We start from the raw sequence: 112,489 nt of genomic DNA, 5'->3' as shown, positions 1-112,489 counted from the left end.
CGGCGCCTATCTCGGCCCGATCTTCTCCGCGTACCTCGTGACCAGGATCACGGACGGCAAGGAGGGCGTCCGCCGGTGGGTCGGGCGGATGACGAAGTGGCGGGTGAGCTGGGTCTGGTACCTGGTGACGGCGGTCGGCGTCCCCGCCGCCATCATCGTCACCTGCCTCGCGATGACCGACGGGCAGGTCGTCTTCCCGCCCGCCGTCGTGCTGGTGGCCTACCTCCCCAGCCTGCTGCTCCAGATGGTGACCACCGGGCTGGCGGAGGAGCCGGGCTGGCGGGACTTCGCCCTGGCGCGCATGCAGCGCAGGTTCGGCGCGCTGGGCTCCAGCGTCATCCTCGGCCCGCTGTGGGGCCTGTGGCACCTGCCGCTGTTCCTGTCCGAGTGGGGCGGGTACCCGGACGTCAGCCTGCTGCGGATCGCCGAGTTCGTGGCCTTCTGCTGCACCTTCAACGTGGTCGTCACCTGGGTCTTCAACCGGACCGGGCAGAGCCTGCCGCTGATCATGCTGCTGCACGTCAGCGTCAACAACTTCATGTCGGTCGCGTTCGCGGAGATGTTCCCGATGCTGGCCACGCCCGAGCTGGCGTCCCGGGTCACTCTTCTCGCGGGCACCACGGGAGCCGTGCTGGTGCTCATCGCGACCCGTGGCCGCCTGGGCTACCGTGCGCCCGCGGAGCCCGCCCCGGCGACGGCGGCGGACCCCGAAGCCCTGCCCGCCCGCTGAGCCGGCGGCCCGACGACCCTCGACGTGACCTTGCCGGACGTGAGGGTCAGGTGCTCTCCAGGTAGCGCAGCACGGCGGCCACCCGGCGGTCGGTCCCGTCGGCGGGCTGCAGGTCGAGCTTGGCGAAGATGCTCCTGATGTGCTTGTGCACCGCTCCGCCGGTGACGACGAGCCGCTCGGCGATGGCGGTGTTGCCGAGCCCTTCGGCCATCAGGGCGAGCACGTCGCGTTCGCGCGGGCTGAGCCGGTCGAGCCGGTTGTCGGGCCGCCTGCGGGTGAGGAGCTGCGCGACCACCTCGGGGTCGATGGCGGTGCCGCCGCCGGCCACCCGGTGCAGCGCGGTCAGGAACTCCTGGACCCGCCCGACCCGCTCCTTGAGCAGGTAGCCGAGGCGGGCGCTGCCGTGGACGAGCAGGTCGGTGGCGAACGCCTGCTCGACGTACGCCGACAGGACGAGCACGGCCAGGCCGGGCCGGGTCCGCCTGGCCTCGACGGCCGCCCTGATGCCCTCGTCGGTGTGGGTGGGCGGCATGCGGACGTCCACGATGGCGACGTCCGGCTCGTGCGCGGCGACGGCGTCGAGGAAGCCGGCCGCGTCGGGGGCGGTGGCCACGACGTCCAGCGCCTCGGCGCGCAGCAGCAGCGCCAGGCCCTCGCGCAGCAGGGGATCGTCCTCCGCGATCACGATCCGCAAGGCAGGCTCACCTCCAGTGTGGTCGGCCCGCCGGGCGGGCTGGACAGCGCGAACACGCCGTCATGTGCTTCGGTACGCCGTCGGATGCCGCTCAGCCCGGACCCGCCGGACTCCGTGGCCCCGCCGCGCCCGTCGTCGGTGACGAGCAGGCGCAGCCGGTCGCCGGCCCGCCGGACGCTCACCCTGGCGTGGCGGGCCTCGCTGTGGCGGGCGATGTTGGTCAGCGCCTCGGCCACCACGAAGTAGGCGGTGGCCTCGACCGAGGCGGGGCAGCGGCCCGGCAGGTCCGCGTCGATCTCGCAGGGCACGGCGCAGGCGGCGGCCAGGCCGGTCAGCGCGTCGGGCAGGCTGCGCTCGTCCAGCACGGGCGGCAGGATGCCGCGGACGACCGCGCGCAGCTCGGCCAGCGCCTGCTCGGCGGCGTCCTGGGCGCGGGCGAGCACCTCGTCGGCGGTGGCGGGGTCGCGGGCCAGGGCGCGCCTGGCCGCGCCCAGCAGCACGGTGACGGCGACAAGCCGGTTCTGGGTGCCGTCGTGCAGGGAGCGTTCGATCCTGCGCAGCTCGGCGGCGTGGGCGTCCAGGGCCGCCGCGCGGGTGGCGGTGAGCTGCGCGACCCGCAGGGCCAGGTCGGTGCCGGGGTCGGCGGCCAGCAGCCGCCGTCCGGGCGCGGCCTGGAGGCGGGCCATGACGGGGACGAGCAGCACGGCGAGCGCCAGCCAGCCCAGGCTGAGCGGGGCGACCGCGATGGCGCCCGGCCAGTTGCCGGTCTCCCATCCGAGGCCCGCGCCGGCCGCGTCGGCCTGCGGCAGCAGCCACCAGTAGAGCGGGAACAGCAGGTCACGCACCGCGCTGAAGAGCAGGGTGAGCCCCACCAGCCCGAGCAGCAGCCCGGACGTCGCGTGGAGGAGCACCCACAGCAGCTCCCGGCGGACGGCGGGCTGCCGGAGGGCCGCGCGCCAGCGGCCGGGCACCGGGGCGGGGCCGACGAGCTGCGGGCCCCAGCGTGACAGCCGGGCCCGCTCCCGGTCGGCGACCGCGCGCAGGCCGCGCAGCGCGGCCGGCGCCAGGAGCAGCCCGACGCCGGCGAGGCAGGCGAGCGCGACCGCGACCAGCCCGGCCAGCGCGATGAGCGCGAGCGCGGCGGTGCCCATGCCGCCGACGAGGTGTTCGAGGCCGTCCAGGGCGGCGCGGGCTCGGGCGCGCACCGCCCGCCCGAGGGCCGGCCGTCCGCCGCCCGTGGTCTCCCGAGTCGTCACCCCGCCCACCTCCTCGCCCTCAGACCCTAGGCCAGAGCGAGGCACGGCAGGGGGCGACCTGATCGGCCGCGTGTAGGAAGGCCGTCAATATTCGGGCTGTTGCCGTATGAAATGCGTCAAGAACGGCGAAACCTCCCATTCTTCGTCGTTTGCTGGTGCTGGGTCCTTCCGGACCTCATCGAGCTGAGGAGTGGGATGGCTGACGTCATCTTCGTGATCCTGACGGTCGCGATCTTCGCGGTCCTCGGGGTCGTCGTGAAGGCGGTGGAGCGGCTGTGAGCGCCGTCAACGCCGCCGGTCTCGTGACCGCCGTGGCCCTGGTGATCTTCATGGTCGCCGCCCTGCTGTTCCCGGAGCGCTTCTGATGAGCACGACCGTGGCAGGGATGGTCTTCATCGCCTCCCTGATCATCGCGCTGGCCCTGGTGCACGTCCCGCTCGGGGACCACATGGCCCGCGTCTACTCGAGCACCAAGGACACCCGGCTCGAACGGGTGATCTACCGGCTGCTCGGCGTCCGCCCGGACGCCGAGCAGACCTGGGGCGTGTACGCGCGCGCCCTGCTGGCCTTCTCGGCGGTCTCGATCCTGGTCGTGTACGGCATCCAGCGCCTCCAGGACCGGCTGCCGCTGAGCCTGGGCATGGAACCGGTCACCGGCCACATCGCCTGGAACACCGCGGTCAGCTTCGTCACCAACACCAACTGGCAGTCCTACTCCGGCGAGTCCACCATGGGCCACCTGACCCAGATGGCCGCCCTGGCGGTGCAGAACTTCGTCTCGGCGGCCGTCGGCATGGCGGTGGCGGTCGCCCTGGTCCGCGGGTTCGCCCGCCGCCGGTCCGACACCATCGGCAACTTCTGGGTGGACCTGGTCCGCGGCACGCTCCGCGTCCTGCTGCCGATCGCGTTCGCAGGCGCGCTGGTCCTGGTCGCCGGCGGGCTGGTCCAGAACCTGTCCGGCCTGCGCGAGGTGACCACGCTGACCGGCGGCGTCCAGTCGATCACCGGCGGCCCGGTCGCCTCCCAGGAGGTCATCAAGGAACTGGGCACGAACGGCGGCGGCTTCTACAACGTCAACTCCGCCCACCCCTTCGAGAACGCCGCCGCCTGGACGAACTGGCTGGAGATCTTCCTCATCCTGGTCATCCCGTTCTCGCTCACCCGCACCTTCGGCCGGCTGGTCGGCCAGGTCCGCCAGGGCTACGCGATCCTCGCCGTCATGGGCGTCCTGGCGCTGGCGAGCGTCGTGCTCACCAACGTGTTCGAGCTGTCCGGCGGCGCCACCGTGCCGCAGGCGGCCGGGGCGGCCATGGAGGGCAAGGAGGTCCGCTTCGGTGTCTCGAACTCGGCCACGTTCGGCGCGTCGACGACGCTCACGAGCACGGGAGCGGTGAACTCCTTCCACGACTCCTACACCCCGTTCGGCGGCATGATGACGATGGTCAACATGATGCTGGGCGAGGTCGCCCCCGGCGGGGTCGGCGCGGGCCTGTACGGCATGCTCGTCCTCGCCGTCATCACGGTGTTCGTGGCCGGGCTGATGGTCGGCCGCACCCCGGAGTACCTGGGCAAGAAGATCCGCGCCCGCGAGATCAAGCTCGCCTCGCTGTACTTCCTGGTCACCCCGATCCTGGTGCTGGTCGGCACTGCGTTCGCGATGGGCTCGGCCGAGCGGCGCGCGAGCATGCTGAACACCGGCCCGCACGGCCTGTCCGAGGTCCTGTACGCCTTCACCAGCGCCTCCAACAACAACGGCTCCGCCTTCGCCGGCCTCACCGTCAACACCCCCTGGTACGACGTGGCGCTCGGCCTGTGCATGGCCTTCGGCCGGTTCCTGCCGATCATCCTGGTGCTGGCCCTGGCCGGCTCGCTGGCCGCGCAGTCGCCCGTCCCCGAGGGGGCCGGCACGCTCCCGACGCACCGGCCGCAGTTCGTCGGCATGGTCGTCGGCGTGACGGTCATCCTGGTCGCCCTCACCTTCCTCCCCGCCCTGGCGCTCGGACCGATCGCAGAAGGACTGTCCTGACATGTCAACCCCCGTGCTGGAGAAACCGGCGCCGAAGCGGAACGGCCGGCCCGCCGGCCTGTTCGACCCGGAGCAACTGGTCCGCTCGCTGCCGGGCGCGCTGAGGAAGCTCAACCCGGTCGAGCTGTGGCGCAACCCGGTGATGTTCGTCGTGGAGGTCGGCGCGGCCTTCACCACCGTCCTCGCCGTGCTCGACCCGTCGTTCTTCGCCTGGGCGCTCGTGGCCTGGCTGTGGCTGACCGTCCTGTTCGCCAACCTGGCCGAGGCGATGGCCGAGGGCCGCGGCAAGGCCCAGGCGGCCACGCTGCGCAAGGCGAAGACGGACACCCAGGCCCGCCGGCTGGCGGACCCGGCCGACCCCACCCGCTGGGAGGTCATCCGCGCGCCCGAGCTGCGGCAGGGCGACCACGTGATCGTCGAGGCGGGGGAGACGATCCCCGGGGACGGCGATGTCGTGGACGGCATCGCCAGCGTGGACGAGTCGGCCATCACCGGCGAGTCCGCGCCCGTCATCCGCGAGTCCGGTGGCGACCGCTCCGGGGTCACGGGCGGCACGAAGGTGCTGTCCGACCGGATCATCGTGAAGATCACCCAGAAGCCGGGCGAGAGCTTCGTGGACCGGATGATCGCCTTGGTGGAGGGCGCGAACCGGCAGAAGACGCCGAACGAGATCGCGCTCAACATCCTGCTGGCCGCCCTGACGATCATCTTCCTGGCCGCCACCGTGACCATGCAGCCCCTCGCCATCTACTCCAAGCTCGTCAATCCCGGCGTGCCCGACTCGCCCGCCCTCGACGCGAACGGCGTCACCGGCGTGGTGCTGGTCTCGCTGCTGGTCTGCCTCATCCCCACCACGATCGGTGCGCTGCTGTCGGCCATCGGGATCGCCGGCATGGACCGCCTGGTTCAGCGCAACGTCCTCGCCATGTCGGGCCGGGCGGTGGAGGCCGCGGGCGACGTCTCGACGCTGCTGCTGGACAAGACCGGCACGATCACCCTGGGCAACCGGCAGGCCGCCGAGTTCGTCCCGGTCCGGGGCGTCAGCGCGGCCGAGCTGGCCGAGGCCGCGCAGGTGTCCAGCCTGGCCGACGACACCCCGGAGGGCCGCTCCATCGTCGTGTTCGCCAAGGACCGCTTCGGCCTGCGCGAGCGTCAGGCGGGGGAGCTGGCCCACGCCGAGTGGGTGCCGTTCACGGCGCAGACCCGCATGTCCGGGGTGAACCTGGACGGGCGCGAGGTCCGCAAGGGCGCCGCCACGGCCGTGATGAAGTGGGTGCGCGACGCCGGCGGCCACCCCACCGACGAGGCCGGCCACCTGGTGGACGGCATCTCCGCCTCCGGCGGCACGCCGCTGGTGGTCGCGGAGCGAGGCCGCGTCCTGGGCGTCATCCACCTGAAGGACGTGGTCAAGGAGGGCATGCGCGAACGGTTCGACGAGATGCGCAGGATGGGCATCAGAACCGTCATGATCACGGGCGACAACCCGCTGACCGCCAAGGCCATCGCCGACGAGGCCGGCGTGGACGACTTCCTGGCCGAGGCCACCCCCGAGGACAAGCTCGCCCTGATCAAGCGGGAGCAGGAGGGCGGCCGCCTGGTCGCGATGACCGGCGACGGCACCAACGACGCCCCGGCGCTCGCCCAGTCGGACGTCGGCGTGGCCATGAACACCGGCACCTCCGCCGCCAAGGAGGCCGGCAACATGGTCGACCTCGACTCCAACCCGACCAAGCTCATCGAGATCGTCGAGATCGGCAAGCAGCTCCTCATCACGCGGGGCGCGCTGACCACGTTCTCCATCGCCAACGACATCGCGAAGTACTTCGCGATCATCCCGGCCGTGTTCGCGGCCGTCTATCCGGGCCTCGACGCGCTGAACATCATGCGTCTGAGCAGCCCCCAGTCCGCCATCCTGGCCGCGGTGGTCTTCAACGCGCTGGTCATCGTCGCGCTGATCCCGCTCGCCCTGCGCGGCGTGCGCTACCGGCCGTCCAGCGCGTCCAAGCTGCTGTCCCGCAACCTGTACGTCTACGGCCTCGGCGGCGTCGTCGCCCCCTTCGTCGGCATCAAGATCATCGACCTGCTGGTCCAGTTCCTCCCGGGGATGTCTAGATGAAACGCCTTCCGAGCCCGCTGCGCCGGCACCTCGCCGCGCTCCGCGCCGTCGCCGTCCTCACCGTCCTGCTCGGCCTGATCTACCCGCTGGTCACCACCGGCCTCGCCCAGGTGCTGTTCCCCCGTCAGGCGAACGGCTCCGTCATCAGGGACGTGGGCAGCTCGCTCATCGGCCAGTCCTTCACCGACGCCGACGGCCGGCCGGTCAGGAAGTACTTCCAGTCCCGCCCGTCGGCCGCCGGCGACGGCTACGACCCCACGTCCACCTCGGCGAGCAACCTCGGCCCCGAGGACGTCGTCGACATCCCGCCCGCCGGGGAGGGGAAGGGCAGGCCGTCGCTGCTCACGCAGGTGTGCGCCCGGTCCAAGGCGGCCGGCGAGCTGGAGGGCGTCAGCGGCGCCCGCCCGTACTGCACGCCCGACGGGGTCGGCGCGGTGCTCAAGGTCTTCCCCGGCCGCGTCGTCAGCGTCAACCAGCCCTGCCCCGCCACCCCCTTCGTCGCCGCCTACCAGGGCGTGCGGGTGGAGTGCGCGACGCCGGGGGAGGACTACGCGCCCGGCCGCACCGTGCCCGTCCGCGGGAACGCCGCGCCCCCCGTCGTCCCCGCCGACGCGGTCACGGCCAGCGGCTCCGGCCTGGACCCGCACATCTCGCCGGCCTACGCCCGGCTGCAGGCCCCGCGTGTGGCCAGGGAGCGCGGCCTGCCCCTGGACCGGGTCAGGGGGCTGATCGAGGAGCACACCACGGGGCGCATACTGGGCTTCATGGGTGAACCCGCCGTCAACGTGCTCGAACTCAACCTCGCCCTCGACGAGAGCTGACGTGCGCGGGCGGCTGCGGGTCTACCTCGGGGCGGCCCCCGGGGTGGGCAAGACGTACGCGATGCTCGGCGAGGGCCGCCGCGCGCTCGAACGCGGCAGGGACGTGGTCGTGGGCCTGGTCGAGACGCACGGCCGGCCCCGTACCGCCGCCCTGCTGGAGGGCATGGAGGTCGTCCCGCGCAGGACCGTCACCTACCGCGGGGCCACCTTCACCGAGCTGGACGTGCCCGCGGTCATCGCCCGCAGGCCGAAGGTGGCGCTGATCGACGAGCTGGCCCACACCAACGTGCCGGGCTCGGCGAACGTCAAGCGCTGGCAGGACATCGACGAGATCCTGGACGCCGGCATCGACGTCATCTCCACGGTCAACATCCAGCACCTGGAGTCGCTCAACGACGTCGTCCAGGGGATCACGGGGGTCCCGCAGCGCGAGACCGTGCCCGACGAGGTCGTCCGCAGGGCCGAGCAGATCGAGCTGGTCGACATGTCCCCGGAGGCGCTGCGCAGGCGCATGGCGCACGGCAACGTGTACGCCCCGGAGAAGGTCAGCGCGGCCATGTCGAACTACTTCCGCGTCGGCAACCTCACCGCCCTCCGCGAGCTGGCCCTGCTCTGGGTCGCCGGCAAGGTCGACGACCAGCTCGACCGCTACCGCGCCGACCACGGCATCGCCGACACGTGGGAGACCAGGGAACGGGTCGTGGTCGCCCTGACCGGCGGCCCCGAGGGCGACACGCTGGTACGAAGGGCGGCGCGCATCGCGGCCCGCACCAAGGGCGCCGACCTGCTGGCCGTCCACGTGGCCGGCGCCGAAGGGCTGGCCGGCGCCGACCCGGCCCACCTGGTCCGCCAGCGCTCCCTGGTGGAGAGCATGGGCGGCACCTACCACCAGGTGGTCGGCGGCGACGTGCCGCGGGCGCTGCTCGACTTCGCCCGTGGCGTCAACGCGACCCAGCTCGTCCTCGGCGCCTCCCGCCGGGGCCGCTTCGCGCAGATCCTCTCGCGCGGCGTCGGCGTGGAGACCGCCAGCCTGTCCGGCTCGATCGACGTCCACCTCGTCACCCACGAGGAGGTCAAGAAGGGCCGCAGGCGGCCTGAGCGCGCCCGCGCCGCCCTGACCCGCGAACGGCGGCTGGCCGGCTGGGCCGTCGCGACGGCCGGCCTGCCCGCGCTGACCGCCACGCTCGCCCCCTTCCGCGACGTGCTGCAACTGCCGAGCGAGATCCTGCTGTTCCTGCTCCTGGTCGTCTGCGTCGCCCTCATCGGCGGCATGTGGCCGGCCATCGCCGCCGCCGTCGGCGGGTCGCTGCTGCTCAACTGGTTCTTCACCCCGCCCGTCGGCCACATCACCATCGCCCACCCGGAGAACCTGCTGGCGCTGATCGTGTTCGTGCTGGTCGCGGCCGGGGTCAGCACGATCGTCGACGTGGCCGCCCGGCGTACCCGCCAGGCCGCCCGCGCCGCAGCGGAGGCCGAGGTGCTGTCCACGCTGGCCGGGCACGTGCTGCGCGGCGACGCCGCGCTGCCCTCCCTGCTGGGACGGCTGCGCGAGACGTTCGGGCTCGACTCGGTCACCCTGCTCGAACGCGTCGGCAACCCCACCCCCGACGACCAGGCCGACCCCCGCGCCTGGCGCATCGTCGCCACCTCGGGGAACGAGCCCTGCACGGCGCCCGCCACCGCCGACACCGACGTCGTGATCAGCGACGAGCTGATGCTCGCCGCCCGCGGCCAGCTCCTCAACGCCGGCGACCGGCGGGTGCTGGAGGCGTTCGCCGCCGAGGCGGCCGTCGCGCTGCGGCAGGAACGCCTGGAGGAGGAGGCCGAGCTGGCCAGGCCGCTGGCCGAGGCCGACAAGATGCGCACCGCGCTGCTCGCCGCCGTCAGCCACGACCTGCGCACCCCCCTCTCGGCCGCCAAGGCGGCCGTCGAGAGCCTGCGCGGCCACGAGGTGAACTGGACGGACGAGGACCGCGACGAACTGCTCGCCACCGCCGACGAGTCCCTGGTCCGGCTCGACCGGCTGGTGGAGAACCTGCTCGACATGAGCCGGCTGCAGGCCGGCGTCCTCGGCCTGTCGCTCCTGCCCGTCGCCCTGGAGGAGGTCGTGCCCAGGGCCGTGGACGACCTCGGCCCGCTGTGCGAGCGCGTCGTGAACGACGTGCCCGTCGAGCTGCCCGACATCGTCGCCGACCCGGCCCTGCTGGAGCGCGTCCTCGCCAACCTCATCGCCAACGCCGTCCGCTACAGCCCGCCCGGCCACAAGGTGCTGATCACCGCCGGCCGGCACGGCGACCAGGTCGAGATCAGGGTCGTCGACCGCGGCCCCGGCATCCCGCCCCAGGACCACGAGCGGGTGTTCCTGCCGTTCCAGCGGCTCGGCGACCGCGACAACGGCACCGGCGTCGGCCTCGGCCTCGCGCTCTCGCGCGGGCTCACCGAGGCCATGGGCGGCACGCTCATCCCCGAGGAGACGCCAGGAGGAGGTCTCACGATGATCGTCAGCATGCCGGTCCACCCCGGGGCGGCGGCGCCATGACCAAGATCCTGGTCGTGGACGACGAGCCGCAGATCCTGCGGGCGCTCCGCATCAACCTGGCCGCCCGGCACTACGAGGTCGCGGTCGCCGCCGACGGCTCCTCCGCGCTGCGCCAGGCCGCCGAATGGCATCCCGACCTCATCGTCCTCGACCTCGGACTGCCCGACATCGACGGCGTGGACGTCATCCACGGCCTGCGCGGCTGGACCCGCGTCCCCATCGTCGTCCTGTCCGGCCGCGCCGGGAACCAGGACAAGGTGGACGCCCTGGACGCCGGCGCCGACGACTACGTGACGAAACCCTTCGGGATCGAGGAGCTGCTGGCCCGCATCCGGGCCGTGTCCCGGCGTACCAGTGTCCAGGAGGCCGAGCCGGCGCCCATCCGGGTCGGCGACCACACCGTGGACCTGGTCGGCAAGACCGTCTCCGGCGGGATCAGGCTCACCCCCACCGAGTGGCACATCCTGGAGATCCTGCTGCGCAACCCCGGCAAGCTGATCCCCCAGCGCTACCTGCTCGCCGAGGTGTGGGGCAGCAAGCACGTCAAGGAGACCCACTACCTCCGCCAGTACATGGCCCAGCTCCGCAGGAAGCTCGAACCCGACCCCGCCCACCCCCAGCACCTGATCACCGAGCCGGGCATGGGCTACCGCTACGCGCCCTGACTCACGGACGGGCACTCACCACTCGGCGAGGAGCGGCGGGCCGGGTTCGTGCCGCCGCCAGGCGGCGGCCAGGCGGCCGAGCCTGGCGGGGGCGGCGATGCCGCGCAGGGCGGCGATCCCGCCGTCCTCGACGTCGAACGCCACCACGCCGGAGACCCGGTCGCCGAGCACGAACAGGACGGCGGGAGCGCCGTTGACGCCCGCGTAGTGGAGGGCGGCCGTGCCGCCGGCGAGCCGCCGCTTCGCGGGCGTGGGCTTGAAGCCCGCCCGGACGAGCGTGGCGATGCGCTCAGGCGTGTCGTACATCAGCAGCTTCTCGGCCAGGCCCGCGCCGTCGGAGACCGCGGTCGCGTCGTCGGTGAGCAGCGCCACCAGCCGTTCGGTGCGGCCCGAGAGCGCGGCGGCGAGGAACTCCTCGACGATCCCGCGGGCGGAGGCCGGGTCGATCGCGCCGCCCCGGCGGCGCGCGGCGGCGAGCCGCCGCCGGGCCCGGTGGAGGTGCTGCTGGCTCGCGGCCTCGGTGACGCCGAGGATGCCGGCGATCTCGGCGTGGCTGTACGAGAACGCCTCGCGCAGCAGGTAGACGGCCCGCTCAAGGGGCGACAGGCGCTCCATGAGGGTCAGCACCGCCAGGGAGACCGACTCGCGCTGCTCGAACGTGTCCGCCGGGCCCAGCATCGGATCGCCGTCGAGGAGCGGCTCGGGCAGCCAGGCGCCGACGGCCCGCTCGCGGCGGGCCCGCGCCGACCGGAGCCGGTCGAGGCACAGGTTGGTGACGACCTTGGTCAGCCACGCCTCAGGCACCTCGATCCGCCGCCGGTCGGCGGCCTGCCAGTGCAGGAACGCGTCCTGCACGACGTCCTCGGCGTCGGCGGCGGAGCCCAGCAGCCGGTAGGCCAGCGCGGCCAGCCGGTGCCGGCCGGCCTCGAACCGGCCGGTGTCGAAGCGATCAGCGGCGGTGCCGTCCACGGTGAACACCCTAAGCGGCCACCCTCCCGGAGGGGACGTCCTTGGCGGCGGCCAGGCGGCGCCTGCGCCTGGGCAGGCCGAAGGTCGGGTGCGCGATGCTCCACAGCGACATCGTGAGGATGCCCGCCTTGACCCGCGCGGCCTTCCTCCCGCCCACGTACGCCCGCTTCGCCCGCGCCTCGCCGTCCACGGGCTGCAGGATCGCGTCCCGCCGTCCGAGACTGATGTGGTTGCCCACGTAGACGAGCTTGTTGACGGGGACCTCGCGTCCGGTCAGCCGCGCCATGATCGCGCTCGTGGCCTGGAGGCCGGTGAAGCCGGCCGAGGCGCAGGACATCGGCAGCGGCAGGCCGTTGTCGCCGATGGCGTGGGCGCTGTCGCCGACGGCGTAGACGTCGGGGTGCGAGAGAGCGCGCATGGTGCGGTCGACGAGGATCTGACCGTTCGCCGCGACCTCCAGCCCGCCGGCGGCGGCGAGAGGATCGACCGCGAACCCGGCCGCCCACACCGTGGCGTCGGACGCCAGGGCGGTGCCGCCGGCGCACAGCACCCGTGCCGCCTCGACGGCCTCGACGGTGGTGTGCTCCAGGACGGTGACGCCCAGCCGGTCGCAGGCCCGGCGCAGGTGGCCGCGGGCCCCGGGGGAGAGCGCGGCGCCCAGCTCGCCGCGGGCGACCAGCGTCACCGACAGGCCGGGCCGGGACTCGGCGAGCTCCGTGGCGGTCTCGATGCCGGTCAGCCCGTCGCCGACGACCAGCACGCGCGCCGCGTCCGGCCGGCCCGGCCCTTCCAGGCGGTCGAGGCGTTCGCGCAGGCGCAGGGCGGCGGGCCGGCTGGTGACGTGGAAGGCGTGCTCGGCCGCGCCGGGGACGCCGCCGTCGGCGACGCGGCTGCCGAGCGCGTACACAAGCGTGTCGTAGCCGAGCTCGCCGCCGTCGGAGAGGGCGACGGCCCGGCTCCCGGGATCGACGGCGGTGACCCGGGCCAGGCGCAGGTGTACGCCCGTGCCGGCGAAGACGCCGGCGAGCGTGCGGGCCTCGACCCGGCGGCCGGCCGCGAGCTGGTGCAGCCGCAGCCGCTCGACGAAGTCGGGCTCGGCGTTGACCACGGTGATCCCGGCGTCCGCCGGGGACAGCCGCCGGGCCAGGTTGCCGGCCACGTAGGCCCCGGCATAGCCGGCGCCGAGAACGACGATCCGGTGCTTCATCAGCAGCTCCTGTCGGTTCGCTTGCCCTTCGTGAGTTGAGCGGGGCAGCGCCTCGATTGCTGACAGGAACCGAGTGTGATCTGGGTCACTCGGTGAGCGCGGCGAGCCGGCCCTGGACGCGCTCGGCGTCCGCGCCGCGCTGCTGGGCCAGGTAGAGGCCGAGGGCCTGACGCCAGGTCCGGCGGGCCTGGTCAGGACGGCCGAGCGCCGCCTGGGCCTGGCCGATCCTGTCCAGGGTGTCCGCTTCGCTGTAGGAGTGGCCGAGGCTCTGGAACAGGACGCGGGCCTGCTCGTAGTGCGTGAGCGCGTCGGCGTGCCTGCCGCCGGCGTGGGCGACGTAGCCGAGGCTGTTCAGCATGTCGGCCTCGCCCTCGGGGTCGTCGTGCTTGCGGTAGATGCCGAGCGCCGTCTCGCACTGCGTCACCGCCTCGTCGTGCCTGCCGGACTGGGCGTGGAACCAGCCGATGGTGGCGAGCGCGTCCGCCTCCCACACGGGGTTGCCGAGGGCGCGGTACAGCCCGGCGGCGCGGGTGAGATGGTCCACCGCTCGCCGGTCGTCGCCCCGCGCCTTCTCCGCCCACCCGAGGCCGATGAGGACGTGGGCCTCCGCCATGGCGTCCGCGCTCCGCTCGGCGAGCGTCAGGGCGAGCTCCAGGTGGTGGCGGGCCTCGTCGTTCCGGCCCAGCTCGGACAGGTTGATGCCGAGGTACCGGTGGGCCTGGAGCCGGGCGGCGACCTCGCCGAGCCGTTCGGCGGCGGCGAGGCCCACCTGCCAGAGGGCGAGGTCCTCGTGCCAGCGTCCGCCCCGCCGGTGGAAGGTGCGCAGCGCCCAGGCCAGCCGCCACACCGAGGAGTGCCACCCCTGGTCGGCGGCGAGCCGGTGGGCGGCGAGCAGGCACGCGTGCTCCGCCTCGAACCACGACAGGGCCGCGGCCAGGTCGGGCAACGGCTCGGGACGGCACCCCGCGGCCGGTTCGTCGAAGTCGATGCGTTCCCGGTGCTGCTGCAGCAGCCGGTCGCCGGCCTTCGCGGTGTGGAGGTAGAAGTCGACCAGCCGGCGCAGGGCGGCGGCGCGGGCGTCCTCGGCCACGTCGTCGCGGGCCCGCTCGGCGGCGAACGCGCGGATCAGGTCGTGCATCCGGTAGCGGCCGGGCACATGCTGCTGGATGAGGTGCGCGGCGTCCAGTCTGCGCAGGATCGCGCCGGCCCGGCCGAGGGGCAGCGCGGCCAGGGACGCGGCGGCCGCGAGGCTGATGTCCGGCCCCGGAGCCAGGCCGAGCAGGCCGAGCAGGGCGGCCGCGCCGGTGTCGAGGGCGTCGTACGACCAGGAGAACACCGCCCGCACGCTCAGGTCCGCCTCTCCGGTGTCCAGCGCGTCCAGCCACGCGGAATGATCGGCGAGCTCCTCGGCGAGCACCGACAGCGGCAGGCCGGGATGGGCGGCGACCCGGGCGGCGACGATGCCCAGCGCCAGCGGCAGGTTGCCGCAGACCCGCAGCAGGCCCTCCACCGCTTCCGGCTCGGTGGCGAGCCGGTCGGCGCCGAGGTGGCGGGCGAGCAGGTCGCGCGCCTCGTCCCCGCCGAGCACGTCCAGCAGGACCAGGCGGGCGCCGTGGCCGGCCACGAGGGTGGTGAGCTTGTTGCGGCTGGTGACCAGCACGGTGCACGTCGGGTCGCCGGGCAGCAGCGAGATCACCTGGCTGCTGGCGGCCGCGTTGTCCAGGACGACGAGCAGCCGCTTCCCCGCGACGAGGCTGCGGTACAGCGCGGCCTGCGCGTCCGGATCGGCGGGGATCGCGGCGGGGGCGACGCCGAGCGCGTCGAGGAAGCCGCGGACCGCCACTGCGGGGGACACCGGCTGGGTGCCGGGGGCGAAGCCGCGGAGGTTGACGTACAACTGCCCGTCGGGGAACCGGCCGGCCTGCTGGTGCGCCCAGTGCAGGGCGAGCCAGGTCTTGCCGATCCCGCCCGTCCCCACGATCGCGCAGATCCCCATGGTGTCCCCGGGCTCGCCGGGGTCGTGCTGCGCGGCCGTGAGCGCGCGCAGCTCCTCGGCCCGGCCGGTGAACAGCTTCGGCGGCGCGGGGAGCTGCCGGGGCACCGGCGCCGGCGCGGCCCGGGGCTCGGCCGCCGGGGCGGCCAGCGCCGGATCGGCGGTCAGGATCTGCTGGTGCAGCCGCCGCAGCGGCGGGCTGGGGTCCGCGCCGAGCTCCTCGGCCAGGCGGGTACGCAGGCTCTGGTAGCGGTCGAGGGCGTCGGCCTGGCGGCCGTTGCGGTAGAGAGCGAGCATGAGCTGCCCGGCCAGGCGTTCGTCCAGCGGCCGGTCGGCGGTCTGTGTGGCCAGCGTGGCCAGCAGCTCGTGGTGCCTGCCGTGGCGGAGCAGCAGATCCGTACGGTCCAGCTCGGCCCCGATCCGCTCGTTCTCCACCTCCGCGCGGACGGCGCGGATCCAGGGGGTGTCCAGCTCGGCGAAGGGCTCCCCCCGCCACAGCGCGAGGGCCCGGTCGAGCAGGTCGATGGCCGCCGGGCCCTCCGGGGCGGAGCGGGCCCTCGCGACCAAGCGGTGGAAGCGGTGCAGGTCGACGTTCTCCGGGTCGAGGGTCAGCACGTACCCGCCGGCGCGGCGGGCGATCTCCGCCTCGCCGGCGAGGGCGGCGCGCAGCCGGCTGAGATAGGTGCGCAGCGTCCCTTTGGCCTGGTGCGGGGCGCGGTCCCCCCACACGCGCTCCACCAGCTGGTCCGCCGAGACGGGCTGGTCGGGCTCGACCAGCAGGGCGGCCAGCAGGCTGCGCTGGCGGGCCGGCCCGACGTCGACCGGACGGCCGTCCACGTGAGCCTCGATGCTGCCTAACAGCCGGAACTCGACGGCCATGCGGCTCCAATCCTGGGCGTCGCGCCCGATCTTGTATATCGGCCTTGACTAGGCGATTCAAGGTTCTTTCCACTCATCATCAACGTTCGGAGGCGCACCATGTGCGCGGCCGGGTAGGCCGTCACGCCCGTACCCAAGGTCTTCCTGGTGCGGAGCAGGGCGGCACCCCACCCACGGAAAGCCCATCGACCCCTGCGGCAGTTGCGAGGTGGTGGTCGAGCACTTCGACCTGACCTTCTTCCTCGGCGTGCCCAAGGGCTAGTGAGGCATGATCGGAGAAGGAGGTTCGATGGCTGCCGGTGGTGCGGGGCGGCCCCGGTGGCGGCGGAAGGCGTTGTTCGCGGGGGTGGTGGTGATCGTCGCGCTCGTCGCGGCGGCGGGAGCAGGGGCCTGGTACGGCAGCGACCAGGGGATCAAGGTCGTCCACTACGGCACGAGCAACACCAGGGTGCTCGCCGTGGAGGGTGATCTGGTGACGCTGGAGCAGACCCCGGAGACCGGCAGGCCCGGCACGTACTGGCTGGAGTGGACCGGCGCGTACTCGATGCTGGGCGACGTCGTCGCCCGCGCTCCCGGCCGGGTGACGCGCCGGGTGCTGCGCGGTGCGGTGCCGTCGCTCGGCACCCCCGGCTTCTTCGGCAACGTGCCGCCCGGGGACCCCGAGGTCGCCTGGGGGATCGGCTTCACCGAGACCATGGTGCCGACCGAGCTCGGGCCGGCGCCGGCCTGGCGGGTGCCCGGCAAGGGCGACACGTGGGTGGTGGCCGTCCACGGGCAGAACGGGCGGCGCAAGGCGCAGCTGAAGATCCTTCCCGTGGTGCACCGGCTGGGGCTGCCCTTCATGGCCGTCAGCTACCGCAACGACGAGGGGGCGCCGCCCTCTCCTGACGGGCTGCTGCACCTGGGCGACTCGGAGTGGCGCGATCTGGAGGCCGCCCTGCGTCACGCCCAGACGATGGGGGCGCGGCGGTTCGTCCTGTACGGCACCTCGATGGGCGGCCAGATCGCCGGGCAGTTCCTGGCCCGATCGCCGCTCGCCGGACTGGTGGACCGGGTCATCATGGACGCACCCATGATCGACGTACGGATGACCGCGGAACAGGGCGCCAGGAACAACGGCCTGCCCGGCTTCGTCGCGGGCCTGTCGACCCTGGTCACCGAGTGGCGCACCGGGGTCGACACCGACCGGCTCAGCCTGATCCGCCACCCGCCGGCGACCAGGCCGCCGCTGCTGCTGATCCACACCGTCCCCGACACCGACCACCCGATCCAGGAGGCGTACGGCCTCGTCGAGACGGGCCGGCGGCTGGGGTGGAAGATCCAGTTCGAGCCGTTCCCCGTCGGCGCGCACACGGAGGCGTGGAACGTCGACCGCGCCCGCTACGACCGGCTCGTCGGCGACTTCCTGGCCGGATGCGCGCTTCCGGCCGGCTGCCGGGCGTGAACCGGCGGACGCGGACCCGGTGGTCGCGGGCGGGCGTGGCGGTGGGGACGGCCCTGCTGGTCGCGGCGGTGCTGCGGCTGTGGTCGATGTATCCGGGCGACGTGGACCCGGCCGGCGCGGCGTTCGCGCTCGTCGGCACCACGGTCGCGGTGCTCGCGTGGTGGCAGGCGCGGCGGCTGGCCGACACCGACCCTGAGGCGGCGGCGATCCTGCTGGCCGGGCGGGTGCTGGCCGAGGAGAAGGCGCAGCGGGCGCAGTTGCTGGGCCGCAAGGGCAAGGGCGCCGTCATCGACGTCGACTTCTCCTTCCAGCCGACGGGCGGCCCGGTCTCCGCTCCGCCGGGCGGCGACCTGGGGCACGTGGCCGCCTACTTCCGCGGCCTGCCGGCGCCGCGACGACTCGTGATCTCCGGCGCGGCGGGCTCGGGCAAGACCGTCCTCGCGATCGAGCTGATCCTGGAGCTGCTCGGCGGCAGGCGGCCCGGCGACCCCGTACCGGTGCGGATCTCGGCGGCGAGCCTGGATCCTGACCTGCCGGTGAGGGAGATGCTCGCCCAGCACCTTACGACGGCGTTCCGCCTGAAGCCGGTGACCGCGCGCACGCTCGTGGAGGCGGAGAGGATCCTGCCCGTCATCGACGGGCTGGACGAGATGGACGAGACGGACCGGCCGGGCTACGGGTCGCGGGCGGCCCGCGCGCTGCGCGCGCTGGAGGACTACGAGCACGGGCTGGAGCGCTGCAGCCTGGTGGTGACCTGCCGTACGGACCAGTACGACGCCCTGGTCGCCGACCGGGCCGCCCCCCGGGGCGTCGCCCGCGTCACCGTGGAGGAGGTGACCAGCGACCAGGCGTGGCGGTTCATCCAGGCGGTCACGGACCAGGAGGACCCGGACCGCTGGCGGCCGGTGCTGGACGCGCTGACCCGCGACGGCGACGTCCTGGCGGGGGCGCTCGACACCCCGTGGCGGCTGACGCTGGCGGTCACCGTCTACGAGGAACGCGACCCGCTCACCGGGCGCTACGTGCGCTCCCCGCAGGCCCTGACGGAGTTCGCCGACGAGCCGTCCGTGCGCGAGCATCTCCTCGGCCTGTTCATCCCCGCCCGCCTGGCCGCCGCGGATCCGGCCAGGAAGGGGCCGACGGCCGCGCAGACCCACGCCTGGCTGGCGGTGCTCGCCGGTCATCTGCGCGGGAACGAGAGCGGGCCGCCGTTCCACGGCCGGGTGCTGTCCAGCACCGATCTCGTCCTGCACGAGCTGTGGCCGCTGGCGGGGAACCGCCCGCGGGCCGTCGGCGCGCTGGTGGCCCTGGCCACCTGCCTTCCGGGGATCGCCGTCGTCGCCGCCGCCTTCGTCCTGGTGTTCTCGCAGCTCGACGTCGTGGACGGCAAGGTGTCCGGCCGGACGGTGGCGGCGCTCATGCTGCTCTTCCTGCCGGGCGCCGTGGCGCTGAGCCTGCTGGCGGAGCCTTTCCGGGCCTGGCGGGAGGTGTGGCCTCCGGTGGACGAGGCCGGTCTGCGCGGGGTCCGCGCCGTACGTGACCGCAGGAGCGGCGTGGTGGAGGGCGCGCTCGCGGCCGTGGGCGGCTCGCTGGCGGGGGTGGGGGTCGTCCTGAAGTTCGGCACCGACCTGCCGCTGTGGGTGCCGCCCGTTTTCGGCCTCCTGCTCGGCGTCGGGATGGCGAGCGGGAGAAGCCGGGAGGGCGATCCCGCCGGCCTCCGCGGGGGCGTCGGCGCGCGAGTGATCGTCAGGAACGACGCCGTCCTGACGCTGGTGGCGGCCCTCACGTTCGGGCCGGGGTTCGGGTTCGTGCTGGGCATCTGGTTCGCGGAGCTGCTGGACGGGCTCCCGGCCGTGACGGCGGTCGCCGCGGGCGCGACGTTCGGGATGTCCCTCGTGGCGTCCTGGTCGCCCCTGCTGTCGCGCCGTTACCTGGGGCTGCTCGTGTCGACGCGTGGCCGGCTGCCGTGGCGGCTGGGACGTTTCCTGGACCGGTGTTATGACGCGGGGCTGCTGCGGATCTCCGGGATCGCCTACCAGTTCCGTCACCGTGAGCTCCAGGACTACCTGGCCGCGCATCCCGTGCTCCGCGAGGACGGCTGAGGCGAGAACCGGCCGCTCAACACGCGCTCAACAGCAGGTCAACAGCGGCCGCCCTACCTTTCTCTCACGCCGACAGGCGCGACGACGAGAGAGAGGACAGCAGGATGAAGATGGCAGTGAAGCTCGGGACCGTGGTCGCCGCGGGCGCGGCCTCGCTGGCCCTGGCCGGCATGTCGCCGAACGCGGCCGTGGCCGCCACCACGACGACCTCCATGACGGCGGCGGCGCCCGTCTCCGCGACGGTCATGGCCGCGCCTCGCCCCAGCGTCCGGTGGCTGTGCGGCAAGCGGATCGTCAAGAAGTTCATCCCGGCCTGCTCCCACGGCAGGTGGGAGCCGACGACGATCAAGAAGATGCGGTGCCTCCAGGGCCACGCGCCCTACGTGGGGTGGACCGGCCCGGCGAAACTCGCGTACTGGGCGAACAGGTGCTTCAAGACCAGCGAGTGGGAGAAGTGGTGATCGCCTGACGGTCAGGCGACGCTCCTGGTGCCGAGGACGAGGCCGCCGCCGTCCGCCGGCCGGAACCCCAGCCCGCGCAGCCCGGGGTCGTCGAGCGTGGTGACCACGCTCACGGCCCCGGCCGCGGCCGCCTCGTGGACCGCGAGCCGCGCCAGCGCCGTGCGCAGCTCCGGCGGGACGCCGGGCCGGACGTACGCCACGTCGAGACGGGCGGTGGTGCGGCCGTCGTCCTCCCAGGACGCGGCCGCGTGACCGACGTAGGGCTCCCCGCGGTCGTTGTCGACGTACGCCTGCAGCCAGCAGACGAGCCGCGCCCCGGCGATGAGCCGCCGGGGGACGCTGACGTCCATCCCCGCATCGGCCAGCCAGAAGCCGGCGTCGAGCGGGTCGTCGCCGAGATGGACCTCGCCGACGTGGTATCCGGCGGGCCAGACGGCCTCGGGCGCGCGGCGGTCCAGCAGGACGTGACCCTCCCTGACCGTCCTGCGGCCGCGCACGACCAGCCCGGTCAGGAGCTCTTCCATGAGGAGGGACGCGACGTCCGCGGCCCACTCCTCGGCGGAGTCCACGGTCAGGCCCGTCCACGGGCTCTCCGGCGCGGTCGGGAAGTCCAGTTCGATGGCGTACGTGTTGGGATCCCGCCGCCAGCGGAAGACCACCAGCAGGCGGCCGGCCTCCGCCACGACGCCGACGCCGGTGAACCCCTCCGTCACGACGCCCGGACGTAGCAGGAGCCTCTTGACCGTTTCGACGACTTCCGTCCGGGGCCACGCCGCTGTCACCCGTCCAGACTCCCACACCGAGGTTGGATGAAAGCCTTCCCCAAGAGCTGCCCATGCGTCTTTCGACTCCCTTATCCGGACAGGTAGACAGAAAGTGTGGGATATCGGGGAAACCCGCATCCGTGGGGGCGTCCATCACTGCGCAATCACGCGCTGGCGGTGATTCCGCTGGCCATGATCGTGATCATCACGGCTGCCGACCTGCTGTCCCCGCGCAGCATCCGCTTCGGCGCCCTGCTGGTGGCGGCCCCCGCGATCACGGCGTCCTTCGCCGGAGCGTGGTTCACGGGAGTGATCGGGCTGCTCGCGGTGGCGGCAGAGCTCGTCATCGGCTTCCGCCACGGGCTGATGGGCACCGCGAACATGCGGGCCGAGGTCATCGCCGTGGTCATGGTCTCGGTGTTCGTGGTGCTGTTCTGCCTCCTACGTGACCGCGAGCGGCGGGTCCTCGTGCAGGTGCGCTCCGTGGCCGAGGCGGCGCAGCGCGCGCTGCTGCGCCCGCTGCCCGAGTCGCTCGGCCCGCTCCGGCTGGCCTCCGTCTATGTGGCCGCCGCGGCCGAGGCCAGGATCGGCGGCGACCTGTACGGGGCCGTACGCACCGAGAGCGCCACCCGCCGCCGTTGCTGGTGCGCGCCGGCCAGGTCACGCCGCTGGAGTGCGAGCACCCGGCGCCGCCGCTGGGCCTGGGAGCCCTCGGCGGCGGGGGATACAGCGTCTGCTCGTTCCGCTTCGACGAGGGCGACCTGCTGCTGCTCTACACCGACGGCGTCACCGAGGCGCGCGACGCCGCCGGCGTCTTCTACCCGCTGGCCGACCGGCTCCTCGCCTGGACGCGGGAGGTCCCGGAAGGGCTGCTGAAGCGGGTGTGCGCCGACCTCCTGGCCTACACCGGCGGGCGGCTCGGCGACGACGCCGCCATGATCGCGATCCGCCGCCTGCCCCCGCCGGCGGGCCCCTGAGCGTCGGGCGCGTCGAGCGCCACGGGGAGGCAAAAAGAGTCCACGGGAATTTGCCCATTTTTGTGGCTATTTGCGAAGAGTGTGGAAGAGGTCGGGTAGGAGAGCCGGAGTAAGGAGCGGTGGCGGGCACGCGCCTCAGCGGCTCGGGCCGCTCAACGGAAACTCCGCCGTGCGGAGGGAGCCGATCATGGAAGAACCGCGTTACGGACGCACCCAGCAGACCTCACGGGAGCACATCTCGGAGGCGGTGCCCCAGCCGCGTCAGGCGGACCGGACGGAGACGGCCCCCGCGACGAGGGCGGAGCCACGGCCCAGCGGCTGGCTCGGCTGGGTGATGTTCGCCGGCATCGGGATGATCATCCTGGGCGCGTTCCAGGCGTTGATGGGCCTGGTGGGGCTCTTTCACCAGGGCTTCTACCTGGTCACCGCCAACAACCTGGCGGTCCCGGTCAACTTCACGGCCTGGGGATGGTTCCACCTGATCGTCGGGGTGGTCGTCCTGCTCGCCGGCATCGCCGTCATGTCGGGCAAGACCTGGGGACGGGTGGTCGGGATCACGCTCGCCGCCATCCAGGCGTTCGTGAACTTCGCCTGGCTCCCCGCCTATCCCTTCTGGTCGTTCATCATCATCGCCTTCGACGTCCTCGTCATCTACGCGCTGGCCGTGTACGGCAAGGAGATGAAGGCGTTCAACAGAGCCGGCATGACGTAGCCGGCATCGGAGGAGGCCGTCGTCACCTGGATGGCGGCGGCTTCCCCCCGCTGGCCGGCGGGGGCGCCTGTGTGGCCCCGCCGGCCGGCTCCTGCAGCTCCTGACGGGTGACGAACGTGTCGACCAGCGAGTGCAGCATGGCCACCACGGGCACGGCCAGCAGCGCGCCCATCGCGCCGAACAGCGACGCCCCCAGGATCACGGCCGCGAAGGACACCCCGGGATGGATGTCCACGGCCCGTGAGCTGATCTTCGGCTCCAGCGTCAGGTTCTCCACCTGCTGGTAGAGCACGCCCCAGCCGAGCGCCGCCAGGCCGATCCAGGGATGGGGCGAGACCAGCCCCACCACGACCGGCAGGGCGATGGAGATGTAGGTGCCGATGGTGGGCACGAGCTGGGCGACCAGACCCGTCCACGCCCCGAGCGCCAGCCACGACGGCATGCCGATCAGCAGGAACACGAGGGCCGAGGCGGTGCCGTTGACGGCGGCGAGGACGAGGCGGGAGGAGACGTACCCGCCGGTCTTGATCGTGGACACGTCCCAGACGTTGACGAAGACCTGCTGGACCCGGCCGGGCAGCAACTGCGCGATCCACCGGCGCAGCGCCGGCCCGTCGGCCGACAGGTAGAACGTCAGCAGCAGCAGGGTGAACAGGTTGAACACCGCCCCCGTCACCGTCCCCAGCAGGCCGAGCACGCCGCTGAGCGCGCCCTGCGCGTACGTGGCCGCCTGCTGCGGGGTCAGGTTGAGCGAGGCGAGGATGCCGGAGATGTCGTAGCGGGTGCCGAAGCGGGCGTTGACCCAGTCGACGACCCCGGCGACGACGTCGGGCAGCGCCTTCAGCAGCACCGCGACCTGCCGGACGAACAGGCTGCCGAACAGCGCGAGGAAGATCGCCAGGCCGAGGATGAACAGCGTCATCACCAGCAGCGTGGCCGTGCCGCGGCGCGTCCGCCGGGACAGGCGGCGCACGGCGGGCTCCATGGCGAGCGACAGGAACCACGCCATCACCAGCATGGCGACCAGCGATCCGGCGTCGACGAGCACGAAGCGGACGAAGAACGCGGCGGCGACGACGGCCGCCAGGACGAGCCCGGCACGCCAGATGTTCGCGGGCGCGAGCAGCACCTGCACCGTGGGTCTCGGTTCCATCGGTCATCAACGTACAAGCCGGGGCCGCTTGAGCTGGGCCTTCATCCCCTGGCCCGGTGGAGAAGCTTGGCCGAATGTTGGGACTAGCGGAGGCGGGAAAGCGGGCATAAACCTATAAAAGGCGCAAAACGGTCTAGTGCCGAAAGGAGCGCCGCGATGGGCGACTACCCTCTGCTCAATCTCTTCTGGACCATGCTCGTGTTCTTCATGTGGGTCCTGTGGTTCATGCTGCTCTTCCGCGTCATCGGCGACCTGTTCCGCGACGACGACGTCAGCGGATGGGGCAAGACCGGCTGGACCGTCGTGCTGGTGCTCCTGCCCTTCGTGGGAGTCCTCCTCTACCTGATCGTCCGCGGCAAGGGCATGGGCCGGCGCGAGATGGCGCGGCTGCAGGCGAACGAGGAGGCGTTCCGCGCCTACGTGCGCGAGACCGCCGCCGGCTCGGGGACAGCCGGCTCGGGGACCGGCGGCGAGCTGGCCAGGCTCGCCGACCTCAAACGCCGCGGCGACCTCACCGACGACGAGTACGAACGCGCCAAGACCAAGGTCCTCGCCGGGGTGTGATCCCCGCCCGAGCGGGGACCGCCCTGGTCAGGGGCGTTCGAAGGAACGGAGCAGCCGGCCGAGCCGCTCCTCGAAGGCGGGAAGGTCCAGCCCGCCGTCAGGGAGCAGGTCGCCCAGCGCGTCGGCCATCAGCCTGCGGCTCTGCCGTTCGGCGTCGTCCTGGGCCCGGGTGACGGCCAGCATCAGCTGCTCGGCCAGCGACCTGCTGTCCAGGCGCATGGCGCGCGGCGTGATGACGATCTCCCGTACGGTGCCGTCCACGGCCGCGGTGGCCTTCACCTGACCGTCCGCGGCCTCGCCGGCGCCGATGATCTCGTCCAGCTCGCGCTGCCCGTCGTCCATCCAGGCGAGGATCTTCGCGGCCTGCTCCGCGTCCCGCTCCAGGTCCGCCTCGCGCCAGTTGGCGGGGTCCGCGTCGAATCTACGCACTTCGTCTCCTCACACCCGGGCGGGTCAGGCGCCACCCGGTGTCCGCTCACGGCGACGGCGAGAACCCGTCGATCTCGTCGGCGACCTGCTCGATCCTGCGGCGCACGTACGTCTCGTCCAGCGGTTCCGGCAGGCTGTCCGCGCGGGCCCGCGCCCGCTCGACGATCTCGTACGACCTGCGCCCGGCCGCCTCCTGCGCCGCCCGGGTCGCCGCCATGACCTGCCTCGCCAGCTCACCGGCCGGCAGGCGCATGACCCGAGGGTTGAGCGTGATCGCCTTGAGCCGCCCGCCGCCTCCCGCCATGACGCGCACCATGCCGCCGCCCGCCTCGCCCACGCCCGTGACCTGCGCGATCTCGGCGCGGGCGGAGCCGAGCTCACGCATGACCTCCTCGGTCTGCCGGAGGACCCGTTCGAGGTGTTCGAGGTCGTCGTTCCAAGGGCCCGAGGACGACATCGCACACTCCTTCACCAGACGCCGGGGACGGCACGCCCGGGCAAGATACCAGCCCGCGATCCGCCCGTTAACCTACGCTTCATGGATTCGGAACTTCGGCTGGTCCACGGGTCGCTGGAGACGGCTTCGGCGCACCTGAGAGGTGACGGGACGGACTACGCGGCGGCGCTGCGGCGATTACGGCAGCGTGGCGACGCCGCCTCGTGGGGCGATGACGGCCTGCTGCGCCCGCTGGTCACCGCGTACAGCGAGTGCACCGCGATCGCCCTGGCCGCCTACACCCACATGAGCGACCTGATGGGGTCCACGGGAGACGCGCTGGCGCTGTCGAGCCGGCGGGTGTCGGACGTCAACGAGGCGACCGTCCAGGACATCGGCGACCTGACGGACACGTCATGGGTGTGACCCTGCCGCTCTGGGCGGACGGCGTCCTGGCCCTGGCGGGGATCCCCTTTCCCAACGTCGACGAGGACGAGCTGCGGCTGGACGCGGACGCGTGGCGCACCGTCCTCGCCGGCACCTCGGCGGCCGGCGCCCGCGCGGACGCCACCGTCGCCGGGACCACCAGCCCGGCCGCCTACCAGGGCGATTCCGCGACGGCCCTGACCGGCTACTGGCAGACGACGGGCGGGGGCGGGCACCTCGCCGACGCCGCGGCGGCGGCCAGGTACGCGCCGGTGATCCTCGACGGCGCGGCCGGCGTCATCACCGCCACCAAGGTCGGGGTCATCTCGTACGCGGCGTCGTGCGCGGTCAAGCTCTCGGCCACCATGCTGGCGGGCGGGCCGCTCGCCCTCGGCACCGCCGCGGCCACGGTCCTCGGCACCCGGTACGCCATGGGCAGGATCCTCAAGCAGGCCGGCGAGGGCGGCGCCCGGGTGCTCGCCCCCGGCCTCGCCCGGCGCGTCACCCAGCCGCTGGCGAACATCCTCAGGAACGCCCGCGGCCCGTGGGGCGGCGGCCCTCCTCTCGCCCTGGCCGGCGGCCCCCGCCTGCCCGCCCGCCTGCCCCGCAGGCCCTCCGGGATGGACGGCCCCAAGGGCCCCACCATCGCCCCGATGTCCAAGTGGAAAAGGTCCAACTCGCCCAACAAGACGAACTCGGGTACACACAGGGGCAGCGCCAAGAAACCGTCGAGGACCGACGCGGAGGCGGCCGCGAGGCGGGCGGCGGCCGACGGCGGTCCCCGGGCGCATTTCCGGGGGGTGTGCAACAAAGGGGGCCACTACCACGTGGACTACCTCAACAACAAAGGTGAGATCATGCACACCAGGCACTTCGACTTCGAGGACTGAACATCGTGACCGACTCCCATGACGGCAAGGGCGCGACCGGGCACAACGACCTGCTCCTGGGGGCCGCCGACCTGGGCGCCGCCGTCGAGCGGCACGCCCTGATCCTCACCGAAGCTCCCGAGGACTACAAGCGGGTGACGGCGGCGGTCAACGAACTCCGCGCCTCCGCCCTCGCCTACGCCGCCCTCTGCGCCGACCTCGCCGGATGGGGCAACCCGCTCGGCGACCTGGAGAACGAACCGGCCCCCGGCGAGGAAGAGGAAGAGGAGGATTCCGGCGACACCGAGCACAGCCCGGTGGTGCACCTGGAGGCCCACTACCGGATCCGCGTCCCCGACGTGGAGGCCGCCGAACGCCTCCTGGGCGAGACCTCCTCCGACGACCTGCTGGGCGCCCCCTCGGACGTCGTGGCGCAGCTCTTCATGCGCGACGGCTGGGACCCCTACCAGTACGGCGGCGCCCTCCAGACCGAAGAGGTGTCGTGGACCTGCGGCCCCGACGCCTCGTGACCGCCTGCCGGACGAGGACGCTCCACCTCCAGGATGACAGGTGATCATCCACGCGGCGGACGACGCCGGGCGCACCGCCTCCCTAGCCTGCTCCGTGCGATGGGGCGCATTCGGCCCCCCATGCGGACACAAAGGTGGGAAATGAACACGGGGAAGACGCGTACCAGCCTTGACAACATCGCGGCCCTGGGCGCCGAGCTCGACGAGGGCCAGCTGCTCCAGGTGAGCGGCGGCGCCAAGAGCCAGGTCATCGTGATCCACGGTGGCCACTCGCACACCTCCGGCGACAGCAACTAGCCGGCTGCGGGGGGCGTGGCCTGGTCGCGCCCCCCGACCGCGAACCACGCTGATGATCCTCGTCCTCACCTGCGGCGGAGATGAGCACGCCGAACGAGTCGTGGAGACCCTCGCCGGGGAGGACGTGACCGTCTTCGACCCCGCGCTGTTCCCCGCCGCCGCGACCCTGGAGATCGGCCATCCGGGGGACGGCTCGACCGTCCGGACCCTCACCCACGGCGGACGCCGTCTCGTCCTCGACGAGCTGACCGCGATCTGGTACCGCCGCCCCGGCAACCCGGTGGCCCATCCGTCGACCGTCGCCCGCGAGCACGTCGAGGAGGAGTGCCGCGTCATGGCCGAGAGCCTGTGGGACGCCCTGGGCTGCCTGAAGGTCCCCGCCTCCCGGCCGGTCATCGACCGGGCGGGGCGCAAGCCGTACCAGCTCGAAGTGGCCAGGCGGCTCGGCTTCGACCTGCCCGCGACGCTCGTCACGAACGATCCCGAGTCCTTCCTCGACTTCTACGACCGGCACGAAGGCCGGGTGATCACCAAGCCCGTGCACGGCAACCAGCTCGAAGCGGACGGCGAGCGGTTCGGGCGGTTCGCGGCGCCCGTGACCCCGGCGGACCTCGGCCACGCCGACGCGCTGCGCCTGTGCCCGGTCATCGTCCAGGCGTACGTCCCCAAGCGGGTCGAGGTGCGGGTGACCGTGGTGGGCGGCCAGATCTTCGCGGCGGAGATCCACTCGCAGGTCAGCAACCACACCCGCTACGACTGGCGGCACTACGACCCCGGCGCCACCCCCGTGCTGACGCACGACCTGCCCGCCGACGTCTCCCGGCGCTGCCTGGAGCTGGTCGAGCGGCTCGGGCTGTCCTACGGCGCGATCGACCTGATCCTCACGCCGGACGGCCGCCACGTCTTCCTGGAGATCAACCCCAACGGCCAGTTCCTGTGGATCGAGGACGCCACCGGGCTGCCGATCAGCGCCGCGATCGGCGACCTGCTGAAGAGCGGAGTGGAGCGATGACGTACGGGCCGATGCTCGCCGACGCGGTCGGACTGCTCAGCTCGGGCGCGCCCGGGCGCGGCCTGGAGGAGTTCCGCGCCGCGTACCCGCGCGCCCGGACGCGGCTGGTCGCCCAGCGCGAGGAGTTCGACGGCTCGCTGCACCACGCCCTGCTCATCAAGGACGGCGACGGCGCCACGATCTCGCTGTCCTGGTGCCCCGACCGGGCCCTGCCGTGGCCGTTGCGCGGCGTGCACCGCGCCGGCGAGCACCTGCTGCTCCGGGTCAACGGCGTCGAGACGCCGGTGGCCAGGGCGATCGCCTGCCTCGACTTCATCTGGGACGAGTCCGCGCTGGCCGACCGGCTCATCGCCGACAGCCTCGTACGCGAGGAGCTGGAGGAGACGCGGGAACCGCTGAGCGACGCCGCGCTGCAGGAGGCGATGGACGCCTTCCGGCGCGCGCGCGGCCTGCTGACCGTGGAGGCGACCCGGGCCTGGATGGATCACCACCGCATCTCCCACCAGGAGCTGGAGGAGCTGGTCGCCGTCGAGGCCGCCGTCGCCGCGCTCCGCGCGCGGGTGGCCGAGGGCCGGGTGGAAGGCTGGTTCGCCGAGCACGGCGCGCAGCTCGACGTGGCCCGCGTCGCGCGGGCGGTGTTCGTCACCGAACCGGCCGTGCCCGGCGCCGCCGACTTCCTCCCCACGGTCGAGCGGGCCTTCGCCGACGGCAGCGCCCTTCCCGGCGAGGTCTTCGCCACCCTCCGCCGCGGCGACCTCGAACGGGAGACGGCGGAGCGGATCTTCGGGGCCGCTCCGGGGACGGTCGCCGGGCCGTTCCCCGTGGCGGGCGGGCACCTGCTGGTCAAGGTCCTGGCGGTGGAGCCGGCCGTGCTCGACGCGACCGTACGCGGCCTCGTCGAACGCCGCATCTTCAGCGAATGGATCGAGGAACGCAGGAACGCGGCCAAGATCGAGTGGTTCTGGGGGATCGCGGAACGGACGGCGGGCTGAACCCGCTCGGCCGTGATCACTCAGGACCCGCACCCCCGTGGACGGGGTTCTTCGCCACGCGCTTCTCCGAGACCAGCAGGCGTACCGCACCCTGCCGGTGAGGTTCAGCGGCCCAGACGATCCAGCGATCGCCCACCTCGGCCGACTGCTCTCGGGGGTTCATCGAGAAGCCGTTCCCGTCAGGGGCGGGCTCGATGATCTGGAACGTCACTTCCAGGCCGCGTCTGCGCGTCTCGGCGAGGACCTCGGCGACCGTGCGCCCGTTCGGGTCGTAGCCCTCAAGGGACTCGCCCTTCGCGCCGGCGTCCGCGTTGTTCTGGTACGGCTCGGAAGGCTTGGCCGGGCGGCCCATGTAGATCGTCCCCCTGCCGCTGAAGCCCTTGCTGATGGTGATGGTCAAGGCGCAGCCGGGACGACCGTAGACGCAGCCTTCCGGTTCCAGGCTGCCGCCGATGCGGTCCTTCTCCGTCGTGCCGCTGAAGCCGAGCCGGAAGACCGTGCCGACCGCTGAGGGGGAGGCGGGCCGCAGGTCGAGGGTGACGTCAAGACCCAGCGCCTTGAACGCCTCGGTGTAGCGGGCATGGTCGACGAACGGGTCCTTGATCGTGGCGACGTACTCCTCCCCGCGCAGTTCGACGGCGATGGCGGAGTTGGCGTAGGCGGTGGGAAGGGCGTCCTGACTGATCAGCGTCGGGCCCAGGACGGCCGCGGCGGCGCACCCGGCGGCGGCGAGCAGGCCGGCGAACACGGAACTCCTGCGGCGCCTGCGCCCGGTGGCGGGAACGGCGGCCATGGCGCTCAGGAGACGGTCTTCCTGGGCGGTCAGGGCGTCCGGCGTGGGCGGTGGCACTTCGGAGCGAAAGTGTTCGAGCTCGGTCATCTCATTCATGGACGGGTTCCTCGCTGACGATGGTCATGGGATTGACTCCTCCGAGCTCTTTGCGCAGCTTCCCGCGCGCCCGGTTGATGCGCGAACGCACGGTTCCGAGGCGTACGTCCAGCGCTTCCGCGACCTCCGGATAGGTGAGGCCGGCCCAGGCGACGAGAAGCAGCGCGTCACGGTGGCCTTTGGGCAACGTCGCCAGCGCCCCCGCCAGGCGGTGGCGGGCGGCCTCGGAGCTGACACGATCGTCGCTGCGGTCCGTGAAGGGAGCCGTCACCGGGTCGGTGCCTGTCCGTTCCAGGACGCGCAGCTGGTGCAACTCCGTACGCCGGTGGCGGCCGATCAGATTGGTGGCGATGCCGTACAGCCATGGGCGAGCGTTCGGACGACTCCGGTCGTAGAGTCCCCGCTGCTGAAATGCCGTCAGGAACGTCTCCGCCACCACGTCGTCAGCGGCGTTCACCCCGAGCCTTCTGGTGACGTACCGGGTGATGTCGGACGCATGCCGGCGGAAGACCACGGCGAAGGCTTCTGGTTCGCGCAAGGAGCGTTCGATATGGGAGGCGTCATCGCCCCCCGCCCGGCTCATGTCGCTCATATGTGGCCTTTCGGCGAAAGATTAGGACAACAGATGTTGCCCAGCCGAAGGCATGCGGTTCCCGAGTTTCCTCGACGGCGACGCCGATGCGGCCTCCGGCCGTTTCCCGGCCGAGGATCCGGCCGGGTTGCTCGGGCCGCGCGTCAACGGGTCAGCGCGTCGGAGTGACAGGCACGGGTGCCGACGCCGGGGCGGCGGCCAGGCGGGCGCCGGTCACGATGAGCGCCGCGCCGGCGACCAGCAGGATCGCCGTGGCGGTGAAGAGCCCGGCCGTCAGGCCGCGCAGCCAGGGGAGGGTGGCGGCCACCCTCAGGTCGGCTGCCACTGCCGGCGTGCCGTCGGCGTTCATGACGACGACGGTCCACTCGCCGGGCCGGACGTCCCAGGTCAAGCTGCTGCTGCCGGTGGCCGCCCAGAAGGTCTGGGACGCGGGTGGAGCCGGCGCGGCCGTTCCCGGACGACGGTCGTAGGCGGCGCCGGTGGCGCCCGGGATGACCTGTTCGTGGGTGACGTCGCCCAGATAGGCGGTGACGTCGTCCTCGCGGGCGATGCCGAGGAAGAGCGGGGTGCGGGTGCCGGACGCGCTGATGCGCACGTGCCCCACGCCGTCGCGCAGGAAGGACACGTCCTGCCCGGCGATGGCGATCTGCTCGCTGGTGAGAGCGTAGGTGGAGGTGGACATCCGCTGCGGGCCGGTGCCGATGAAGCCGTCGGCGTCGCGACCCTGCCCGAGCAGGGCGGCACCGGTGCCGGTGGCCGCGGCGGCCAGCCCGCCGAAGGCGAGGACGGCGCCGACGGTGAGGGCCACGATGGAGGCGGGGCCGTGCCGGGCGGGGGTGTGCGCCGAAGCGGGCGGGGGTTCGAGGCGCGGCAGCTCGTGACCACCCTGTTCCAGCCGGAACGGCGGGTAGACGTCGGTCATGAGCGTGGCGTACGCCGCGACTCTGATCGCCCACCGGTTCATGCCCAGCACGAGATCGTGGACGCCGTGGGGGTAGCGGCCGGTGAACAGCAGGGAGAGCGCCGCGATGAGGACCAGCAGGCCGATGAGGCCGCCCCAGTCGAGGGTGTAGAACACGCCGCCGCCGTCGGGCAGGGCGCTGTTCCAGGAGATGATGCTGCCGCTGGTGAACAGGCCCACGACGAGGTAGTGGGGGAGGGCCAGCAGCCACCATTTGACCAGGACGAGGCCGCGCGAGAGCCGTTCCGGGTAGTCGATCTCCAGGGTGGCCGGGTAGTCCGGGGCGGCGCCGAGCGTGAAGGGCGGATAGCGATCGGTGCCCAGAGCGCCATAGGTGTAGTAGGCCACCCGCCAGGTCCAGCGCAATACGCCCAGGTTGAAGTCGAACAGCGCGCGCGGGTAACGCCCGGTGAACAGGATCGCGAAGAACGCGACGACGGTGAGAACGCCGAAGGCGATCCACAACAGGCTCAGCACGATGTAATGCGGGATCGCCAGGAACCATTTCACGATCCAGAGGCCACGGTTCAGCGGCTCCTCGAGCCGAGCCTCGACCCGCACCGGATAAGTACTCATGCGACCAGCGCACCACCTTTCGCCGGTGCTGCCTGTGGGCGAAAGTCCTCACTACCGCGCTGATGGGCCCAGGCGTGCCCCCGGGGCTGTTGTTCCCACTGCCTGTGGGATAGGACTGATAGTCGCCGAATAGCCATCACCGCAACCATGCCGGGAAGGGAACGTTGCTGATGACCGCAGTTTCGAATGAGCAGGTCCGCAAGGCCGTCGATGAGGAAATGCTGCGGAGGCTGGCCTCTCCGGACGACAAAGAGGTCGAACAGCTGGACGCCTGGTGGCGGGCCGGCAATTACCTCACGGTCGGGCAGATCTATCTCCAGGGCAATCCCTTGCTGCGCGAGCCGCTGGCCTCGGAGCACATCAAGCCGCGGCTGCTGGGCCACTGGGGCACCAGCCCGGGACTGTCGCTGATCTACGCGCACGTCTCCCGCCTCATCCGGCAGACCGGACAGCAGGCGATCTATCTCGCCGGCCCCGGGCACGGCGGGCCCGCGCTGGTGGCCGCCGGATACCTGGAGGGCACCTACAGCGAGATCTACCCGCACGTCAGCCAGGACGAGGCCGGGATGCTGCGGCTGTTCCGGCAGTTCTCCAGCCCGGGAGGCATCCCCAGCCACGTCTCGGTGACCACCCCGGGCTCCATCCATGAGGGTGGCGAGCTGGGATACGTGCTGGTGCACGCCTTCGGCGCCGTCATGGACAACCCCGACCTGCTGGCGGTCGCGGTGGTGGGCGACGGCGAGGCCGAGACCGGGCCGCTGGAGGGGTCGTGGAAGGGCGTGTCGTTCCTCAACCCCGAGCGCGACGGCGCCGTGCTGCCGATCCTGCACCTCAACGGCGCCAAGATCGCCGGCCCGACGGTCCTGTCCCGCAAGGACCCGGCCGAGGTACGCCGGCTGCTGGAGGGCCACGGCTACGAGGTGCTGGAGGTGGAGGGCTCGGACCTGCCGGGCATGCACCACCGCTTCGCGGCGACGCTGGCCGAGGCATGGGGCAGGATCCGCGCCATCCAGCACCTGGCCCGCACCGGCGAGTGGGACGGAAGCCGGCCCCGGTGGCCGCTGATCGTGCTGCGCTCGCCCAAGGGGTGGACAGGGCCGGAGCAGGTCGACGGCGTGCAGATGACGGGCACGTGGCGCTCGCACCAGGTGCCGCTGTCCGGGGTGCGCGACAACCCGGAGCACCTGGCGATCCTGGAGAGCTGGCTGCGCTCGTACCGGCCCGAGGAGCTGTTCGACTCCACCGGCGCGCCCACCGAGCTGGTACGCGGCCTGGCACCGGAGGGCGACCTGCGGATGAGCGCCAGCCCGCACGCCAACGGCGGCCTGCTCACCCGGGATCTGGTCCTGCCCGACTTCCGCGACTACGCCGTCGAGGTGCCGCAACCGGCGAGGACGCGCGCCGAGTCGACCCGCCGGCTCGGCGAGCTGCTGCGCGACGTCTACCGCGACAACCCCGACAGCTTCCGGCTGTTCTGCCCGGACGAGACCAACAGCAACCGGCTCGGCGCCGTGTTCGAGGTCTCCGACCGCGCCTTCGCCGAGCGCGTCACCGCCGACGACGTGGCGATCAGCCGCGACGGCCGGGTCATGGAGGTGCTGTCGGAGCACAACTGCCACGGCTGGCTGGAGGGCTACACGCTGACCGGCCGGCACGGCATGTTCGCCACCTACGAGGCGTTCGCGATGGTCAGCGCCTCCCAGACGGTGCAGCACGGCAAGTGGCTGCAGGAGGCGAGCCGGCTGCCCTGGCGGGCCAAGGTGCCCAGCCTCAACGTGCTGCTCACCTCGACCGCCTGGCGCAACGACCACAACGGCTTCTCCCACCAGGGGCCCGGGCTGATCCAGGTCGTGCTGACCCAGCGGGGCGACGTCGCCCGCGTCTACCTCCCGCCGGACGCCAACTGCCTGCTGTCCGTGGCCGACCACTGCCTGCGGTCGCGGTCGTACATCAACCTCATCGTCATCGACAAGCAGCCGCAACTGCAGTGGCTCAGCATCGACCAGGCCGTCGAGCACTGCGCCCGCGGCGCCGGCATCTGGGACTGGGCCGGCACCGACGACGGCACCGGCGACCCCGACATCGTGCTGGCCTGCGCCGGCGACGTGGTGACCATGGAGACGGTCGCGGCCGCGCAGATCCTCAAGGAGCGGCTGCCCGGCCTCAGGGCCCGCGTGGTCAACGTCGTGGACCTGATGACGCTGATGCGGCCCAAGGACCACCCGCACGGCATGAGCGGCACCCTGTTCACCGAGCTGTTCACCGACACCGTCGACGTCGTGTTCGCCTTCCACGGCTACCCCGGCGCCGTCCACCAGCTCGTGCACGGCCGCCCGGACGCCGACCGGTTCAGGGTGCGCGGCTTCATCGAGGAGGGCACCACCACCACGCCCTTCGACATGACCGTGCGCAACCGCGCCTCCCGCTACCACCTGGTCATGGACGCCATCAACAACGCCAAGCGGCTGCCGCGCGGCGCCAGCGACCTGATGGCCTGGTGCGAGCGCAAACTCGCCGAGCACCAGGCGTACGTCGTCGAGCACCTCGAGGACATGCCCGAGGTCCGCGACTGGTCGCTGGGCGACTGGGCGCAGCAGGGCTGACCGGACACTGGCGATGACCAAGGTCCTTCGGCATCAGGCCGTACGGCACTCAGCGCCGGCGGCCGCAACCGATGTGATGGAGGTGCGACAAGGACACCCGAGAAAACGGAAAGGGAGGCCCGCCATGGCCACCACCATCAACAAGCCTGTGATGCACGTCGGCGTGGGCAAGGCGGAGCGCAAGACCGCGGTCGACTACGTCTGGGCCGTCGCCCGGATCTCGCTCGGCTGGGTCTTCCTCTGGGCCTTCCTGGACAAGACCTTCGGCTGGGGCTTCGCCACCCCGGCGGCCAAGGCCTGGATCAACGGCGGCAGCCCGACGACCGGCTTCCTCAAGGGCACCGGCGAGAACGCCCTCGGCGGCTTCTTCGGCGCGCTGGCCGGACAGGTCTGGGTGGACTGGCTGTTCATGGCCGGTCTGGCCGGCGTCGGCCTGGCGCTCATGCTCGGCGTCGGCACCCGGATCGCGGCCGGCGCGGGCACGGCGATGCTGCTGATGATGTGGGCGGCCCAGCTGCCCCTGACCACCAACCCCTTCATGGACGACCACATCATCTACTCGATCGTCCTCATCGGCCTGGCCCTCGCCGGCGCCGGAACCACGCTCGGACTCGGCAACCTGGCCATCGTCCGCCGCACGCCGTGGCTCAAGTAGCCACCCTGATCACCCGCCCGCCCTGCCCCCAGGGCGGGCGGGTTTTCGTTTCCGGACGCGCGCAGGCGGCTCGACCTTCTCTACACGTAGGGATGGAGATGCTCGGTCGAGCCGACCAGCGCGGTGCGCGTGTAGGCCGCAGGGGAGAAGTGGACGCCAGTGGCTCGCTCCGCGAGGGCCAGTGCCGCGGAGGTGGGATCGCCGGCGAATCCCGGTTCGTCGCCGCCGAGGTGCAGCCCAAGGTCCGTGACGTCGGACTCAAGGCGATCGGGCTCGGCGCCCTCTCGCCAGTGATAGCCGTACAGGCTGAAGGCCGTGATCAAGTCGCCGTTCACGTGAAGTCCGAAGTCGGCCCCCTTGATCGTCACGCGGACGGCGGCGGCGGCCGAGCCCTCGGAGAGGAGCCCGGCACTGTCGTGGACGACGGCACCCCATCCGTACTCGACCAGGACGGTTCCGCCTCTGGCGCGGTATGCCGCGACACCGAACCCCTCCCCTTCCAGAGGGCTGCCCGGGACCACGTTCACCCGTCGCAGAGCCTCGTCAGGAGGCACGTCCCGCACGAAGCAGACACAGAGCCAGGTGTCGCCCACGCCGTCCGTGAACTCCTGGTAGAGCCACTCATAAGTGGCTGCCGTCGCCTTGGCCATGGCCGTCATGCGTCTCCTGAGGATGGACGATCGAGGCGATCGTCCCAGAGCAGTCCGACAGATTCGCCCCCAGCCACCTACGTGACGGATGGCCATCATCCCGGAGCTGGAGCGCCCGCCCCTGCCGCAGACATGGCTTTCCACGGCGCTGAGGGCCTAACCGCTCAACGAGAGGCGGTCCGATGACACAAGAAACCACGTCACGCCAAGCGATCGGCCTACGGGTGCACCGCCGGCTGATGATCGTCGGGGCACTCCTCACCGCCGCCGCCCTTCTCCTGTTGTCCCTGCTCCCTGGCGCGCCTTCCGACGCCGCTGCCATGACGGCATGGGTGGAACGCGGTCACTCGCTCCTGTCCTGGAGCGACGAACTGCTGTTCTTCGCGGTCATCTGCTGGGGAGCCGGCGCCCGCAGCCTCTTCGGCACGCGCAACGCCGAACGGTCGGCCCGGATCAACGTGGGCGTGACCGCTCTGACGACCGCCCTCGTCGCCCTCGTCGTCCTCCTGCTCGCGATGGGGCGTCTGGTCTACCCGGTGTTCGAGATCCGCCTGTCAGCCGAGGTTCTGGCCCTGGCCGTCAGCTCGGCGTTCGGCGCCCTGCATCTGGCGTTCCTGGGTTTCGCCGTTGCCGCGGTCACGCTCACCTGGTCGACCCGCGCCGGACTGATCGGACGAGCCGCCGGCATCTTCGCCGCAGCCGCATTCATCGCCGGCTCTTTCCCCTGGCTGACACCGAACTGGTGGAACTCGTTGGCCGCGATACTGGTCGCCGCGTGGGGCATGCTCCTGGCCCTTACCACCGCAACCCGCCCCGCGAATCCCGGCGACGCGAAGAGAAGCCATTCGAGCGTCGCGCGACAGTGCCGGCGGGTGAGGCCAGAACTGCACACGCCACTCCTCGACTCCTCGTGGCGGAGCATCTTCGTCCGGCCAGCTCCAGCCGGTTCCCGGGCGACGACTGGCCCTGATCGCCCAATCGCCGGCCTTCTTGCGCAGATTCATCGGGACAGGCGGCGGGCCACTGCCGAACAGCTCGCTCAGGTAGACGAGACCCGAGCTGGAGTAGAAAGATGTGATCTTACTTCTCTCCCAGGAGCCGGAAATGCCGGGAGGGAGACCGTCCCACAGTTCCAGGGTCACCGGGGTTTCGTGCCACGGGGCACTGCTCAGGAAAACCGCCCAGTTCAGGGTCGCTTCGAACCAGGAGTCAGGGGCGAGACGTGCTGAGATCTCCTCCAGCCGAGGCCAGCCGGGCGGCTCGTCCAACGTGCCTTCCTGATCTCTCAGCAAGAAAGCGCTTCTCTCCACGGTGACGACCTCGTGGACGCGATCAACGAGTTGCGACATTCATTCTCCGTACGTCCGGATCGGCGACCGATCCTCGGGGAGCTCGGAATGAACCGATCACGCCTTGCCGTGCATCCGGCGGGCGGCGACCAAGGAGGCCCCGACGAGAGCGGTGAGCACGCCCCAGTACAGAAAGCCGCGGACCCCGGTCACCAGCAGATTCTCGGCCAGGTAGACCAGGCCGGGAACCAGGTAGACGGCGGCTGCCAGCGCCCATCGGCCGTCCCTGGCGGCCACCGTGGCGGCCAGCACCAGCAGCAGGGCCGTCATCTCGACGCCGGCCCGCGAGACGACCCGGACGGGGTCGTACATCGGCATCTCCGTGAGCTGCAGCGCCCAGCCGGCCAGCGGGACGAGCAGCCACCGCGACGACCGGGCAGGCATCGTCGCGCCCCACCATCGAGCCTTCCCGGACGTGCGGCCCGCCCCTCTCCGCCGGACGGCGAGCACCACTGACGCACCCGCGACCACCCAGTAGGGCGCGACCGGCGCGAGATCCCCGTACACCGGTCCGAGGCCGAGCACCGGGACTACGGGCCAGCTTGTCCACAGCGCGGCGACCGCCGCCAGAGGAGCCGCGACACGCATCCATCCCCGTACGAGCGCCACCATCAGGATGATCCCGAGCGCGGTCCACATCTTGTAGGTGACGTACGGCAGGACGGGAAGCTGAGCGAAGGTGACGGCCGTCACGACCAGCGCGCCGAGGTGCAGCCCATCGGCCCACGGCGGCACGCCGGACGCGCGGGTGGCCCGGACGCGGGCGGTGAAGCCGCCGGCGAGGAGATGCAGCGTCTCGCGGAGCGACGGCCGGCGGGCCCCGGGCCGGGCCGCCTCCATCAGGGTGCCGATCAGTTCCTCGCCGTGCTCGGCGCGGTACTCCTTGGGGTAGGCGCGCAGGAGGCGGCGGTACCGCAGTTCGAGAACGTGGCTCATGCGCTCGTCACCCCGCCCGGCCGCAGGACGAGTGCGGCGGCGCGCTGCAACCGGGCCGCGTGAGCACGGACGGCCCGCACGCCGTCGTCGGTGATCCGGTAGTAGCGCCGAGGACGCCCGTTGACGGTCTCCTCGCGGTCCAGCCGCACCCAGCCGGTCTCGGAGAGCCGGTCGAGCGCGCCGTACAGGGTGCCGACAGCGAGGTCGACCTCGCCGAGTGACTGGGTTCGGACCTGTTTGATGATCCCGTATCCGTGAAGCGGTTCCGCTGTCAGGGCGACGAGGATGAAGTACGTCGCCTCCGTCATGCCGGCCATGGCTCCCGACCATATATCGACCGTCGAAGTATGGGGAAGAGGTGACCTCAGATCCAGGAGTACTCCTTGTCCGTCACCGCGGGCAGTTCGACGGCGCCCGGCCTCGCAGCAGGACCGGCCAGCCGAGCAAGCGCCGCCCCGACGGGAGGGAACAACGGCAGATCAGCTGCCTGCCGGTAGTCGATCCACTGCACGTGCCCAACCTCGTGACCGCCCGCGGCCATCTCATCGAGCTCATGCGTGGCGAGAGCGCGGCGAACCTCCGGGCTGACGTGAAGGCGATAGATCAGGTGCAGCTTGCGGGGCGAAGGCGTGCTTCCCGGCCGCGACACCCGGGCGTCCATCAGCCACAGCAGTTCCGGCTCCGTTCCCGACCCCGGAGCGAGGGCGAGCTCCTCCTCCAGCTCCCGGGCGAGGGCGGCGTCGAGCGGTTCACCTTCGCACACGTTCCCACCGATCGTGGTGAACAAGCAGATGCCATCGGGGCGGTCCCTGCGCAGCAGCGCCACCTCGTCGCCGCAGAACACCAGGGCGCTGACACGGATCTTGATCCTGCCGAACGGGACCTCGGCCGCCCCGTCCTGACCGCCGGCAGCACCGCCGGGCGCGCCCCGCCTGCCCTCGGCCCGAGCCTGCGCGGCCCGCACCCACACCCGCAGCGTCTCGCGGCCCACTCCCAGATCCCGCGCGATCGCCGTGATCGACCGGCCCGGCTCGGACAGCGCCAACGCCACCGCGTCGGCCTTGAACTCGGGCGGGTAATTCGTCATCACCATCAGGGATATCCCTTCTGCTGCATACCATGTGCTCGAAAGCGTCCCCGGCCCGGACCGACCTCGGCGGCATCGTCGAGTTCGAACGCCACGTGTCGTAGCGAACTGGTGTTGTCGTTGTCCCCGGACTCGGGCCCTTTGGGGGAGTGGCACTTTCGCGGTAGAGCTTCGCACCGTCCGATGCCGGCCCACACCAGGCCGTACTTCCGGAGACAGCGGCTGAGATCAATGGCGAAGCGCGGTACGACCTGATCACACCTGGTACTCCAGTGACACTTGGCGATCTTGAGGCGTTCGGGTCACATGGCGACGGCCACCGCAGCCGGATCGGCCGCATCGAACCACGTCGTGCGGCGAGTGCGTACGTGCGCGGACTGCTGACCAACCTCGACCGCAAGAGCTGCTGGAACCTGGCCGCCCGCTGGGACGCCGACGCCGACGCCGACAGATGAACCTGGCGTGATACCCCCGTTCAGGGGTGGGGAGCGTGGTCTTCGAGTTCGGGGGACGTGATCGGGCCGATGCGGTGAGCGGTGCGGGCGAGGTCCTGGATGAGGTCGGACTGCGGGGTCGTGCGCCAGATCAGCGCCCATCGTGCGGGTGGTGCGTCGTGGATGGGCACGTAGGCGATGTCGGGACGGGGGAAGTAGCGGGCGGCGTGGGCGTGGACGGGTGAGACGGCTTCGCCGTTGGAGAGCAGGGGGAGCATCTCCGCGGAGTTGTCGACGACGGGACCGGCGGGGATCGGTCGTCCGTTCGGGGTGCGCCGGGGGACCAGTGCCTCGCGCCAGTAGTCGGGTCGTGCGCCGCCCATGACGACCTCGTCGGCCAGATCCTCGTAGGAGATCGATGCGCGTGCCGCGAGCCGGTGGCTGACGCCGACGGCCAGGACCACCGGTTCGATGTAGACGACCGGGCCGACGGTGAGGTCGGCCTCCTGGACGGGCAGCCAGGCGATCTGCACGTCGACGGCGCCGGCCCGCAGAGGCCCGAAGGGGTCGTTGAATCCGACGTGGCGGATGTTCAGGTCGCAGGTGGGGTGGCGGGCCTCGAAGGCGTCCAGCAGGGGGCGCAGGTCCTGATGGTTGGCGTTGATCATGCCGATGCGCAGGACCTGCCGCTTTCCCCGGGCGGCGCGGGTGGCGCGGTCGATGCCTTCGCACAGGCCCCGGTACATGGGCTGGAGGTCCTCGAAGAGTCGGCGGCCGATCGGTGTCAGCCGTACGTTGCGGCTGTCGCGGTCGAACAGCGCGGCGCCGATCCGGCGTTCCTGCTTCTTGATCGCTTGGCTTACCCGTGAGGGTGTCACGTGCAGGCGTTCGGCGGTACGGCCGAAGTGCAGTTCCTCGGCCAGTGTCAGAAAGATCTCGATGTCGCGTAGTTCCATTCCGCCTCCCGACCGTGAACCTATCGCTTAACGATCCGTGGCCGTAATCGCCGTTGTTCATCTCGACGGCTCGCCCGAGACTGGGTGGCGCACCTGTTGCCAAGGGGGCTGACGCGCGCGGGCGTGATTACCCAGTTTGTCCAGGAGATTCGATGTCTACCGTTCTCATCGTCGTCACCGTTCTTACCTCCGCCTGGGTCGGCTTCTCGGGCTTCTCGCTGCTGCGCCGGGCCCCGGTCGTGGCCACCTTGTCCCTGGCCAGGCCCGACCTTCATGGCAGCAGGCGGCGCTGAGCCGAACGCACCAGGACCAGTGACCCTGACCGACACAGCCCGTCATCGCGCGGCCGTGAGCGTCACGTCCAGAAGTATCGGAAGATCCGAGAGATCTCCTCAAGCGCCGCACAGCCAGTACGGCCAGTACGGCCGCCCCGCCGCGCACCGGCTGACCTTGTCGTCCGACTTTCTCCAGAAAGGAACACCTCTTGACGCCCGACCCGACGACCGTGCACCCGTTGCCCGCCCATGAGCGGGTGGTCCTCCTCAAGCCGCTGGTCAGCTCGCCGACGATCACGGTGGGCGAGTACACCTACTACGACGACCCCGACGACGCGACCGGCTTCGAGCAGCACAACGTGCTGTACGCCTACGGGCCCGAACGGCTGATCATCGGCAAGTACTGCGCGATCGCCTCCGGCACCCGCTTCCTGATGGCCGGCGCCGACCACCCGACGATGGGCGTGTCCACCTTCCCGTTCACCATGTTCGGCGGCGAGTGGACCGAACGCACCCTCGACCTCGTCACCGGCATGCCCAGCCGGGGCGACACCGTGGTCGGCAACGACGTGTGGTTCGGCTACCAGGCGACCGTCATGCCCGGCGTGACCATCGGTGACGGTGCGATCATCGCGGCCGGGGCCGTGGTCACCGCCGACGTCCCGCCGTACACGATCGTCGGCGGGAACCCGGCCAGGCCCATCCGCCGCCGCTTCGCCGACGCCGACGTCGAACGGCTCCTGCGGGCCGCCTGGTGGGACTGGCCCGCCGACCTGGTGACCGAGCACGCACGTACGATCATGGCCGGCACCCCGGACGACATCGCCCGCATCGCCGCCGAACACGGGCTGGAGAAGAGCCGTTGACCCACATGACCACTGAAGGGTGGGCCGTACTGGATCACATCAGGACCGGCGGTGCCTCTGGGACAACCCCAGACACCGGGGCCCTCACTCGCATCGCCCCCCGGCACCGCATTGCTGAAAGGATCTCGTGACAACCATCGACGCAGCCGCAGAATTCGACCGCCAGGTCCACAACCTGATCGAACGGGACTATCCGGCGATGGCGGGCCTGACGCCCGAGCAGTTCCAGTCCCTGGCCGAACCCCTGCGCGACCTCGCCGCCACGACCGGAAGCCTCGCCTGCGAGTCCGGCGCCGGCCGGCTTCCGTTCGTGCTCGTGGTCACCCGTCAGGTCGTGCCGATCGAGCAGACGATGCCGCGCACCACCCTGCACGGAAAGCCCAAACCGGGCTTCGTCGACCACTCCTTCGAACCTGGCTCCCTGGAACGATTCGTCGCCATCCCGGAGACCGGGCTTCCGGAGCAGCAGGTATACCTCCTGACGGACATCGAACGCGGTGAGGAGTTCTGCGGGGCCGTGCCCCAGGACGCCATGAACACCATCGCCGCCCGGGGGCGCACGCTGCTCACCATCGAGGAGGGCATCGCGGTGATCACCCAGTTCCCGGAGATCCTGGTCAAGAACAAGTGCTTCTCCCTCGGCGGCTCCCGCTCCGGCGACCGCCGCGTCCCGGCCCTGTGGATCAGCCAGAACGCCCCCAAACTCGGCTGGTGCTGGGAACGCAACCCGCACACCTGGCTCGGCATGGCCTCCGCCGGCGGCCGTCGCGCGACCGCATAGCCGACGACCATGCCCCGGAACTCGACCAGGCCGACGATCAGCAGGGGCAGGGCCAACGGCTGCGTGGACCGTTCGAGCAAGCCCTGCGCGATCACCCCAGGCACGCTCGTGCCGATCACCCGCAGCCGCTTCACCGGTAAGGAGATCTCTTCTATGTTGATCGATGGTTCACCGTACGGCATCACCTGCGGCCCCGACGGCGCGCTCTGGTTCACTCTCGTGCACCAAGGCCGGATCGGACAGGTCGTGCCAGGTGACGAGCCCACATTCTTCTCCCTCGACCCGGCCGACGGCCAGCCCACGGTCATCACCCCGGGGCCGGACGGCACCCTGTGGTTCACCGAGTTCACCGGCGGCCGGATCGGGCGCATCACCACGGACGGCGCCCTCACCGCGTTCCAGGCGGCCTCGCCGTACGGCATCGCCACAGGCAGCGACGGAGCCATGTGGTTCACCCAACTACAGGACGACCGGATCGGACGGATCACCCCGGACGGGCAGCTGTCCACGTACCCGCTGCCCAGCGCGGGCGCGATGCCTTCGGCGATCGCGGCGGGGCCGGATGGCGGACTGTGGTTCACCCTCAACCAGGGCAATGCGATCGGCCGCATCACCACTGGCGGCGAAGTGTCAACGTACCCGCTGCCCACACCGGGCGCGGCACCGGTCGGCATCTGCGCGGGACCGGACGACGCACTGTGGTTCGTGGAGATCGGCGCAGGACAGGTCGGCCGGATCAGCACCTCGGGCGCGATCACCGAATTCCCGCTGCCCGACCGCGCTGCCCGGCCACACGCCATCGTGGCGGGGCCGGATCACGCGCTCTGGCTCACCGAGTGGGGCACGGGACAGCTGGCCCGCATCACAACCGACGGAAAGATCACGGAGTTCCCGCTGGAGGGCGCAGAACCCCATGGGCTCACCGTCGGCCCGGACGGAGCAATCTGGGTCGCGATGGAGTCCGGCGCCCTGGCACGGCACAGCCTGCACCCAGGCGAGCTGTAGTCACACCTGTCTACCTGACCTTGGCAGAGAGAGCGGCCGAACGCCGGCGTTGACCTGTTGCCACCCGGCGCGTGCGCATCCTCGGCGCGACCGCCCACCCGACCGGCGCCTGGACGGCCCAGCACGTTCGAGCGCTGAAGTCTCCATCAAACCCGGGGGCGGTTCAGCCGGTTCCTCATCTCTGACGGCCGCTTGCGCTTACAGGAGGCCGCGTTCCATCGCCACGACGACGGCCGCAGCCCTGGTTTCGACGCCGAGCTTGGCGAAGACGTGCTTGAGATGGGTTTTGACGGTGGTCTCGCTGATCAGCAGGGTCCGGGCGATCTCCTTGTTGGCCGCACCTCGCGCCACCAGCCGTAACACCTCCAGTTCGCGCGGGCTCGGCAGCTGGGCCGCGGGCCTGCTGATGAGCGCGGAGGCAACCGACGGCGCCAGGACGGCGCCGCCCGCCGCGGCCGTACGGACCGCCCGGTGCAATTCCTCGCGGGGCGCGTCCTTCAGCAGGTAGCCCGCCACCCCGGCCGCCATGGCCCGGGTCACATCGGCGTCGGTGTCATAGGTGGTCAGCACGATCACCTTGATCTGCGGGTGGTCCGTGCGCAGCCGCTCGATCGTGCCGATGCCGTCCAGGCCGGGCATGCGCAGGTCCATGAGCGCGACGTGCGGTCGCGCCCGCCGGGCCATGGCCAGAGCCTGGAACCCGTCGGCTGCCTCGGCGACCACCTCGATGTCGCCGACATGATCGAACATGCCGCGCAGCCCGTCGCGGACCACCGGATGGTCATCGACGATCATCAACCTGAGGGAATGCGCAGGCACAGTGCGGTCCCCTCTCCCGGCGCCGACTCCACCGTCAGCGTGCCGCCCACGCCGCGTGCACGTTCCCCCATGGCCGCCAGCCCGTAACCGGAACCGCGCGCCCTCGGATCGAAGCCTGTGCCGTCGTCGAACACGTCCAGTGTCACCTCATCGTCCACGTAGGTCAGCGTGATGGCCACCCGGCCCGCCTGGGCGTGCTTGGCCACGTTGGACAGCCCTTCCTGCGCCGCACGCAGCAGCGTGGCGCTCACCTCCCCGGCCAGCGGCCGAGGGGTGCCGTCCACCGTCACGGTCGCGCTCACCTCGCAGGCGTGCGCCCACCGCTGGGCGACCTGCGCCAGCGCCTCCTCGAGACGCGCCTCCTGCAAGGGGCCAGGCCGCAGCGCGTCCACCGAGCGCCGGGCTTCCCGGAGGTTGTCGCGGGCCAGTTCCTTGGCCAGCGCGATTCTCCTGCGCACGGAGGGCAGGTCAGGAGCGCCCTGTCCGGGCATGGCCTGCTCGGCGGCCTCCAGTTGGGTGATGATCCCGCTCAGCCCTTGGGCGAGGGTGTCGTGGATCTCCCTGGCCAGCCTCGCCCGTTCCTCCAGCACCCCGACCGTCTTGTTGTGCACGCTTTGCCGCATGATGTAGGTCACGAACAGGCCGATCGCCACCACCAGGCCGCAGCTGCCGGCAAGCCGCCACAGCGCGCCGGGGTCGTCCAGGTAGCCCCTTGCAGCGAAGGTGCACAAGATCGTCGCTACCGCGCCGGCGTAGGACCAGGGAGTGAGCAGCATCACGTACGCCTGGGGCATCAGTCCGAAGATGACCACATCGAAGGAGCGGTCGGTGAGCACCAGCGCGACGTAGAGAGCGCACAGCACGGCCAAGTGGAGCGCCATGGGGTGGAGCCGGCCGAGCAGGTGCGGCCGGCGGACGACGAAGAACCCGTGCCAGCCGGCCATCAGCGCCGCCACCGCCAAAGACACCGGGGCCGGGCCGGCGCGCTCGCCGATCGACAAGATCAGCCCCAGCGCCAGGCAGGCGTAGAAGAGCAAGTGGAAGGCGTGCAACCAGCGCGCCTCCCAGACGTTCACCTCGTCACTCCCATCGAAACAACGCCGTGGCCAGGGCCGTGCCCGCGACGATCATCCCCGACAGGATCAGCATCGGGAAGAACGCGGCGGTCCCGGCCCACGCACTGGTCAGCGCGTCCACACCCGGGGTCAAAGGCAGGAAGTCGCCGATCTGGCGCAGCGAGTCGGGCAGCGCCTTGCGGGGGACGGCCGCACCAGCCAGAAAGATCATCGGGAACATGGCCAGCATGCCGATCAGTCCGGCGCCCCTGGTGTTGCGCATGATCGCGGCGATCACGAAGCCGAGCGCGCAGACCATCACTGAACACAGCACGAACGCGACGGCCAGCGCCGGCACATTCGCCGGCGCTTTTGCGCCGAAGACCACGATCGCGGCGGCCACGAGAAGCGTCGAGCCGGCCAAGGCGGCGGTGACCTGCGCCACGAGCTGGGCGCCCAGCAGCAGCAGGGGGGAGACCGGCGTGGTCGCCAGCCGCTTGAGCACCTTGCGCTCGCGGTAGGCGGTCACGATGCCGGGCAGCGCTCCCATGCCACCGATGGCCGCGATCATCGCGATGTAGCCGGGGACCGAGGCGCTCTCGCCGCGCTTGAGCACCAGCAGCATGAGAGGGAAGGCCATCATGAAGAACAGTGAGGCGGGGTCGCGCGACAGCAGCCTCAGCTCGGTGGCCGTCAAGGCCGTGAACGCCTTCATCGGGTGGCTCCTTCCAGGGCGAAGTACGCCCCTTCCAGGGAAGCGGTACCGGTTCGGGTGATGATCTCGTCCGGCGTGCCCATGGCCTTGACCCGGCCGCGGGCGAAGACGGCCACCTTGTCACACAAGGCCTCGGTCTCGTCGAAGTAGTGGCTGACCAGCACCACGGTGGTGCCGGAGCGCTTGAGGTCGCCGACCAGCCGCCAGGTCTCCCGGCGAGCCACCGGGTCCAAACCCGTGGTCAGCTCGTCCAGCACGACCACCTCGGGGTTCCCGACCAGGGCCAGGGCGAGCATGAGCCGCTGCTTCTGCCCGCCGGACAGGTCGCCGTAGGCCCTGCGGGCCAGCGGGACCAGGCTCCAGCGCTCCATCACCTGCCGCCAGTCGGCCGGACGGTGATAGAAGGAGGCGAACAGCCGAAGCGCCTCGGTCACCTTGATCCGATCCGGCAGCGCGCTCTCCTGCAGTTGCGCCCCGACCCGCTGGGCCAGGGCCCGCCGCTCGCGGGCCGGGTCTTGACCCAGCACCCGGACCGTGCCCCCGTCGGGCCGCTTCAGCCCGAGCAGGCACTCCACTGTCGTGGTCTTGCCGGCGCCGTTGTGGCCGACGATGCCGAAGGTCTGCCCAGCGTGGACAGTGAACGTCGCACCCTCCACGGCGTTGGTGTCCCCGTAGCTCTTGCGCAGGTCTGTCACCTCGATGGCTTCCATGCCTCAAGGCTCCCGTCGCGGCGGCCCACGCGACATCACCCGTCGCGTCGCCCACCATCCTCCATCCGGGTGATGCCGGACGGGGCGGATCCGGAACGGGCAGGCGAGTCAGTCGTCGAGCTCGAAACCGTTCGCCTCGGCGAGCGCCACGAGCCGCCGCACGCGGTCGCCGTCCGTCGCGATGGTCGCCATCAGGATGCCGAGTTCCTCCAGCGCGCGGCGGTCCTTTCCGTACGCGCAGAACATGCCGCCTTCGGGGTCGTACGAGAATCGGCCCTCCAGGGCGGGAGCCTCGGTGCCGACGAGCACCTGCGCGACGCCCTCCCAGAAGTATCCGTTCGGCTCATGGCCGAGATCTTCGATCACGTCGTCGACCCGCGTGGTTCCGCCGGCGTGCCTCATCGAGCGGCTCCCTCGGCCACGGCGAGCAGCTCGTCCACCGCCTTCCGGCCGGGCAGTGAGGGGCTGGCGCCGGGCAGCGTGGTCGCCAGGGCTCCTGCGGCCATTCCCCGGCGGACGGCAGTGGCGGTGTCGAGGCCCGCCGCGAGGGCCGCGCCCAGGAAGCCGGTGAAGGCGTCGCCCGCGGCGGTGGTGTCCACGGGAGTGACCGGGTAGGCGGGGAAGTGCCGGGTGCGTTCCCGGGTGACCGACACGGCGCCCGCTGATCCGAGTGTGATGAGCGCGTGCCGCACGCCGCGTTCGAGGAACCAGGCGGCGGCCCGCTCGGCCGATTCGACGTCGACGACTTCCACGCCGGTCAGTGCCCCGGCCTCGCTCTCGTTGGGGGTGACGATGGCGACGTGCGGCCAGACGCGGTCGGGCAGCGGCTGCGCGGGCGCGGGATCGAGCACCACGGTCAGGCCGGCCCGCGCACCCGTCTCGGCCGCGTGACAGGCGACCTCCGCGGGGATTTCGAGCTGGAGGAGAAGCACGCTCGCCTTGCCGCGCACGGCCCGGATGCTCTCGTCCACCATCTCGGCGTTGAGGTCCGCGTTGGCGAGAGGGGTCATGACGATGTCGTTCTCACCCGACGCGTCCACCCTGATGTGCGCGACGCCCGTACGGTTGCCGACGGAGCGGACCTCCGACAACGCCACGCCGTGGGAGCGCAGCGCCGACGAGACGATCCCGCCGAACGGGTCCGTGCCGACGCAGCCGACCAGCCAGGTGGGCGCTCCCGCACGGGCGGCGGCGACCGCCTGGTTCGCGCCTTTCCCGCCGAGGACGACGGCGACGTCGTCGCCGAGGACGGTCTCTCCCCGGCGCGGGAGGCGGCGAGTGAAGGCGGTGACATCCGCGGAGATGCTCCCGACGACGACGACACCGTGCGGTTCCATGACGTTTCTCCTGTTTTAGAGCTCTCAATGCTGAGTCGCAGCGTTCGGGCGCCGGCCCTCAGGAGGCCCGGCCGAGCGCCTCGATCGCGCCGATCATGAGATCCCAGAACCGGTCGCGGTCCAGCCCGATCCCGACGTTCGCGTTGGGCTCCCAGTCCATCCGCCGGTGGAGGTCGGCCACGGTCGCTCCCCGGGTGTGCGGGCCGTCCAGCTCGACCCGCAGGCCCACCCGCTCGTACGTCATGACCGTGGGGTCGATCAGGTACGCCACCGTGATCGGGTCGTGCAGCGGCGGCGCCGGGAATCCCCACGTCTCGTGGTAGGTGGACCCGAAGAACGTGAGCAGTTCCACGCAGACGCGGGCGAGCGGGGTGCCGAGCGCCTCGATCCTGGCGAGCACGTCGGCGGTCACCAGCGCCTGGTGGCTGACGTTGAGCCCGACCCACGTCGTCGGCACGCCGCTGCCGAGCACCTCCGCCGCCGCCTCCGGATCGGCGTACACGTTGAACTCCGCGTACGGCGTGTGGTTGCCGCGATCCGTGGAGCCACCCATGATCACGACTTCCCTGATCCGCTCGCGGTCCTCGGGGTGACGGCGGAGCAGCGTGGCGATGTTCGTCAGCGGGCCGATGGCCACCACGGTCACCGGCTCCGCGGCGGCCGCCAGCGTGTCGTGGATGAGGTCCACGCCGTGGCGGGGGTCGAGCGGGACGCTCGGCTCCCCGAACGCCGGGCCGTCCAGCCCGCTCTCCCCGTGCACGTAGTCGCCGATCTCCAGTGGCGCCGCGAGGGGGCGGTCGCAGCCGGCGGCGACCGGAACGCCGGTGACGCCGGCCAGGCTCAGCATCCGCCGGGCGTTGAGCGCGGTCTTCTCCACCGTCTGGTTCCCCGCGACCGTGGCGACCGCGCGCAGGTCGATCGCCGGGTGGGCCACAGCGAGCAGGATGGCCATGGCGTCGTCGTGCCCGGGGTCGCAGTCGAGGATCACCGGGATCGGCATGTCAGATCTCCTTCGCGAGCCAGCGGACCGCCCGCGTGAACAAAGTGCGGTAGCCGTCCCAGGAGACGAACTCGTCCGGGCACCAGTGCGGCGCGATGTCGGAGGCCCAGGCGAGCGTGCGCCCGGCCCCGGCCTGCCGTACGGCGAGCAAGGGGTCGCCGCCGACGGTCGCGAGCAGCGTCGCGTCCCCGGGCAGCGCGAACCGGTTGTAACCGAGCAGGTCGGGCCACTGGGCGGGGAGTCCGGCCACGATGGGATGGGCCTCGTCGGCGAGCAGGCCGGGCACGCCCTGCGGGGTCTCGACGCGGTCGTCGTAGCGGGAGATCCGGGCGGGGAGCACCCGTTCGACCGCCGTGCCGGCGAAGGCCGCCTTGGCCTCGAAGCCCTGGAAGCTCAGGTAGCCGCCGGCCATGGCGAGGCCGCCGCCCTGCTCCACCCAGTCGGCCAGCAGGTCGATCCGGTTGACGGTCTTCTCGCTGGACAGCCAGGTGGCCGGGTGCAGCAGGATGCTGTTGGCCCCGATGTCGGAGAGCACGACCACGTCGTAGGCGGCCAGCGCCTCGGGCGTGCCGGGGAACAACGCGGGCACGTCGTGCGCGGGCAGGTGGTCGACCTCGATGCCGTCGGCGACCAGGACGTCCCGCAGCGGATCGATTCCGGTGTGGTAGGTGGTCGAGGTGAACGCGTCGAAGCCCTTGTAGTGGGTCGACACGCTCACCCACGATTCACCGGCGACCAGCACGCGGGTCATGAAATCGTCTCCTTCTCTCTCTGTGTGTGATCAGTGGCCGCGCGCGGCGGCGAGGAAGAGCTCACGCGGGTTGCCCGCGAGCAGCCGGGTGGTGTCGTCGGCGGTCAGCCCGTGCCGGTGCAGGCGCGGGACGAAATGGGTGAGGATGTGGGCGTAGCCGGTGCCGCCATAGCGGACGAGCATGGTCTTCAGGAACACGTCCTGGGAGAGCAGGACCCGGTGCCCGAGCCCGGCGCGGACCAGCCAGGCCACCGCGGCGGCGTTCTCCTCGTCGCACGGGGACTGGCCCTCGCCCGGATAGAGGTAGTCCATGCCGCACATGTCGTAGCCGAGGTAGGCGCCGCGCAGGGCGAGGGACACCTGGTAGTCACGGTCCGCCCCGCTGGGGTTGAGGTGCGAGAGCACGGTGCCGGCGAGCAGGCCGCCCTCCTCGGCGATGACGTCGAGCACGCGGTGGCCGTGCCGTACCCAGCCGGGGAGGTGGACCGAGAGCGGCACGCCGGTTCGGGCCTGCGCCCGGGCAGCGCCGCGCAGCACCTTCTCCTCCTCGGCGGTGAAGTCCGGTGAGACGCCGATCTCGCCGATCACACCGGCGCGGACGCCGTCCATGCGCCCGCCGACGCCCCCGCCGACGCCTTCGGTCAGGTCGCGCTCGATCTCCTCGGCGACGTCCGCCGCGGTCATCTGGCGGACCCGGGCCGGATGGGTCTTCTCCAGGTAGAAACCGCAGCCCATGACGATGTTCAGCCCGGTGGCGCGGGCGATCGCGACCAGCTCGGCGGGCGCCCGCCCGATCCCCTCGGGGGTCACCTCGAGCAGCGTGCGCCCACCGCGCCCGGCGAACCTGCGCACCTCCTCGATCGCGGTCCCGGTGTCGTCCAGCGACACGTTGTCGCGGGAGAGGTACGGGTCGTGGCGAAGCCTGCCGAGGAACTCCGCCCGCACGGGCTCGCCGGCGATCAGCTCGCCCTCGGCGTCGCCCTCGGGCGCGGGGTGCCAGGCGCGAGCGCCGTCGTTGCGCAGGTGCTCGTGGCAGAGCGTGATCCCGAGGTCGTCGGGGGACACCGGGCCGAGCACGGTCGTCACGGCCGGAGTCCGGGCTGAGGACGTCATTTTCGGATCGCTCCGAACTTCGCCCACACCTTGCTGTTGGCGAAGATGGCCAGGAGCAGGATGCCGCCCTGGACGATCTGCACGTAGAACGGCGAGACGTGCAGCAGCACCAGGCCGTTGGCGATCACGCCGAGCGTGAGCGCGCCGAGGATCGTGCCGAGCATGCTCGCCCGGCCGCCGAAGAGGCTGGTGCCGCCGAGCACGACGGCCGTGATGACCTCCAGCTCGAAGCCGGACCCGGCGTTGGACGAGCCGGAGCTGAGGCGGGTGGCGATGAGCACGCCCGCGACCGCCGCCGCCACGCCGGTCAGCACGTAGACCGTCAGCCCGACCTTCCGCGTGTTCACGCCGGTGCGGCGCAGCGACTCGCCGTTGGAGCCGAGGCCGATGACGTAGCGGCCGAACGGCGTGCGGGTGAGGACGAGCCAGCCGACGAGCGCGACGACCACGGCGAGGATGGCCGGGACGGGTACCCCGGCGATGCGGCCCTGGCCGATCTGGACGATCCAGAGGTCTCCGTTGATGGGGGTCGAGTATCCCTCGGTGGCGCGCAGCGCCGTACCCCGCATGATGGACAACATCGCGAGTGTGACGATGAATGGCGGGATGTTCTGGTAGGAGGAGAACCACCCGTTCACGAACCCGATCAGCGCGCCGAGCGCGAGGATCGCGATCAGGGCGACGGTGGGGCTCCACCCGTGCTGCAGCACGATCGCGAGCAGCGACCCGGACAGCGCGACCGTGGAGCCGACCGACAGGTCGATGCCGGAGGTGCTGATCACGAACGTCATCGCGGTCGCGACGATCAGCGTGGGGGCGATCTGCCGCAACAGGTTGAGCAGGTTGCCCGTCGTGGCGAACTGGTCGGCGGAGAACGCGAAGAAGATCAGTAGGGCCACCAGCACGACCGCGATCGCGATCGTCTGCGCGTGCCGGCCGATGTGGGCGTTGGCCCGGGCTGACCTGGTGGTGACGACCCGCTGGCTGGTTCCGGTCCCGGTGGCGGTCACCGTCGGCTCCCCTCCTTCTCTCCCTCGTCGTGGGCGACGATCTCGGACACGAGCCGTTCGAGGCTGGTGCTCCGGGCGTCCAGGTCGGCCCTGAGCGTGCCCTCGTACATGACGCACAGCCGGTCACAGACCCGGAAGAGGTCCTGCAGGCGGTGCGTGATGAGGATCACCGAGACGCCCTGGGCCGAGACGGTCTTGATCAGCTCGAGGACGGTCTCGACCTCGGCGACGGCGAGCGCCGCCGTCGGCTCGTCGAGGATGAGCAACTTGGGCCCGAAGGTCACCGCCCGGGCGATGGCGACCGCCTGCCGCTGGCCGCCGGACAGCCCGCCGACGGGGATGTCGGTCAGCGGGATCCGGATGTTCAGAGCGTCCAGGTGGCGCCGGGCGTCCGCGTGCATCTTGCGTACGTCGAGCATCATCCCGCCGGCCTTGCGCGGCTCCCTGCCGAGGAACAGGTTCCCGGCCACGTCGATGTCGTCGCAGAGCGCCAGGTCCTGGTAGACCATCTCGATGCCCAGCTCGCGGGCGTCTTTCGGGTTGGCGAAGGCGACCGGCCGGCCGTCGAAGACGATCTCGCCGGAGTCCGGCACGACGGCGCCGGCCAGCACCTTCATGAGGGTGGACTTGCCGGCAGCGTTGTCGCCGACGAGCCCCACCACCTCTCCAGGGCCGACGCGCAGCGTCACGCCGCGCAGCGCGTCGACCATTCCGTAGCGCTTGCGGATGTCGCGCATGACCACTCGATCAACGCGACCCGGCTCTTGGTCCGTCATGTGAGTTCCCTCGCCGCTTACTTGAAGGTGGCGCGGTACGGGTCGACGTTGTCCTTGGTCACGATCGTCACGGGCACGTCGATCTTCTTCTTCGCCTGGGCACCGCCGACCAGGGCCTTGGCCTCCTTGACGGCCTCGTAGCCCTCGGTCTTCGGGTCCTGCTGGACCACCCCGGCGACGAACCCGTCGTCGATGCCGCTGATGGCCTCCTTGGTCAGGTCCCAGCCGAAGACCTTGACCCGGTCGGCCGCGTTCTGCGACTTCACCGCGGCGACCGTGCCGAGCAGGGCCGGCTCGCCCGTGGCGTACACGATGTTCATGTCGGAGCGGGAGGTGAGCAGGTTCTCCGCGGCCGTCATCGCGGCCTCCTGCTTGTTCTGCCCGTCGACGGTCTGAACGATCTTGGCGCCGGCGGCCTCGACGGTCTTGTTGAAGTCGTCCTTGCGGATGTTCTGGATGAAGGAGTTCAGCGCGCCCACCACGCCGATCTTCGGTGCGGTCAGGCCCTGCGCCTGTGCCCACTTGTTGACGAAGTCGCCCGCCTGCTGGGCCGCCGCGGCGTTGTCCACGCCCACCTGGGTGTCCACTTCGGGCGCGTCGACGATCGCGTCCACGGCGACGACCTTCAGCCCGGCGTCCTTGGCGATCTTCACGGCGGGCTTGATGCCCTCGACGTCGATGGCGACCACGATGACCGCGTCGAACTGCTGCTGAACGAAGTTGTCGATGGCCTCGTTCTGCTTGGCCGCGTCGTCGTTGGCGTTGAAGATCGTGAGATCGACGTTCGCCTCCTTCGCCGCCTGCTGGGCGCCGGCGTTCATCTCGTTGAAGAAGATCGCCTGCTGGTTGATCTGGACGAGCCCGACCCGCGGCCGGTCCCCGCCGGAGCTTCCGGAAGAGCCGGAGTCGTCTGAACCGCCACAGGCCGCCGCCAGCAGTCCGGTGGCCAGGAGCGTCGTCGCCGCTGTCAGGCGGATGAGCCTCGGGGATCGCGCCATGAGAGATGAGCCTTTCGGGGGGGCGGGAAGAGTGAGATCGATCGGGTAATCGATTACCCGGTTTTCGGGCATGCTAGTGGGCCTAAAAAAGGCACGTCAAGGGTGCGTTTTCCTCACATAACCTCTATCGTTGCGTGTGATCCTGGCGGGGACACGCTCGGCAAGGTCGATCGTTGGCAAAGATCAAGGGAAATCGATTACACGATGGGCGTGACGATTCACGACGTGGCACGAGCGGCCGGCGTCTCCGTGGCCTCGGCCTCCCGCGCCCTCTCGGGGCGGCGCAGGGTCACGCCCGAGGTCGCCGAGCGGGTGGCCCGCGCTGTCGCCGAACTCGGTTACCAGCCGAACGCGGTCGCCAAGGCGCTGCGCGACCAGACCACCGGCACCATCGGCATGGTCGTCCCCGGCATCGGCAACCCGTTCTTCACCACGATCGTCGAGGCCGTGGAGCGCGAGCTGCAGAACTCCGGCACCGACCTGCTGCTGTGCGCGTCCCAGTACAGCCCGCAGGTCGAGGCCCGGAGGCTGGAGACCCTGCTGGCCCGGCGAGTGGACGGTCTGATCATCAGCCCCTGCGACATCGAGGCCAGCGTCCCCGCGGTGCTGGACGCGGCCCGCCGGGTGCCGCTGGTGCAGGTCGACCGCTACATCGAGGGCGGCGGGGCCGACTGGGTGGGCGTGGACGACGAGGCCGGGGTCACCCTCGCGGCCGAGCACGTGATCGCGGGCGGGGCCCGCTCGGTGTCCTTCGTGGGCAGCAGGCTGGTGAGCTCCTCCGCCCGCTTGCGGCTCAGCGGGTTCGAACGTACCGCGGCGCGGGCCGGCGTGGAGGTCCTGCCGCCGCTGCTGGGTGAGTTCACCCTCGAATGGGGCGTCGAAGCCGGGCGAAAGCTGCTCGACGCCGGCCGGCTGCCGGACGCGGTCGTCTGCGCGAACGACGAGATCGCCGTGGGCCTGGTGCGGTCGCTGCGGCTCGGCGGGGTGCGCGTCCCCGAGGACGTGGCCGTGGTGGGGTTCGACGACGTGGGACACGCGACGATGTGCGACCCGCCGCTCAGCACCGTGCGTCAACCGGTCGAGGAGATGGCGGCGGAGGCCGTACGTCTGCTCGGCCAGGTCAAGGCGGACGACCCCAGGCCCGCGCAGCGCATCGCCATCGCTCCCAGGCTCGTCGTACGGCAGACCAGCCGACCGGTGACGGCCGGCGTCGCGGAGTAAGTGACGAGCGGAGTAAGTGACGAAAGGAGGCCGCGTGAACGAGGCGGTTGAGCTGGCGCGCGAGCTGATCAGGATCGACTCGGTGGGCGGGGGCGAGGCCGCGGTGGCAGGCCCGCTCGCGAGACGGCTGTCGGAGGCCGGTTTCGCGGTGCGCACGCACGAGTACGCGCCCGGCCGCACCGGCCTGGTCGCCCGCTGGGGGACGGGCGAGCCGGTGACGCTGACCGGGCACCTGGACACGGTGCCGCTGGGCGGGCAGGCGTGGCGGCACGAGCCGCACGCCGCGGAGATCGACGGCGATCGCCTGTACGGGCGCGGTTCGAGCGACATGAAGGCCGGCGTCGCCGCGCTGGTGACAGCCGCCGAGCGGCACGTGCGCCGCACCGGGCCGAAGGTCGCCCTGGAGCTGGTCCTCACCGTGGGCGAGGAGACCGGCTGCGAGGGTGCGATCGGCATGGTGGCCGAGGGGCTGGTGAGCAGGTCGCGTGCCCTGCTCGTGGCCGAGCCGACAGCCAACCGGGTGCTGCTCGGGCACAAGGGCGCGCTCTGGCTGGAGGCGACCACACGGGGCACGACGGCGCACGGCTCGATGCCGCACCTGGGTGACAACGCGATCTACAAACTCGCCCGCCTGATCGGCGTCATCGAGAAGTTCGACCCCGGGGTGCCGGAACACCCCTGGCTCGGCCCGTCCACGGTGAACGTGGGAACCGTGCGCGGCGGGATCAACGTGAACTCCGTGCCCGACCTGGCCGCCGTGACCATCGACCTGCGCACCGTCGCCGATCAGGACCACGGGCGACTCCGCGAGCGGTTGCAGGCCGCGCTCGGCGGCGAGGCGACCCTCGGCGTGCTCGTGGACCTGCCCGCGATCTGGACGGACCCGGACGATCCCCTCGTCCGGGCCCTGGTCGAAGCGGGAGCGGGCGCGCCCGGCGACCGCCCGGCCGCCAGCTACTTCACCGACGCCTCGATCCTCGCCCCCGCCTGTGGCGGGGCGCCCACGGTCGTGTGCGGCCCGGGTGAGCCCGAGCAGGCGCACGTCACCGACGAGTACTGCACGGTCCACCGCATCGAGGAAGCCGTCGAGATCTACACCGCCGCCCTTGCGCGGTTCGCCTGATCGTGTGACAGCTGGCCGCCGAGTTCGCCTCGTTCCTGCGTCATCACCCGCGCGGCGCTGGCGGCGGGCTACGCCAGCTGGCCGCCGGCGCGCGGCACATCTGGTCCGCCGCCAAGAACGCCGCCAAGAACGCCGTGGCGGGGCGCTGGGTGGCGCGCTAACCAGCGCCGGGGCTGCTCCGGCTGGAGGGTTCGTCCGTCTTGGCCGGTGCCGCCTGGTAACGCAGGTGCAGGCGCTATGCGCTCAGCCGATCCTCGACCGGGAGTGGCCCGCTGCCGCCGAGTACCTCGCCGACCTGCTGGTCTGCTCGGTCGTACAGGCAGGCCGCGCTGGCCGGGGCACCTGCGGGGCCCGGAACCGTAAGCCTCTCGCAGGCGTTGGCGGGGGCATGCGCAGCACGACGGCACATGTGCTAGAGTGGCTTCAGTTGCAGTTGTGGTACCCATAAAGACTTGTGTGCACCTGACGGTATGTAGCCTCAGGTGCATTTTTTGTTCTCCGGTCATCTCCGGGTGTGTGGTCCTATCGCGGCGACGCGGAATTCGTTCGATGCGGATTCCGGCTTTGCACCCATCAAAGGAGATCAACATGGCTTCTGGCACCGTGAAGTGGTTCAACGCGGAAAAGGGCTTCGGCTTCATCGAGCAGGACGGCGGCGGCGCCGACGTATTTGCGCACTACTCCAACATCGTCGCCAACGGCGGCTACCGTGAGCTGCGCGAGGGCCAGAAGGTGGCCTTCGACGTCACGCAGGGCCAGAAGGGCCCGCAGGCCGAGAACATCGTTCCCGCCTGACACTGCGCACCACGTAGCCGGGGCCCGCGCCGCAGGGCGCGGTCCCCGGCGCGTTGCTTTTGTGGCATCCATCGTGCCGTGATGACCTCACAACCCGAGAAGCACAGCGTGTCTGTTCTTCCGCCGCACACCGGATGCACCACCGATGGCTCCGGTGCGGGCATAGGCCCGCTCCAGTTCTACGGCGCGGCATCACAGCCGCGTTCTTCCCGGCGAAAGCCGACCATTCCGACGTACGAGCCCAGGCTGTTTCCGCCGGTTCGACTCGTCTTTCTTCGGCTCGTGCTAGCTGTTCTGGTGCCGCTCATCGCGCCGAGGATCGCCTGACACGTGCCGCATCGAGGAAGGTTCTGCATGAACCACGCAACTCGCGCGCACGATCGCAACTCTTCGCCCCGTACGGGCGGCTCCGCCCGAAGCAGGGGCGGCCGATTCAGCTCTCCGGCTCAGGGCCGTTCAGGCGCCTCCAGCCGGTCCGGCAACGGGCGGCGTCCCGCCGCGCTCCAGAGAGAGTTCGCGCTGCCGGTCACCGTAACCCCGGCCCTGCCGGCAGCCGCGACATTCGCTGAGCTGAGCATGCCGCCCGCACTGCTGAAGGTGCTCACCGGCCTGGGCTTGAACGAACCGTTCCCGATCCAGGCGGCCACGCTGCCGAACTCCCTGGCCGGCCGGGACGTCCTGGGGCGGGGGCGCACCGGGTCGGGCAAGACACTCGCCTTCGGCCTGGCCCTGCTCGTCCGCACCTCCGGGCAGCGGGCGCAACCGCGGCGACCGCTTGCCCTGATCCTCGTCCCCACCAGGGAACTGGCCCAGCAGGTCACCGATGCGCTCACGCCGTACGCCCAAGCACTGAAGCTGCGGCTGGCCACGGTCGTCGGCGGCATGTCGATCAGCCGCCAGGCCCATGCGCTGCGCAACAGTGCCGAGGTCGTCATCGCGACCCCGGGGCGGCTCAGGGATCTCATCGAGCGCGGCGACTGCCGCCTGGACCAGGTCGGCATCACCGTGCTGGATGAGGCCGACCAGATGGCCGACATGGGCTTCATGCCGCAGATCACCCACCTGCTCGACCAGGTGCGCCCAGATGGCCAGCGGATGCTGTTCTCCGCCACCTTGGACCGCAACGTCGATCTGCTGGTCCGCCGCTATCTGAGCGACCCGGTGGTCCATTCGGTCGACCCTTCGGCGGGCGCGGTCACCACGATGGAGCACCACGTGCTGCACATCCAGGGTGCCGACAAGCAGGCCACCACCGTGGAGATCGCTGCTCGCGACGGTCGGGTGATCATGTTCCTGGACACCAAGCATGCTGTGGACCGGCTCACCGAACAGCTGCTGAACAGCGGAGTGCGCGCCGCCGCGCTGCACGGAGGCAAGTCCCAGCCCCAGCGCACCCGCACCCTCGCCCAGTTCAAGAGCGGCCACGTCACGACGCTGGTGGCGACCAACGTCGCGGCCCGCGGCATCCACGTCGACAACCTGGACCTCGTCGTCAACGTGGACCCGCCGAGCGACCACAAGGACTACCTGCACCGCGGCGGCCGCACCGCCCGCGCCGGCGAGTCCGGCAGCGTCGTCACCCTGGTGCTGCCCAATCAGCGCCGTGACATGACCCGATTGATGGCCGACGCCGGTATCGTCCCGCAGACCAGCGAGGTCCGTTCGGGCGAGGCCGAGCTGAGGCGTATCACGGGCGCCCAGGCTCCCTCAGGCATCCCCGTGACCATCACCGCACCGGTTGTCAGTCGTCGGTCGGGACGGAACGGCAGACGATTCCGATAGCAGCGGACGGGGGCGCGCCCAAGGCCAGGTAGTTTAGCGCCACACCCGTTACGGCAGACCGATCAGCGCGGCCACCCTGGAAAGGATTCGCGCGACCCTGCGGGCCGCCTTGAACGAAGCCGTCCGGGAAGACGTGATTCATGACAACCCGGCTCGGGGGCTACGGCTACCGTCGCCACGTCACGTCCACCCTATGGTGTGGACCCCACGGCGGGTGGCCGCGTGGAGGCGCACCGGCGAGCGCCCCCGCTGTGGCGGTGTGGACGATCGAGCAACTGACCGAGTTCCTCGCCTTCGTCCGTGGTGACCGGCTGTTCGCGCTGTGGTGACTGATCGCTCTGCGCGGTCTGCGGCGCGCCGAGGTAGCCGGCCTGCGCTGGATCGACCTTGACACCGACCGGCGCGAACTCACCATTGCCTGCCAGCTTGTCCACACCGACCACGGCCTGTTGCCGTGTCCGCCGAAGAGCGCCTCCAGCCAGCGTGGGATCGCTCTGGACCTCGACACTCTCCGGCTTCTGTACCGCCACGAACTCTTCCAGCGCGATGAACTGCGCATCGATTGGTTGCCGTCAACCCCGATGTTCACCCGCGAGAACGGCGGGGCAATTGATCCCAACTACCTCACCCACCGCTTCCACAAGCTGGTCATGGCTATATCACGAGAGCGCCCGGGCGACTGCCTGGCTGGTCCTCAAAGCGGCTCACAAGACCGCGCGCAAGGCGAACAACGCCCGCCGTGGTACGTGACTCACAGCCTCGGCTATTCAGCCGGTATTTCGTTCTGAAGATCCATAACTAAAGAAGGTGCCTCCGACCTGCGATGATCTGACTGCTGAGATCATGAACATCGCACAGAACGGACGCACCTTCCGGGTGAACGCTACGGCATGGGACCGCCGCTTGTCTGTACGAGGGGACGGCAAGGGGCTCGTCGGACACGCGGGAGCCGTGCTCCTGCGCAAATGCGCTGATCAGACGGGGTTAACCGGAGCGCTGGGCGGTGTGTTCGCCCGGCTGGGCGGATCTCCGGTGTGGGACCGGGGCGTGGTGCTGGTCCAACTCGCGGTGGCGATCGCGCTGGGAGCGACCAGCATGCGGCAGATCGCCCTGCTGGCCCATCAGGAGCAGCTCTTCGGCGCGCCGCCCTCGGACTCCACCGTGCGGCGAGCGCTGGAGCCCGTCGGACAGTCGGACCAGCTGCAGGCCTGGATCGCTCGGGCTCGGGCGCGGGTGCGGCGGCACGTGTGGCAGCTGGTTGCCGCGACCGAGACGGGATTCCCCTGGCTGCAGGTGGCAGGCAAGGTCCTGACCGGCTGGATCGTGATCGACCTGGACGCCACGCTGATCACCGCGCATTCGGGCAAGCAGGGCGCTTCGGCGACGTTCAAGAAGGGCTATGGTTTTCACCCGCTGGCGGCCTGGTGCGCCAACACGCACGAATCGCTGGCGATGTTGCTGCGCACCGGATCGGCCGGCTCCAACACCGCCCTCGACCACGTGCGGGTGCTCACCGAAGCCATCAGGCAGATCCCCGACAGCTTCCGGGCCAAGATCTGGATCCGGATCGACGGCGCGGGCGCCACCCATGAGCTGGTCGAACACATGAAGGGCTTGAACACCACCCGGCGCACCGTCCGCTTCACCGTCGGCTGGAAGATCACCGGCGCCGACGAGACCGCGATCGCCAAATTGCCCGAGACCGCCTGGCAGGCCGCCATACGGCAAGACGGCAAGGTCCACGCGCACGCACAGGTGGCCGAACTCACCGGCCTGGACGAACGCGCCAGGCTGTGGGGCGTGCGGTTGCTGGTCCGCCGCGTGCGCCCCTCGGCCCGCGACGCGGCGCAGCTCACCAACCTGGAGAAGAAGACCGGCTTCAAGTACGCGATCATCGCCACCAACCTCGGGCCAAGCGGCCTGCGCGGCATCCCCGGCAGCCATCAGCTCGCCTTCATCGACGCCGTCCACCGCGACCACGCCGAAGTCGAGGACCGGGTGCGCACCAACAAGGCCATGGGGCTGCGCAACCTGCCGTCCAAGACCTGGAACGTCAACGTCGGCTGGATGCTCGTGGCCAATCTCGCCGCCGATCTTGACGCCTGGACCCGTCTGCTCGGCCTGCACGACGACCCGGAACTGGCCCGCGCCGAACCTCAGACTCTCCGCTACTGCCTGTGGCACCTGCCCGCCCGGCTGGTCTGTCATGCCCGTCGGCGGATCCTGAAGATCAGCGCCACCTGGCCGTGGAAGAACGCCTTCCTGATCTGCTGGCAGCGCCTATGCGTCCTGCCAGCACCCCTCTGACCAGCTCGAATGTGCCCCACCGAGAAGAGAAAGGAGTGACCAGCAGCCGCGCGGGCCCGTGGAAACCGCCGCCCACCGAGCGCCTCGGGCGGCCACCCACACCGCGGCGCATGAAGGAAACAGACGATCAGGTGGAAACCTCCGCCTGTCCGCACAGCTCAACCGGGACGGCCGTCCCCTGAGTCATCGAGGACAGGTGTCCCACCGTGACTCACGATCAGACGACTCGACTACAGAATCGTGGGAAACTGCAGGTCGGAGTGGTAGGGCACCCGGGGCTCGAACCCGGAACCTACGGATTAAGCCGCAGTTTTCAATGTCGCCCACTATCGAATCGTGTCCTTTTGCGTCGCGATGTCATGCATTGTCCGCGCTCAATATGTCCGGGAATGCCGCCCGGTGTCATGCCGTATCAGGTGCCGACTAGCATCCGACGAGCAACCGTGCAACGGTTGGCATCCCTTGACCATGTGCACTTCTCGGCTGGCTGGGCAGCTGTGGCTGGATGAATTTCGCTGGTGCGGACCGCTGGTCAATAGGCATGGAATCGCCGGTTACTCGGCTGTGAGGCCTGCGTCGTTGAGCCGCTTGATGAGGCTGGGCTTGCCCTGGTGTCGTTCCCGGAGGTGGGTGAGGCGCTGGGTGAAGGCGCCGGCGTGCTCGTCGCGGAGGGCCAGGGCGTGCAGGTCGCCAAGGAGTTCGACGGCCAGGTCGTATTCGCGGGGCTTCTTGGTGCCGATGGAGGTCTCCACCACGTCCCACGCGGCGTCGAGATCCTGGGCGAGCCGGTTCAGGCGCAGTTCCCTGGCGTGTCGCCGCTCCTGTTCCCGGCGGGCCTGTTCTTCGGCGCGCTGGGCGGCTTCCTGCTGCTCGCGGGCGTGGCGGCGGGCGGCGGCGGTGTCCAGCAGTTCGGCGACCGTCCGCCCCGTCTCCGTCTTCTGGCTGGTGGTTTCGCCGCCGAACTCGCGCAGCAGTTCCCAGCGAACGCTCGCGGCGTCCTCCTCGATGACCCTTAGCAGCAGCGCGTCCTTGCGTTTGGCGGACAGAGCGCCGATCCAGGTGGCCAGGGCCTTCCGGTCGTGCTGTACGTGCTGCGCCGGCGGGCTGGCCTCGGCGGCTGCCGCGAGCAGATCGTCGTCCAGACGCAGGAAGTCGGCCAGGGCCCGTTGCGGCGCGCTGAGCGAACCCAGCCCTGGCGGGACGGGCGGCTCCAGCGCGTCCTCTTCCTCGTAGTCGAAGGCGTCCTCGTCGCGTTCCCAGGTTCCGTACGCCGACAGCCAGGCCAGATAGAGCGGCCGCAGGTCACCGGCGGCCAGCTCGGCGCGGATGCCGACGATCGCCGACAGCGAGCGTTCGACGTCGTCTTCCCAGTACTCCTCCTCGGCCTCGCTGGTGAAGTCGAGGACGAGGTGTCCGCCGCTGGTCCAGGCGTTGACCTGCTCGCCCACGCAGTAGCGTCCGGCCTGCTTGGGGTCGAGCACGGCCTTGGGCAGGCGCAGCATGATCCGGTGGGTGCCCCAGTTGGCCAGGTACAGGTGGGCGTCGTAGTAACGCTCCATCAGGCGGGCCGGGTCGCCGCGGAAGTCGCCCCAGTGGTATTCGTTGGTGAAGCTGGTGGCGGTGACGTGGGCCCGGGTGGACAGGGCGCGCACCTCGGCCTGCTGCTGGTTGCTGAGCGGCCGGTCGATGGCCAGGAACTCGTAGTACTGGTATTCGCTCATGCTCTCACCCGGCCCAGCGGCGGAACGCATGGATCCATTCGGCTCCGATCGGGGGCGGATCGGGGAGCGGCAGATCGAGGATGCCGATCGCCTGCTCGTCATCGCCGTAGGCGTCCACGATCGCCTGCTCGATCAGCTCATCCAGATGATCGTCAGCGGGGCGGGGAGTCACAGAAGCACACGATACTCCCGAGAGAAACTTTGGCGATCACGCTCGGGCAGAGGGCATGCCGTCAGGGCTGTGCGGGGGTTATGTCGGTGTGCGGAAAGTCCTCACCTTTGAAGAGCAGGGGCTGGTCGAGGTCCTTGGCGAGAGCGTAGGCGAAGCAGTCGCCCATGTTGAGTTTGGCCTTGGAGTTGTTGCCCTTGCCGTAGGTCTGGTACGCCCGGCGCGCGATCCTGGCCTGATGGGGTGTTACCGGCTCGATGATGAGGCCCATCTCATCAACGAGCGTGTCGAAGGCGTTGCGCATGGCCTCACCACGGTTGTCCGCCACGATGGCCGCTTCGACGTAGTTGACGGCCGAAATGCGACACACGTTTGCGGCGATGGTGTGAGCGAATGGGATGGCCTCTGGCTCACCGTTGATGACGGCAATGATGGCGCTGGAGTCGATGATCACGCGGGAAGGCCGGTGTCCGGGTCGTACAGATCTTCAACGGACAGTCGGTCTCGACCGAGGTGGGTCCGCATGCCGGCGGCAACGCTCAAAATGCGTTCGGCCCTGCCGGCGGCTTCGGAGCGGCGTTCCAGCGCATCCAGGCGGCGTTCGAGCACTTGAGCGGCATGCTGGGTTTCCTCGGCCAGCCGGATGACCCGGCGGGCGAGGTCATGAATGGGCTCGTGTTCGAGGTCCACGCTCACCGTCGCTCGACTCCCTCCGTCGCGGTGCCGGAGTTGCACCTCCAGCGTAACCGGTGGCCGAGCCTTACTCGCGTCGTTGGGCAGCATCCGCCCGCGTCACAAGGTTCTCGTCGAGTCGGGGTTTCCGCGGAGATGGTGCCGGCGGCGGCATACCAGGCTTCCCAGATCTCGGGGCGGAGCCTGCCGCGGTTCGGCGACTGGGAATCCTTGTTCACGAGCCCGCGCGCGCACCTGCAATGCGGTCGGCTGCTGGTCGCTTGACCATCGCGGTGCGGCACCACCGTCTGGTGATCGGATGAGCCTGGCTCATACCTGCCGTCCACGGCTGGGATCTGAGGGTGGCGCTGCTGGCGGCCCAGATCTTCTCCACGTATGGGTCGCTCGGCTCCCCGATGCTTCGTCGTTCCCACCACCCGGCCGATGCCGATCCCGGAACGAGACATACGCAGACGCGGTCAGCGGCGTCGCAGCGACGGGTCGAGCGGCACTTCACCGCAGCACACGATGCTCCCTACGAAAACCGGGCGTTGACCGCTAAGGGCCCCCGAAGAATAACTTGCTGGTTCGCAACCGCATGACCTGGAGATACATTGCCGAAACCGACGATTTATTGATCGACGGGCCCTATGGCGGCGCGGAGCCCAGGTCGGCGATCAGCTCGGGGAGGACGAGTTCCTCCTCCACCCGTACGCCGCGTCGTGCCATCGCCGAGGCCAGTTCCGGATCCCACGGTGACGGGCACGGGCGGCCGGTGAGCGGCGCAGCCGAAGGCACCGCCGCGTAGGAGGCGGCATCGAAGCGCCATGGCGCGAAGCCCACACGCTCGTGAACGGCGGCGGCGATGGCGAGCCCGCCCCAGTCGAAGTCCCCGTGGTAGGCGAACTTTGCGCCGCCACGGGCCAGGAGCTCCAGGAGCCGCCACACCGCGGCCGAGGGCCTGCCGCCGCCGCAGACCAGGGGTGGGCAGGCGGGCCCGAGCTCGTCGGCGGCCGCGGCGACCACCACGGGGTTCTCACAGATCCTGACCAGGCCGGCTGGGATCGGCCGCTCGTGGCGGCGGAGCTGGCGCAGGGTCAGCACGCACGGTTCGCCGGCCGCCTTGGCGGCGCTGAGCATGCGCCCGGTGGGGGTGCGGCCGTCGCCCGACAGGCCCAGGCAGAGCACGAGGGAGGACAGGTCGTCGAGGTGGACGCCGACCGCGGCCCACGCCGCCCGGCGGGCGTCCGCGCCGCCCTCGCCCGCGTACGGCAGCCCGGCCAGCGCGCGGGCGGCGGACAGGGCCAGGGTCGCCAGCGGCCGTCCCTCGTCCAGGGCATGCGCGTCGCCGCAGGTTTCGGCTGCGAGCCGGCCCAGGGGCAGGCCCGGTGAGGGTAGCCGGGCCAGAACGGCGGCCAGCCGGTCGAGCGACGTTCGCGCCTCGTCGGCCGTGGCAGTGAGCCTTCGCACCACCCCGGTGCTCTCCAGCCAGGAGCGCCATCCGGCCAGCTCGGAACGGTCGGCGACGAGGGCGTCGAGCCGCGCGAAGGCACGCTTCCAGGCCGCCGCCTGCGCCGCGTTCTCACCGGCCAGGTCGCGGATCGGGCCCCGCAGTCGTACGACGGCCTCGCGCAGCCCGCCGTCGGTCACGCCGCTGTCGCGCAGCATCCGGTCCACGTCGTCCAGGGACACCGACAGGGACGCGCCCGCTCCCGCCCGGCGGCCGAGCAGCACCTCGATCGCGCGGCGCTGGCCGGGGGTCGCGGTCGCCAGCGTCACCGTGCCGGTGGGCGGCCGGCCCTGTTCCAGGCGACGGTGTACCCGGTCGACCAGCCAGGCGGTCTCCTCGCCGCCCAGCAGCCGCCGCAGCCGTTCCTCTGCCCCGCTCATTCGAACAGGCCGTGCTGCCGGGTGGCGGCCGGGGCGGCAGGCGCGGGCACCGCGACGGCCGGGCGCTCGGCTCGCCGCCGCTCGCGCCCGTCCCACCGCCAGGGCGTGACCAGCACCGCGTCGATGCCGTCGCGCCGCGAGAGCTGGCAGATCGCCAGCCCGGGCACCTGCGGGTAACAACCCCACTCGCGCTCGCTGGTCATCACCACGTCCATGTCGAAGGTGGCCAGCAGGCCCAGGCACTTGGCCCGTGAGTCGTCGTCCACCCCGGCGAACGCCTCGTCCAGGGCGACCAGCCGGGGCGCGTACGGGTTGCCCGCCGACTTGTAGTGGGCCGAGGCCGCGGCGAACAGCGGCACCGAAGCGGCCAGCACCCGCTCGCCGCCGGAGGCGGGACCGGTCGCGGCCCGCCACTGCCCGTCCTGCTGCCGCTGGATCGCGAACTCGTGCCAGGCCCGGTAGTCCAGAGCCTTGGTCAGCGCCTCGGTCCAGCCCGCGGCCGGGTTGTCGGCGTGCTCGCGGGCGATCCGCTCCTGCAGGAACGCGCCCACCGTGGACCGGTCGGCGACGGACCAGGCGTCCACGGTCTGCCGGAGTTTGTCCCTGACCCGGTCCAGCCCTTCCGGGGCGTTCCTGCCCGTCTTCCAGAGCAGGCGCAGGCGCATGCCGGTGGACGTGGGGCGGGACTCCAGCTCGGAGTTCATCTCCCGGACCTCGGACTCGGCCGCGGCGATCAGCTCGTGCAGCGTTCCGGCGACCTCGTTGAGCAGGTGGTTCTCCAGGATCTCGCGTTCCTTGGCCGACAACAGCCTGGCCCGGTGCCCGGTCTCCTCCGCCAGCGCTGCGGCCAGCCCGGGAACGTCCCTGCTGCGTCCCTGGAAGACCACGTCCACGATCATCACTCCGTCGTGCAGGGTCAGCCCGACGGAGTGTCCGTGCCTGGCCATGGCGTCGGACAGGAGTTTGTGCTCCTCGGCCACCTTCTTCTGGACCCGGTCCCAAGGGCTGTCGCCGTCGTCGACGGCGTCCAGTTCGGCATTGACCGTGCGGGCCAGGAGCACGGCGGGCGTGGCGGCCCACTCGCCCTCGGCGTCGGGTACGTCCAGGTCGGCGAGCGCGACGTTCAACAGGCCCGTGGCGGCGAACGCCCGGAACTCGCCCACGGCGGCCTCGCGTGTCCCGGACGCCTCCTGGATCTGCTCGCGCAGGTTGCCGAGCTCGCCCTCGGCCTTGCCGCGTTCCTGCAGGGCGCCCTGCTCGCGGCGGCGGGCGGCCCGCTCGGTGCTCTCGCGCTCGCGCAGTTCCTGCTCCACCTGGTTGAGCCGCCGGAACAGCTCGTCGACGGCGGCACCGGCGGTCTCGGCCAGCGCCCGGTACGTCTCGGCGGCGGCGTCGGCCTCGGCCCGCGCCGTCGCCGCCAGCTCGGCGGCGGCCTCAAGCTGCTGCCGGGTACGGCCGAGATCCTCCTCGGCCTCCGCGACAGCCTCCTGCGCGTGCCGGAACGCCTGCGCCGCGGGCCACAGCCGGGCCAGCGCCAGCCGGTAGTCGGCGACCGCGGCCTTGACCTCGCCCAGCGCGGCAGGCTCGGCGGGCAGGCCGACGTCGGCGGCGAACTCCCCGGCCCGATCGGCCGCGGCCCGCACGTCGTCCTGCCGCTCCCGCAGCACCTGGGCCGCGGCGGCGTGGTCGGCGTCCAGGTGGCGGCGCCGTTCGTGTTCGGCGGCGAGCTTGACGTACGCCTCGCGCAGCGGCAGATCCGGCGGCAGCGCGCGATGTTCGGCGGCGAGCCTGTCCCGCCGCGCGCCGAGCGCGGCGAGATCGGCGCGCAGGCCGTCGATCCGCCGCTTGACCTGGTCCAGCTCGGCGCACAGGGCCGCCAGCCGGGCGCGCCGGGCAGCCTCTCTGGCGCCCTCGCCGATGTGATGGGCCTCGTCCTTGCGCCAAGATCCGGCCAGCACGCCGTTGGCCCACCGGCCGTCCACGGCCACCCATGCCCCGTCGCCGGCTCCGAGCCCGATGCCTTCAAGGACGGTCTGGACGGCGGCGTCGGACAGCGCCGCGGCCTGGGGATCGGCGCGGTCCACGGCGGGACGCAGCACGGCCGAGCAGGACGGTCCGGCCGAGGGCGTGGCGGCCACGATGACGCTGTCGTCCGCGGCGAGCAGCGTCCCGTCCGGCTGTACCCAGGAGTCCAGGATGCCCGCGGCCTCCAGTGCGGCCTCCAGCCCGGCCCGATGATCGGCGGGCACCTCGTCGGCGAAGTCGACCACCTTCCACAGCGGGGCGCCGGGACGGCCGAGGCGGGCGGCGAGGTCGCGGGTGTGCGGGGCTGGGGGCGCGTCGTGCTCGCCGGCCTCCAGCCGCGCGATCTCCTCCGCCAGGCTCGTAGCGGTCTGCCCGGCCGCGCGCAGTTCGGCGTCCAGCTCGGCTCCCAACCGGCCCAGGGCGTCGGTGGCCGCCCTGCTCGCCTCGTCCACGGCGGCCGCGGCCGGGTTGGGGCCCTCGGCCGAGACTGCCCAGGTCTCCAGCGCGGCTAGCACGTCGTCGGGGTCGTCCAGCCGCAACTCGCTCAGCTCGGCCAGGTAGAGGGTGTAGTCCTGGATCAGCGCGGCGCCCGCCGTGCCCGCCGCCCGCTCCGCGTCGCCGATCCGCTGGGCGGCGGCCTGCTGCTCCCCGGTCAGCCGGTCCACCTCGGAGCGTGCCGCCGTCAGCCGGGTTCGGGCCGTGTCCACGGCGCCGATCAGCCGTTCCAGCTCGCCGATCGCCCGCTCCTGGCGTTCGGCGAGGGCCTCGGCCGCGCGCCGCGGCTGCTCGGGCCGCTCCGGGAGGTCCTGCCAGTTCGTGACGGCGAGATGATCGCGCTCGCACCGTGCCGCGCGGGCGGCCGTGACGGCCGCCCGCCTGGTCTCGTCGAGGTCGCGGCCCGCCGCGCCGGCCTTGCCACGGGCGGCCTCGGCCCGCTGCCCGCGGCGCCGGGTCTCCCCGGCAAGGCGCTCGCGTTCCCGCTCGTAGCGCTGCGCGTCATCGGCCCGCCGCCGGGCCTCCTCGCCGGTCTGCTTGAGCCGTTCGGCGTCACGCATCTCGGGGCTCTGCTGCAGCGCCTCCCTGCGGGCCTCCAGCAGATTGCGCCGCTTCTCCAGCTCCTCCAGCAGGTCTTGGGCGGCGGCCAGCTCCGCCTCAGCCGCCGCGTGGCGGCCCTCGGCCTCGCTCAGGTTACGCCCCAGGTGCTCGTAGCGGCTGTGCGCCACACGCAGGACGGCGGCCTTGCGCTTGGCCGCGATCGCCGCGTACCTGCGGTAATGGACGAGGAAGTCGCCCGCGGCCCTGTGCGCCTCCTGCAGCCCGCGCAGCGCGTCGCGCTCCTCGTCCAGGCCGCGGAACGCGTCGGCGACCGTGGCGATCAGCGCGGGGCTGAGCGGCGGCAGCGCCTCGGTGAGGGCGCGCGAAAGCAGCTTCTCGTCCGGCTTCTTCGACAACTGCGGCTGGCGCAACTGGATGAGGAGGTTCACCAGCGCCTCGTACCGGTGCTCGCCGAGCCCGAACAGCGCCTCGTCCACGGCCCTGCGATAGTCGGAGGCCCGGTCGTAGACCATGCCGTGGCCCTCGACGGCCTCGCGCAGCTTCTCCCTGGTGAGCACCACTCCGGTGGGAGAGAGCAGGTGGAGCTCCGCGCCGACGCGCCGCGGGGTGAGGAAGAACCAGTGCCGGACGATGCCGCGGTCCTTGACCGCCTTCAACCCGCAGCCGATCGTCCGGAACTCCTCGGTGCCGTCGGCACCCCGGCGGCCGAACTCCATCCACGTGTAGCCCAGCCGCTCGGGATGCGGGTGCCTGCCGCCCAGCAGCAGGTTCCACTCCATCCGCTTCTGCCGGTCGCCGTCGGGCTCGACCCGGTGCGGAGCGAGCTCGCCGTCGAGCAGGAACGGCAGCGTCAGGGCCAGCACCTTGGACTTGCCGGTGCCGTTGTTGCCGCGCAGCAGGAGCCGGCCGTCGTGGAAGTGGAACTCCTCCACGTCGTAGTAGAAGAGGTCCACGAGTCCGGCACGCAGCGGCTTCCAGCGCTCGGAGGTCGGGGAAGGCAGCATCACTGTCCTTTGATGACGGGTTCGTCCAGTGCGTAACGGGCGATGGCGGGAAGTCCCATGGCCGCCCCCTCCTCCAGGCGGACCAGCCGCAGCGCGGTGAGCTTGGCCAGCGCCGTCGACAGCAACCCGTCCTCGGCGCCCGGCTCGGTCACGCCCCTGCGCCAGAAGGAGGCGTGCGCGCGGGCGGCCTCCCGGACGAACCCCCTCAGCTCCTCCAGCGGCACCTCCCCGCGGGTGGCCAGGTGCTCGGCGACCAGCAGCGTCACATGCCCGTCGGTACGCTGCTCGGGCATGCGAACGTCGGTCAGCTCGTCGTCGGGGTCCACCATCGCGATGCCCTCCGCGCGTACTTCGGCCACCAGCCCGGTCGCCTCCTCGATCCGACGGACGACGGCGTGCCGCTGCGAGGCCAGGTAGGCCCGCTCGGCCTCGTCCAGGTCGGCGTAGTAGATCACCGGATCCTCCAGCAGCTTGCGGGTCAGCCCGCGCCGCAGCGCCTGGTTACGCAGGTCGTCGGTGTCGGCGACCGGCTCCGCGATCAGCTCGGCCAGCCGTTCCTCGAACGAGTCCGCGGTGATCGTGGAGGGCCCCCGCGTGCCGGTGAGCAGCGCGGCCAGCACCGGCCTGCGCACGTCGTACAGCACGTCGCCGGTGGCGCTCAGGTACGCCTCCTCGTCGCCCGCGACCCTGCGCAGCACGCCCCAGTCGAGCAGCATGCGCACCACCGCCACCAGGTCGGCCCGCTCGGCCCGGCTGTCCAGGGTGAAGACGAAGTCCAGCTCCGGCTCGGCCGCGGCCGCCAGCACCTCCTCGGCCAGCCGGCCCAGCGTGGTCTGCGCGTCGGCCCGCTCCAGCATGGCCAGTGCCAGGCAGAGCAGTACGTAGCGGCGCCGGCCGTACGGTTCTCCCGCCTTGCCCCGCGCCGGGTGCGTCCCGTCGCGAGGGTCGGAGGCGGTCTTGAACAGCCGGGCCGCCCCCGCGTCCACCAGCAGCCGCCAGCCGGTCTCGCGCGTCAGCCAGCTACGCAACTCGGTCAGATGGCGGCGGACCAGCACCAGCGCCTCGGCGTCGCGCTCGGCCGTCAGCAGGGGCCTGGCCAGCAGCGCGCGCAGCGCCGCCCGCCGCTGAGCCCGCTCCTCCTCCGGGGTCACGGCGCCACCGCCATCAGATCGACGATCTCCACCACGTGCTCCGGCCCGGTGAGCACGCCGTCCTCGGTGCGGATCTCCACCTCGCCACCGTCGGGGACGAGAGCCAGCCGGACTTCCATAGAGCCGTCAGCGGTCACCGTCTTCACCTCTGTCTCCCCGGGGCGCCGGGCCGCCAGCGCGTCCCCCAGCAGCCCTAGGAACAGCCGGAACGCCCGCGGATCGAGCACGTCCAGCTCCGAGAGCAGCATCGGGCCTTCGGTGCGCAGCGCCGCACGGGCCGCGGCCGTCTCGGCCGCCTCCCGCTCGGCCTGCTCCAGCAGCAGCCTCCGGGCCTGGCTGCGGTCGGCCACGCGGTTGGGCTTGCCGCGCCGCTCATAGGATCCGGTACGCCGGAGCTGCGGCGAGATCTTGATCGGCGGCGCCTCCTGCCACGAGGTCCCGGCCGTCACCTCCCGCCACTCCTCCAAGGTCGCCGCCGTGACCGTCAGGTGCCGCGCGGAGGCCAGCCCGAACGCCGCCCGCCACAGCCGGTGTGTCGCTTCCTCGTCGGGAGCCTCGGCGAACCAGCGGGCCAGGGCCCGGAAGTCGGCCGACCGATCCGACCGTCCGGACCGCCGCTCGTTGAGCAGCCCGACCGCGTCGATGAGCTGCTTGATCGCCGTGATCGCCGCCTGGCGCAGCAGCCGCGCCTGCGACGGCCGCTCCACTCCGGCGGAGATGAACCAGTCCCGCAGGCCGCGCCAGCGGTTCAGCCACGACTCGAACGCGCGCCTCTCAGCCCTCCCGTACGCCTCCGCCGCGTCCTCCCCGTCGGGCACCGCGTCAGCCGCCTCCCGGCGCGCGGCCAGCCGCAGCAGACCCTCATGCCCGCACCCCTCCAGCTCCGACAGCAGCCTGGCGATGCGCGCCCCGGAGTTGGCCAGGTCGGCGATGAAGCGGTTGATGTACTCGATCAACCGTTCCTTGTAGGCGACGAACCCCTCCACGTCGCCGTCGGAGAAGTCGATCGCGCGACGCAGCGAGGCCATGAACGCCTGGGCGTTGTCGGCCAGCGATGAGAACCGCTCGGTCAGCGAGAGCAGCAGCAGGTGGACCCTGGCCGGGTCGGGATCCGCATCCCGCGCCAGGACCGCCAGCGACTGCAGATGCTCGGCGATGTCGCCCAGCGCCACCGACTGCAGCGCTCCGCGCTGCCCGATCGCCTCCTCGTAGAACGCGATCGCCTGCTCGGCCGCCTGCCCCGCCGGGGTGAGTTGGAACAGGAACCGCTTGCGGTGGAAGTCCTCCACGGACGTGACCCTGCCGGTGTCGGCGTCAGCCCGCAGGTTTCCCCACTCCCGCAGCTTGTCCAGCGCCTGCGAGAGCGCGTCGTCGTTGTCCCTCCGCAACTCGGCGGCCACGTCCTCGGGCCGCAGGTGCACGATGAAACGTTCCTTCGCGCGTGCGAAGGCGCGCAGGACCTCCCGGTACAGGGCCGCGTTGGGAGCGCTCAGGTGTGCGAACGGCTGGTGCTCCTGAGACGGGGACGTCATATCGACAAGTCTCCATGTTCGTCAGGGGTGCTGCGTCCAACTCCCTCGTAAGGACCCATGGCTTGCAACAGAACGTCTCCGTGTTGTGACGTACAGGTATATCTCAGATGCCCGGCAGCGGCGCGATCAACGAGGGACGAAATTCGTTCATTCGGCGAGTGTAACTATTTGTAGCCATTCGGATAGGTCTTGTCATTCCGCTGGAATGGCAAGACGTGACTAGCGGCCAGGTCGCAATCCGGCGGACGTCAGCTTCGACAGCGGAGCCGCCATGCGCGGGCATCGCCGACAGGTGGCGGATCCACTGCCTAACTGGACACCGCGCGGCGGCGCACGACCAACACGTGCAGGGAGGATCACCGCCACCCGCAGATCAGGGCGAGGATCACCGGCGCGGTGCGCCAGCCGTAGCGGGCGTCGAGCAGGACGCTGAGGCACAGCGCCTCCTTCGAACCGGATGGATGAGGTTTCCAGCAGGCGCGGGTGCGAAGCGGAGCTTCGTTACCCGTGATCGGGTTCTGATGTGTTTGGCCAGGCCGCGCTGGCGGGCGAGTTCGAGGGCGGGTTGGAGCAGGGTGTTGCGCTGGTTGGCGTAGTCGATGCAGCGGCCTCCGCTTCTCTGGAAGAGGGGCTGGTTGGGGCGCTTACCGTCCGCGTGGCGTGCCAGAAGCATGGCCAGTTGGTGGCAGATGGGCACCTCGCGCTGCTTCTTGCCTTTCGGATAGGGCCTGAGCTGCCATCGCTTGCGGCCGGTCGTCTCGTTCAGCAGGTAGGCGTAGGTCTGGGTAACGTGGATCAGGCCGCCGACCGGATCCAGGCCGGAGACATGAAGTCCGGCGATCTCGCCCCAGCGCAGGCCGGTGACCGTTTCGGTTAGGACGAACAAGGCGGTCTGGGGGTCGAGGTCGTGGACCACCCGGAGGTAGACGCCCAGCTCGGGCCCGTACAAGATGGGCCGCGCGGTCACGGCGCCGGGCGGCAGGCGAAGGCCCTCGCAGGGGAGAGGAGGCCTGCAGCGGTGGTTCACCGCCCTCGCCCTGTTGCGTGGCGGCTCGGAAGACCGGCTTGATCGCGCCTCGGTAGATCCGTTCCACGGCGGCCGGCGAGAGCGTCCTCGGGCTTGGTGGTGCGGGTTTGGGTGAGCCTGCCTCCCGCCACTGCCGCAGCACGCCGGGCGGTACGCGTCCCGTCTTCTTGACCGTGATGTCGCGGCCCTGTGCCCATCGGCGTGCCGCCTGCTCATCCGAAAGGGGCCGGCTCGGCTGGTGTTCGTTGCGCGCGGATGGTTTTGTGAGCATCCATTCCACCCATTCCCGCAGCACACGACGAGTGAGCCGATCCAGTGGCAGGTGCCCGAAGAACGGAAAGACGTGCCGCTCCGCCTCGGCCAGATAGTCCAGGCGCTGGGTGGGGGACGGCGCCGAGCCGGGTGGCGTAGTTGTGGCGGGCGTACTGCTCGAAGGTCGGCATGTCCGCATCGAGGATGCCGTCGAAGTGCGGGTCCCTGATGCCATGAGAGTGCGTTCCGCGAGCTGATGTCCCTTTCGTCGCTGGGAGTGGGATAGGTCGGCTGGCCGGAGGCTCGCTGCTCGGGCTATGAGCGCGGCCGGGTGAACAATCCCGGCTCGGTCTCGATGAGGATGCCGCGGCCGGCCAGGCGTTTGAGCTTGGTGCGGACGTTCTGGATGGCGTTCTGCGTCAGCGGCAGGTTTATCGCCATAGCCAGGTCACGGGCGCGCAGAGAACCGCCGACCTCACCGAAGACGGTGAGAATCTGCCGGTAGGCGGGATGATCGGGGACAGCCGGCGGCGCCCCGGCCGGCTCGGCCGGGGCGGGATCCTCCTCGGCGAGGGAGATGAGTGTCTTGCGGCTGATCCGCAGGTGCTCGACCTGCTCGCTGAGTTCGCCCAGACGCGCGGTCAGAGTGTCGATCTCCGCCTGGGTCTGCTCGGCCTGGCCGGTCAGGATCCGCTCGCGGGTGTCGATCTTGTCCAGGAGCCAGGTGCCGGGGTCGAAGTCGGGCCGTCGAGCGTCGGGCCGGTCATGCCCACCGCCATGACGGGGCGGGGCCGTGGGCGGCGATCTCTGCCGCCGACAGGTGGACGCGGCTGGTGACCACGATGACGACCTGCTTGCTGCGGGGCTGGCCTGCCAGGTCGGCCACATCACGGCGGATGACCGCCAGGCGGGCGGCATACGGCAGGCCGATGCCATCGCCGGTGATGTCGGTGGCCCAGGTGGTCCACCGGTTGATCCGCCCGTGTCCCCGTTCGGTGCTCACGTGAGCGGGGTCTTCGGCGATCAGTTCGCATCCCAGCGCCAGGGCGGCGGCATACAGGGATGACCGGTTGCCCTTGATCGTCAGCAGATAATCGGCGTGATGCTTTTCGACCAGGTCGCGGGCGGTGGTGGCGCAGGTGTGCGCCGCGTCGGCGGTGACCAGCGCTCCGGCGATGTCGATGCCGGCCAGCAGGGAGCAGATCTGAGTGGTCTCGGTGGTGCCCTCGGGGACGGTGATCTGCCCGAGTACCACGGCGTCCCGGCCGTCCCCGCGGTGTGCCATCGCCGAGAACAGCACCAGTCGCCCGTCGGAGTTCCAACTGCCGTGAAGGTCCTTGCCGTCCAGCGCGATCGCCCACCCTTGCTCATCGCAGGACGCGTGCGCACGCAGCCATGCGCCTACTGCGGCGTCGAGTTCGCCCGCGTCCACGCTGATCAGCACGCGTCGCAGGGTGGCCGCGCTGGGGGCGAGGTACGGGCCGAGTCGATGCCGGCGCGCGCCCAGCAGGCCGAGCAGGGTCTGCGGCAGGTCAGCGGCCGTCGAACCCAGTTCCCGATAGTTGGCGGCGCCGGCCAGCGTCGTCACCACGGCGACTCCCAGCACGGCCCCCAGCGGATGCCGGATCCCGCGTGGGTCACATGGATCGGTGATGCCTGCCAGCATCTCCAGCAGTGATCCAACATCGGTACGGGCGTGAGAAACTGACACCGATGGCCTTCTTGTAGGTGATGTGGAAGCGTGAGAACTCCCATGATCACAGACAGAAGGTCATCTTTGTTTCGGCGTCACGCTACGTAACGGCGACCGATTCGGACACAAGGGAACGATCGCCCCAGATGGGCGACATTGAAATCACCCTGGTGGGCCGGCCAGGGAATGCGTGCCAAGCTGACGTGGCGGACTGCAATCACTGTCAGCAGGGCGATCAGGAACGGGATGACTCGCACCGGTCTGATCACCCAACCAGCCCCATCGTGACACTTTGACCTTTCAGCCTCTGTACAGCCAGGGAGCGAGCAACCCCTCAAGTTCGCCATCTGTCATGTTGCCCCCTTGTCCAAATCCGTGCCACCCCAAGGCCCGCTGCATGACGTAGACCGGAATCCCAAAGGCTTCGTTGAGAACCGCTGTGGCCGCGACCGGCCCGAACCTTTCGCCAAGGAGTTCTTGAACATAGTGCATGAGCGCGGTGGCGCTCATGCCGTTCGCCTTGGCATTGACAACTGACACGACCGCATCGTTGCGCCAGTCCGACATACTATGACCATCTTTCTCGAAAATCCTGCGGATGGACAGCGGGCAACTCGAGAGCGCGGTCTTCGAGTCGCCCGCTGGTTAGACGTGAGCCATTATCTCACACAACCCAGACCTACCGGAAAATCACGCCCACGTTCGTGTATTCTCCGTGATTTCCGCGCAGCTCTACGAATTCGACGCTGCGCGTAAATCCATGGCGTCCCGCCATCTTTCCAGTGAATGTCGCACGTGCGGCGTCATCAAGAGACATGCCCGACCGGATCGCCGCGTTGAACGAGTCCAGATTATCCCTGAGTTTGTCGCCGTTCTGCCAATAGGCCTTGACTCCCTTAACATCACCCCCGAAATACTTCATGGCGTTTCCGAACATCTCACTGCCGCGAGGGGTGTCATCCGCCTTTTCTACAGCCATCGTCACGATGCCGTTCTCGTCCAGATCGGCAATGATGCCCCGTCCGCTCGGATAGATCTCGTTATATGTCTTGATCGGAAAGGGGAAGTCTCCAGGCCCCTTGATGTGCGCACCGTGCGGACTCGGAAAGAAGAGAGATGGGTCGTTGCCGCTCCGGAATCCTCTCCAGTAACTGTCGGGATCCAGATCGCAGCCGCACTCCATTCCGTGGTTCTTTTTTCTATTGATGTACTCCTCACATAGACAGCGAGGCTCAGGATGTCGTCATGGGCCTCGTCTAGATGTGCCGAGCCTTGGGATACTTGTCCTCCAGCGCCTGCACCACATGCCGGCGCTGTGCGTCAACGGACTCGACGCCGGGCTGCTCGAACACCGCGCCACCCGGCATTACAGCCCGGCACCGCCAGCCTCACTCCCATAGGCGACCAGGCCGTGCAGGAACGCGCGCCAGCCCTCCGTCCTCCGACGACCACAGTCGGGTGTGCCCGTTAGCGTTCACCCCTGGTCGCGACCAGGGCGGGCAGCACCCGGCGGGCGTGCTCGGTGAACGCCGCTGATGTGATCGGCCAGGAGATCCCGTGATCGCGTACCGACTGGATCATCATCCGCCCGCCATCGGCCACCACGGCGCCGCTGGCCTGGCGTAATCGCAGCGTGAGGCGGGAGCCGGCGGGGATCTGCGGCACCTGCTCAGTGAACGTCTTCCGGGGGCAGGATGCCTGGTCGCAGCGCCAGCGCCGTTGACGCCAGCGCAGCGCACACCACCGGCCCGCCGCTGGCTGGTCTCGTGGACGGGTGGTTATCCCTTCCTTCAACCGGGCTGCGGCCGTCCCACATTCGGGGCAGCATCGGGCGCGTTCATCGGCGGTGGTCAGGTGCACCACCGGCCCGTCGTGTGCCTCATTACCTGCGGCGACGAGCTTCGTCACGGTTATCCCGCTCAGGCCGAGCAGCAGCGTCGTGTCGTTGACTATGCTCTGCTGTGATCATCTTGCTTCGACCACAAGACGAATCATCGAGAGCCGCGAGCCCTCTCAGGCCTTCTGGGCCAGGCGAGGCGTCAAATCTCGATCAACTTCGAAGAGTCGGCTAAGCTCGGCTCTGCGGCTGCCTATGCAGCTGGTTACCGATGGTCGCTCGCCTCCGTGCTCAGGATCGTGAAATCCCGGAACGGTCGGCGGAAATTCTCGAGGTACCATCCGAGGTCCACGAACTCGGGCGAGCGCTCGATGGTGCGATAATCCAGCAGGGGGATAAGCGAGACCGACCTCCTGTCCTCATGAAACATCACGTTCGCATAGAATTCTCCGCCAGGCAGCCTGACAGTCATTCCTGTCGTCTCTCCGGCTTCGTATGCGGCGCGCATGTCGAGTTTTGCCTGGGTTAGGCCGTCAAGCGGCAGTTCCTTCCAGTCGAAGTCGGTCATATACCAGAGAGAGTTTTCCTCGCGGACAAACTCCCAACCCGTCTTGGCAAGCCGTTCGAGGACTTCCTCGAAGTCCACATCGTGTTCGAACTGCAGGCTGATCATGATGTCGCGGCTCATTTTTCCCTTGCCAGAGTCGGTGAGAATCCCCCAACGGGCGATCCGGTTGCGGGCCGCCCGTCAGAAGATCATAATAGATTATCGGATGTCAGTCGGCACTGTACTTCATGGGCCCGGTTTGCGGCGGCGGTGTGGCGCGCGCCTCCTCTCGGAATGGAATCCCCTTCTTCGTCAGCCACTGCTTGATACTCTCCGGAATAGCCTTTTCGGAGATGATCTCGAATCTTGCATTGTTCTCCCTGGCGATCTTGACCGCCTCACCCATCTTGCCCTTGAAGGATTCCATCCTCTTGTGGTCCTTGAGAACCTGCTCCCAGAACGTGCCCGACTTAGCTTCGTACCAAGTCTCGACCTCGTCCACGAAGTGCTTTCCATCGAATTGCCGCTTGCCGACCTTAAAGGGGTCATCGAACTTACGCGGGGATAGCTCGGTTTCGGCTTGAGCGGGTGGTTGCGCAGCGTGATCGGAGGCGTTGATTGCTCGTGTTGCGGAAGCCGTACGCGCAGCGCGCTTCGAGCTTGATCACGCGATTGGTCCCTTCGCTCTTGGCATTGGTGATGCCCGTGCGGATGAACGCCTCGATCTCGGCCCACCAGGCGGCGATGCTCTGGGCCAAGGTGACCAGTTCGGGCAGGTAGGCGTGGTCGGCGCACCAGGCGAAAAAGGCGTGCAGGCGGTGGGCGATCCGCGAGCGGGCCGGGTTGGTCCGGGCCAGCGCGAGCAGGTGACGCAGTTTCTCCTTGGCGTGCCAGCCTGCCAGCAGATGCCTGCCGGCGGTGCCGATCCTGCCCACGTCGCGTTCCAGGACGGCACGCTGCTCGGCGGTCAACTCCTCGGCATTGGCGCGCAGCAGGCGGCGGTGGTCGTATTCGGGGTCGCCCTTGCGTCCACGGCGTCCGCGCATCTTCCAGGTCAGCCGCCGCCGCAGCTCAGCGAGCTTGGCGTTGGCCAGTTGCACCAGGTGGAAATGGTCCACCACGATGATCGCGTGTGGCAGCGCGGCGCGGATCGCCGAGCGAAACACCGCGCACATGTCGATCGCCACGTAGGAGACGGCGTTGCGCCATGCGGCGGGCCGGGCGTTCAACCAGGCCGTGACCGACGTCGCCACGCGGCCTTCGACCTGGCCGAGCAGCCCTTGCTCCCCGCACAGATCGGTGAAGCCGACATGCCATCGGTCGGCGATCAGCCGGTACTTGCCGGTGGCCGCATCCTGTTCCCAGCGGGGAGCGCCCCGCCGGATCTCATCGATCCCGATTGCCGAGGTCGGCAGCGGCTCGGCGGGCAGCACCTCGGTGGCATAGGCGCGCATCTCGCGCATCGCCACCGGCCAGGACAGCCGATGGTCACGCCCGGCCTGGGAGATGGTGCGCCCGCCGTCCACCACGCTGCGCCCGCAGGCCCGCCGCAACCTGGCGGTGGTCCGCATCCTCGCGCCGACCTGCGGAACCTGCTCGGTGAACGATCCGCGCCGACAGCGTTCCTCCCGGCACACCCAGCGGCGTTTGTGCCACAGCAGGCTGATCGTCTCACCGCCGGCGCACAGGTCGCGGGGCGAGGTGAGCACACGTTCCTTGACCCGGGTGGCGAACACCCCGCACGCCGGGCAGGCCCGTGCCGTCTCATCATCAGTGATCATGTGGACCACCCGATGGCCGTCATCGTCGCGTTCCACCCGCACCACCGCCACGCCTTCCAGGCCCAGCAGCAGTGTCGCATCCGAAGAAATCTCTATAGTGTTCTGCACGCCCGTGGTTTCTTGAAGATCGACTGCCTAGACAACAGTCATGATCCACAAGAGCCGCGGGCATCTTGCATCCGGGGTGATCTTCAGCCTTAGCCGTCACTCAACGTGACCAGAGAGCGGACTCCTGCCGCCCCTCCCCGATCAAACTCGAAGACCCCCTTAAAGCCGCCCTCATGGCCGAACTTATTCCAGAGGAATCGCTCGTACTCGTCTCCACTCTCTTGCGCGAGCTGGCCCTTGGACTTGGCCACTTCTCCATTGCCGGTACTACTGCTGCTGCTTCGGTTGGTGTTGTTGGATGAGCTGTCCGAACCTTCGCCGACTGCCGCCTGCACGATATGACGGATGTCATTGATAAGGCCTGAGGTGCCGACACCCGCAGTAGCGGCGCCCGCGGTGATCACGCCAGCCCCCGCTGCCACAGCAGGCGCTCCAACTATGCAACCCACACCGGTCAGGCATGCGGCGCCGCCACCGATGGCGCTACCGGCACCCCAAACCATGGCGGCCAGTCCGGCTGCAGTTTCCGCCCCGTGGGCGAGGATGGAGCCAGCGCTCCCGGGATCGGCGCCGAAGGCGGCGGCCCTACTCAGGTCATCCCAGAAGTCGTGCCCGTCGATCTCTATGTTGCTGATGGGATTGCCGCCGGCGAAGGCGTAGCGGTTGGCGGTCCAGGGGTCGAGGCTGAGGGCTAGGTCGTCGAGGGCGTCGTTGTAGGTGTCGAGGTTGAGGAAGCGGTTGAGGTTGGGGTTGTAGTCGCGGAACCCCATGTCGTACATGCCGGTGGAGTTGTCCCAGCGCTTGGCGTTGAAGCGGTAGGGGTTGTACTCCTCCTTGGCCGTCGGGTCGACGGGGTCGGGCTTGTCGACGCCGGTGAAGAGTTTGTCGTCGTTCTTGCCGTAGGCGGTGTAGCCGTAGGTGGCGCGGGTGTCGCCGGTCTCCTTGGTGATCTGCTCGACGTCGGTGTGCGGGTTGTAGCCGTAGTAGGAGGATTCTTCCGAGCTGTCGGTCTTGATCTTCACCTGCGATAGGCGCTCGCCCCAAGGTGCGTACTGGAAGGATTTGGTGAGTTTGCCGGCCACTTCCTCGTCCAGGACCTCGCCGGACAGGCCGAGATAGGAGTAGGTGGTGGTCTTTGCGGAGGTGGTGCCTTCCTTCTCCGTCTTGGATGTCGTCCTGTCCAGTGGGTCGTAGGTGTATGTATTCACCGTCGACGGCGCACCGTCAGCGCCGGCGCATGGCACTGATCATGCCGATGGCGCAGGAGACCCCGGCCTAAGGGCGTCGGAGGATCCGAGGCGAGTCGGCGTGCACTTGTGGCATGGTCCGCGCGAGAACGAACGGTTCGAGGCGCGCCGACGAGACTGACCCTGGGGAACCCTTCACGATGACTCACATGCACCTTGAGCTGCATGAGCGCAATGTCGGCGGCCTGAGGTTACGATGCACGACCCCTGCCCGGTGGATCACGACGAGCGCCGAACCCATGCTGACGGCGTTGGACCGGCCGCGACAACGCTGCCTGACATAGTCGACGACGATGATCCCAGCGGTGTCGCCCGCCGCCCCTCGTGTTGACGTGCTGTTCCTATGCATGGGGTGACCACGACCCTGGCCTCCAGGGGCTGGTCACTGCGAGACCCCCTTCGGCCGTCACGGTGACGCCAGGCGGTTGCAAGCTCTCGAGCAGCTCCCACACAGTTGACGTCATCCGGGACAGAGCCGCGGTCACATGTCGCCAGGCGAGACTGGTATCTGGAGCCGCTATTCGGACGGATTCTTCGCTCGCTCGATCCATGCTTTCATGATGTCGACGGCGAGCCAATGACCGCAGTCCTCCGCTTCGGCGAGAATGGTTTTCCCCCCGATGACCCTCAACGGATCCGCACCCCGCGCAAGAAGGTAGGCGGTGACGTTGACACGCAGGGGGTCGCGGGTTTGAACATGACTGTCCCACTCGATGTCGATTGCGTGCCGGAGCAACGTCCAGCCGCTCTCGCACCCCTGCTCATCCTCAACGTCATGACCGGAATCGAGTAGTTCGCGCAATCTCGGCAGATCTTCCAATTCCACGGCAACATGAGCTGGAGAGTCGGTCAATGGAAAGCTCCTCAAGTATATGCGCCCTGAATGAACAGAACAACGTTATTGTACACCCGTGCCACTCCATGGCCGACGGGATCAACGGGAGACCGAGAGGGCAAAGTGCCCTGCTTCTGCACGCGGTCACAGCAGAAGCAGGGCACATGGCCTCACGAAGTCATTGCGTCCTCACATTCACTCTGATGTTGGGGAAGCGTTTAATGAACTGAGCAAGCACTCCAGTGCATTCTGAACAGATCGCACGCTCAGAATAGATGGTGAGAGTGCCCTTGGAAGTCGGCTTAAGCGACTTGGCGAGCTTCTCGAGTATCTTCCACTCCGAGTCGGCGTCCTTCCACCCCCGGTCGAAGATCGGATCGGTCGGCATCTCCACTGAGCCCGGATACTGATGCTTCCCGCTGACACCGACGAGCTGCCCGCGCATATCGTCGATATCGTACTGTGCCACGGCGGCGTTCCGGCCTTTGCCTACCTGGTATTTGGCCTTGTATTCCGCCACGAAATCCTTGAGTGGGCAGCTCGTGTTGTGAACGAGTACGGCTGCGGCGCCGGCCGCCACATAGTACGTGTGGATGTTGGCGACCGTCATGTTGTGAACGGTCTGAACGGCGGTCCATCGCTTTACCGCCTGCACCTGCACGAACGTTCCCGCAGAGGTGCGGAGCCACATGCCGGACTTGAGCTCGTCGGCCATGACCCATTTTCGCAGCTCAGGCGCCCAGAATGGATGGTGATCGGTGGCGACCAGGGAGCTGCGCTCGTCGTCCTTGTCAGCTGCGCCGACGCTGATCTGGACGAGATGTTTATCGCCCTTGCTGGTCAGGACTGCGGTGACGGGCTCTGCTCTGGTTTCTCCGGTCTCAGGATCGGTTGCCAGTACCTTATCCCCGACTTTCACTTCCTCGATAGGCTTCTGGCTGCCGTCCGCCAGGAGGACTTGCGTGCCCGGCACGAAGCTGTCACAGGGAATTGACTTGGATTCGTGGGGGGTGTCTGGGGTGTGGGGCCTGTTCTTTAACCTGGCGTCGAGTGCAGTATCCAGACAGGCTTCAGCATCCCCCTCCTGTATGCAGGTGGTAGCCGTTTTGGCGTTGTTCAGCCAGCTCCACATGATCAGGATGTAGGTCTTCTCCCAGATGTTGAATCCCTGTCGACACTTCTCTCCCGAACAATCCAGATATACGGTCGGAGTATTAGCGTCCTCTCGTTTCTTGAAGTTCTTGAGCATTCGGTCATGCCCGTTGCGATTTTCCTTGTTCGCTGCCTTGATCTCTCTCTCAGTTCGCGGACAGTTGACGCCCGGCTGACAGTGACCAGGACGCGGCTCGTGCCCGTCGATCTCAATGCGTGAGATGGGGTTGCCGCCTGCGAAGGCGTAACGGTTGGCGGTCCAAGGGTCGAGGCTGAGGGCTAGGTCGTCGAGGGCGTCGTTGTAGGCGTCGAGGTTAAGGAAGCGGTTGAGGCCGGGGTTGTAGTCGCGGAACCCCATGTCATACATGCCAGTGGAGTTGTCCCAGCGCTTGGCGTTGAAGCGGTAGGGGTTGTACTCCTCCTTGGCGGTGGGGTCGACAGGGTCGGGCTTGTCGACGCCGGTGAAGAGTTTGTCGTCGTTCTTGCCGTAGGCGGTGTAGCCGTAGGTGGCGCGGGTGTCACCCGTGTCCGAGGTGATTTGCTCGACGTCAGTGTGCGGGTTGTAGCCGTAGTAGGAGGATTCATCCGAACTGTCGGCTTTCACCTTGACCTGGGACAGACGCTCGCCCCACGGGCTGTACTGGAAAGATCGGGTCAGCTTGCCGGCCACCTCCTCGTCCAGGACCTCGCCGGACAGGCCGAGGTAGGAGTAGGTGGTGGTCTTGGCGGAGGCGGTGCCTTCCTTCTCCGTCTTGGATGTCGTCCTGTCCAGTGGGTCGTAGGTGTATGTAGTCACCGTCGACGTCGCACCGTCAGCGCCGAGTTTTTCGTGTTTGGTGACGTGGTCGAAGCCGTCGTAGGTGTATTTCTCCCAGGTCTTGCCGCCGCCTTGGATGGTGCGCAGGCGGCCGTAAGGATCGTAGGTGTAAGTCATGGCGGCTCCGTCGGTGACGGAGGTCATCAGGCGGTTGCGGTCGTAGGTGAAGGTGGTCTTCTTGCCGAGGACTTCCTCTTCCCAGACGTTGCTGTTGGGGTCGTGGGAATAGGTCTCGGTCTCGACCGGGCCGCCGCCGGTCGGGGTCTTGACGGTCTTGGCGATGCGGTCGCGGGGGTCGTAGGTGTAGGCGTAGGTGTGGTCGAGGTAGGCGCCGGGGCTGTCGGCGTTCTGGATCTTGGCGTGGTCGCTGGCCCGCTGCAGGTTGCCCTGGTAGCCGATGGTGTGCTCGGCGACGATGGCGGCGTTGGGCTTCTTCTCCACCGAGTGGCGCAGGACGCCGGACAGGAAGTAGTCGTAGGTGACGGTGTTGTTGTTGGCCTTGGTCTCGGTGAGGCGTTCGGCGCGCGGGGTGTAGGTGTAGGTGGTGGTCTTGGGGGACGGGTCGGTGGCGGTCTTCTTGTTGACCACCTGGTTGACCAGGTCGCGTACGTCGTAGTCGTAGGTGGCGACCGTTTTGTCGTGGGTGCGGACGGTGACGGCGCTGTTCTCGTTGTAGTCGTAGGTGGTGGTGTTCTTCAGGGCGCCGTCGAGCTTTTCCTGGATCTTCTGGACCTGGTTGAGGTTGGTGTAGGCGATGTCCCACAGATCGATCTTGGCTGTGGGGGAGTTGTCGTCGATCCGGGTCAGGTTGGCGTTGGCGTCGTAGGTGTAGGCGAAGTCCTTCTTCTCGGTGTCGCTGGCGCCGCCGGTGTCGCGGACGAGTTTGACGGCGTCGGCGATCAGAATGCCGTTGGCGGCGTCGGTGAGGGTGATGCTGTGCGCGGTGCCGGCGGTGAAGGTGTAGGAGCCGAGTTCGACCCAGGTGCCGGTGTTCTTGGTCTGGTCGACGACCACGTCATCCGTGCCGCCGTCGTGGTTGATGGTGTATGTGGCGTTGGTGGCGGTGGCGCCGGAGGGGTACTGGACGGCGACCTTGTAGGTGCCGGCGGTGGGGGTGGTCAGGTTCCAGGTGAAGCTGCTCTGGCCGGTGCCGGCCGGGGCGGTGGCGTAGTCGTAGCCGACGAACCCGGTGGAGGCGGCGGCCTGCGGGCCGGCGATGTTGGAGGCGGGGGAGCCGCCTGAGGTCGGCGTCCAGGAGCCGGTGGCGACGACCTGGCCGGTGTCGGAGTTGTCGTTCATGACGACGTCGAGGCCGAGGGGGACGCCGTTGTCGGAGTGGGTCTTGAGTTTGCCGTCGGGGTAGTAGTCCCAGTCCAGCGCGCGCTGGGAGGAGCCGCCCGCGGAGGTGACGGTGCGGTTGGTCTGCAGGCCCAGCTTGTTGTAGTCGTAGGTGGTCTTGATGTCCCATGGGTCAGTGGTGGTCCGGGACCAGCCGTTGTCCCAGTAGGTCATCGTGGTGATGTTGCGGATGGTCTGCCCGTGGGAGGGCGGGGCGGAGATCTCCTTCAGCCGGGAGACCTCGTCATAGGCGTAGGTGACGCTGTCGGGCTTGTTGTAGACCGGGTCGTCCTTGTCGAAGGGGAAGATCTCCTCGACCGGGCGGTTGAGCTTGTCGTACTTGGTCTCGGCGACGAAGTCGATCTCGCCGCCGCGCTCGACGCCGCGTGGGGTGATGACCTTGGTGCGGTTGCCGACCTGGTCATAGCGGTACTGGGTGGTGACGTACTTGATGTCGCCGCCGGTCTCGGCGTGCGGGACCTTGGTCTCGATCACGGCGCCGCGCTTGTCGTACGTGGTGATCGTCTTGTTGTTCTCCTGGTCGGTCTGCCCGACCACGAGCCCGTCCAGGTCGTAGTCGACCGACGTCACGAAGCCGGCCGCGTCCGTGGACGTCTTGACCTGGTGGTTGAGGTCGTAGGTGTAGGTTGCGGTGAAGTCGGCAGCGTCGGCGGTGGCGTTCTTGCGCGGGTCGATGACCTTGGTGGTGTTGCCGACGTTGTCGTACTCGTAGGTGATCTTGTGCTGTCTAGCGTTGCGGACCTCGGTCAGCTGGTAGATCTCGTCGTAGACGTAGGTAGTAGTGAAGTCGGCCGCGGTCGCACCGGCCAGGTTGCCCTTCGGCTCGGTCTGGGTCTCGAGATTGCCGGCCCGGTCCCAGGTGAAGGTGGCCTTGCGGGCCGGGCCGTCCGCACTGTCCTTGGGCAGCAGCGATTCGGTGAGCTGGTCGGCCGCGTCGTAGGCAGCGGTGGCCACGGCGCCGTTGGGGGCAGTGGACTTGGTGACGTTGTCGTTGCGGTCATAGACCGGGGCCGGGGTGACGATGAAGTCGTTCTTGTCCTGGTCCTTGGGGACCTTCGACTCCAGCGGGCGCTTGAAGACGTCGTAGGTCTGGGTGGTCTTCTTGCCCAGCGCGTCGGTGACGGACAGCACGTTGCCGCGCACGTCGTAGATGGTGGTGGTGACGTTGTTGTAGGCGTCGGTGATGGCTTTGGGGTAGCCGGTCGGGTCGTAGTCGCCGAACGTGGTGGAGTTCTGGTTGGCGTCGGTCGACTTGGTCAACTGGCCGAGCGGGTCGTACTCGTAGGTCGTGGTGTAGTCGTCGGCTGTCGCCGTTTCGACGCCGAGCGGGTCGGTGACTGTTTTGAGGTTGCCGTTGGCGTCGTAGGTGAAGGCCCAGGTACGGCCTTCCGGGCTGGTCTTCGTTTTCAGGTCCGCGACGTAGTCGTTGAGACCGCGGTAGTAGTCCAGCGCCGTCGGGTCGGTGTTGGCCTCGGCGTCGGTGATGGTCAGGGGGTAGCCGGTCTTCGGGTCATACGTCCAGGTGGTGTGCGCCTGGTTGGCCTCGAACAGGTCGGTGACGTTGTGGTCAGGGTCCCACTCCAGGCGGGTGGTCTCCTGCTTGTCGTTGGTGATGAGGTGCGGGCGGCCATACGCGTCCAGCTCGTACTTCGTGGCGTGCTGGAGGGGGTCGGTGACCGTGGCGTTGATAACGCCGTTCTGCGAGCCGTCGGGGTCGACGTAGTCGAACCTGGTCACGCCGTCGAGCCGGTCGGTCAGGGCCTGGACCTTCCACAGGTCCTCGGAGTCTTCGGTGGCGTCGTAGTAGTCCAGCGTGGTGTCGTTGCCGCGCGGGTCGGTGACCTTGACGAGCTTGACGTTCTTGTTGCCCTGGGTGGCGTCGTAGCGGAAGCCGAACGTCTTGGCCTGTTCGTCACCGGCACCGTCGATCATGCGGGCCATCAGGCCCTTGTCGGTGTAGTTGAAGGTGACCTTGCGGCCGGCGATGTCGGTGATCGACTCGACGTTGTCGATGATGTGCGGGTTGGTCAGCTTGGTGTCGGCGACCGGCTGCCAGGTCGTGTCGTCGATGTAGGTGTAGTTCTGGCCCTTCTTGTAGTACGAAAGGCTCAGCGTCTTACGGCCGGTGGCGTCGGTGATGTACTGCAGGAACTTGGTGGGCTTGTTGTTGGAACGGCGCCGCTCGTAGGTGAACGACATGGTGTTGCCGTTCTTGTCCACGATCGCCGACTGGAAGCCCTCTTCGTCGAAGAAGAACTGGGTGCGGTCGGGCTTGGTGAACACCCACTGACGCAGCGGGTCGGTGCTGCGGCGGGTGGGATCGTCGGGGCGGGCGACCTGCTGCAGGTACAGGTGCACGCCGCGCGGGTTCTTGTACGCGCAGGTGGAGGGGTTGCAGGCGGAGGTGTCGGTGCCTTCGGGCAGCGTCCACACGTGTGTGGTGCCGTCGCCGTCGGTCAGCCGCACCTGGGAGGGCCACTCCTGGCCGGGCGGGTGGAACTGCACTTGCGAGCCCAGCTTGGCCAGCGTCGAGGTCTGCAGCGACCAGCCGTAGCCGAGCGAGGCCGTGGAGGTGTCGAGGCTGTTGTAGGTCATACGGGCGAAGGTCTGCGGCCCGCGGGAGGGGTTGGAGAAGGCGTTGTAGCCCCACACCACGTTGCCCGCGTACGGGTTGACCAGCGCGGTCGTTCCGGCGCCGGTGTTCTTGCCGGTGTAGGCGTAGAACTTCTCCAGGCCGAGCAGGTCGCTGGTAGGGGAGTCGATACGGATCTGCTGCGGCAGCTCCGGCAGGTGATGGGTGGCCGACTTCCAGTTGTTGGTGACGGTGTCCTGCACGTCCCACACCAGCACCGCGCCTTCGGCCAGGTTCGTACTGGTTGCGGCGGGGGCCTTGACGGTGGCATCAACCTTCACCGACTCGCCCGGCGCCAGGCTGACCGGGAGCTGGGCCTTGAGCTGGTTGTCGGCGGTGGAGATGTCACTGCCGTCGGGTAGCTGCCAGTGGTAGGACAACGCGGTCTTGGCGGCGTCCCAGGTTTCGGTGGTGGTGTTGGTCACCACCACCGGCAGTTCACGGCTTTCGCCCGCGGTCAGCCGCTCCGGCGTGCCGGGCACGTAGAACGCCGAGACTCCCGAGCTCTTCTCCGTGTACTCCACGCGCAGGCGGGGCCGCAGCACGCTTTCGTCGGCCTCGGTGGCCAGGAAGGATGCCGACTGCTTGGCCGTGCCGGCCTCGTTGGCGACCTTCACCAGCAGGCCCTTGTTGCTTGCCGCGTCACTCACCCAAGCCTTGGCGGCGTCGGTGACGGTCCATCGCCGCCAGCCTGGGGTGGCGGTGACGGCGGTGACCGTGCTGAGTGCGGTGGCGTCGAAGTCGCCGCCCGCCGTCGTCCACGGGCTGATCCACGTGGCGGATTCGTCGAAGGTCTTGGTCAGCTTGTGCGCGGTGAAGCTCGCTCCCGACCCGGTGGAGGTGGCCCCCCACAGGGACAGCGTGGTCTCGCTGATCTGCGCATCGGCGGGGATTTCGGCGGCGAAGTCGTCGAACGTCACCACCGCACGGGTGTTGGCTTGGGCGGTGGCGGTGTTGCCGACCTGCAGCCGCTTCTGGCCCAGCATCACATCGTGGCCCGTGGATGGCTCGCCGGAGGCCAGGGTGGTGTCCGCCGACCCGTACAGCGTTTTGGCGATCTTGCCGGGGCGCGGCAGGATCACCGTCATCTCCTGGGACGGCGAGCGCTGCCCGTTCTTCAGCACCGCGGTCACCCAGTAGGTGGCCTCGTGGATGTAGGACGGGTCGGCCACCGCTTCGGGGTCTCCGCCGCTGGAGGTGTCGGTGTAGGAGGTGACGTCGGTCGGCAGCGTGGTGACCAGCTCATCGCCCAGGCTGGAGGTGCCGTTGCCGAGCTGGCACCCGGACGGGCAGTGCCGGTACAGCTCGTACCCGGCCAGGTCATCGGCGTCGCTGCCGGGGGTGGGGTCTTGGTAGGCGGTCCAGGACAGGGACGCGCCGACCGAGGTGGCCGTGGTGACCGGCTTGAGTGTCACGCTGGGGGTGCCGTAGGTGACCACCAGCTTGGGATGGTTGACGGTCTCGCCGCTCATGCCGTCGCCGCCGTAGACGTCGGCGGCGGCCTCGTACACCGGCCCGCCGACCTTGCCGGTCGTGGCCTCGTCGGCAGCCTTGAGCATGAACCCGGGGGTGTCGCCCTCGCTGGTCATCCACTTGTTGACCACGCCGGTGACGTCGAAGGAGTGCCAGCGCGACAGCTCGCCCGGATTGCGAGTCACCGTCGCCGCTGCCGTAGCGGCGACGGCCGGTTGGTTGTTCCAGGTCACCAGCCACGAGTCCCAGTCGCCGGTGATCTCCCGCGCCTCCACCGTGACCGGCCCGGCCTCGCCCAGGGCCTGGTCGAAGTAGGTCTCCAACCTGGCCTGGTCGACCTGGGTGCCCAACGGCATCGGCAGATTGAAGTGCAGCAGCGCTCGGTTGATCGCGCCCGCGCTGGTCTTGCCCACCGGCAGGTTCCAGGCCTCATCGAAGTTGGTGGTCTTCTTGGCCGAGTCGATGTAGGTGTCGGTCGCCTCGGCGGCGTCCGGTTGGATGCGGATGGTCGGGTCGATCACCACCGGCCACTTGCGTTCCGGCGCCGCCAGCCAACCGGCATCCGGAGCCAAGGTGATCGTCGCCTCGGCGCCCTGCTGCTGGACGGTCTGGGTGACCGCGTCGCTGGAGCGCTTGCCGTACGGAGAGGCGGCGTCCGCCTCAGCGTCGATCATGAACGGCTTCGGGATCGTGAACGCCGGCGTTCCGTCCTGCCCGAGGAAGGCGATTGATCCGTCCGGCTGTGCCTGCGCCGTCAGGCCGCCGGTCTTGACGGTGAACGCGAACGACGTTCCCGCCGCCGGCGCCTGGGCATCTGGTCAATAATCACGCGGAGTGATGGGGGCCAACTTTCGAACACCCGCTCCCACCCGTTGCGAGAGGCCCTCCCGCTGCGGTGATCCACCGCAGGCGGACCGCGTTGCCGACTTACGGTCAACGTGACTGTGCGTAAACACTGCAGATCACCGAAGAACCCGACATGCAGCCGAAAATCTCCGACTCCCAGCAACCTCACAGCTAACCAACGGGCAGAACGAATTACCAGATCACAGCCATGCCCGACCCTCTTGACGCGCGCCTGCATCCCATGTGTAGATCAATTCGGTCTCATGCCGCTGAGAAAGGTCAGGTATGGCACCAACGTCGCCTCATCGACCGTGACGCCGAGCCACTTCCATCGCCGGCCCACCGCCACGATCCGTCCCCGGAAGCCTCACAACCGTCCTGACCCGCATCCCGTACCTGGTCGCCACTGTCTCCCCGGCCGAATTCCCCTCTGCGGGCGGACGCAGGTCCGAATGTTGACAGCCGCCTTGACAAGCACGGGCATCTCGTGGCTAGATCGAGCCGATTCTCAGAGATCGACAGAAGGGATCACGATGGCATCGACCGGACAGCACCTTCTCACGTGACAGCGCAGTCGCCTCCGCTGCCCCCCGCGCGCCGCCGCCTTCCCGTATTGCTCCTGAAGATCACTGCCCTGTCAGCGGGCGTTCTGTCCCTGACCTTGGCCGCCATTGTGATCGGCCTTCCGGGCTTTCCCCGCTCCCTGGACCTGTTCGACACGCCTCACGACAGCGCCGGCACGGCTCCGCCTGCAGCCGCGCTCCCCGTTCACCGCACCGCCTCGCCCGCCACTCCGGCCTCGCCAAGCCGGCCAGCGGCCAGACCGGTCTCACCCGCTGTCGCCCGCGCCTCGGTGATCACCACGCCGACTCCCCGCAAGTCTCGCTCGGCCGTACCCAACGCGACCACCCCTGCGACGCCCCGCAAGACAGCCTTTAGCAGGCCGACCTCGCAGGCTCCCCAGGCGACAGCACCTCGCGCTACAAGCCCGTCACCCCCGGAAGCCACCGCCGATATGCCTTCAAACCAGAGGCCTTCGCACACACCACCCGGTCAGACCAAGCGGCCCCTCGGCCAGACTCGACAGCCTCCGGGGCAGGCACATGACCAGGCACCTCCTGGCCAGACTCGACAGCCTCCAGGGCAGGCGCGCGACCAGGCAGACCAGCCTCAGGGACCAAATAACGGCCAAGGTCAAGCACGGGAGGCATCCGACAATTCACGCCGTGATCATGGTGTCGGAAGAGGATGACCTCTGGAGCTTCAAACGATCGCCCATAACGAAGCTGTGCGAGTGAACCCGGGGCGGCTTGGCCCCTGTTTGGGTGTGTCTTTGATCAAGCAGACCGTGCCTCGCCAGGTCGCCCTTCCACCCAGCCCTTCTGTTGGGCGTTCTGTCGGGTTGGCTTTATATCAGGGTTCAGGCGCCCCAACGTCGAAGGTGGTTCGGCCCTGCTGACCGGCCGCCGATGTGCCGGACGCGTGCCGAAGAGCATGTGACGAGCATGAACTCGGCCACCTGCGCCTCGCAGAAGAGGGTCGAGAACCGAGAAATCGCAGGTCAGAAAGGGTATGGAGTGGTAGGGCGCCCGGGGCTCGAACCCGGAACCTACGGATTAAAAGTCCGCAGCTCTGCCAATTGAGCTAACGCCCCTAGCAACAGCAAGGGTACAGAGACTACAGCCCCGCCCGCGACGCCCACAGCACCCGGTCGAACCGTCACCGATAGGCGGCCAGGCCGGTGAGCGCCTCACCCAGCACCAGCGTGTGGATCTCCTGCGTCCCCTCGTAGGTCAGCACACTCTCCAGGTTGTTCATGTGCCTGATCACAGGGTACTCCAGGGTGATCCCGTTGCCGCCCAGGATGGAGCGGGCCTGGCGGGCGATGTCGAGGGCGGCCCGTACGTTCGCCAGCTTGCCGAAGCTGATCTGCCGGGGCTGCAGGGCGCCGGCGTCCTTGAGCGTGCCGAGGTGGAGGGCGGTGAGCTGGGCCTGGGCGAGGCCGACGTACATCCAGGCGAGTTTCTCCTGGGTGAGCTGGAACGCCCCGATCGGCTTGTCGAACTGGACGCGCGTCTTGGCGTAGTCGACGGCGGACTCCAGGCAGGCGCGGGCGGCGCCGACGACGCCCCACACGATGCCGAAGCGGGCCTCGGACAGGCACGACAGCGGCCCCTTGAGCCCGGTGACGCCGGGCAGCGCGGCGGAGGCGGGCAGGCGCAGGTCGTCGAAGTACAGGGACGAGGTGACGGACGCCCTCAGGGACATCTTCCTGTGGATCTCGGGGGCGGAGAAGCCGGGCGTGGACGTCGGGACGACGAAGCCGCGTACGCCTTCGTCCGTCTGCGCCCAGACGACGGCCACGTCGGCGATCGAGCCGTTCGTGATCCACATCTTGGAGCCGTTGAGGATCCAGTCGGAGCCGTCCTTCTTCGCGTACGTCCGCATGTTGGCCGGGTCGGACCCGTGGTCCGGCTCGGTGAGCCCGAAGCAGCCGATCGCCTCACCGGCGGACATCCGGGGCAGCCACTCCTCTTTCTGCTCGTCGGAGCCGTACCGCCAGATGGGGAACATCGCCAGCGATCCCTGGACGGACACGAACGAACGCAGCCCGGAGTCGCCCGCCTCCAGCTCCCGGCAGGCCACGCCGTAGGAGACGGCGTCGGTGCCGGCGCAGCCGTACCCCTGGAGGTGCATGCCGAGCAGCCCGAGCGCGCCGAGCTCCGGCGCGAGCTCGCGCGCGGGGAAGGTGGCCTCCTCGAACCAGTCGCCCACGTGCGGCAGCACCCGGTCGGCGACGAACGACCTGACCGTGTCGCGGATGAGCCGCTGGTCGGCGTCGAGCCGCTCGTCCAGCCGGAGCAGGTCGTCCATGGCGGGTCCCTTCCTCGGGTGCCGGGTGGGCCTCATGCGGTCATAGGGGGCTACCAGGGTTCTACCAGGGACAAACCTGATGTGCTAACACCGCCCCCAGGGGCAGTCTTGAGACATGAGCGAACACCACGAGTACGGCACCGAATCGCCCCAGACCCACGTCAAGAAGCTCCGCAGGACGGACCGGGGCCGGATCGTCGCCGGCGTCTGCTCCGGCATCGGCGAGTACGTGGGCGTCGACCCCAACCTCATCAGGATCGCCCTGGCGGTCGTGACGCTGTTCGGCGGCCTCGGCGTCGGCGTCTACGCGATCGGCTGGCTCCTCATGCCGGACGAGAAGACCGACACCTCCATCCTCCAGCAGATCGTCGAGAAGCAGCAGAGCCGCAACCGCGGCACGACCGACTGGACCGGCGAGCACAAGCCGCCGCAGCAGTGATCAGGCGGGGGCCTCGGCGGACATCCGGGCGGCCCGGTCGCCCCGGGACTCGGTCCACAGCAGGGCCAGTACGGCCGCGCAGATCACCCCGGCGACGCCGGACAGCGCGACCACCGGCTCCGGACCGAGTCTCTCCGCCGCGTACCCGCCGACGAGAATCCCCGCTCCCTGGACGGCCATGAGCCCGGAGTGCACGATCCCGAACGCCTGAGCGCGACGTCCGGCGGGCACGGCCTGGACGAAGGCGGCATTGGCCGCGAGCTGGTAGGCGCCGCCGATCCCCGACAGGACCCACGCCCCCAGGACGACGGCCAGCGGCGGGCGCAGCGCGGTCACGATCAGGGGCGCGCAGCTCAGCACGGCCAGCCATCCCATGAGCCGCAGCCGCCGCGCCGGCGTGACGAACCTGCTGAAAAGGAACGCGCCGATCACCGTGCCGGTGGGCATGGCGGCCATCAGCAGCCCGGTGATGACGGGCGCCGACAGCGGGCCGCCCGCGGCCAGCCGGTCCGCGTAGGGCGCGGCGATGCCCTCGGGCAGCACGTAGAAGCCGCACAACCAGGCGAACAGTACGAGCGTCCGCAGATTTCGCGTACCGAAGACGAGCCGCGCGCCGGCCCTGGTCATCGTCCACATGGACGGCTTGGAGCCGTCGCCGGGGCGCGGGGCGGGGCGGCGGCGTACGCCGGAGGCCAGGATCAGCGCGGAGCCGAGGAAGGTCGCGGCGTCGAGGGCGAGCGCCCGGTAGGGCCCCATGGTGGCGATCATGGCTCCGCCCGCGGCGAAACCGAGCATCTGCGCCGCCTGGTTGGTCATGTTCTGGAGGGCGGAGCCGATGACGTACGTGTCGCCGTCGAGCACCTCGGGCAGCAGCGCCGCCCGCGCGGCCGAGAACGGCGCGCTCAGCAGCACGACGAGGAACACCAGCGCGCACAACGCCCAGAACGGCATGAACGGCAGCGCCATGGCCGCCACCAGCGCGAACCGGATGAGGTCGCAGGCCAGCATCACCCCGCGACGGGCGAACCGGTCGGCCAGCCCGGCCAGCAGCGGCCCGCCGACGATCGAGGGCAGGTAGGTGAGGGCGTAGACCGCGGCCGTGGCCAGCGCCGACTGGGTGCGGTGGTAGACGAGCACGGCCAGCGCCACCTGCGCGAGCTGGTCGCCGAGGAGCGAGAGGCCCTGGCCGTACCACAGGGCCCGGAACTCCCTGATGGCGATGACTTCCCGGTAAGTGGCTCGCTGTCCTTCCGCGCCGGCCTCGCCCCGTCGATGACGTCCTGGCGGCCGCCGTGCCCGCATGGCCCCCATTGGACTCCGCTGTGCCTGACTCTCGATGCGTTCTCGATGCTCGCTTTGCGTGCTCGCTACGTCACCTAAGGTGCCTGATCGGCATGGCAAGCCGCAACCCAAAGAAGCCAACCAAAAGCAAAGGGTTACCAGCCCAGCTCGTGCAGCCGCTCGTCGGAGATGCCGAAGTGGTGGCCCACCTCATGAACGACGGTGATGCGCACTTCGTCGACGACGTCTTCTTCGGTCTGGCAAATCTCACATATCGGGTTGCGGTAGATCTCGATCTGGTCGGGCAAGACTCCTGAGTACCAGTCGCCGCGTTCGGTGAGGGGGACACCGGTGTACAGGCCGAGCAGGTGGGGCTCCGGCGGATCATCGACGACGACCACGACGACGTTGCTCATCGCGGACGCGAGGTCGCCGGGGATCGTGTCCAAAGCCTCGGCCACGAGCTGCTCGAACTTCTCCCTCGACACCTCGATCACAGTTGCCATTCTGCCCCGCCCGTCAGCTAAGCAAGAAACGGCATGAAGTTCGTCCATACCGCAAACGTTGTCATCCGCTCACGAGCCGCGCGCGTGGCCGGTGTCCTCGTCGTGGCCGCGATCGGGGCATGGCTGGGCATCTTCCTCAGCGGCTCCGTACGCACCGAGGTCGGCCCGGTCGAGACCGCCATGTCGCTCCGGCCGGCCTGGAACGGCGAGACCGTGGTGGACGCGAGCCCCCTGGGGACGCTCGCGTTCCGCACCCACGACGCCCCCCTGCGCCTGCGCATCACGCTGGAGAACATCGACCAGGAACGTGCCAAGGCCTTCATCGAGGACCCGCGCCTGGCCGACCGCCTGCCCCAGGTGATCGAGGAGGACCTCCTGGACGGCGTACGGGCCCTCGCCGTCCGCTCGCTGCTCTGCGCGGGCGCGGGGGCGCTGGCGGCCGCCCTGCTGGTCTTCAGGCGCCCGCGCGTGGCCCTCATGGGCCTTCTGGCGGCCTCCGTGGCGCTCGCGGGCACGGGGGTGGTCGCCGTCCTCACCTTCCGCCCCAACTCGCTCGTGGAGCCGCGCTACTCGGGGCTGGTCGCCGCCGCGCCGTCGCTGGTGGGCAGCGCGGAGTCGATCGTGACGCGGTTCGAGTCGTACCGGTCGCAGCTCACCAAACTCGTCACGAACGTCTCGAAGCTCTACGACACGGTCTCGACCCTCCCGCTGTACGACGCCGACCCGAAATCCATCCGGGTGCTGCACGTCTCCGACATCCACATCAACCCCATCGCCTGGAACGTCATCCGCTCGCTCAAGGACCAGTTCAAGGTCGACCTGATCGTGGACACCGGGGACATCTCCGACCACGGCACCAAGGCCGAGAACAAGTTCGTGGACGAGATCAGCCGCCTCGGCGTCCCGTACGTGTACGTCAGGGGCAACCACGACTCCATGACCACCCAGAAGGCCGTCGAACGGCAGAAGAACGCGATCGTCCTCGACGGCCAGGCGCGCGAGGTCGCCGGCCTGACCATCTACGGCCTCGGCGACCCCCGCTTCACGCCGGACAAGTCGGTCAGCGTGGACTCCGACCCGGCCGCGCTCAAGCAGTTCGGCCGCGCACACCTGGACAAGGTCGGCAAGGCGGACCTGATCGCCGTCCACGACCCGGTCATCGGCGAGGGCTTCTCCGGGGCCGCCCCCATGATCCTCGCTGGTCACACCCACGAACGCCGTACCACCAAACTCCCCACCGGCACCCGCATGCTGACGCAGGGCTCCACCGGCGGCGCCGGCCTCCGCGCGCTCGAACACGCCCAGCCCACCCCCGTCCAGGCGTCGGTCCTGTACTTCGACAAGGAGACCCGCCGCCTCCGGGCCTGGGACGACGTCACGCTCGGCGGGCTGGGGGAGCAGTCGGTGTACATCCAGCGTCACGTGGAGCCCAACCCACAACGTATGATTTCCCCGGAGCCCACGAACGCCCCGTCGCCAACGGGAACGATCACCGGCTCCCCGTCACCCGACGCCGGACCGCCACTTTGGCATCAAGGGCAATCGTCCCCTATGCTTCAGAGGTCTCCGACGGAAGGCGACAGGGAAACCTAACGGCCCCCATCGTCTAGCGGCCTAGGACACCGCCCTTTCAAGGCGGCGGCACGGGTTCGAATCCCGTTGGGGGCACGCGAGCGCCTGGCGCACGAGCAAAACGGTCGGTCGAAGACCACCGAAGAGCTGGTAAGCTAAGCGAGCGCAAACAGCAAGAAACGCCGAAAGGCAAGCAAGGTCCTGTAGAGCAGTTTGGAGTGCTCGCCACCCTGTCAAGGTGGAGGTCGCGGGTTCAAGTCCCGTCAGGACCGCTCTGGGTCAGGTAGCTCAGTTGGTACGAGCGTCCGCCTGAAAAGCGGAAGGTCGGCAGTTCGACCCTGCCCCTGACCACCAGTCTTGAACAGCAAAAAGCCCCGAAGCGGTTATCGCTCCGGGGCTCTTTCGTGTCCATTGACGTAATAAGCGCGGTGGACGGCCATCCAGATGAGGCCGGATCAGATAATCTGATTCCATGAAGGTGATGACTGCCACTGAGGCGTCTCGCAGCTTCGCGACCGTCCTCGATGAGGCCGAGCGCGGGGAGACGATCGTGGTGACTCGCGGAGGGAAGCAGATCGCCGTGATCGGCCCCGCGCCCACCGCGCCAGGGCGCATGGTCAAGGCGTTTCTGGCCAGAAGCGCGGGGAGACTGGACGCGGACTTCGAGGCTGATGTCGCGGCGGCCCGTGAGGCGATCGACGACGAGATGAGGAGCACGTGGCCCGACGCCTGATCCTGGACACGGGCGTGCTCATCGCCGCTGAGCGGGGCAAAGCGTCCGTGGACGCCGTGATCGATGACGCCGATGACGTGGCCATTGCGGCGATCACTGTGGCCGAGTTGCTCGTCGGCGTGGAGATGGCCGACGCGGCCCGACGACCCAATCGGCAGGCCTTCGTGGATGAGGTACTGGCGCTGATTCCCGTGGAGGAGTACACAACGGACGTCGCCCGAGTTCACGCTCGTCTCATGACGCATGTCCGACGGGAGGGCAAGTCTCGGGGAGCGTACGACCTGCTGATCGCTGCGACGGCCGCGGCCACTGCGAGAACAGTGATCACTATGGACGCATCGGCCGCCTCCGATCATCTTCCGGGCGTCCGTGCGCAGGTGGTTCCTCGCTGAGTGACGACGGCCAACCTTGACGGCGGGTCGGCCACCGAGATCACGCTCAAGGAACTCTCGGCCACCCTCAGCGCTTGGTCGAGGCGCCCACCACCCTGATCGCCCCATCTGAAAAGCGGAAGGTCGGCAGTTCGACCCTGCCCCTGACCACCAGCTTTGAACAGCAAGAATGCCCCGTAGCGATTAGCCCTTCGGGGCTTTTCTGTCTCTGCTGACGGCAACGTCGTACGGTTCAGTACGTGCCTGAATACGGGTGGCCCGACGAGGGACCCAGGTTCGCCGAGCGAGTACGCCATGCCTGGACCGCTACACGTCACGCTCTGCCGGTCGGGACCCGAGTGACAGGCGTGGTCATCGGCCGCCAGCCCTTTGGCGACGCCTTACCGGTGTTCCTGACGCGATCGGGCTCGCGGAGATCGTCGGGATGCCTGCCGACTACGAGCTCCCCGAGATCGGTGCCGTGGTCGAAGGCAAGGTCATCGGGCATGCCGCCTACAACCACCAGGTGAGAATCGGAATGCTCGGACACAAAGACGTCCCGGAGTGAGGACTCCGGGACCCCGGGAAACGGATGTGCTCTCGCCAGGGCATCGCCGAGCTTACCGAGAGCTTTGCGCTTCTCGCCCAGGGAGGCGTGGGCGTAGATGATCATGGTGACCTCGGTGTCGTTCGAGGCCGGCGGCCCTGCGGACGTTCGTCCAGCGGAGTCCGAGAGGTTCTCCACGGCGCCGCGCTGCTGCTGTCCGTAGTGTGACGAGGTGCGGCCGGTTGGAGGAGATGCGCGACAACCTCGTGGCCCGCATCGCAGAAGCCGGACACGAAGGCCGGCTCGGTGAGGTCGGAGGTTCCCAGGTCAGCCTGGCCGGCGTCGACGAGAGGCTCCGCCGGTTCGATCGGGGCCGCGGGCAGCGTACGGTCGTGACCTGGGCATCCCCGCCGTGCCTGGTGATCGATGAATCCACGAAGGCGGGCTGCAACATGGCCCTCGACCGAGATCGAGAAGAGTCAGAGAGCCATGTGTCAGACGCCCTTCAGAACACGGTCAAGTGCCGCTCGGCCTGCGGGTCCCCAGTGCGGCTTGCCGCCGGGAAGGCCCCGGGCTCCGTTCTGCCCCATGAGCAGCAGGAAGAGGCTCTTCATGGCGGCCAGCCCGCGGGCACGCCTGATCGTCGGCTCGTCCGCGTGCGCGTACGCGTCGAAGAACCGCGAGGCCGTGCCCGCGGGTAGCAGCACCCATGCGGCGGCGAGGTCCCAGGCCGGATCACCGGCGAACAAGGCACCGAAGTCGATGATGCCCGAGAGTGTTCCGTCCGAGACGACGACGTTCGCGGGATGCAGGTCGCCGTGCACCCATCTCGGCGGGCCCTCCCACTCGGGGGCCGCGACGGCGTCGGCCCAGACGGCCCGGACGGCGCGGACATCGCCGACGGCGTCGGGGTCAATGGCCTGCAAGAACTGCTCGAAACCGCCCGTGCACCTCTTGGGATGAGCGCCGAAGTCCGAACCGGTCGGGGCCTCGGCGGGCGCCTTCACATGGAGCGCCTGGAGGAAGCCCGCCAGCGTGTCGGCCGCGTGGTCGCCGCGGCTGATCGAGCCGTGGTCCAGCGGTTCGCCGGGAACCCACGTCATCACGGTCCAGTGCTTGGGGAAGCGCTCGGACGGTTCGCCGAAACGCACCGGGGTCGGCACCGGGAGCGGCAGGAGCGGCGCCAGCACGGGTAGCCATCGCCGTTCCTTGAGCTGGAGCTCTGGGGTGCGGTCCATGCGCTGCATGCGTACGGCCAGCTCGTCCCCAAGGCGCCACATTTGGTTGCCCCAACCGCCCGCCACCTCACGGATGGCCAGCCCTGCAAGGTCGGGATGTTGCTCCTGCAGCAGGTCGCGGACCAGGTCTGCGGTGATCTCGATCTCGGTGTCGGTCATGCGAAGGCACAGTACTGAGGCGGCAGGCAGGCGGAGTGGTTCTCGCTCACCGGAGCAAGGCTGCGGTCCAGGGGCGGCGGGGCGGCTGTGCGGCGGTGGGGTCAAGGCTGGGGCGGGGTGAGGGCTCGCAGGGCGACGGTTCCGCATTTCCCCGGGGTCGCGGTGAGATCGGGGGACCGAAGCGAGAGCATTGCTCTTGACTGTGAGCGGATATCTGGAGATGCTTGTTCTCAAGCGAGAGCAGCGCTCTCGGAAATCATCTGCTGAGGAGCTGGCGATGTCCCGCTACGTCGAACCGACCCGCATGGATCACCTGTTCAACCGCATGGTCGCGGGGCTGACCCGGCTCGGGATCAGCCTCATGGGCTCCCGGATCCTGTATGTACGTGGCCGGTCCAGCGGCGAATGGCGTACCACGCCGGTGAACCTGCTGACCCTGGACGGCTCCCGCTACCTGGTCGCCCCCCGAGGCATCACCCAGTGGGTCCGCAACCTCCGGGTCGCGGGCGACGGTGAGCTGCGCGTGGGCCGGCGCGTCGAGGCGTTCACCGCCACCGAGCTGTCCGACGACGAGAAGCCGGCCGTTCTCCGGGCCTACCTGAAGCGCTGGGGATGGGAGGTCGGGAGGTTCTTCGAGGGACTCGACGCGAGCGCGTCCGAGGAGCAGGTGCAGGCGGTGGCTCCGGGCTTTCCCGTCTTCAGGATCGACCGGCAGGAGCGGCTCGCCGGCTGAGGTCGGGGCGAGCGGGCGGCCGGGGGTCGGGGGCCGGGCGTACTGTGATCATGGTCCATCGTGCGATGACATCGTCTGGCGGCTGCCGCCTCCTTCGCCTTCGCCCTCGGGCGTGGCCGCTGATCCCGTCGTTCATGCCGGGCACGGTCGAGATGGTCATCAACCTGGTGCTCTGGATGCCCGCGCTGGTGCTGTTCACGGTCGTGGTCACCGGGCCGGGGCGGGCCTTCAGGCTGGCTCTGCTTCTGTTCGGGCTGGTGGAGCCGGCCGGCCTCGTCTTCGAGGCCCTCGCCGGCGGCGCGGAGCCCCTGATCCTCGCGACCCCTGCCCACCGCGCGGTTGTCGTGGTCGAGGGCGTGGCCGCGTTCGTCATGATGGTGATGATGCTGCTCGCGCAGCGGCGCGACGGGCGCTGGAGCCGGGCGACGCTGCTCATCGGGGCGGGGACGTTCGCGAGCGCGTTCCTGGTGGTCCTCGTGGACGCCCTGACGCGCGGCAGCACGTTCGAGTCGATCGCCGAGGCGATGGACGTCCTCTACGTCGTCTGGCTGGGGCGCACGGCCCGCGAGCTGAACCGCGAGCCGACGAGGGAGGCGCCGCTGATCCGTGGCCGGCGCTGCGCACTCGCTTCCAGGCGACGGCGTCCTACTACGACTGGGACGCTCAGCGACCTGTGTCACGGCGAAGGCGCTGCGCTCCGCTCCGCCGCCCCTCAGGCGCCGGGGCTGGGACAAGGTGGTCGAGGCGGACATCGTGGGCGGCTCGGGCCGCCCGGTGATGCAGCGGCTCTCCGCGAGCGGGGTGCGCTTCCCCGATCTCGCGCGTGGCGGCCCCGGTCGTTACCGGCTGCGGCTGTACACGCGGCAGAACGTGGATCTCATCCTCGTTTACCCAGCCGGACGGTGAGCGGGGCGCGGTATCCACCGTTCGGTGGGTTTTTCGGTCAGCAGCATGCGAGGGTGATCGTGGCCGCGCGGTCGATTCGGAGCAGGGGCCGGTCACAGCATGCTTTGAGGCATGGCAGTCATTGAAGTCACCGACCTGCGCAAGAGCTACGCGGGGCTGAAGGTTCTCGACGGGGTGTCGTTCTCGGTGGAGGAGGGCGAGATCTTCGGGGTGCTGGGGCCGAACGGCGCCGGCAAGACGACCGCGGTGGAGTGCGTGGAGGGGTTGCGGCGGCCCGACAGCGGGACGGTGCGGGTGCTCGGGCTGGACCCGGTCCGGGACGCGCGCCGGCTGCGCGAGCAGATCGGGGTGCAGCTCCAGCAGACCCAGTTGCCGGAGAACCTGAAGGTCTGGGAGGCCCTGGACCTGTACGCCTCCTTCTACGCCGAGCCGCGTGACTGGCGGGCGCTGCTGGAGGAGTGGGGGCTGGCCGAGAAGCGGAACGCCCGGTTCGGGAAGCTGTCGGGCGGCCAGAAGCAGCGGCTGTTCATCGCGCTCGCGCTGGTGGGCAATCCGCGGGTGGCGTTCCTGGACGAGCTGACCACCGGCCTCGACCCGCAGGCCCGCCGCGCCACCTGGGAGCTGATCAAGCAGGTACGCGCGAGCGGCGTGACCGTGGTGCTGGTCAGCCACTTCATGGACGAGGTCGAGGAGCTGTGCGACCGGGTGGCGGTGCTGGACCGCGGCCGGATCGTGGCGCTGGACACGCCGTCGGGGCTGCTGGAGGGCGAGCACCGGATGCGTTTCACCCTGAAGGAGGGCGAGGCGCCGGACCTGACGGGGCTGCCGGGGGTGACCGGGGTGTCCCGTACGGGGGACCGGGTGGTCGTCACGGGCCGCGGCGACTTCGCGACGGCGGTCACCGCGCACCTGGCCCGGCACCAGGTGCTGGTCAGCGACCTGCGGATCGACAAGCGCACGCTGGACGACGCCTTCGCCGCGCTGACCGGCCGTCCCTTCGAAGACCACTGAGAAAGCCAGGACAGGATCATGTTGAAGCTCACCTTTGTCGAGACCAAGCTGCTCGTCCGCGACCCGGGAGCGATGTTCTCGCTGCTCATCCCGCTGTTCATCCTGGTGGTGTTCGGCAGCTCGATCGAGCCGGGCGACCGGGTGCTGCTGCCGATGTCGTTGTCGATCGCGGTGGGGCTCGTGGGGCTGTACCTGGTGCCGACCACGCTGGCCACCTACCGGGAGCGGGGCATCCTGCGGCGGATGTCGGCGACGCCGGTGCGCCCGGGCCGGCTGCTGGTGGTGCAGTTGCTGCTGCAGCTCGTGCTCGCGGTGACGGCCTGCGCGCTGCTGCTGGTCGTCGCGGGGACCGTGCTCGGCGCCCATCTGCCGGACCGGGTGCTGCCCGGCGTGCTGACGTTCCTGCTGGGGACGGCGAGCATGTTCGCGGTCGGCCTGCTCATCGCCGCGCTCGCGCCGAACGGCAGGGCCGCGAACGGGATCGGCGTCCTGCTGTACTTCCCGATGGCGTACCTCGCCGGTCTCATCCAGCCCGCGAACCAGATGCCCGATATGGTGGCTCGTGTCGGGGAGTACACCCCGCTGGGGGCGTTCGGGCAGTGTCTGCGGGACGTCTGGGCGGGTGGTGCTCCCAGCCCCCTGCTGCTCGCCGTGATGGCGGCCTACGCCCTGGTCGTCAGCGTGGCGGCGGCCAAGCTGTTCCGCTGGGAGTGAGGTATGACCAGCCGGCTCGACCGGTGGGAGCGGGTGCTGGACCGCCAGCTCGCGGCGGCGCCGTACGTGCTGCTGGCGGTGTCCGTGGGGCTCGCCCTGGCCGACGGCGCGGCCTCGCCGTGGATCATGCTGGGGCTGGCGGCGTCGGCCGTCGGGTGGGTGTGGCTGGTGCCGCGCGGGCCGGTGTACGTGGCGGGGCTCGTCCTGCTGATCGGCGTGCTGTGCGGCCAGAGCATGTGGTTCGCGAGCTTCTTCGGCTTCATCGGCTATCTGCACTCCTGGCGCTACCTGAAGGGGTTGTGGCGGTTCGCCGGCGTGACGGGGGTGGCGGCGATCAGCGTCGCCGCCTACAACGGCGGGCTGCCCGAGCCGACGCCGTCCGCGATCCTCACGTACGTGTTCTTCACCGGGGCCATCGCGGCCGGGGTCGCCCTGTTCAGCTTCCTCGGCCAGATCACCGACGAGCGCAGCTCGGAACGCGAGCGGATGGTGGCCCAGCTTGAGGAGGCCATGCGGGAGAACGCGGGCCTGCACGCCCAGCTCCTCGTCCAGGCCCGCGAGGCGGGCGTGCTCGACGAGCGCCGGCGCATGGCCGCCGAGATCCACGACACCCTCGCCCAGGGGCTGACCGGCATCATCACCCAGCTCCAGGCGGCCGGGCAGGCCGACGACTGGCGCCGCAACGTCGATCTGGCGTTGCGGCTGGCCCGCGAGAGCCTCGCCGAGGCCCGGCGCTCGGTGCACGCGATGGGGCCGGGCCCGCTGGAGTCGGCGCCGCTGACGGAGGCGCTGCGGGACGTCGCCGACCGGTGGGGCGAGCTCAACGGCCTCGCCCCGGAGTTCACGGTCACCGGCCCGGCCCGCCCGCTGCACCCCGAGGTCGAGGAGACGCTGCTCCGCACCGCGCAGGAGGCGCTGGTCAACGTGGCCAAGCACGCGCACGCCTCCCGGGTGGGGCTCACGCTGTCGTACATGGAGGATGTGGTCACCCTGGACGTACGCGACGACGGGATCGGCTTCGACCCGCAGCTCACCGCGTTCGGCCTCACCGCGATGCGCAAGCGGCTGGACCGGCTGGCGGGCACGCTGGAGATCGAGTCGGAGAGCGGCGCGGGCACCGCGATCTCGGCGAGCCTGCCGGCGGTGGCGCGTGGCTGAGCGCCCGATCCGGCTGCTGATCGCCGACGACCATCCCATCGTCCGCGACGGCATCCGCGGCATGTTCGCCGGCGACCCCGGCTTCGAGGTGCTCGGCGAGGCCGGCGACGGCGCGCAGGCGGTCGAGCTGGCGCGGGCGCTGGACCCCGACGTGATCCTCATGGACCTGCGCATGCCGGGCACGGACGGCGTCACGGCCATCAAACGGCTCGCCGAGCTGGGGATCGGGGCCCGGGTGCTGGTCCTCACGACGTACGACACCGACCGGGACGTCCTGCCGGCCATCGAGGCCGGCGCGACCGGCTACCTGCTCAAGGACACCGGCCGCGACGAGCTGACGCGGGCGGTCCGCACCGCGGCGCGCGGCGAGGCCGTGCTGTCGCCGTCGGTCGCCACCCGCCTGCTCGGGCAGGTGCGCACGCCCGCCGACCCGCTGAGCGCCAGGGAGCTGGAGATCCTGCGGCTCATCGCGGACGGCGCCACCAACAGGGAGGCGGCGGCCCGCCTGTTCATCAGCGAGGCCACGGTCAAGAGCCACGTGCTGCACATCTACGCCAAGCTCGGCGTCAACGACCGCGCCGCGGCCGTCGCGACCGCCTTCCGCCGCGGCCTGCTGACCCTCGACGACGGCCGCTGAGGCCGCGTCCAGCAGAATGTGGCGCATGCATGCTCACGGGGGTGGGCGGGTGCGGGCGCGCTCGCTCGGGGTCGTCATCGGCGCGCTGCCGACCGGCCCGCTGAACGCGATCACCGACGTCAACGGCGTCCTGGTGGGGCACACGACCGTGGACGACGGCGCGGACCTGCGCACCGGGGTCACCGCGATCGTCCCCGAGCGCCTGGCGGAGGGCGGGCTGCCGGCGGCGGTCCACACCGGCAACGGGTACGGCAAGCTCGTCGGCTCCACCCAGGTGGACGAGCTGGGCGTGCTGGAGTCGCCGGTCGTGCTGACCGCCACGCTGTCGGTGTTCCGGGCGGCCGACGCGGTGCTCACGTACCTGATGGGGCGCCGCCCTGACGGGGTGTCGTTCAACCCGCTGGTGGGGGAGACGAACGACGGGTTCCTGTCCGACATCCGGCGCCGGCCGATCACCGAGCGGCACGTGCTCGACGCGCTGGAAGGGGCGAGCGGCGGGCTGCCCGCCGAGGGGTGCGTGGGCGCGGGCACCGGGACGACGGCGCTCGGCTTCAAGGCGGGCGTCGGCACCTCGTCGCGCCGCGTGACGGCGGGCGGGAGCGAGGCGACGGTCGGCGCGCTGGCGCAGGCCAACTTCGGCGGCGTGCTGACCGTGCGGGGCGTTCCCGTGCCGGTGGAGGAGGTCGTCCCGGGGGTGCGGCGGCCGGAGCCTCCGGGGAACTCGTGCATGATCGTGGTGGCGACCGACGCGCCGCTCGACGCGCGCCGGCTCGGCCGTCTCGCGCGCCGGGCGGTGTTCGCCATGGGGCGGGTGGGGGCCTCGTACGCGCAGGGGAGCGGCGACTACGCGATCGCCTTCAGCACCGCGCCGCCCGGCGTCCCGGCGGTGCCGGACGCGGCGCTCGACCCCCTGTTCGCCGCCGTCATGGACGCGGTCGAGGAGGCGCTGCTCAACTCGCTGTTCATGGCGACGACCACCACCGGCTTCGCCGGTCGTACGGCGCACGCGGTGCCGTACGACCGGCGTTTCCTGGGCTGAGGTCACTCGGTGCGGCAGACGGTGCCGTTCAGGGTGAAGACGGCGGGCAGGACGTTCGGGCCGCCGTAGTTGCCGACGTACCCGACGGTGACCGTGGCGCCGGTCGCGAGGGCCGGGCTCGCCGGGTCGTTGACGACCTTGACCTGGGAGCCGGTCTCCGTCCACACGGCGCCCCAGCCGCTGCCGAGGCTCTGCCACGTCCGGGGCCAGGCGAAGCTGAGCGTCCAGCCGTTGAGCGGGGCGCCGCGGTTGGTGATGTCGAGGCTGCCGACGTAGCCGCTCGCCCAGTCCGTCACGTTCGTCAGGCGGACCGAGCAGGAGCTGGTCGCGGGCGTGCCGGTGGTGAACGTCAGCGGCGGCGAGGACCAGGACAGGCCGCCGCCGGTGTCCCTGGCGATCACGTTGACCGTGTAGCGGGTGCCCGGGGTGAGGTTGCCGACCGTGAACGAGGTGCCGGAGGTCTCGCCGAGCTGCTCGGTGATCGCGCCGTTCTGGCGGTGGAGCTCGTACTTGGCGATCGGGCGGGCGCCGGGGGAGGCGGCGGGCCAGGTGATCGTGGCGGCCCGGTCCGTGACGTTCGTGGCCTTGGGCCGGCCGGGCGCGCCGGGAAGGCCCGCCTGCGAGGCGGCCGGGCGCAGCACGAGCGTGGTGAGGGAGAGCGGCGGCAGGGTCTGGGCCGTCGCCGTCCCCGACGTGGCGGTCGTGATGGCGGTCGCGCCGTTGGTGTGCGTCAGCACGGTCGGCGCGCCCGAGGCCGGGCGGTAGCCCTCGTAGCCGATCGTGACCGGGTACGAGGTGTCGGACGAGGTGTTGACGAGCATCACGGCGAGGTCCCCGTTGGGACGGCGGGCGGCGTGCGCGGTGACCTTCGGCTGGTCGGTGGCCGCCCTGACGAACTGGTCGCCGGGCCGGGCGAACCTGCTCACCATCTGCAGCGCGTAGTACGGCGCGAACGGGGTGTTCAGCGCCGGCTCGCACACCGAGCCGTCGGCGGTGCACGTGCCGCTCGACAGCAGGCCGAAGTCGCCGTAGTCGGTGTGGCCCTCGACCTCGGTGACCGTGCCGATGCCGTTGTGGACGTTCCACCAGTCGACCGTGAACACGCCGTTGGCCAGCAGCGTGGCGTAGGCGTCGGCGGCGGCCAGCGCGCCCGGCTGGGTGTTGGTGCCGTTGCTGCTGCTGCCGGTGTTGAACTCGGTCATCGCGATGCCGATCCGGTCGGCGCCCGCGCCCGCGTATGCCGCGAGCTGCTCGCGGGTGAGCCGGATCATGTCGGGAACGTGGCCGGCCCGGTCGAGGGCGCCGGGATACCAGTGCAGGATGACGAAGTCGATCTTGGAGCCGGCGGCGGACAGCACGACCTTGTTCCAGCTCCCGTCGTCGCCCTCGCCCACGATGGCGTCGGGCCAGTTCGCGGGGGTGGTCAGCACCGCGCCGATCTTGATGGTGGGGTCGACGGCCTTCATCGCGTCGGCGTAGGCGACGACGTGGCGGGCGTACTCGGCCGGGCTCTTGTCGGCGTGGTCGTCGGCCTCCCAGGCGCTGCCGTAGTGGCCGTTGCCGTAGTTCTCGTTGCCGATCTCCCAGTACTTGATGCCGTAGCCCTTGGTGACGTTGGCCTGGCGGACCCAGGCGGCGGCCTCGGCGGCGGTGCCGGTGCCGTAGTTGGCGGTCACCATCGCCTGCGCGCCGGTACGGCGGACGCCGCGCATGAACGTGTCGAAGTCGGTGTTCGGGGCGACGTACCCGCCGGGGGCGGTGTGCGTCTCCCAGTGGTAGATGTCGGAGTAGGAGCCGCCCGGGTAACGCAGCAGCTTCACGCCCGCGGCCTTCAGCGTGTCGGCGGTGGCGTCGGTACCCAGGTTCGAGTCCCAGATCGCATGGTTCGTGCCGATGCCGGTCTCGGGGACGGTGGCGAGCGCGGCCCGCGCGTTGACGGTCACGGCGACAGGGGACGGATCGGCGGCGGCCCGCGCCGGAGGCGCGTTGAGCACGGTCAGCGCCAGCAGGACCGCGGACGCGGCCGGTAACAGGGATCTCGGCATCGAAGCACCTCGCCACGGATAGCGGTCATCACTCGACGCCCCCTCCTGACCAGGAGGCATGAGGATCATGTGGCGCGGTGTCCGGCCCGGTCAACCGGACGTGAAACTTTCAGGGCCTCCTAGGATCGGGCGCATGCCGTTCGACCACAACGATCACTACCACCGGACGCTGCTGCGCCGGGTGCCGCCGGGCTGCGCGCGGGCGCTGGACGTCGGCTGCGGCACCGGGCGGTTCGCCCGGCGGCTGGCGGCGCGCGGCATCGAGGTCGACGCCGTGGACCCGAGCGCGGAGGTGATCGAGGCGGCGCGGGGCGCCGGCGGCGGGCCCCGGTTCCTGCACGCGGACATCACGGAGCTGGAGCTGCCCGAGGGGCACTACGACTTCGTCTCGTGCCTGGCGAGCATCCACCACGTGCCGTTCGCGACGGTCTCCCGGCTGCGGGGCGCGCTGGCGCCCGGCGGGGTGCTCGCCATCCTCGGCTGCTACCGGGAACGGTCGGCGGCGGACCTCGCGTGGAGTCTGGCCGCCGTCCCGGTCAACGCGGTGGCGCGGGCCGCCGTCGCCGTGCGCGAACGCGGGCGGGAAGCCGTCCCGCCGGCTCCCGTGCGGCGGCCGGAGATGACGCTGGCGGAGATCAGGCGGGAGGCGGCCGGGCTGCTGCCCGGGGCGCGGATCAGGCGGCTGCTGTTCTGGCGGTACCTGCTGGTCCACCGCGAGCCGGCCCGGCCGCCCCGCCGGGCTCAGTTGTACTTGTAGAGCTGGTCGCCGACCCGGTGGCTGCCGTCGAAGAGGACGGCCCGGTACATGCTGATGGCGAGTTCCCCGTGCTCGGCCTTGCCGCACGTGCCGGCGCCGGCGAGCTGGCGGATCTCGAAGCGGGTGGTGGGGTCGCCGCCCACGAAGTACTCGGCGCGGGCCTGGTACTTGTCGGCCCGTACGTCGCAGGCGAGCACGTACGCCGACTTGCGCTCGGCGAAGCAGGTCATGGCCGCGCCGCGCACGGTGGTGCAGACCTCGGCGCGGGCGCGGGCGGCGGCCGGGGTGACCCGGGTGTCCCGCTTGATCGGATATTTGGCGACGTTCTGGACGGTCTTCCAGCGGCCGTACTTGACCCGGCGGTCGCCCCGGTAGAGCGCGGCCCGGAAGGTGACGACCTTGCCGATCTCCCGGTTGCCGCGGACCTGGCCCCTGCCGGCCAGGTTGTGGATGACGTGCTCGGTGCCGAGGTAGCCGTGCTGGTAGTACTCGACGGCGGCGTGCAGCCGGTCGCCGGCGGTGTCCTCGACGGTGATGCCCGGCCGGTCGCTGCCGTCCGGGCCGACGCACGCCTTCGCGCCCCGGATCCGGACGCACTCCGGCTCGTCCTGGGCGCTCTCGTACGCTCCCGGGGTGACCCGGGTCTCGGCCGGTCGTTGGGGTTCGGCCGCGGCGGCGGCGGTCCCGTCGGTGCCGAGCGCGAGGGCCGCCACAGCGGCTACCGCGATGAAGATGCGACCTAATGTCACTTATCTCACCAGCCTCACATATGCGCTTGTTGCACCATGTGACGCTGATCACGCCTTAGAAGTTCGTCCCCAGATCCGGAAGATCGAGATTCTCCCCGGGCGGCACGACCACGACCAGCTCCCGGCACACCGGCGCCACCTGAGCCTGCGCCTCGAACGACAGGACGATCAGCCTGACCAGGACGTCCCTGCCGATCGGCAGTTCGGCCCCCAGCAGGGGGACCGCCACGCGCTCGGCGCCGCTGTCGCGCACCGCCGTCCACAGGCGGCCGAGCGCCGTCCACAGATCGTCCAGGGACGGGGCCGCGCCCATGCGCGTACAGGCCAGGCAGTGGACGCGGCGCCCGCCGCCGCCGAGCACCGCCACCGTGCCGATCGGGTAGCGCCGCAGCCGCCCCTCGGGCTTGGCCTCGCGCGACTCCACCGACGTCGGCACCCGGGTGGCGAGCGCCAGGTCCAGCTCCTCCTCCAGCCGCTCGGGGCCGCCGTCGTAGGCCGGGCCCAGTGACCCCGCGTCCAGGTCGAAGGTGTCGCCGCAGCCCACCACCAGCTCGCCCGGCTCGGCGAGCAGATCGCCGGCGCGGACCACGACCGTCGCGCCGGCCACGCGGCGGACGGCCTCGGGGCGCGGACGGTCGCGGATCAGCGCCCAGGCCAGGCAGCCGGCCACCGCGAGCGCCACCCACAGCGGCCCGAACGGGACGCCGTACGCCAGCGCCACCACCAGCACGACCGAGACGACGCCGAAGGCGAGGAAGAACCGCCGCGCCAGGCGGGCGCGGCCGCCCGGGGTGCGGAAGGGCTGATCCGGGCGTGCCGTCACAGATCGAACATATCGCCGCCGTCGTGCCCTTGACCAGAGTCCCGGCTCCCGGTCAGGCGGCGGGTCCGGCCGCCGCGGCCTTCTTCCTCGGGGTCAGGCTGGCCAGCAGGAGCAGCAGGGAGCTCTGGGCGAGCATGCCGGGCGCGAGCGGCGGGGCCGTGCCGACCGTCTTGGTGAACGCGTACCACCACTGGGAGAGCGGCGAGAGCGTGTCCCACCCGGTGGCCGTCGCGCCCATGCCGTGGTTGACCGACACGTGCATGAACACGCCGTACGCCGAGGCGAGCAGCACCACCGCGGCGAGCACCCGCGCCGTGGCGACCGCCCGCGGGGCCTCGCTCAGGGCGAGCAGCACCAGCGCGACCGCGAGCAGGGCCAGGGCGACCCAGGGGATGAGCTGGACGGGGGAGCGCCAGTGGCGTTCGAAGGCCAGCTCGGACGCGGCTCCCGCGATGCCGATCGCGACCAGCGCCAGGAGGCCGAGGCGCAGCGAGATCGGGCCTGCTTGAGCGAACCGGCGGCGGCGCGCCGCCCTCTCCGCGGTTGAGGTCATGGTCAGGACCCTGGCCTCGGAGGTTCAGAGCAGCGTGTGGGAAATCTGAAGATTGGGTGAAAATGTGATTGTCAGCACGGAGAACAATTGTCGGTTCAACCATGACCGTACGAGGGGGCGTCAGAACGCGCGCCAGTCGCCGAACCACGCCTCCGCCTCCGACGCCGGGACGCCCGCCCGCTCCGCCAGCGCGGAGAACACCTCGCCCGCCTCCTCCCTCCGGAGGGTGTCGATGATCTCGTAGCGCTCCTCGACGCCGTTGAGCGTCTCGACGAAGCTCCGCAGGATCGTGCGCGCGTCCGCCACGGCTCCCGGATCGTCGACGTCCAGGGCCGCGATCGCGCGGGACGCCGCCGCGTAGGCCCGGCACGCCGCCTCGCCCGCCCGTTTGTGGTCGTCCACCCAGTCGCGGAGCGGGTTGTCGAGGTTGGCCTCCAGCCAGTGGTCGGGCTTCGCGCCCCGGATCTCGACGATCACCCCGGCGCCCCGGTAGCGCTGCCGGACGGCCCTGGACCGGCTGCTCCTGAACCCGTCGACGCGCAGGAGCCGCAGCGGCCCGCCAGGGACGGGCAGCATCGACGCCTCGACCCCGTACGCGTCGGTCAGCTCCAGCGTGTGCAGCCGGGGATGGGCGTCGAGCCCGGCCAGGCCGCCGTGCGGCGGGGCCCAGCGGACGGACAACCGCTCCAGCTCCGCCAAGCCGCCGAAGCACGCGCCGCTGACGTCGCCCGACGCCTCGACCACCAGGTCACGAACCCCGCGCAGCCCGCGCGGCGCCCCCGACCGCGTGGTGAGCCTGATCCACCGGCCCCCGTCGGCCGCCTCGACCGTCTCCGGAGCCTCGCCCTCCAGCCACAACGCCATCAGCCCCGGCGGCAGGGCCACCCGGCGCGGCCCCGCGCCGGCGAGGGTCAGCCCGTGGAGGCCGGTCCCGCTCAGGTCGACCGCCTCGGGCGGATCCTCCCAGCGCAGGGCGGTGATCAGCGGCCGGGCCTCCAGCGCCGCCACGAGGCCGCGCTCGGCGCCCCGCCAGGTGAGCTGCGTCAGGCGGGGCAGCGCGTCGAGCCCCGCCCACCGGACGTCTCCCGCGTGGTCGCGCAGGTCGAGCGCGGACAGGGCGGCCGGCCTGCTCACCGGCCCGTGCCCCAGGTCGGCCTGGACCCTGCCGCGGGCCGCCCGTTTGTACGCCTCCCTGACCGCGGCGGGCACCTCCAGCTCCCAGCGCCGTTGCAGCACCACCTGCAGCCCCATGCCCTGCCAGGACCCGAACGCGGCGGACGCGCCCGGCAGCCCGGGCAGGACCGGGAGGCGGCCGAGGAGCACGGCGCCGGCGGGCAGGTGCTCGCCGGCGGGAACGTCGACCACCTCGGGATCGCCGGACCAGGAGTGGTGGTCGACCCGGAGCGGCCCGGCCGTGCGCAGGTCGTCGAGCGCGGGCACCGCGTCGGAGCGCCAGTCGAGCACGCACACCGTCAGGTGCTCGCCGGTCGCGGTCACCTGACAGGCGCCGTAGCCGCCCAGCGGCAGCGGGACGGCCACGACATCGCCGATCTCCAGCATGTCCGGCACGCTAGCAACCGGCGATGACATTCCCGCCGCTTCACCTCCAAGGTCGGCGGCTGTGAGTC

At 70.2% G+C, this 112,489-nt stretch carries 104 protein-coding genes, 4 tRNA genes and 2 pseudogenes (1 of these 110 running past the window's edge); 47 read left to right on the top strand and 63 right to left on the bottom strand.

The annotated features are described in order from the left end of the window. Positions 1-730, top strand: the 3' portion of a protein-coding gene (locus Nocox_RS40155; protein WP_020545535.1) for a CPBP family intramembrane glutamic endopeptidase. The gene continues 191 nt to the left of window position 1, outside the view; only the last 730 of its 921 coding nucleotides appear in the window; the start codon falls outside the window, past its left edge; the stop codon is at positions 728-730. A 46-nt stretch (positions 731-776) separates the two neighbouring features. On the opposite strand, the gene Nocox_RS40150 is transcribed toward Nocox_RS40155, so the two are convergent. Further along, positions 777-1,424, bottom strand: a complete 648-nt coding sequence (locus tag Nocox_RS40150; RefSeq protein WP_020545536.1) for a response regulator — start codon at positions 1,422-1,424, stop codon at positions 777-779. Continuing rightward, positions 1,412-2,680: a sensor histidine kinase gene (locus Nocox_RS40145; protein ID WP_020545537.1), complete on the bottom strand. Its 1,269-nt coding sequence runs from the start codon at positions 2,678-2,680 to the stop codon at positions 1,412-1,414. Before Nocox_RS40145 ends, Nocox_RS40150 begins: the two co-directional genes overlap by 13 nt. 275 nt (positions 2,681-2,955) lie before the next feature. Here Nocox_RS40145 and kdpF point away from each other — a divergent pair, with 275 nt between their 5' ends. The 6 genes from kdpF to Nocox_RS40115 all read left to right on the top strand — a co-directional run bounded on the left by kdpF (position 2,956) and on the right by Nocox_RS40115 (position 10,847). After that, positions 2,956-3,045, top strand: a complete 90-nt coding sequence (gene kdpF, locus Nocox_RS40140) for a K(+)-transporting ATPase subunit F (protein WP_020545538.1) — start codon at positions 2,956-2,958, stop codon at positions 3,043-3,045. Then, the gene (gene kdpA / locus Nocox_RS40135) at positions 3,045-4,706 is read left to right on the top strand and encodes a potassium-transporting ATPase subunit KdpA (protein ID WP_026214848.1); all 1,662 of its coding nucleotides are present in this window, start codon (positions 3,045-3,047) and stop codon (positions 4,704-4,706) included. The genes kdpF and kdpA overlap by 1 nt, the downstream gene beginning before the upstream one ends. A 1-nt stretch (position 4,707) precedes the next feature. Next, positions 4,708-6,822: a potassium-transporting ATPase subunit KdpB gene (gene kdpB, locus Nocox_RS40130; RefSeq protein WP_026214849.1), complete on the top strand. Its 2,115-nt coding sequence runs from the start codon at positions 4,708-4,710 to the stop codon at positions 6,820-6,822. Further along, complete coding sequence (locus Nocox_RS40125) at positions 6,819-7,643, top strand: potassium-transporting ATPase subunit C (protein WP_020545541.1); 825 nt, start codon at positions 6,819-6,821, stop codon at positions 7,641-7,643. Before kdpB ends, Nocox_RS40125 begins: the two co-directional genes overlap by 4 nt. 61 nt (positions 7,644-7,704) lie before the next feature. Next, positions 7,705-10,182 (top strand): sensor histidine kinase, encoded by a 2,478-nt coding sequence (locus Nocox_RS40120; RefSeq protein ID WP_246649931.1) that lies wholly within the window; start codon positions 7,705-7,707, stop codon positions 10,180-10,182. After that, a complete protein-coding gene (locus tag Nocox_RS40115) occupies positions 10,179-10,847 on the top strand; it encodes a response regulator (RefSeq protein ID WP_020545543.1) in 669 nt (222 codons plus the stop codon). The genes Nocox_RS40120 and Nocox_RS40115 overlap by 4 nt, the downstream gene beginning before the upstream one ends. 15 nt (positions 10,848-10,862) lie before the next feature. On the opposite strand, the gene Nocox_RS40110 is transcribed toward Nocox_RS40115, so the two are convergent. The 3 genes from Nocox_RS40110 to Nocox_RS40100 all read right to left on the bottom strand — a co-directional run bounded on the left by Nocox_RS40110 (position 10,863) and on the right by Nocox_RS40100 (position 15,895). Beyond that, entirely contained in the window at positions 10,863-11,816 is a 954-nt protein-coding gene (locus Nocox_RS40110) for a sigma-70 family RNA polymerase sigma factor (RefSeq protein ID WP_026214850.1), read from the bottom strand. Between the two features lie 10 nt (positions 11,817-11,826). Beyond that, complete coding sequence (locus Nocox_RS40105; protein ID WP_020545545.1) at positions 11,827-13,023, bottom strand: NAD(P)/FAD-dependent oxidoreductase; 1,197 nt, start codon at positions 13,021-13,023, stop codon at positions 11,827-11,829. Positions 13,024-13,108: 85 nt separating this feature from the next. Further along, on the bottom strand, positions 13,109-15,895 hold the full coding sequence (locus Nocox_RS40100) for an AfsR/SARP family transcriptional regulator (protein ID WP_020545546.1): 2,787 nt from the start codon (positions 15,893-15,895) through the stop codon (positions 13,109-13,111). Positions 15,896-16,184: 289 nt separating this feature from the next. On the opposite strand from Nocox_RS40100, the gene Nocox_RS40095 reads away from it, so the two are divergent. From Nocox_RS40095 to Nocox_RS40085, 3 genes are all read left to right on the top strand, one after another. Then, positions 16,185-17,339 carry an alpha/beta hydrolase family protein gene (locus Nocox_RS40095; protein WP_063711682.1) on the top strand — a complete coding sequence of 385 codons (1,155 nt, stop codon included), beginning with the start codon at positions 16,185-16,187 and terminating at the stop codon, positions 17,337-17,339. Further along, positions 17,309-19,441, top strand: a complete 2,133-nt coding sequence (locus tag Nocox_RS40090; RefSeq protein WP_020545548.1) for an NACHT domain-containing protein — start codon at positions 17,309-17,311, stop codon at positions 19,439-19,441. The genes Nocox_RS40095 and Nocox_RS40090 overlap by 31 nt, the downstream gene beginning before the upstream one ends. A gap of 104 nt (positions 19,442-19,545) precedes the next feature. Beyond that, the gene (locus Nocox_RS40085; protein ID WP_157383296.1) at positions 19,546-19,902 is read left to right on the top strand and encodes a hypothetical protein; all 357 of its coding nucleotides are present in this window, start codon (positions 19,546-19,548) and stop codon (positions 19,900-19,902) included. Between the two features lie 11 nt (positions 19,903-19,913). On the opposite strand, the gene Nocox_RS40080 is transcribed toward Nocox_RS40085, so the two are convergent. Then, positions 19,914-20,615, bottom strand: a complete 702-nt coding sequence (locus Nocox_RS40080; protein WP_020545550.1) for a hypothetical protein — start codon at positions 20,613-20,615, stop codon at positions 19,914-19,916. Between the two features lie 215 nt (positions 20,616-20,830). Next, positions 20,831-21,076: a hypothetical protein gene (locus Nocox_RS40075; protein WP_020545551.1), complete on the bottom strand. Its 246-nt coding sequence runs from the start codon at positions 21,074-21,076 to the stop codon at positions 20,831-20,833. Between the two features lie 234 nt (positions 21,077-21,310). Between Nocox_RS40075 and Nocox_RS40070 the strand changes: the two genes are divergently transcribed. Continuing rightward, positions 21,311-21,643 carry a SpoIIE family protein phosphatase gene (locus Nocox_RS40070; protein ID WP_246649929.1) on the top strand — a complete coding sequence of 111 codons (333 nt, stop codon included), beginning with the start codon at positions 21,311-21,313 and terminating at the stop codon, positions 21,641-21,643. Between the two features lie 187 nt (positions 21,644-21,830). Further along, entirely contained in the window at positions 21,831-22,355 is a 525-nt protein-coding gene (locus Nocox_RS40065) for a DUF7144 family membrane protein (RefSeq protein ID WP_211212761.1), read from the top strand. A 22-nt stretch (positions 22,356-22,377) separates the two neighbouring features. Here Nocox_RS40065 and Nocox_RS40060 read toward each other — a convergent pair whose 3' ends face one another. Next, a complete protein-coding gene (locus tag Nocox_RS40060; RefSeq protein ID WP_157383297.1) occupies positions 22,378-23,508 on the bottom strand; it encodes an AI-2E family transporter in 1,131 nt (376 codons plus the stop codon). A 156-nt stretch (positions 23,509-23,664) separates the two neighbouring features. Here Nocox_RS40060 and Nocox_RS40055 point away from each other — a divergent pair, with 156 nt between their 5' ends. Beyond that, positions 23,665-24,072 carry an SHOCT domain-containing protein gene (locus Nocox_RS40055; RefSeq protein WP_020545555.1) on the top strand — a complete coding sequence of 136 codons (408 nt, stop codon included), beginning with the start codon at positions 23,665-23,667 and terminating at the stop codon, positions 24,070-24,072. A 27-nt stretch (positions 24,073-24,099) separates the two neighbouring features. On the opposite strand, the gene Nocox_RS40050 is transcribed toward Nocox_RS40055, so the two are convergent. Continuing rightward, positions 24,100-24,501 (bottom strand): YbaB/EbfC family nucleoid-associated protein, encoded by a 402-nt coding sequence (locus tag Nocox_RS40050; protein WP_020545556.1) that lies wholly within the window; start codon positions 24,499-24,501, stop codon positions 24,100-24,102. Between the two features lie 46 nt (positions 24,502-24,547). After that, complete coding sequence (locus Nocox_RS40045; protein WP_020545557.1) at positions 24,548-24,958, bottom strand: YbaB/EbfC family nucleoid-associated protein; 411 nt, start codon at positions 24,956-24,958, stop codon at positions 24,548-24,550. A gap of 81 nt (positions 24,959-25,039) precedes the next feature. On the opposite strand from Nocox_RS40045, the gene Nocox_RS40040 reads away from it, so the two are divergent. The 6 genes from Nocox_RS40040 to Nocox_RS40015 all read left to right on the top strand — a co-directional run bounded on the left by Nocox_RS40040 (position 25,040) and on the right by Nocox_RS40015 (position 29,063). Beyond that, entirely contained in the window at positions 25,040-25,363 is a 324-nt protein-coding gene (locus tag Nocox_RS40040) for a hypothetical protein (protein WP_020545558.1), read from the top strand. Continuing rightward, positions 25,354-26,253 carry a WXG100-like domain-containing protein gene (locus Nocox_RS40035; RefSeq protein WP_157383298.1) on the top strand — a complete coding sequence of 300 codons (900 nt, stop codon included), beginning with the start codon at positions 25,354-25,356 and terminating at the stop codon, positions 26,251-26,253. The genes Nocox_RS40040 and Nocox_RS40035 overlap by 10 nt, the downstream gene beginning before the upstream one ends. A gap of 5 nt (positions 26,254-26,258) precedes the next feature. After that, complete coding sequence (locus Nocox_RS40030) at positions 26,259-26,762, top strand: hypothetical protein (protein WP_020545560.1); 504 nt, start codon at positions 26,259-26,261, stop codon at positions 26,760-26,762. A gap of 141 nt (positions 26,763-26,903) precedes the next feature. Next, the gene (locus Nocox_RS40025; RefSeq protein WP_020545561.1) at positions 26,904-27,059 is read left to right on the top strand and encodes a hypothetical protein; all 156 of its coding nucleotides are present in this window, start codon (positions 26,904-26,906) and stop codon (positions 27,057-27,059) included. Positions 27,060-27,111: 52 nt separating this feature from the next. Then, a complete protein-coding gene (locus Nocox_RS40020; protein ID WP_020545562.1) occupies positions 27,112-28,071 on the top strand; it encodes an MvdC/MvdD family ATP grasp protein in 960 nt (319 codons plus the stop codon). Continuing rightward, complete coding sequence (locus tag Nocox_RS40015) at positions 28,068-29,063, top strand: TIGR04500 family putative peptide maturation system protein (protein WP_020545563.1); 996 nt, start codon at positions 28,068-28,070, stop codon at positions 29,061-29,063. Before Nocox_RS40020 ends, Nocox_RS40015 begins: the two co-directional genes overlap by 4 nt. A gap of 16 nt (positions 29,064-29,079) precedes the next feature. On the opposite strand, the gene Nocox_RS40010 is transcribed toward Nocox_RS40015, so the two are convergent. From Nocox_RS40010 to Nocox_RS44050, 3 genes are all read right to left on the bottom strand, one after another. Next, positions 29,080-29,952 carry a hypothetical protein gene (locus tag Nocox_RS40010; RefSeq protein ID WP_157383299.1) on the bottom strand — a complete coding sequence of 291 codons (873 nt, stop codon included), beginning with the start codon at positions 29,950-29,952 and terminating at the stop codon, positions 29,080-29,082. Then, positions 29,945-30,544, bottom strand: a complete 600-nt coding sequence (locus Nocox_RS40005; RefSeq protein WP_020545565.1) for an RNA polymerase sigma factor — start codon at positions 30,542-30,544, stop codon at positions 29,945-29,947. The genes Nocox_RS40010 and Nocox_RS40005 overlap by 8 nt, the downstream gene beginning before the upstream one ends. A 151-nt stretch (positions 30,545-30,695) precedes the next feature. Next, positions 30,696-32,081 (bottom strand): DUF4389 domain-containing protein, encoded by a 1,386-nt coding sequence (locus tag Nocox_RS44050; RefSeq protein ID WP_026214852.1) that lies wholly within the window; start codon positions 32,079-32,081, stop codon positions 30,696-30,698. A gap of 218 nt (positions 32,082-32,299) precedes the next feature. Here Nocox_RS44050 and Nocox_RS39995 point away from each other — a divergent pair, with 218 nt between their 5' ends. Together Nocox_RS39995 and Nocox_RS39990 are read left to right on the top strand one after the other, a co-directional pair. Further along, positions 32,300-34,684: a phosphoketolase family protein gene (locus tag Nocox_RS39995; protein ID WP_020545567.1), complete on the top strand. Its 2,385-nt coding sequence runs from the start codon at positions 32,300-32,302 to the stop codon at positions 34,682-34,684. A 124-nt stretch (positions 34,685-34,808) separates the two neighbouring features. Next, entirely contained in the window at positions 34,809-35,339 is a 531-nt protein-coding gene (locus Nocox_RS39990; RefSeq protein ID WP_020545568.1) for a DoxX family membrane protein, read from the top strand. A gap of 80 nt (positions 35,340-35,419) precedes the next feature. On the opposite strand, the gene Nocox_RS39985 is transcribed toward Nocox_RS39990, so the two are convergent. After that, complete coding sequence (locus tag Nocox_RS39985; RefSeq protein WP_020545569.1) at positions 35,420-35,998, bottom strand: DUF6461 domain-containing protein; 579 nt, start codon at positions 35,996-35,998, stop codon at positions 35,420-35,422. A gap of 173 nt (positions 35,999-36,171) precedes the next feature. Here Nocox_RS39985 and Nocox_RS39980 point away from each other — a divergent pair, with 173 nt between their 5' ends. Continuing rightward, positions 36,172-37,218 carry a hypothetical protein gene (locus Nocox_RS39980; protein ID WP_157383300.1) on the top strand — a complete coding sequence of 349 codons (1,047 nt, stop codon included), beginning with the start codon at positions 36,172-36,174 and terminating at the stop codon, positions 37,216-37,218. A 177-nt stretch (positions 37,219-37,395) separates the two neighbouring features. Here Nocox_RS39980 and Nocox_RS39975 read toward each other — a convergent pair whose 3' ends face one another. Genes Nocox_RS39975 through Nocox_RS43505 form a run of 3 tightly spaced genes read right to left on the bottom strand, consistent with a single transcriptional unit; the run spans position 37,396 to position 39,367 of the window. After that, a complete protein-coding gene (locus Nocox_RS39975; RefSeq protein ID WP_020545571.1) occupies positions 37,396-38,274 on the bottom strand; it encodes a hypothetical protein in 879 nt (292 codons plus the stop codon). After that, entirely contained in the window at positions 38,271-38,591 is a 321-nt protein-coding gene (locus tag Nocox_RS39970; protein WP_020545572.1) for a PadR family transcriptional regulator, read from the bottom strand. The genes Nocox_RS39975 and Nocox_RS39970 overlap by 4 nt, the downstream gene beginning before the upstream one ends. Positions 38,592-38,638: 47 nt before the next feature. Beyond that, positions 38,639-39,367 carry a transposase gene (locus Nocox_RS43505; protein ID WP_020545573.1) on the bottom strand — a complete coding sequence of 243 codons (729 nt, stop codon included), beginning with the start codon at positions 39,365-39,367 and terminating at the stop codon, positions 38,639-38,641. A 266-nt stretch (positions 39,368-39,633) separates the two neighbouring features. Between Nocox_RS43505 and Nocox_RS39960 the strand changes: the two genes are divergently transcribed. Then, complete coding sequence (locus Nocox_RS39960) at positions 39,634-39,816, top strand: hypothetical protein (RefSeq protein ID WP_157383301.1); 183 nt, start codon at positions 39,634-39,636, stop codon at positions 39,814-39,816. Between the two features lie 20 nt (positions 39,817-39,836). Here Nocox_RS39960 and Nocox_RS39955 read toward each other — a convergent pair whose 3' ends face one another. Beyond that, on the bottom strand, positions 39,837-40,751 hold the full coding sequence (locus tag Nocox_RS39955; RefSeq protein WP_020545574.1) for a LysR family transcriptional regulator: 915 nt from the start codon (positions 40,749-40,751) through the stop codon (positions 39,837-39,839). Positions 40,752-40,903: 152 nt separating this feature from the next. Here Nocox_RS39955 and Nocox_RS39950 point away from each other — a divergent pair, with 152 nt between their 5' ends. From Nocox_RS39950 to Nocox_RS39935, 4 genes are all read left to right on the top strand, one after another. Further along, complete coding sequence (locus tag Nocox_RS39950; RefSeq protein WP_020545575.1) at positions 40,904-41,044, top strand: hypothetical protein; 141 nt, start codon at positions 40,904-40,906, stop codon at positions 41,042-41,044. 191 nt (positions 41,045-41,235) lie between these two features. Beyond that, on the top strand, positions 41,236-41,892 hold the full coding sequence (locus Nocox_RS39945; RefSeq protein WP_020545576.1) for a CatB-related O-acetyltransferase: 657 nt from the start codon (positions 41,236-41,238) through the stop codon (positions 41,890-41,892). Between the two features lie 127 nt (positions 41,893-42,019). Next, the gene (locus Nocox_RS39940; RefSeq protein ID WP_020545577.1) at positions 42,020-42,673 is read left to right on the top strand and encodes a DUF5701 family protein; all 654 of its coding nucleotides are present in this window, start codon (positions 42,020-42,022) and stop codon (positions 42,671-42,673) included. 108 nt (positions 42,674-42,781) lie between these two features. Then, positions 42,782-43,678, top strand: a complete 897-nt coding sequence (locus Nocox_RS39935) for a Vgb family protein (RefSeq protein WP_246649688.1) — start codon at positions 42,782-42,784, stop codon at positions 43,676-43,678. Positions 43,679-43,876: 198 nt separating this feature from the next. On the opposite strand, the gene Nocox_RS39930 is transcribed toward Nocox_RS39935, so the two are convergent. From Nocox_RS39930 to Nocox_RS39875, 12 genes are all read right to left on the bottom strand, one after another. After that, entirely contained in the window at positions 43,877-44,473 is a 597-nt protein-coding gene (locus Nocox_RS39930) for a response regulator (protein WP_020545579.1), read from the bottom strand. Further along, positions 44,473-45,573: a sensor histidine kinase gene (locus Nocox_RS39925; protein WP_020545580.1), complete on the bottom strand. Its 1,101-nt coding sequence runs from the start codon at positions 45,571-45,573 to the stop codon at positions 44,473-44,475. Before Nocox_RS39925 ends, Nocox_RS39930 begins: the two co-directional genes overlap by 1 nt. A gap of 4 nt (positions 45,574-45,577) precedes the next feature. Continuing rightward, the gene (locus tag Nocox_RS39920) at positions 45,578-46,267 is read right to left on the bottom strand and encodes an ABC transporter permease (protein WP_020545581.1); all 690 of its coding nucleotides are present in this window, start codon (positions 46,265-46,267) and stop codon (positions 45,578-45,580) included. Beyond that, positions 46,264-46,977 (bottom strand): ABC transporter ATP-binding protein, encoded by a 714-nt coding sequence (locus Nocox_RS39915; RefSeq protein ID WP_020545582.1) that lies wholly within the window; start codon positions 46,975-46,977, stop codon positions 46,264-46,266. The genes Nocox_RS39920 and Nocox_RS39915 overlap by 4 nt, the downstream gene beginning before the upstream one ends. A 108-nt stretch (positions 46,978-47,085) precedes the next feature. Then, the gene (locus Nocox_RS39910; RefSeq protein ID WP_020545583.1) at positions 47,086-47,379 is read right to left on the bottom strand and encodes an Imm51 family immunity protein; all 294 of its coding nucleotides are present in this window, start codon (positions 47,377-47,379) and stop codon (positions 47,086-47,088) included. After that, positions 47,376-48,314 carry a ribokinase gene (locus tag Nocox_RS39905; protein ID WP_020545584.1) on the bottom strand — a complete coding sequence of 313 codons (939 nt, stop codon included), beginning with the start codon at positions 48,312-48,314 and terminating at the stop codon, positions 47,376-47,378. The genes Nocox_RS39910 and Nocox_RS39905 overlap by 4 nt, the downstream gene beginning before the upstream one ends. A gap of 58 nt (positions 48,315-48,372) precedes the next feature. After that, positions 48,373-49,314 (bottom strand): nucleoside hydrolase, encoded by a 942-nt coding sequence (locus tag Nocox_RS39900; RefSeq protein ID WP_020545585.1) that lies wholly within the window; start codon positions 49,312-49,314, stop codon positions 48,373-48,375. A gap of 1 nt (position 49,315) precedes the next feature. After that, on the bottom strand, positions 49,316-50,065 hold the full coding sequence (locus Nocox_RS39895) for a glutamine amidotransferase (protein WP_020545586.1): 750 nt from the start codon (positions 50,063-50,065) through the stop codon (positions 49,316-49,318). 30 nt (positions 50,066-50,095) lie between these two features. Next, on the bottom strand, positions 50,096-51,151 hold the full coding sequence (locus Nocox_RS39890) for a phosphotriesterase family protein (RefSeq protein WP_020545587.1): 1,056 nt from the start codon (positions 51,149-51,151) through the stop codon (positions 50,096-50,098). A 23-nt stretch (positions 51,152-51,174) separates the two neighbouring features. Further along, on the bottom strand, positions 51,175-52,188 hold the full coding sequence (locus tag Nocox_RS39885) for an ABC transporter permease (RefSeq protein WP_020545588.1): 1,014 nt from the start codon (positions 52,186-52,188) through the stop codon (positions 51,175-51,177). Continuing rightward, the gene (locus Nocox_RS39880) at positions 52,185-52,925 is read right to left on the bottom strand and encodes an ATP-binding cassette domain-containing protein (RefSeq protein ID WP_169577070.1); all 741 of its coding nucleotides are present in this window, start codon (positions 52,923-52,925) and stop codon (positions 52,185-52,187) included. Before Nocox_RS39880 ends, Nocox_RS39885 begins: the two co-directional genes overlap by 4 nt. Before the next feature lie 56 nt (positions 52,926-52,981). Next, complete coding sequence (locus tag Nocox_RS39875; protein WP_020545590.1) at positions 52,982-53,962, bottom strand: substrate-binding domain-containing protein; 981 nt, start codon at positions 53,960-53,962, stop codon at positions 52,982-52,984. Between the two features lie 204 nt (positions 53,963-54,166). Between Nocox_RS39875 and Nocox_RS39870 the strand changes: the two genes are divergently transcribed. The 4 genes from Nocox_RS39870 to Nocox_RS39855 all read left to right on the top strand — a co-directional run bounded on the left by Nocox_RS39870 (position 54,167) and on the right by Nocox_RS39855 (position 58,883). Continuing rightward, positions 54,167-55,183: a LacI family DNA-binding transcriptional regulator gene (locus Nocox_RS39870; RefSeq protein WP_020545591.1), complete on the top strand. Its 1,017-nt coding sequence runs from the start codon at positions 54,167-54,169 to the stop codon at positions 55,181-55,183. A 34-nt stretch (positions 55,184-55,217) separates the two neighbouring features. Then, positions 55,218-56,306 (top strand): M20 family metallopeptidase, encoded by a 1,089-nt coding sequence (locus tag Nocox_RS39865; protein WP_020545592.1) that lies wholly within the window; start codon positions 55,218-55,220, stop codon positions 56,304-56,306. A 588-nt stretch (positions 56,307-56,894) separates the two neighbouring features. Further along, positions 56,895-57,101: a cold-shock protein gene (locus tag Nocox_RS39860; protein ID WP_020545593.1), complete on the top strand. Its 207-nt coding sequence runs from the start codon at positions 56,895-56,897 to the stop codon at positions 57,099-57,101. A 354-nt stretch (positions 57,102-57,455) separates the two neighbouring features. Then, positions 57,456-58,883: a DEAD/DEAH box helicase gene (locus Nocox_RS39855; RefSeq protein ID WP_033410423.1), complete on the top strand. Its 1,428-nt coding sequence runs from the start codon at positions 57,456-57,458 to the stop codon at positions 58,881-58,883. 191 nt (positions 58,884-59,074) lie between these two features. Here the strand turns inward: Nocox_RS39855 and Nocox_RS39850 are convergent, their stop codons facing one another. Beyond that, entirely contained in the window at positions 59,075-59,413 is a 339-nt protein-coding gene (locus Nocox_RS39850; protein ID WP_157383302.1) for a hypothetical protein, read from the bottom strand. A 313-nt stretch (positions 59,414-59,726) separates the two neighbouring features. On the opposite strand from Nocox_RS39850, the gene Nocox_RS39845 reads away from it, so the two are divergent. Then, complete coding sequence (locus Nocox_RS39845; RefSeq protein ID WP_084685951.1) at positions 59,727-61,190, top strand: IS1380 family transposase; 1,464 nt, start codon at positions 59,727-59,729, stop codon at positions 61,188-61,190. Between the two features lie 554 nt (positions 61,191-61,744). On the opposite strand, the gene Nocox_RS39840 is transcribed toward Nocox_RS39845, so the two are convergent. The 23 genes and pseudogenes from Nocox_RS39840 to Nocox_RS39740 form a co-directional block, all read right to left on the bottom strand. After that, positions 61,745-62,911: a hypothetical protein gene (locus Nocox_RS39840; RefSeq protein ID WP_020547377.1), complete on the bottom strand. Its 1,167-nt coding sequence runs from the start codon at positions 62,909-62,911 to the stop codon at positions 61,745-61,747. Positions 62,912-62,915: 4 nt separating this feature from the next. Next, entirely contained in the window at positions 62,916-63,083 is a 168-nt protein-coding gene (locus Nocox_RS39835) for a hypothetical protein (RefSeq protein ID WP_020547378.1), read from the bottom strand. A 61-nt stretch (positions 63,084-63,144) separates the two neighbouring features. After that, positions 63,145-63,534: a type II toxin-antitoxin system VapC family toxin gene (locus Nocox_RS39830; protein ID WP_020547379.1), complete on the bottom strand. Its 390-nt coding sequence runs from the start codon at positions 63,532-63,534 to the stop codon at positions 63,145-63,147. Then, positions 63,531-63,776, bottom strand: a complete 246-nt coding sequence (locus Nocox_RS39825; protein WP_020547380.1) for a hypothetical protein — start codon at positions 63,774-63,776, stop codon at positions 63,531-63,533. The genes Nocox_RS39830 and Nocox_RS39825 overlap by 4 nt, the downstream gene beginning before the upstream one ends. 624 nt (positions 63,777-64,400) lie before the next feature. Next, positions 64,401-65,642 carry a TIGR02679 family protein gene (locus Nocox_RS39820; RefSeq protein ID WP_020547381.1) on the bottom strand — a complete coding sequence of 414 codons (1,242 nt, stop codon included), beginning with the start codon at positions 65,640-65,642 and terminating at the stop codon, positions 64,401-64,403. Then, complete coding sequence (locus Nocox_RS39815) at positions 65,639-69,727, bottom strand: TIGR02680 family protein (RefSeq protein WP_020547382.1); 4,089 nt, start codon at positions 69,725-69,727, stop codon at positions 65,639-65,641. Before Nocox_RS39815 ends, Nocox_RS39820 begins: the two co-directional genes overlap by 4 nt. Next, on the bottom strand, positions 69,727-70,878 hold the full coding sequence (locus Nocox_RS39810) for a TIGR02678 family protein (protein WP_020547383.1): 1,152 nt from the start codon (positions 70,876-70,878) through the stop codon (positions 69,727-69,729). Before Nocox_RS39810 ends, Nocox_RS39815 begins: the two co-directional genes overlap by 1 nt. Beyond that, complete coding sequence (locus Nocox_RS39805; RefSeq protein ID WP_020547384.1) at positions 70,875-72,410, bottom strand: TIGR02677 family protein; 1,536 nt, start codon at positions 72,408-72,410, stop codon at positions 70,875-70,877. The genes Nocox_RS39810 and Nocox_RS39805 overlap by 4 nt, the downstream gene beginning before the upstream one ends. Positions 72,411-72,795: 385 nt before the next feature. Next, on the bottom strand, positions 72,796-73,377 hold the full coding sequence (locus Nocox_RS39800) for a site-specific integrase (RefSeq protein WP_157383482.1): 582 nt from the start codon (positions 73,375-73,377) through the stop codon (positions 72,796-72,798). Between the two features lie 1,075 nt (positions 73,378-74,452). After that, a complete protein-coding gene (locus Nocox_RS39795; RefSeq protein ID WP_020547387.1) occupies positions 74,453-75,355 on the bottom strand; it encodes an ISAs1 family transposase in 903 nt (300 codons plus the stop codon). A 327-nt stretch (positions 75,356-75,682) separates the two neighbouring features. Next, positions 75,683-75,949 carry a hypothetical protein gene (locus Nocox_RS39790; RefSeq protein WP_020547388.1) on the bottom strand — a complete coding sequence of 89 codons (267 nt, stop codon included), beginning with the start codon at positions 75,947-75,949 and terminating at the stop codon, positions 75,683-75,685. 112 nt (positions 75,950-76,061) lie between these two features. Further along, on the bottom strand, positions 76,062-76,565 hold the full coding sequence (locus Nocox_RS39785; protein WP_157383484.1) for a hypothetical protein: 504 nt from the start codon (positions 76,563-76,565) through the stop codon (positions 76,062-76,064). Between the two features lie 26 nt (positions 76,566-76,591). Beyond that, a pseudogene (locus Nocox_RS44335) lies at positions 76,592-76,734 on the bottom strand (IS256 family transposase); the annotation flags it as partial. A gap of 115 nt (positions 76,735-76,849) precedes the next feature. Beyond that, a complete protein-coding gene (locus Nocox_RS43495) occupies positions 76,850-77,047 on the bottom strand; it encodes a hypothetical protein (RefSeq protein WP_020547390.1) in 198 nt (65 codons plus the stop codon). A gap of 93 nt (positions 77,048-77,140) precedes the next feature. After that, positions 77,141-77,242: pseudogene (locus Nocox_RS44330) on the bottom strand (hypothetical protein); the annotation flags it as partial. A gap of 242 nt (positions 77,243-77,484) precedes the next feature. Further along, entirely contained in the window at positions 77,485-77,907 is a 423-nt protein-coding gene (locus tag Nocox_RS39775) for a hypothetical protein (RefSeq protein WP_020547391.1), read from the bottom strand. A gap of 88 nt (positions 77,908-77,995) precedes the next feature. After that, on the bottom strand, positions 77,996-78,268 hold the full coding sequence (locus Nocox_RS39770) for a hypothetical protein (protein ID WP_020547392.1): 273 nt from the start codon (positions 78,266-78,268) through the stop codon (positions 77,996-77,998). Positions 78,269-78,320: 52 nt separating this feature from the next. Further along, positions 78,321-79,655: an ISL3 family transposase gene (locus tag Nocox_RS39765; RefSeq protein WP_063711730.1), complete on the bottom strand. Its 1,335-nt coding sequence runs from the start codon at positions 79,653-79,655 to the stop codon at positions 78,321-78,323. Between the two features lie 89 nt (positions 79,656-79,744). Continuing rightward, positions 79,745-80,863 carry an RHS repeat-associated core domain-containing protein gene (locus tag Nocox_RS39760; RefSeq protein ID WP_211212706.1) on the bottom strand — a complete coding sequence of 373 codons (1,119 nt, stop codon included), beginning with the start codon at positions 80,861-80,863 and terminating at the stop codon, positions 79,745-79,747. 556 nt (positions 80,864-81,419) lie between these two features. Then, positions 81,420-81,755 carry an ankyrin repeat domain-containing protein gene (locus Nocox_RS39755; RefSeq protein WP_026214560.1) on the bottom strand — a complete coding sequence of 112 codons (336 nt, stop codon included), beginning with the start codon at positions 81,753-81,755 and terminating at the stop codon, positions 81,420-81,422. A 160-nt stretch (positions 81,756-81,915) separates the two neighbouring features. Beyond that, positions 81,916-89,844, bottom strand: a complete 7,929-nt coding sequence (locus Nocox_RS43855; RefSeq protein ID WP_020544271.1) for a DNRLRE domain-containing protein — start codon at positions 89,842-89,844, stop codon at positions 81,916-81,918. Positions 89,845-91,594: 1,750 nt separating this feature from the next. Continuing rightward, a tRNA-Lys gene (locus Nocox_RS39745) sits at positions 91,595-91,670 on the bottom strand. A gap of 65 nt (positions 91,671-91,735) precedes the next feature. Then, positions 91,736-92,890 carry an acyl-CoA dehydrogenase family protein gene (locus tag Nocox_RS39740; RefSeq protein ID WP_020544268.1) on the bottom strand — a complete coding sequence of 385 codons (1,155 nt, stop codon included), beginning with the start codon at positions 92,888-92,890 and terminating at the stop codon, positions 91,736-91,738. Positions 92,891-93,005: 115 nt separating this feature from the next. Here Nocox_RS39740 and Nocox_RS39735 point away from each other — a divergent pair, with 115 nt between their 5' ends. Further along, positions 93,006-93,329: a PspC domain-containing protein gene (locus Nocox_RS39735; RefSeq protein ID WP_020544267.1), complete on the top strand. Its 324-nt coding sequence runs from the start codon at positions 93,006-93,008 to the stop codon at positions 93,327-93,329. Here the strand turns inward: Nocox_RS39735 and Nocox_RS39730 are convergent, their stop codons facing one another. Beyond that, positions 93,330-94,631 carry an MFS transporter gene (locus Nocox_RS39730; protein ID WP_246649687.1) on the bottom strand — a complete coding sequence of 434 codons (1,302 nt, stop codon included), beginning with the start codon at positions 94,629-94,631 and terminating at the stop codon, positions 93,330-93,332. A gap of 134 nt (positions 94,632-94,765) precedes the next feature. Beyond that, positions 94,766-95,116, bottom strand: a complete 351-nt coding sequence (locus tag Nocox_RS39725; protein WP_020544265.1) for a metallopeptidase family protein — start codon at positions 95,114-95,116, stop codon at positions 94,766-94,768. An 84-nt stretch (positions 95,117-95,200) separates the two neighbouring features. Between Nocox_RS39725 and Nocox_RS39720 the strand changes: the two genes are divergently transcribed. The 6 genes from Nocox_RS39720 (at position 95,201) to Nocox_RS39695 (ending at position 97,813) form a co-directional block, all read left to right on the top strand. Further along, positions 95,201-96,709: a metallophosphoesterase family protein gene (locus Nocox_RS39720; protein WP_020544264.1), complete on the top strand. Its 1,509-nt coding sequence runs from the start codon at positions 95,201-95,203 to the stop codon at positions 96,707-96,709. 2 nt (positions 96,710-96,711) lie between these two features. Further along, positions 96,712-96,784: transfer RNA gene (locus Nocox_RS39715), tRNA-Glu, on the top strand. Positions 96,785-96,885: 101 nt separating this feature from the next. Next, positions 96,886-96,960 (top strand) — tRNA-Asp (locus tag Nocox_RS39710). Positions 96,961-96,965: 5 nt separating this feature from the next. Next, positions 96,966-97,042 (top strand) — tRNA-Phe (locus tag Nocox_RS39705). 118 nt (positions 97,043-97,160) lie between these two features. Further along, complete coding sequence (locus Nocox_RS39700) at positions 97,161-97,421, top strand: type II toxin-antitoxin system Phd/YefM family antitoxin (protein WP_020544263.1); 261 nt, start codon at positions 97,161-97,163, stop codon at positions 97,419-97,421. Next, the gene (locus Nocox_RS39695; RefSeq protein ID WP_020544262.1) at positions 97,406-97,813 is read left to right on the top strand and encodes a PIN domain-containing protein; all 408 of its coding nucleotides are present in this window, start codon (positions 97,406-97,408) and stop codon (positions 97,811-97,813) included. Before Nocox_RS39700 ends, Nocox_RS39695 begins: the two co-directional genes overlap by 16 nt. Positions 97,814-98,126: 313 nt before the next feature. Here Nocox_RS39695 and Nocox_RS39690 read toward each other — a convergent pair whose 3' ends face one another. Beyond that, a complete protein-coding gene (locus Nocox_RS39690) occupies positions 98,127-98,465 on the bottom strand; it encodes a hypothetical protein (protein WP_020544261.1) in 339 nt (112 codons plus the stop codon). A gap of 368 nt (positions 98,466-98,833) precedes the next feature. Further along, positions 98,834-99,736: a phosphotransferase gene (locus Nocox_RS39685; RefSeq protein ID WP_020544260.1), complete on the bottom strand. Its 903-nt coding sequence runs from the start codon at positions 99,734-99,736 to the stop codon at positions 98,834-98,836. A gap of 277 nt (positions 99,737-100,013) precedes the next feature. On the opposite strand from Nocox_RS39685, the gene Nocox_RS39680 reads away from it, so the two are divergent. The 7 genes from Nocox_RS39680 to Nocox_RS39650 all read left to right on the top strand — a co-directional run bounded on the left by Nocox_RS39680 (position 100,014) and on the right by Nocox_RS39650 (position 105,934). Further along, positions 100,014-100,469: a nitroreductase family deazaflavin-dependent oxidoreductase gene (locus tag Nocox_RS39680; RefSeq protein ID WP_020544259.1), complete on the top strand. Its 456-nt coding sequence runs from the start codon at positions 100,014-100,016 to the stop codon at positions 100,467-100,469. Positions 100,470-100,603: 134 nt separating this feature from the next. Then, the gene (locus Nocox_RS39675) at positions 100,604-101,500 is read left to right on the top strand and encodes a hypothetical protein (RefSeq protein ID WP_020544258.1); all 897 of its coding nucleotides are present in this window, start codon (positions 100,604-100,606) and stop codon (positions 101,498-101,500) included. After that, the gene (locus tag Nocox_RS39670) at positions 101,487-102,386 is read left to right on the top strand and encodes an ABC transporter ATP-binding protein (RefSeq protein WP_020544257.1); all 900 of its coding nucleotides are present in this window, start codon (positions 101,487-101,489) and stop codon (positions 102,384-102,386) included. The genes Nocox_RS39675 and Nocox_RS39670 overlap by 14 nt, the downstream gene beginning before the upstream one ends. Positions 102,387-102,404: 18 nt before the next feature. Continuing rightward, positions 102,405-103,100, top strand: coding sequence for an ABC transporter permease (locus tag Nocox_RS39665; protein WP_026214557.1), 696 nt, complete (start codon positions 102,405-102,407; stop codon positions 103,098-103,100). Positions 103,101-103,103: 3 nt separating this feature from the next. Then, on the top strand, positions 103,104-104,258 hold the full coding sequence (locus Nocox_RS39660) for a sensor histidine kinase (RefSeq protein ID WP_020544255.1): 1,155 nt from the start codon (positions 103,104-103,106) through the stop codon (positions 104,256-104,258). Beyond that, positions 104,251-104,895, top strand: a complete 645-nt coding sequence (locus Nocox_RS39655) for a response regulator (RefSeq protein ID WP_020544254.1) — start codon at positions 104,251-104,253, stop codon at positions 104,893-104,895. The genes Nocox_RS39660 and Nocox_RS39655 overlap by 8 nt, the downstream gene beginning before the upstream one ends. Positions 104,896-104,920: 25 nt before the next feature. Beyond that, positions 104,921-105,934, top strand: coding sequence for a P1 family peptidase (locus Nocox_RS39650; protein ID WP_026214556.1), 1,014 nt, complete (start codon positions 104,921-104,923; stop codon positions 105,932-105,934). A 2-nt stretch (positions 105,935-105,936) separates the two neighbouring features. Here the strand turns inward: Nocox_RS39650 and Nocox_RS39645 are convergent, their stop codons facing one another. Further along, the gene (locus Nocox_RS39645; protein WP_020544252.1) at positions 105,937-107,979 is read right to left on the bottom strand and encodes a cellulose binding domain-containing protein; all 2,043 of its coding nucleotides are present in this window, start codon (positions 107,977-107,979) and stop codon (positions 105,937-105,939) included. A 133-nt stretch (positions 107,980-108,112) separates the two neighbouring features. On the opposite strand from Nocox_RS39645, the gene Nocox_RS39640 reads away from it, so the two are divergent. Then, positions 108,113-108,736 (top strand): class I SAM-dependent methyltransferase, encoded by a 624-nt coding sequence (locus Nocox_RS39640; RefSeq protein WP_020544251.1) that lies wholly within the window; start codon positions 108,113-108,115, stop codon positions 108,734-108,736. Here the strand turns inward: Nocox_RS39640 and Nocox_RS39635 are convergent. From Nocox_RS39635 to Nocox_RS39620, 4 genes are all read right to left on the bottom strand, one after another. After that, positions 108,721-109,485, bottom strand: a complete 765-nt coding sequence (locus tag Nocox_RS39635; RefSeq protein ID WP_157383151.1) for a hypothetical protein — start codon at positions 109,483-109,485, stop codon at positions 108,721-108,723. The two genes, Nocox_RS39640 and Nocox_RS39635, sit on opposite strands and share 16 nt — an antisense overlap. Positions 109,486-109,540: 55 nt before the next feature. Next, positions 109,541-110,308, bottom strand: coding sequence for a macro domain-containing protein (locus Nocox_RS39630; RefSeq protein ID WP_020544249.1), 768 nt, complete (start codon positions 110,306-110,308; stop codon positions 109,541-109,543). 52 nt (positions 110,309-110,360) lie between these two features. Then, positions 110,361-110,861: a hypothetical protein gene (locus tag Nocox_RS39625; protein ID WP_020544248.1), complete on the bottom strand. Its 501-nt coding sequence runs from the start codon at positions 110,859-110,861 to the stop codon at positions 110,361-110,363. A gap of 120 nt (positions 110,862-110,981) precedes the next feature. Next, positions 110,982-112,421, bottom strand: coding sequence for a hypothetical protein (locus tag Nocox_RS39620; protein ID WP_020544247.1), 1,440 nt, complete (start codon positions 112,419-112,421; stop codon positions 110,982-110,984). Between the last annotated feature and the right edge of the window lie 68 nt (positions 112,422-112,489).

The sequence above is a fragment of the Nonomuraea coxensis DSM 45129 genome (assembly GCF_019397265.1).
In the GTDB taxonomy this organism is placed as follows: Bacteria; Actinomycetota; Actinomycetes; order Streptosporangiales; family Streptosporangiaceae; genus Nonomuraea; species Nonomuraea coxensis.
The sequence above is the reverse complement of the archived record's forward strand: the minus strand, read 5'-3'. Positions and strand labels throughout refer to the sequence as shown.

What these genes read in the sequence shown, in the direction of transcription:
- Nocox_RS40020 (WP_020545562.1), top strand. Translation starts at nt 27,112, where the DNA reads ATGATCCTCGTCCTCACCTGCGGCGGAGATGAGCACGCCGAACGAGTC.
- Nocox_RS39930 (WP_020545579.1), bottom strand. Translation starts at nt 44,473, where the DNA reads ATGATCGTCGATGACCATCCGGTGGTCCGCGACGGGCTGCGCGGCATG.
- Nocox_RS39785 (WP_157383484.1), bottom strand. Translation starts at nt 76,565, where the DNA reads ATGGAGTGCGGCTGCGATCTGGATCCCGACAGTTACTGGAGAGGATTC.
- Nocox_RS39670 (WP_020544257.1), top strand. Translation starts at nt 101,487, where the DNA reads ATGGCAGTCATTGAAGTCACCGACCTGCGCAAGAGCTACGCGGGGCTG.
- Nocox_RS39685 (WP_020544260.1), bottom strand. Translation starts at nt 99,736, where the DNA reads ATGACCGACACCGAGATCGAGATCACCGCAGACCTGGTCCGCGACCTG.
- Nocox_RS39955 (WP_020545574.1), bottom strand. Translation starts at nt 40,751, where the DNA reads ATGGAACTACGCGACATCGAGATCTTTCTGACACTGGCCGAGGAACTG.
- Nocox_RS39730 (WP_246649687.1), bottom strand. Translation starts at nt 94,631, where the DNA reads ATGCGGGCACGGCGGCCGCCAGGACGTCATCGACGGGGCGAGGCCGGC.
- Nocox_RS39795 (WP_020547387.1), bottom strand. Translation starts at nt 75,355, where the DNA reads ATGCTGGCAGGCATCACCGATCCATGTGACCCACGCGGGATCCGGCAT.
- Nocox_RS39775 (WP_020547391.1), bottom strand. Translation starts at nt 77,907, where the DNA reads ATGAGCCGCGACATCATGATCAGCCTGCAGTTCGAACACGATGTGGAC.
- Nocox_RS39920 (WP_020545581.1), bottom strand. Translation starts at nt 46,267, where the DNA reads ATGAAGGCGTTCACGGCCTTGACGGCCACCGAGCTGAGGCTGCTGTCG.
- Nocox_RS43855 (WP_020544271.1), bottom strand. Translation starts at nt 89,844, where the DNA reads ATGATCGACGCTGAGGCGGACGCCGCCTCTCCGTACGGCAAGCGCTCC.
- Nocox_RS39700 (WP_020544263.1), top strand. Translation starts at nt 97,161, where the DNA reads ATGAAGGTGATGACTGCCACTGAGGCGTCTCGCAGCTTCGCGACCGTC.
- Nocox_RS40120 (WP_246649931.1), top strand. Translation starts at nt 7,705, where the DNA reads ATGCTCGGCGAGGGCCGCCGCGCGCTCGAACGCGGCAGGGACGTGGTC.
- Nocox_RS40055 (WP_020545555.1), top strand. Translation starts at nt 23,665, where the DNA reads ATGGGCGACTACCCTCTGCTCAATCTCTTCTGGACCATGCTCGTGTTC.
- Nocox_RS40060 (WP_157383297.1), bottom strand. Translation starts at nt 23,508, where the DNA reads ATGGAACCGAGACCCACGGTGCAGGTGCTGCTCGCGCCCGCGAACATC.
- Nocox_RS39905 (WP_020545584.1), bottom strand. Translation starts at nt 48,314, where the DNA reads ATGGAACCGCACGGTGTCGTCGTCGTCGGGAGCATCTCCGCGGATGTC.
- Nocox_RS39875 (WP_020545590.1), bottom strand. Translation starts at nt 53,962, where the DNA reads ATGGCGCGATCCCCGAGGCTCATCCGCCTGACAGCGGCGACGACGCTC.
- Nocox_RS39970 (WP_020545572.1), bottom strand. Translation starts at nt 38,591, where the DNA reads ATGGCCGGCATGACGGAGGCGACGTACTTCATCCTCGTCGCCCTGACA.
- Nocox_RS44050 (WP_026214852.1), bottom strand. Translation starts at nt 32,081, where the DNA reads ATGAGTACTTATCCGGTGCGGGTCGAGGCTCGGCTCGAGGAGCCGCTG.
- Nocox_RS39680 (WP_020544259.1), top strand. Translation starts at nt 100,014, where the DNA reads ATGTCCCGCTACGTCGAACCGACCCGCATGGATCACCTGTTCAACCGC.
- Nocox_RS39880 (WP_169577070.1), bottom strand. Translation starts at nt 52,925, where the DNA reads ATGCGCGACATCCGCAAGCGCTACGGAATGGTCGACGCGCTGCGCGGC.
- Nocox_RS39790 (WP_020547388.1), bottom strand. Translation starts at nt 75,949, where the DNA reads ATGTCGGACTGGCGCAACGATGCGGTCGTGTCAGTTGTCAATGCCAAG.
- Nocox_RS40075 (WP_020545551.1), bottom strand. Translation starts at nt 21,076, where the DNA reads ATGACCACGGCGATGACCTCGGCCCGCATGTTCGCGGTGCCCATCAGC.
- kdpA (WP_026214848.1), top strand. Translation starts at nt 3,045, where the DNA reads ATGAGCACGACCGTGGCAGGGATGGTCTTCATCGCCTCCCTGATCATC.
- Nocox_RS40125 (WP_020545541.1), top strand. Translation starts at nt 6,819, where the DNA reads ATGAAACGCCTTCCGAGCCCGCTGCGCCGGCACCTCGCCGCGCTCCGC.
- Nocox_RS40085 (WP_157383296.1), top strand. Translation starts at nt 19,546, where the DNA reads ATGAAGATGGCAGTGAAGCTCGGGACCGTGGTCGCCGCGGGCGCGGCC.
- Nocox_RS39900 (WP_020545585.1), bottom strand. Translation starts at nt 49,314, where the DNA reads ATGCCGATCCCGGTGATCCTCGACTGCGACCCCGGGCACGACGACGCC.
- Nocox_RS39805 (WP_020547384.1), bottom strand. Translation starts at nt 72,410, where the DNA reads ATGACGTCCCCGTCTCAGGAGCACCAGCCGTTCGCACACCTGAGCGCT.
- Nocox_RS39740 (WP_020544268.1), bottom strand. Translation starts at nt 92,890, where the DNA reads ATGGACGACCTGCTCCGGCTGGACGAGCGGCTCGACGCCGACCAGCGG.
- Nocox_RS39665 (WP_026214557.1), top strand. Translation starts at nt 102,405, where the DNA reads ATGTTGAAGCTCACCTTTGTCGAGACCAAGCTGCTCGTCCGCGACCCG.
- Nocox_RS39845 (WP_084685951.1), top strand. Translation starts at nt 59,727, where the DNA reads ATGAACATCGCACAGAACGGACGCACCTTCCGGGTGAACGCTACGGCA.
- Nocox_RS39950 (WP_020545575.1), top strand. Translation starts at nt 40,904, where the DNA reads ATGTCTACCGTTCTCATCGTCGTCACCGTTCTTACCTCCGCCTGGGTC.
- Nocox_RS40115 (WP_020545543.1), top strand. Translation starts at nt 10,179, where the DNA reads ATGACCAAGATCCTGGTCGTGGACGACGAGCCGCAGATCCTGCGGGCG.
- Nocox_RS39820 (WP_020547381.1), bottom strand. Translation starts at nt 65,642, where the DNA reads ATGAGCGGGGCAGAGGAACGGCTGCGGCGGCTGCTGGGCGGCGAGGAG.
- Nocox_RS39975 (WP_020545571.1), bottom strand. Translation starts at nt 38,274, where the DNA reads ATGAGCCACGTTCTCGAACTGCGGTACCGCCGCCTCCTGCGCGCCTAC.
- Nocox_RS40015 (WP_020545563.1), top strand. Translation starts at nt 28,068, where the DNA reads ATGACGTACGGGCCGATGCTCGCCGACGCGGTCGGACTGCTCAGCTCG.
- Nocox_RS39620 (WP_020544247.1), bottom strand. Translation starts at nt 112,421, where the DNA reads ATGCTGGAGATCGGCGATGTCGTGGCCGTCCCGCTGCCGCTGGGCGGC.
- kdpB (WP_026214849.1), top strand. Translation starts at nt 4,708, where the DNA reads ATGTCAACCCCCGTGCTGGAGAAACCGGCGCCGAAGCGGAACGGCCGG.
- Nocox_RS39860 (WP_020545593.1), top strand. Translation starts at nt 56,895, where the DNA reads ATGGCTTCTGGCACCGTGAAGTGGTTCAACGCGGAAAAGGGCTTCGGC.
- Nocox_RS40065 (WP_211212761.1), top strand. Translation starts at nt 21,831, where the DNA reads ATGGAAGAACCGCGTTACGGACGCACCCAGCAGACCTCACGGGAGCAC.
- Nocox_RS39675 (WP_020544258.1), top strand. Translation starts at nt 100,604, where the DNA reads ATGCCGGGCACGGTCGAGATGGTCATCAACCTGGTGCTCTGGATGCCC.
- Nocox_RS40100 (WP_020545546.1), bottom strand. Translation starts at nt 15,895, where the DNA reads ATGGCCGTCGAGTTCCGGCTGTTAGGCAGCATCGAGGCTCACGTGGAC.
- Nocox_RS39640 (WP_020544251.1), top strand. Translation starts at nt 108,113, where the DNA reads ATGCCGTTCGACCACAACGATCACTACCACCGGACGCTGCTGCGCCGG.
- Nocox_RS39910 (WP_020545583.1), bottom strand. Translation starts at nt 47,379, where the DNA reads ATGAGGCACGCCGGCGGAACCACGCGGGTCGACGACGTGATCGAAGAT.
- Nocox_RS40010 (WP_157383299.1), bottom strand. Translation starts at nt 29,952, where the DNA reads ATGAATGAGATGACCGAGCTCGAACACTTTCGCTCCGAAGTGCCACCG.
- Nocox_RS39625 (WP_020544248.1), bottom strand. Translation starts at nt 110,861, where the DNA reads ATGACCTCAACCGCGGAGAGGGCGGCGCGCCGCCGCCGGTTCGCTCAA.
- Nocox_RS43505 (WP_020545573.1), bottom strand. Translation starts at nt 39,367, where the DNA reads ATGGTGATGACGAATTACCCGCCCGAGTTCAAGGCCGACGCGGTGGCG.
- Nocox_RS39725 (WP_020544265.1), bottom strand. Translation starts at nt 95,116, where the DNA reads ATGGCAACTGTGATCGAGGTGTCGAGGGAGAAGTTCGAGCAGCTCGTG.
- Nocox_RS40045 (WP_020545557.1), bottom strand. Translation starts at nt 24,958, where the DNA reads ATGTCGTCCTCGGGCCCTTGGAACGACGACCTCGAACACCTCGAACGG.
- Nocox_RS40095 (WP_063711682.1), top strand. Translation starts at nt 16,185, where the DNA reads ATGGCTGCCGGTGGTGCGGGGCGGCCCCGGTGGCGGCGGAAGGCGTTG.
- Nocox_RS39990 (WP_020545568.1), top strand. Translation starts at nt 34,809, where the DNA reads ATGGCCACCACCATCAACAAGCCTGTGATGCACGTCGGCGTGGGCAAG.
- Nocox_RS39995 (WP_020545567.1), top strand. Translation starts at nt 32,300, where the DNA reads ATGCTGCGGAGGCTGGCCTCTCCGGACGACAAAGAGGTCGAACAGCTG.
- Nocox_RS39840 (WP_020547377.1), bottom strand. Translation starts at nt 62,911, where the DNA reads ATGAGCGAATACCAGTACTACGAGTTCCTGGCCATCGACCGGCCGCTC.
- Nocox_RS39985 (WP_020545569.1), bottom strand. Translation starts at nt 35,998, where the DNA reads ATGACGGCCATGGCCAAGGCGACGGCAGCCACTTATGAGTGGCTCTAC.
- Nocox_RS39660 (WP_020544255.1), top strand. Translation starts at nt 103,104, where the DNA reads ATGACCAGCCGGCTCGACCGGTGGGAGCGGGTGCTGGACCGCCAGCTC.
- Nocox_RS39915 (WP_020545582.1), bottom strand. Translation starts at nt 46,977, where the DNA reads ATGGAAGCCATCGAGGTGACAGACCTGCGCAAGAGCTACGGGGACACC.
- Nocox_RS39855 (WP_033410423.1), top strand. Translation starts at nt 57,456, where the DNA reads ATGAACCACGCAACTCGCGCGCACGATCGCAACTCTTCGCCCCGTACG.
- Nocox_RS39895 (WP_020545586.1), bottom strand. Translation starts at nt 50,065, where the DNA reads ATGACCCGCGTGCTGGTCGCCGGTGAATCGTGGGTGAGCGTGTCGACC.
- Nocox_RS40025 (WP_020545561.1), top strand. Translation starts at nt 26,904, where the DNA reads ATGAACACGGGGAAGACGCGTACCAGCCTTGACAACATCGCGGCCCTG.
- Nocox_RS39815 (WP_020547382.1), bottom strand. Translation starts at nt 69,727, where the DNA reads ATGCTGCCTTCCCCGACCTCCGAGCGCTGGAAGCCGCTGCGTGCCGGA.
- Nocox_RS39870 (WP_020545591.1), top strand. Translation starts at nt 54,167, where the DNA reads ATGGGCGTGACGATTCACGACGTGGCACGAGCGGCCGGCGTCTCCGTG.
- Nocox_RS40040 (WP_020545558.1), top strand. Translation starts at nt 25,040, where the DNA reads ATGGATTCGGAACTTCGGCTGGTCCACGGGTCGCTGGAGACGGCTTCG.
- Nocox_RS40035 (WP_157383298.1), top strand. Translation starts at nt 25,354, where the DNA reads ATGGGTGTGACCCTGCCGCTCTGGGCGGACGGCGTCCTGGCCCTGGCG.
- Nocox_RS40005 (WP_020545565.1), bottom strand. Translation starts at nt 30,544, where the DNA reads ATGAGCGACATGAGCCGGGCGGGGGGCGATGACGCCTCCCATATCGAA.
- Nocox_RS39735 (WP_020544267.1), top strand. Translation starts at nt 93,006, where the DNA reads ATGAGCGAACACCACGAGTACGGCACCGAATCGCCCCAGACCCACGTC.
- Nocox_RS40090 (WP_020545548.1), top strand. Translation starts at nt 17,309, where the DNA reads ATGCGCGCTTCCGGCCGGCTGCCGGGCGTGAACCGGCGGACGCGGACC.
- Nocox_RS40105 (WP_020545545.1), bottom strand. Translation starts at nt 13,023, where the DNA reads ATGAAGCACCGGATCGTCGTTCTCGGCGCCGGCTATGCCGGGGCCTAC.
- Nocox_RS39690 (WP_020544261.1), bottom strand. Translation starts at nt 98,465, where the DNA reads ATGATCATCTACGCCCACGCCTCCCTGGGCGAGAAGCGCAAAGCTCTC.
- Nocox_RS39980 (WP_157383300.1), top strand. Translation starts at nt 36,172, where the DNA reads ATGACACAAGAAACCACGTCACGCCAAGCGATCGGCCTACGGGTGCAC.
- Nocox_RS39645 (WP_020544252.1), bottom strand. Translation starts at nt 107,979, where the DNA reads ATGCCGAGATCCCTGTTACCGGCCGCGTCCGCGGTCCTGCTGGCGCTG.
- Nocox_RS39650 (WP_026214556.1), top strand. Translation starts at nt 104,921, where the DNA reads ATGCATGCTCACGGGGGTGGGCGGGTGCGGGCGCGCTCGCTCGGGGTC.